Below are 115,343 nucleotides of genomic sequence, written 5' to 3' on the forward strand. Positions count from 1 at the left end.
TGCTAGAATCTTTCAGCACAGGTATACAGAAAAAGCATATTCTTCCCAGTTCTGATGCTTTCTGTACAACTCAACATAAATTTTCCTAACACAACAATAACCCACATCATAGTAAAAATAGTAAAAACAGGCGGTTACTTGTGTATCATTCTCGCTATTGGCCTATCGCAGCACAGCCATTCATAGCAGTGATGCCAGCTATACGGTAACATTATACCTATCTGAAGCCGAAACAATTTCATTATGACCGCGCAAGACATGCTCGCCACCGTAGACCTGGGTTCCAACAGCTTTCGTCTCCAAATCTGTCACAACCAGAATGGCCATTTGCAAGTAGTAGATTCCATAAAGGAAATGGTGCGACTGGCCGCCGGACTGGATGAACAGAAGAAGCTCGACCAGGCCTCCCAGCAACGCGCATTAAACTGTCTGGCCAGATTCGGGGAAAGACTGCGTGGTTTTGAACCTGATCACGTACGGGTTGTTGCAACCAATACTTTCCGTGTAGCCAAAAATATCAGCCAGTTTATCCCACAGGCCGAAGAAAAACTGGGTTTTCCCATTGATATTATTGCCGGACGTGAAGAAGCACGCCTGATTTATACCGGTGTCGTCCATACTCTGCCGCCCAAGGGTGAAAATATGCTGGTAATCGATATCGGTGGAGGTTCAACTGAGTTTGTTATCGGACATGAATTACAACCAGCCATCACCGAAAGTCTCAGCCTGGGCTGCGTGTCCTACAGTATGCGTTTCTTTCCACGCGGTAAAATAAATAACAAAAATTTTCAGGCAGCCGTCAACAACGCCCGTGCCGAAATTCAGCGTATCTCAGTAGCACTAAAAAATATTGGCTGGGACTACGCCATCGGTACATCAGGTTCGGCACGTTCCATTCGCGATGTCATTGCTGCTGGCGATGAATCCATTGATGCCATCACTGCCGCCCAAATGCACAAAATTGCTAACCGCATTATCACTGCGGGCAGCACCAAAAAAGCTAAACTGGAAGGATTGAAATCAGACCGGATGGAAGTCTTTGCCGGCGGTCTGGCCGTCATGATTGCTGCTTTTGCCGAGCTGAACATCAGCGAAATGACCGTAACCGATGCGGCACTGCGTGATGGCGTATTTTACGACATGATCGGACGACAACTGGGCGACGACATGCGCAACCAAACTATCGCCGACTTTCAGAAACGCTACCATGTCGACACCATTCAGGCGCAAAGAGTCGCCAGTCTGGCACAAATGATATTCAACCATCTAACCTCCGCCATTACCCCGGTTCATCTGGAACAGTGGCAACAATACGTACGCTGGGCGGCACAACTACACGAAATTGGCCTGGACATTTCCCATACCGGCTTTCACAAACACGCCGCCTATATTCTTGATCAGGCTGATATGCCCGGTTTTTCCCGCAAAGAACAGCACATTCTCGCCACCATGGTACTGGGGCAACGCGGAGACCTGCGTAAAATTGCCGAATTCACCCAGCAGGAAATGCTGTGGCTAGGCATACTTTCACTACGACTGGCTGCATTATTCTGCCGAGCACGGCAGGATATTCAGATACCGGTAAACCATTGTGACATCCATTACCACAAAGGCGATAAACAATTGATTATCAGCATCAGCGCAGAATGGTTAAAACACAATCCGCTTACCGCAAGTGCCTTATTGCAGGAATCTGCTTTATGGCACAAAATTGGCTTACAGTTAGAAATCAAGGCTATCTAAACCGTATTTAGTCAAGGATGTCATATGAGTACACCGCCACGCATTTCCAGTAATAAACAGGCTCAACTACATAACCTGCCCAGTCTGGCACATCGCAGCAATGTCAACAATATGCCGGCACAATCACTGACTATTACCCAGATTACATCCAGACAACTACTCACTCACAGCTATACCGGTGCCGATATATGCTGTGGAAACATACCAGCCCCTACAAAAGACAGGCTTATCTGGATTCATCTGATCGGAATTACCGATAATGAGCAGCTACACCAGTTATTACAAACATTTAACATCCATGAACTGGCCATGGAAGACATCCTGAGTCGCAAACAGCGCCCGAAAATCGAAAATTACGGACATTATCTGTTTGTGGCCGCTCGTGTTTTTGCCTATAAAAAACAGAAACTGCAATACAACCAGATTTACATCATCATCGGGCAAAACTACATCATCACCTTCCAGTTCGAACCACTTGGATTACTGCAAGTGATCCGCGAATACATCCAGTACAATTACAGCGACATCTACCACAAAGGCATTGATTTTCTCGCTTATTCATTACTGGATCGCATTGTCGATGATTACTTCGTTACAGTAGATGAATTTGATAATCGCGTCGAAGGTTTAGACAAACAATTATTTAGCAACAGCAACAAAAACCTGTTGGTTTCCATCCACCAATTGAAACGCGATGCCATCAACTTGCGGCGTACTCTGTCACCCATTCGAGATATTGTCGGCCGTATCGTACACAATGAGTTTCCCCTGTTCAGCAAAGACATTCACGTCTATTTACTTGATGTTTACGACCATACCCAGCAACTAATGGAAACCCTTGACAGCGCACGCGATACTGTAATGGGCATGATGGATGTACATTTATCCTACCAGTCCAACCACCTCAATGAACAAATGCGCATGCTCACCGTGTTCACCATTATCGTAATGCCACTGAATGTCTTAACCGGCATATATGGCATGAACTTTGACAACATGCCTGAACTGCACTGGCACTATAGTTACTATGTAGTACTTGGCCTAATGGTCACCATCATCATTACCATGATAGCATATTTCCACAGGCGCCACTGGTTATAACCATTGGTAATTTCTATAAAAATAAACAATCTTCACAGAAAGAAAGTAATTGACATATAAACACACATATCAAAAGTAATTCCATCATACCTACACCATGTCTACCGCAAGGTGCGCAACATCAATTCGCCATGCCGGTACTAATTACCAAAGCATTAGCAAACTTCGTGGTAATGTACATGGTGGCAATTTACTCAGACTGCTGGATCAGATAACCTATACCAGTCGCTATTCTGACGAATATTATGCAAGCCTTATCACTGGCTAGGATTGAATTACAAACTAGATGCGTTATAGAGTGGCAATTACTTACCATGGAGAACCTGAGTAAAACAGCAGGAGATAGATGAGAAGAAATAGACTTTGATAATAAACTATGGAATATCCCATCAGAACGTATGAAATTGAATAGATCTCATACCATACCATTATCAAAACAAGTATTATTCATATTAAACATAATGAAATCTATTAGTGAAAGTAGAACACATCTGAATAGCAGTACCACTAATATGATATTGAAATGTATGGACTTCACAGATAGGTTAGTCGCTCATGGACTTAGAGCATTAGCTGGTACCATTTTAAATGAGCAAGACTTTGACTATGATTTTATAGAAGCATCATCAGGCCACACAAATATTAATACAATAAGACGAACCTATAATTGCGCTACTTATTTAGAATAAAGACGCATTATGCTTAAATTGGTAGGGCGATTTTATCGAGCAAGCTAGGAATGTGTAGGGAGCCTCCCGATTTTTATATATTCACGATGAACTTTCAAGGTTTACAAACTAGTGATAATATTGGAAAAATCTTTATTACTTATTAATTAATAAAAATAAATTTTATCACATTTTGGTTGCCGGTGACAGAATTGCAACAGGTAGGACAATATTAAGTTGACACATTTAGTTAGTGTACTTATTATAAGTCAACTAATTAAATAAACAAGGGTCATATATGAAAAAAATTTCTATCTCTTTTGAGCTCCCAACTGTGTCCATGCCATACGAAATCTGGCCATATTTTACTGATTTTTCATTAAGAAAACTTTGGGAAACAGATCTTGAAGAATTCACTATAACAGGAGAAATGAAAAGTGGAGTAAATGGTATATTTAAACTGGAAAACATGCCAGCAATGAAAGTCATATTATCTACAGTGTTAATTAATAAGGAATTTACGGAAAGATTTGATATTCCTGATATTGGGGTCTTGTTTTTTTCTCACCAAATAATCGAATATTCAGATAACAAATATGCTATAAAAGCTGTAATTGAATTAGAACCGACAGTGAAATTACCAAATAAAGTTTGTTGTGATTTTTTAAAGAATATTTCAAATGATATTATAGATAAAGCATTTTTATTAAAAGAACTGGTAGAAAAATAAGTATGTCTAAAGATAACAGGTTTGCATCTCAATTTAAACATGATTCGTCAGAATCTATCGGTTTTGTATTTATGAAGACCTATGCTGCTTGGCATAGCTTAATAAAAAATAGTTTGAAACAGTATTCAATAACGCATCCACAATTTATTATTCTTACTACTCTGGCATATCTTTCAGAACATTTTGATGAAGTTACACAAGTAACTTTATCTCAACATGCTAATATTGATGTTGTTACAGTATCACAAATCTTAGATAATTTAGAAAAAAAAATATTAGTTAATAGAATTACTTCAATAAAGGATAGTAGAGCCAAATCTATTCAATTAACAGATAATGGGTATATTATGGTTAATAAAACCGCTCCATTAGTAGAAAAAATAGATAATCAATTTTTTTCTTGTTTAGGTGAAGATATTTTCTATTTTCATAAAATGTTATTAAAACTGTCATGACATTATAGAGTAGATTAAACTTTGATAACTATCTACCTACCAGCAATAATCAATTTAAATATTATTTAATCAGTAACCCTCTCATTGTAATATCATATGAGGTATAGGAGTAGTAAATCTGTATAGCTCAATAGCCAAGAGTCCACCTGTTCTCATTTCAGTGCAAAACAACGAAATGAAAATATTGGAATGACAATACATATTCAAATAACAAAATCACAGATAACTATTTGTTAAATTCTACCGAACAGCAAATAGTAACATTATCCGTAAATCCAGTAATATTCAAAACAACTGTGCTGAAATAATAGTTATTGGCATGGTGGTGGACACTGTAATACAGGATAGCCTGTGCTTTTACCTGAATACCTACTTTTAGGAAGGAGGTATATCCTACATGATTGACTAAGGCGTGGGGTTAATGAGGTGGTTCAAATGAATGGTTGCCGTTGGTAAAATGGCAAGCCCACAGTATACTATCACCGTGCATCGGCAGTGCAGAACAGGTATACCTTTTTCAGGAAGACACTATTCGCAAGCAAGCACGCTTACAGGCTGTGAAAAGTAGGCACACACAACATCTGTTCATTATTGAAAGTAGAAATAAATGTTTACAGGCATCGTTCAGGGTTTAGGTATCGTCACCGCCATCAATGAGCACCATCAGCTACGTACACTACAGGTGCGCCTGCCTCAAGGCACCAGTGACAACCTTTGTATTGGCGCATCCATCGCCAATAATGGCTGCTGCCTCACCATTACTGCCATCAAGGGCGATGAAGTATGTTTCGATGTAATGGCAGAAAGTCTGGCTAAAACCAATCTGGGACAACTCCAAGTGGGCGACGCAGTGAATATTGAACGTGCAGCACGTTATGGTGATGAAATTGGCGGCCATGTTATGAGCGGTCATATTTTCACCACCACCACCATCAGCCGGATTGAAGACAGCCCGCACAATCGTACCATCTGGTTTAACCTCCCGGATAACGCCAAACCCTATATCCTCACCAAAGGCTTTATTGGCCTCAATGGTTGCAGTCTTACCATCGGAGATGTAACCGAAACTGAATTTAATGTACATCTGATTCCCGAAACCATGAACCGAACCCTGTTTGGAAGCTGCCAGGTAAATGATTGCATTAATCTGGAAATCGATGCACAAACGCAAGCAATTGTTGATACTGTGCAAAAATACATGCAACAGCATGTAGCTAAATCAACTATTAATTAATTTCCGAATCTGTTTACCACGGCTGGGCAACACCGTGGTTCCACCATATAATTTTTATAATCAAATCAATTAGAAAATTATCATATAACTCACATCTTAACAATGTAACATGCATAGAATAGGCTATATTAATAAATTGGGTGATAAGCATTAAAAACACTTAGTAAACAACATCTCTCATGCGGAACTGAACGGGTGACTTACCTTCTAACATTGACTGATTTCATCACTAGTCCTGTTCCAAAAATACCAGCCAGTAAGGTATATTGACAATATTACAGCTGGCAAAATTAACAACCCAATTCCGAAAGCTAACGATCCAAACAACAGACAGAATATAGCATTAGGTATGCCACAGCAGCAGCCAATAGCAACCATGATTTTTAGATATCCGTTTGAACAAATATCAAATAACCATCCATATATCATAATAAAAAATATTATTGTTGCGAAAAAAGCCAATATCCCTAAGGTAAAACAAAATGCTTGATTGGTATTCATTTCTTCTGGCATAGGGAGAATATGCAAAAATCTTAAGAAAGGGAAACTTATGCCATTATATTCACCTACAATCCCGATAAAAAAGCAGGGAGACCCTAGAAAAAAAGCATTTAAAGAGAATATAAAACGGCGTACAAATGCTTCTGCAGTATATCCTTTTCTCATATCTAATTCCTTTTAAGCTTTAAATTAATTCAGAATCCGATATACAAATAAAATATTCGAACCCAATATAGATTTAGATAATTTTTATTAACAACAACTATAGTCACATCTTGTACTATTAAGGATACTTATAACTAAAATTTTATAATTTCAATGACCAAGCTTAATCTTCATTTTCAACGCAGGTTTAACTTCAGGTTGATATTTTGCCCCTCCCCTTAAATACCAGCGAACCAAATAACAAGCCAATATATCCAAAGGCAAAACAAAAATACCTAAAAGAAAAACAATACTAAATATCACATGTGGAATGGCACAAAGCGTAGCAATGATAATAATGGTATTAAAGAAAAAATTTGATTTACAATTCAATATCCAGCCAAAAATCATTAATACAAGTACAATTAATATAAAACAAGCTGTTAAAAACCAGATAGTAGTACCATCAAATTCTTGGAAGCGACTTTCCTTATATAACATACTAATATAGTAGCCAATACAATATACTGAAGCATTAGTAAGTAATACGCCAAACGCAAGTAGTAAACGAGAAAAAAATACAGTTGATTTGAAGTAATTCATCACACCTCCCGCTGTTTTCGTTATTATACATTATTTTTACAAAAATAAACAAATAATAATTTAAAATTTCGATTTTATATGCATATTTTGTCTTTATTTATCATTTTAATTTAATCTTTCTGTCCAAACAAAATAAAATTTGCCTTCATAAAAAATTTAGACTATTTGCCAATTATAGGACTATCTCATTAAATAAAAGGTAAATACAATGGATGCAAAACTAGCCCACCGAATAAAAACCAAGATAGTTGGGGCAAATTACCAAGCTTTATAAACAAGTTGGTTATTAAAACTGCCTAAAATACCAGAATACCTAAGCATCTTAATTATAAAAAGAACCAGAAAAACAAAATAGCGATAGCCATAATAGCTATAATAAAAAACAACTATCAGCAAGAAACATAAACTAGCATTAGCCATTCTTCGCAGTAGTGAGTGCTATTTTATACCTCAGCAGGTAAAAAACAGCTGGCAAACAGTATTTGTGATGCAGAACAAAATCAATTAACCCCCTATCAATATTGATCTATTACATCATCAGGTCTGCTCTTAAAATACCAGACTGCCAGATAGCAAGCCAACAATGTTGCCGGCAAAATTAATAAACCAACTCCCATAAGCATACTGCCAATTGTCAGGCATACAAAAGCATTAGGTAAACCACAGCAACAACCAATAACAACAAGAACTTTTAGAAAACGATTAGAAGAAACATTAAATATCCACCCGAACATCATAATTAATAATATTACTGTTGCAAAGAAAGCCATCACACCCAGTGTAAAATAAAAAATATCGCTATTATCCATGTATTCAGGCATCGGAAGAATGCGCAAAAAACGTAAAACTGGAAAAGCTTTTCCATCTCCTACAATTCCGATAAAGAAACATGGTGAACCGATAATCAAGGAACCTAGACATATCAAAAAACGTTTTACAAATGTGGTATTGGTATATTCTTTTTCCATATCGACTTCCATTTAAATATGTATGTTAACTTAAAGAATCGTTTATCAAAGATAATACATAAACTAAACATAGCTTCAGATAATTTTTTTATATAAAATGATTTTAATTACATCTCATACTATTAAAGACTTTTAGGTTTTAAAAGTTATAACTTCAAATGCAAGCTTTTATCTGCATCAAGTATAAATTCGAATTAGCCTAGCTTAATCTTCATTTTCAACGCAGGTTTAGGTTCAGATACATAAGGTTGCCAACCTTTCAAATACCAATACACCAAATAGCAGGCTAATATATCCAGAGGTAAGATTACTATTCCAGACAAATTAATAAAACTGATCACTACATGGGGAATAGCACAACATGTCCCTGTAATAACCATGACTTTAAAAAATAAATTTGGTTTAACATTAACTATCCAACCGATTATCATTATAATAATAATGACCGATGCCAAATACGCTGACCAGCACCATAGTAAATGTGAAATTTTTTCATTCTTATCAACAAGATTTAAAATAACAAAATAGATAAAAATCCAAAAGGGAGCAACAGTTATAAACAATGCAAAAATTGAAAAAGCTAAACGAGAAAAAAATATTGATGATTTAAAATAATTCATAATGCCGCCCATTGCTTTCTTTTTAACACACATTAATTTACATTAATATACAAATTATAATTTTAATAGTCAATAATTTCTTTAGCTATTTCAATATACCTTTATCGTCGCCAAGTTTATTTTTCTTAAACAAATAAAATTAAATTCATATTTCTAAATTACATTATTTCACTTATATATCAAATTTATAATATAACAATTGCCTTTTATCAACAGCCCTATGTGCAGCAATATAAAACTATCTCCATTTTACCGCACACAATTATTTGTAAGCATTTAGTTGTCTAGCTAATTTATATTACTCTACATAAATTATTAACTTTTGTAAATTTATGAAAACTTAGTTATAATAAAGATGAACCTTGTAATATCAAATACAACCTTTAAACTTTACTTTTTGATTCTTAAATCAGCAAATTTTGATTAGGTTTATCTATATAAGAGAGAATAAGTATGGTAAAAGAATATACTGGTGCAGTTTTCTTATGGCGTATGGTGTGCTCTTTTTTCATTTTAGTTATTAGTGCATGGCCTATGCTACTGGCACTCTTTGCTGCTGGCGGACAAATGCCAATTTTAAGGTTAATTAAAGTATTTACCGACGATATAACACTAAATTCAGATGATATTTTATCAATCATGGCCTTTTTTGCCATATTGATACTTTTAATCATGATAATCGGCTGGATTTTTAATGTTACATCTAATCTGTTCTTAAAAATACTGGTTGTTATTGGCTGTATTTGTGGCATACCTAACACAATCATATCTCTGATACTATTTATCGGCGGCGGCTTTCTGATTCTGCCAGCAGCAATTTTGGCCGTATATCTTACTAACTGGTATTTCAAAGGTGGTGCAGATTATCCCATTGAGCAGAAGCCTAATATTATTCTGAAAATAAAAGCCTGATAACTATTTCCCTCTCCTCCTGATAAACCACAATGCAGTAATAGTGCTTTTATAGAACACAGCAATCTAGCTGACATTAATTTATAAGTTATTCATGGGTTTCTATTTCTATAGCCTGAATTTGAATATCTGATAAAAGCGAAAAATCAGAATTAATCGATAACCAATATTTTAAATATACAAGTATCAGCCTTTTGATAAAAGCAAGCTACCGCCACCAATCCAGAGTAAAATAGTGTTTATTTTGCCAAGAGAGCGCTGTTTACTATCATGAGTATTGCTACCATTCCAGAAATCATTGCCGATATCAAAGCCGGCAAAATGGTTATTCTTACCGATGCGGAAGACCGTGAAAACGAAGGCGATTTAATTATGGCCGCGCAGTTTGTCACGCCTGAAGCCATCAATTTCATGATTAAATACGCTCGCGGACTGGTTTGTCTGCCTCTGGAAGAAGAAATTGTCGACCGCCTGCGTTTACCGCTGATGACCCAGAATAATGGCGCCCAGTATGGCACCAACTTTACCGTTTCCATTGAAGCAGCACATGGGATCACTACGGGTATCTCAGCCGCAGACCGTGCCCATACCGTACAGGCAGCCGTATCCCCTACTGCCAGAGCAGAGGATATTGTTCAGCCCGGCCATATTTTTCCATTACGCTCGCAAAAAGGCGGTGTTCTGGTGCGCACCGGACATACCGAAGCCAGTGTTGATTTAGCCAAACTGGCCGGTTTGACTCCGGCTGCGGTTATCTGCGAAATCATCAATGACGATGGTACTATGGCACGCATGCCGGAACTAATGCTTTTTGCAGAAAAGCATGGAATTAAAATCGGTACCATTGCCGATTTGATTGAGTACCGCAGCCGCCATGAAAGCCTGATAGAAGAACTCGGTGTCAATAATATCCATACGACATGGGGTGATTTCACTCAGCACGTGTATGTAGATCAATTATCGGGTGAAACCCATCTGGCGCTGGTGAAAGGCAATCCGGCAAACGCCGGAGAAGTGCTGGTACGGGTACATGAACCATTTAGTGCCATGGATTTTCTGCAACCAGATCAACTGCACACCTGGCCACTACCTGAAGCCATGGCACGCATACAGCAGGCTGATGCCGGCGTAATCATTCTGATGCACCGCACTGAAACAGGTGCCACCCTGCTCGACCGCACCTTACCCAAAGGTGCACACCAGGCCAGACAATGGGATAGTAAAACCTATGGTATTGGCGCGCAGATACTGGCCGGCCTGCAAGTAAAACGCATGCGGGTTATGGGCAAGCCTTCAGCCTTTACCGGCCTGAACGGATTTGGCCTTGAAGTAACCGGATTTGAAGAGCCAGCCAGATAATATTTCTTTACTAAACAAGTATATATTTTAGTAGAATAATTGTCATACAATACGCCCCCTCAGGCTGTCTGAATTATGTGATGTTACCGGATTAGGACATTACATATTTTCCGACAGCCTATTGTAATGGCTGCTTTTCAAGGATGGTATCTAATGCAACTGACCCCACAAAAATGGGCTGCTTCCGGTTTAACTTTTGGCTGCGTTGTATTCGGGCTTGGTAGCTTGATTGTCAAATTTGTCTCCATTGGTTCCTATGCTATTGCCTTATGGCGCGTATTGATTGGTGGGATTGTTTTTCTGTTCCTCAGCCGGCATTTTGGACAAAAATTACCGACAAGCGGCAAAGCAAAACGTTTTTGCATTCTTTCCGGCGTATTTTTAGGCTTTGATCTGGCATTCTGGCATGAAAGCATTCACGCCGTGGGCCCGGGGATTTCTACTCTGCTCAACAGCATGCAGATATTTTTTCTGGCTGCAATTGCATGGTTTTTCTTTGGCGAACGTCAGAGTAAACTGCAACTATTCAGCATGCTGCTGTCTGTAATCGGCATTTTACTGATTGCCCATCCAGAACTCAGACATAATACCCATGGCGGATACGGTATCTTTATCGGCTTAATCTCCGGCGCAGCCATGGCTGCTTCCATGGCCTGTATCCGGCAGGCACATCAGGCAGAACCGGTTTCATTATTTCCATTGATGCTACTGGTAAGCGTTGGTGCAGTCGGTACCTTAATTGTGCCAAGCATATTGATTGATTCAAGCCATTTCTGGCCGACGAATATGGCAGATGTACTTATGGTCATGATATATGGTGTGGTTATGCAGTGCTTTGCCTGGGGATTGATTGCTTATGCAGTGCCGCTACTGTCGTTAACTTTAACTGGTCTGTTATTATTAAGTGAGCCGGTAGCTGCCATTTTGATTGATTATTTTTTTCTTAACAAACCGATTAATACAGTGCAGTGGACTGGCACCGCACTAACCTTGCTGGCCATATATCTGGGGTCACTCAAGCCCAGAAGCAGCCAGAAAAAAACCGCCTAAACATTCCACGCTATCGACAAATTCGGTAAAATCAGGATGCTAAACATTGGCGCTTGAATGCTCACTATAAAAGCATTTTATTCTGGCTTATATACCACGCCAATAGCATAACTGAAGAAAAAGGAAATCAAATGAATACCATCACCCCAGAACACAATGGTTCTGGCCTGCGCATAGGCATCGTACAGGCCCGTTTCACTAATCCAATTGGTGCTCAACTGGTTAAAGCCTGTACTGAACGTTTGGTAAAACTGGGGGTTAAGGATAGCGATATTACGCTGGCCACAGTGCCCGGGGCATTAGAAGTACCGCTGGTATTGCAAAGCATGGCACGCAGCGGCAAATTTGACGCATTAGTAGCCATCGGCGTAGTTATCCGCGGTGAAACCTATCATTTCGAACTGGTATCCAATGAAGCAGCCGCTGGCGTATCTCGTGTCAGTCTGGATCACCAGATACCAATTGCCAATGCCATCCTCACCACTGAAAACGATGCTCAGGCACTGGCACGTATGTACAACAAGGGCAGCGAAGCAGCAGTGGTAGCGGTAGAAATGGCTAATCTGCTCAAAGCCCAATATTGATTATTTACCTAACAAGGACATTGTATACATGTCAATGATTACCCCACGTCGCCGTGCACGTCAGTTTGCCGTACAGGCGCTGTATCAGGCACAGCTGAACAAAGAAGAATCAGCAGCCATTATTGCGCAGAATATCCGTGACAATGAATATTTTGCCAAGGCAGACAGTGAGTTGTTTACCCAGATATTTTTTGGTGCCTATAACAACCAGCGCGACTACATGAAACGCATCCGTCCCCTGCTCGACCGGCATGAAGATGAACTCAATCCGGTAGAACGGGCGGTACTGTTAATGGCCTGCCATGAACTGTCAGCTATGCCGGAAACGCCACATCCCGTGATTATTAACGAAGCTATTGAAATCACCAAAACCTTCGGTGGTACAGACGGCTATAAATTTATCAATGGCATTCTGGATAAGCTCTCAGCAGAATTGCGTGCTTCCTCATAAAGAAACTGGCACCCCAAAAGTGAAAACAGACAGGTTGATTGACCAACCTGTCTGTTTTTTTCAACCACAATCAAAAATATATATTTTATTTTATATTTTATTTCATCAAAAATCAGTATTGCAGGATATTCATCATTTATTTACAATAAAACATCTTTTATTACATATGTTATCAAAATACTGATATGCAAAAACAATACCGTATCAAATCAAGCACATCAAGTTCTGATCAATACATAGAATCTATGCCGGCATTGGCAGATGGAAAACTGGAGCTGGCCACACCTGCCTATCGCCTGTGTGCAATCACCATCAATCAGCTCTTTCAATATATCATTTTTTTGCCTATATCTATCTATTCACTATCAGCATTATTTGAAGCTATGGAGGAAGAGTATGATTCAGATGAGTTAACAGAGTTTTTTCTGGACTGGCTTACACTACCGCAAACGCTGACTATAATCTGTTTAACGATAATGGCACTGATTATTTTTACCGCATGGCAAATAAACTGGATGACTAAATATGGTCAGTCTATAGGTAAACGCATGCTAAATCTCAGGGTAATCAGAACCAATGGTGATAATCCCGGCTTTGTACGCAATGTGATTTTGCGCGAAATCGTATATCAGTTAATAGTAGTAATAATAGGTTCATTGACTTTAGGTATTGGTTATTTTGTCTTTATGTTTTTTCCGGCTATGGTATTTATTAATAAATGGCAGCGACGAACATTACCGGATTTTCTGGCTGATACAATAGTTGTCAGAGATAAAATTTCTGAGAAGTCTATAAAAGTTAAGATCCCCAAACGTTAATCAGATATTCTGATTGTAGGTGTTACGGTATTGTTACTAAGCCTATATAGGATATTTAATACTCAGTATGGATAGCAAATCAATAGTTCGGGCAAGTAAACATTTAATCGTCCAATAGAAAACCGGTTAATTTGAATAATAAAAGTTGCTATTCATCAAACACCACCAACCAATAACTGTAACGTAATTATTTATACTCTATCGAAAAACTGATAAGAGTATTAAAAATAGGAGCTGAATATTGATTACAAAAAAATTATAGAATTGATCAGCAATATTCCTTAAAATATTTAACAGTATTTTTTATAGTTTCATGCATACCAATTGAAGCAGAAAGAACCATTACTGTAACAATTAAAGTTATTTATGCAATCTTCATCAACTAATTTTTAGAAAAATCAACTATGTCTAATACCCAAGAAAACTTTTCAACAAATAATCATCAATATGACCATACAACAGATAGGGAAATGGAAGTTGAACTTGCCAGCCCCTGGAACAGAATTAGCGCATATATTATTAACAGTCTATTGTTAACTTTGGCTGCCCTTATTGGCATGATACTCTCTCTTATTTTTGTTAAATTTGTCTTACGATCTGAGTCTAAAGATATTGTAGTTCTAAGTTTAATAATTTGCATTTCTATATCTCTATTAATCTATGCTATCTTTCAATTTATACAAATGAGCAAAACCGGACAATCTTTTGGCAAACGCCTGATGGGTATTAAAGTTATTGGCATTGACGGACAAAATCCGGGATTTGTTGGTACTGTATTACTGCGTGAAGGTGTCTTTAATATAATTGCCGAAATTATTTCAGTTACTTTTGTAGCTATATTTGTTCACTTATTTAATTTTCCCGAGATAGCTACTGAATTGTTATTTGCTTATCTGCTTCCGTTCATTTGCCTGATTATGCTTTTTCGAAAAAGTACAAATCAACGTACTCTTCAGGATTATTTAGCCAGGACAATAGTTATAAAAGCGGAGAAATAGTCATATAGATAATACATATCAACATATACTATCTCGAAAAAATAAATCTAGGCTTACACTGGAAATTTGTTGGCAGAATTACTGTAATTAAAAGTCAGCCTTGAGTTTACAAATATCAATGGTCTGCATATGCCGGTGCGCGTGTACTATGCCGCGTAACTGGCGCTGCCGATTAGGATACTGCCCACCCATGCTTTACGTAAAGAACCGTTTCTCGAAGCTGGACGGCGTATTGTTGAATTAGCCAAACGCTATTATAAACAAAGATGATAGCATTATCCTCCCCCGCAGCATTGCCATCTAGGCTGCGTTTAATAATGCCATGAGTCCGGATGTTGCTATGGGCGATTTTACCATTATGGTATTGCACCTGCTCGCCGCAGCTACCGAAGCTGGGGTTAATTTCAAAATAGCCGATATCGACCAGTTAAGCCAGCATGTACCTTGTCTGTGTGAAGTTGCACCAGCTACGCAGTAATATTATATGGAAGATGGGCAGTATCCATGCAGAACTGGGAAAGTGCGATAAGTAAATTTATTATAGAATTTAGTAACAGAATTAACAGTTATCTATAAAAGCAAAATATACAAAATCTGGGATAGATTCAATTATGGTAAACACACAACAACATTCAGACTCAAATAATAATCAATCTAAGTTGTTTATGACTGAATCCCGTAGCTCAGTCGCAGTCGAATTAGCTTCTCCGTGGAGGAGAATTACAACATACCTAATTAATAAAGCAATATATTATTCTATTATTTTTATAGATTTGCGCGTATATAACGCAACATTTGATTTTGAATCTGAGGTCTTAGGGCAAAATATTATACGACGTTCTGAATTATTGGAATGGCCTTTCACACGAATATAGGTTAAGTCAACCACTATAATCTGCCGTTTGGCGCCCACATCAACCTGACGTCGTAAACGATTAGCTATTGCCTGCCGTCTGATTTCCTTGATAACGTTTAACCATATACTTTGATATCAATAATAGCGCCCTCATTGCCCGAACAATGGTAACGTCGAGAAACACTGATGCTGCTTTGTTGTAAGGCAAAACGAATTCGCCTGGATCCATATGATTGATAGCTGCGATTAAAAATAGTCAATATTTTATCGGCGTAATCGGCGGCCGATTTCTGTTTTGTTGCTTTGCACGGATAATAGACTTAATGCCTGCATATCCCTAAGCAGCGACATAATGCCACTACTGCATAACGATGCTGGTTTGCTTTCAGGATTTTGATTTTCGCCCCATTATCAGTGCAGCCTGCTTTAGGATATCGTTTTCCAGATGCCTAAGCCAAATTAAGCAATCACTGTCATCATTAAATCTATTTAATTCGGATAGAGGAAAGGTGTTTGGTAATCTATTACTAGACACATGTTTCAATACATTTAATCTTCAACACTCACTGAGTAAAAAAGGTGCTCGTATACCAATACTATATCCGAAGCAACATTTAAAAGCATTAAAACAGAATTTGTTAAAGGGGAAAATTCGTGACAACCGGAGAACTACAACAAGCCTTTGCGGTTCAAGCTTATTGGTGCAATCACAAACGGTTACATTCATCGTTAGTCTATTTGCCTGCCGCGGAATTTAACCAACGACTATTCCTTAATGTTGTTGTTTGAATATGTGCTGCCATGCCACGTGATGTATAAAGCCAACCCAATATAGATAGCTCGCTCACTGCCTGTTAATAGCCAGACGAAGCACAGAACATAGAGATCAATTTGGGTAACTCGGCGTAGTTACGCCAATTAAGCTATTTAGACTTCAAACAATATAAACTAATTCTGCAAACCGGCAAAATAAAACACCACTTTGCAATGGTGTTTTATGGTATTTCAGTTCATCCTTTTTTGCGCATTAACATCCCGCCAATCAATATAGCCAACAATTGTGCGCTAATCAGGGTAACAGCGGTCATAAACCAGCCACCGCTCTCAAAAGCATGGCCACAAAGCAGAGAACCAGCAAAACCACCAGCATAATAACACATGTAATACAGGCCGGAAGCCAGTGAACGCCCTTCAGTAACATTGGCAGATATATAAGTGATGGTGGAAGATTGCGTAATGAAAATCCCACTACTCATAATAGCAAGTGCCAATACAATCAACCATAACGGATGCAACAAGGTTAATAATACCCCGATAATAGACAAACTCATTGCAATTAAAACCGTGAGATTGGTACCAAATTTTATGATTAAACGTGCCGATAGTGGTGTAATAACCATTCCGATTAAATACACAGTAAATATATTGGCTAATTGCGAGCTGGAAAGATTATAGGGCGGCTGGTCAAGATAGAGATTGATGTAGGTAAAACAGCCAACCAGAGAAAACAGTACGCAAAATCCCAGTGCACTGGCAGCCAGAACATAGCGGTTATGTAAATGGTGCCAGAGAGTAATCAATGCTGTTGATACTTGCGGTTTGGCTTCAAATTTTTGCGATGCCGGCAGATTACGCCAAACCAAGATAGCTCCAACCACGCTGATAACACCCATTACCATAAATGCATGCCGCCAGCCCATAAATTCGGTCAGGTATCCCATCAAAAACCGGCCAAGAAAACCACCCAGCACCGTACCGGAAACATAAAAACTCATCAGCCTGATGCGCGCATTACCGGAAAACTCCTCGCCTATATAAGCCAGCAGAACCACAGTTATGCCAGGAACAGCCAGCCCCTGTGCAAAGCGCAACCACCATAATAGACTGATACTGTGAACAAAAGATAACGCAAGAGTAGGAATAGCAATAAAAACAATTGAACCTACAATAAAAACTTTTCGTCCGAATGCATCCGATATCATACCTAAAAACGGAGACATAAATGCCACAGCCAGAATGGTGGCTCCTACTGTAGAACCAATCGCAGCGGCACTTGCCTGAAATTCCTGCATCAATACAGGCAAAATAGACTGAACAGAATAAACCTGAACAAAAGCCAGAGCACCGGTCACCAGTACGGTGATAATTAAGGCCAGATTCAGTCTGGTTTTAACAGAAACTATAGAGGAGTTGGACATAATCAACTAAAACCATTCATTATCATTCTTCAATTACCTGATGTGATTTAAATAATTGAGGCTCTGATATTATCAATCATATTTTTTACATGAGTTAATTTTTGTGTAGCACTGATTATACCCCTTATCGGCGTTGTTGCTTTTCTGGTTTGCGACAATTAAAAAACCAAATAATTTAATCTTTTTATTAAAAAAAATACTTTAATTATTTCTAGCTATACAATATACACAAAAAGTGAATGAGTTTTGTTATTTGAGAGGGTTAGTCATAAAGCATAGTAGCCGCATTCAGTTATTTTTATATGCAATTCAATCATTTGAATAATTTATATGTATAGCTGATATAGCTATATTTAATTGCTATCTTAAATAATATTATTTTAATAATTGCTTTTGGTACTTGTTTTCAGTGTAAACTGAAAACAAGTTAGAGCATAAATACTGTACAACTTTAAAATGGAATATGTATTTCCAGTGAAAACAGATTGTTATCAGCAATTTTTATCTAATTAAGAGAGCTAGATAAACAAAAATCATTTAGAATAACTAGTATTAAATTTAGATTAATGTCAAAATAACATTGATTTTTGTAATTATGTGCAATTTTACAATATAAACCTACTTTATTTATTTATCTCCGCCAGTAGCATTAACGCGGTAGTAAATCCCAGGATCCTTGCATTATGGCAATAAGTTTTTTAGATAAAACCGACCTTAAAATCCTGCAAGTTTTACAAGACAACGGTCGTCTTAGCAACGTTGAACTATCCGAACGAGTAGCTTTATCGCCCTCGCCTTGTTTGCGCCGGTTAAAACAACTGGAAGAATCTGGTATTATCCGCCGCTATGCAGCCCTGCTAGACCCGTGTAATGTTGCACTTGGTTTACAGGCATTTATCCGTGTACGTGTTAATAAAAGCAAGCAATCCCGAGATGAATTTACTCTGGCAGTACAACATTGGCCACAAGTGTTAAACTGTTTTGCACTTACTGGCGAAACAGATTATATTCTTCAGGCATTTTTCTCCGATATGAATGCTTTTTCCTATTTTGTACTTGAAACACTATTGGCCACACCTGGAGTGGAAGATGCCAGATCCAGTTTTGTGTTAAAAGAAATCAAGGCTACTACTTCATTACCGCTAGAGCATTTGGATATCAGCCAATAGCAGCAATAAGAAGCGCAATAGCATGATTGATAGCAATTTTATCCATTCATCGATTCAAGCCAGACTGCTGTATCTGCAATCTCAGGCGCAATAAGGGTTTATGACTGTAATTTCTAATGCTGATGAAAATATTATTGCAGCCTGTCGCCACTGGCTGGAACAGGCTGTTATCGGCCTGAATCTTTGCCCATTTGCCCGAAAGCCCTACAATTTAAACAGGCTTCGATTTACGCTTAGTCATGCCAGACATCTGGATGCATTTCTCGAATTACTCGAACAGGAAATCCTGCTGTTGCTGCAAACCCCAGCAATTGAAATTGAAACCACTTTAGTAATTGAGCCACAACTATTCACTGATTTTGATGTTTTTCTGGATGCGGCAACACTAGCAGAGCAGGTACTACAGGATGTTAATGCAGATGGCACCATACAGATAGCCCCCTTCCACCCTGATTTTCAATTTGCCGATGAACCACATAATGACATCAGTAATTATACCAATCGCAGTCCCTATCCTATTTTGCACCTGATTCGGGAAAGCAGTATTGAACAGGCTGTTGCCGCATTTCCTGACGCTGCAACCATTTATGAACGCAATAAAGCACTATTACGCCAGATGGGTGCTGAAGGCTGGGCAAAGTTGGGAATAGAATATCCGATGCGAAAACAAAAATAGCATTAAGCTGTAGCACAAGAACACATCAGGCTTTGGTCGAATATTTACTTATCTACAAAATCACAGCAACTTATATTTTTACATTTATAAAGTGTAGCTAATAACATAATACCCTTAGCCCTCAATCATCTTCAATAACAGCTATTCAAACCAGCAAGCAATTCTTCAACCTTGTATGGTTTTATTGTTAAAATCACTGCTGTTTAAATAAAATAGAATATAGAATGCCGCCGGTTAAATCTCATTATTTACAGCCAGCCATTTCATTGTTACGCCAGAATGGTCAAATATTACAGTTGATAGCCGTAGTCATCTGTATTTCTACTCCCTTACCTGCGCTGGCTGCCAGTCTGCCTGTTAGAGAATTAAGCCTGTGGTGGTGTATTCCCTTTGCCGGTACGCTGCTATCCATTGCTGTGTGCCCAATTCTGCTGCCAAATCTATGGCATTCACATAGCGGTAAAATTATTACTCTCTGGTGTGGTTTATTTCTGCTACCTCTAAGCTGGCACTATGGTGTATCAACCAGTATTTCTCTCACAGTACATGCGTTACTAGAGGAATATATTCCTTTTATACTTTTGTTGCTGGCGTTATATACCCTGTCTGGCGGCATTGTAATTCAGAACATTGGCACTGGCAGTGTCAGACTGAATGTTTCACTTCTGGCTACAGGTACGTTGCTGGCTGGCCTGATGGGAACAACCGGCGCAGCCATGCTGCTTATCCGGCCATTATTGCGTGCCAACGCACAACGGCATCATCGTACTCATGTTGTCGTATTTTTTATTTTTCTGGTAGCTAATATTGGTGGCGGATTAACGCCACTTGGCGATCCGCCGCTATTTCTGGGCTTTCTGAAAGGCGTTGGTTTTCAATGGACCTTAGGCCATATGTTATTACCAGTGCTGGTTAATACTCTGGTTTTACTGTTGCTATTCTTTTGTATTGATTCCTATTTATGGCACCATGAACCAAAAGCCACATTGATAGCACAACAAACCACACCCTCGTTAACTATTCAGGGCAAGGCTAATCTGGTGCTATTGCTTGCCGTAACAGGCGTAATCCTGTTTTCAGGCATATGCAAAAATACACCTGTGTGGCATGTTTACGGAATTGAGATTAGTCTGCTCGCATGGTTACGTGATGGTTTACTGCTAATAATTACCTTATGTGGACTGAAATTAACACCACCCAAGTTGCGTCAGCAAAATGACTTCAATTGGGCGCCGATGCGGGAAGTGGCTAAACTGTTTATCGGGATTTTCATTACCATTGTACCCGTGATGGCGATACTGCAACTAGGCGTAGCGGGCGATTTTCGGGCACTGGTACAACTGATTCAGCACAATGGTGAACCGGTAAATGCACTCTATTTCTGGATGAGCGGGCTCTTGTCGGGCTTTCTGGATAATGCGCCGACCTATCTGGTGTTTTTTAATCTTGCCGGTGGTGATGCAGAGCAACTAATGCAGTACTTTCCTAAAACATTACTGGCTATTTCCATGGGGTCAGTATTTATGGGCGCGCTCAGTTATATTGGTAATGCACCCAATCTCATGATAAAAGCCATTGCCGAGCAACAATGTATTACCATGCCAGGCTTTTTTGGCTACATGGTATGGTCTACAGTTGTGCTTATCCCGCTATTTTTGCTGGATACATTACTGTTTTTTTAATTTATTTGGAAGATAAGCAGCCAGTTAGGTTGATTAGTTATGCAATTATTAAAATACCTACAAGCACAGGGTTTGGGCAGTCGCAAGCAATGTCAGGCATTAATTGCCGATGCTGCCGTACAAATTAATGATATGGTCTATACTGATACACGCATGGATATTGATCCACAGACTGTGAGTAGCCTGAAAATTGATGATGTAAATCTGACACCGGTACCTCTTCCCCATTTTTATATTCTCTTGCATAAACCAGCCGATTATGAAACTTCACATAAGCCGCAGTATTATCCAAGTGTTTTCAGTTTATTGCCAGAACCCTTGCGCCACCTTGATATGCAGGCTGTCGGCCGGCTCGATGCAGACACAACCGGCGTGCTGATTCTGACTAATGACGGTCAGTTTAATCATCGCTGTACTTCCCCCAAGCACAAGCTGCCAAAAATTTATCGGGTTAATTTGAAGCATGCGGCAGACGACAAGCTGTGTACTGTTTTAAAAAACGGGGTACTGTTACATGACGATAATGAAACAGTACAAGCTGAAGCTGCCGAACTAATCGACGCCCATACTCTGCTGCTAACCATCACATCAGGTAAATACCATCAGGTTAAACGCATGGTTGCCGCTGCCGGTAACCGTGTCATTGCCTTACATCGCTGCGCCTTTGGTTCATGGCAGGCTGACGATTTACCCATCGGTGGCTGGCGTTTTTTTCAACCAGAATCTGACCAAATGTAACATGCACAATACTGACCTTATTTTCCAACTGATTAACATTATAGGAACAGTTGCATTTGCTGTGTCTGGCTATCTGGTTGGTTTTCGTAAAAGACTGGATATTCTTGGTGTAGTGATTGTGGCTTTGCTTACTGCGGTAGGTGGCGGGATGATGCGCGATGCTCTGGTTGGTCATATTCCCATGATTTTTAAAAGCAATACAGCATTGTGGACTATATTTATTACACTTTTATTGTCATGGGGGTTTCATTTACAATATCAGCGTCATCGAGCTCTGGCCATATGGTTTGTGGTAGCCGACGCACTGGGATTGGCGGCGTTTAGTTTAACTGGTGCGCAGGTTGGGCTAGCGCTGGAATTAAACTGGTTTGGCGTGGTTACACTGGCATTTGTAACCGCGGTAGGTGGCGGCATCCTGCGCGATATTCTGGTCAATGAAGTGCCCATTATTCTGCGCAGTGATATCTACGGCACGATTGCCATTTTACTCGGCCTGCTATTATGTCTGCTGGATCACTGGAAAATGGTTACGCCATGGAGTATTAACCTGCTGTTTATCGGCGGGGTACTAAGCCGTTTACTCGCTTATCATTACAACTTTACTCTGCCGGGATTTCAAAAGAAGAAAAATTACAAAATATAACAAAACTATAAGAACTTTCGCTGCAAAAAACAGTCTAAGTCATTAAGATAATGTCCATACGCAATAACAAGCGTATAACACAAAGATTTAAAAAGCTTTTCCAGTATTCTCTTGTCGAAACGTTATTTTGGCCCTCTGCTGCTTCTCCCCTTGGCACAGAGGGTTCTTTTTATCCTAAATTTATATCGGCTAAACTATATTTTTGAAAACAATTTTACCTGCCTATATTAATAAACAAATAGTTATACATATTACTCTATCATTGTCAGTAAAATTTTTTACTGTATTTCTGCCAAGGTTCAAACAATAATCACTTTTATACCGCACTCAATGAATAAAATTTTTACATACAAAATGTGTATTTTTAATCGCAAAAGCAACCATGAAACCGTAAAATAGCTTAAATAAGGAGTATTTTTTTGCTTGAAATCTTATTTTTCAGCGCTATGTACAGTAAAGTTAGTTTTAACATATTAGATATGGAAGTATCCAAGTGATGGACAATCGAAAATTACGTTATATTGCTTCTGCGGTTATTCTCAGCCTGACTCTGAGTCCACTAGCTGAAGCCAAACGAGTTGGTGGCGGTAGTAATCGCGGTATGTCGCGTTCTAACTATTCCAGCTCATACAACAATAGCCCATCTTATCAATCCAGCCGCAGCAACTATGCCAATTCATCCTCAAGCCGGCTTGGCGGGGGTAATAATGCGGGCATGTCGCGCTCTTATTCTAATTCAGGACGTAGCGACTATCGCAACAGCAATCAGAATAGTTATTCCAACCAATCCCAGCCACGTGGAAACAGCACAGGCCGGATAATCGGTGCGGGCGTAGCTGGTGCTGCTATTGGTGCACTGGCTGGCCATGCAATGGCTAACCATAATCAGCAGCAACCAGGTGCGCCGGCAGCAAGCACTGAAGCCAATTACAACGATTCCAATACTGGTGATGCAGCAGTTAACCCTTCTGCTAATGCCGATCAGCAATTGGCACAACCACAACGTAAAAGCGGGTTTAGCTGGATATGGTTACTGATTATCGCACTTGGTGGTTTTTATCTGTATCGCCGTTTTGCCAGCAAAAAAAATAATCAGGCAAATACACCTTACAGTAATCATCAGAATTCCAGTGATTTCACTTCTCTCAATAATAACAGCAATAGTAGTCGTACCAATATATTTGGTCAGAATCTTGCTGCTAATGGCAATACGATGCAAACCAACATGTCAGGTATGGCAGACGGAAGTAATCTGGAGGCATTCCTGCGCTTTGCCCGCCAGCGCTTTAATCATGTGCAATCAATGAATAATGCTTCCAATCTGGAAGAAATCCGCCGTTACTTTACACCAGATATGTTTGCTGATATCCGTAATGATATTATCAACAATCAGGATACTGCCGAATTTAGTGATCTAAATGCCGATCTTGTAGACAGTACTCAGGAAAACGGCCAGTACATTGCCAGCGTTCGCTTTAGCGGTTTAGTAAGTGAGGAGCTGGGCAGTGCACAGCAACCTTTCAGCGAAGTATGGCATTTTGTCAAACCTGTAGGCAGCCAGCAAGACTGGTTAATCGCCGGCATTCAGCAGGATTAATTATTCTCTACCAGTAGATTACCAATATTCTGTTATGCTACTACCAAACAAAAAGCACTGATTCAATCAGTGCTTTTTGTTTACATCAGAAAGCTTTGCGGATATTAATACCTGTACTGAAAGCACGTTTAGGCGAGGGTTCAAAATAACGCCCATTACTGTCATTTACAATTACAGAACCTGCATAACGCCGATTAAACAAATTATCAATGCGTGCATAACTACTTAGTGTCCACCCTCGATGAACCCATTCATAACCAATATTGGTCGATACCAGAGCATAGGCAGATGCGTAATCACTATTGTTGTCATTCACGTATATTTTATCCATATAGCGAATATCCATTCCCCCCAGCCATCCCTGCTGCGGCTGCCATTGCAAACCGAAATAGAGCTGGTTTTGAGCCACGCCAGGAATTTTATTTCCTTTGCGGACAGCTACAGCCTTACCCAAAACCGGTATATCACTGTCAAATTTGGCATCAACATATGAATAACTGGCTCGCGCCTGTAAATCCTGCCACAACGTCTTTTGCCAGCCCAATTCAGCGCCATATCTTTTGGTTCGGTCAGCATTACGAAAAGTACTGCGGCCGCCAGCTGACACTGCAGAAACAATATCATTATGGGTTTCAGTGTGAAAAACTGTCGCTGAAAACACCCCCCATTGCTGGTCAAATTTCAGCCCTGCCTCCACCGTGTTATTACTAGAAGGCTTAAGGTTGAGATTAAAACCGGCCTGAGCATCAGGTCGATACGCCATTTCAGTAAAAGTGGGCGTTTCAAAACCCTTGCCATAAGCAATATACGCAGCCGCATCATCACGGAAATTCCAGCTCAGAGCAATACTGGGTAGTAATTTATGGTAACGCAGATTACCGCTATCATCACCATTAGCCAGATAATGGTCTTGCGACTTAAAATGCACATCACTATAGCGCAAGCCACCATCTAAATGCCATTTAGGCAGAAAACGCCAGGAAAACTGCATATACGGATCTAAATTCCATAAGGCGTTGTTTTCATTACGTCGTAGTTTGCCTTTCACACCCAGATAAGTACCATTAAAATTATTGTAACCCTGGCGGTCTTCATTTTCACGGTCAAATGCTACACCGCCAATCAGTGTCAGGTTTGGCAATGTATTTTTATTCAGCCAGCGCACATCGGCTCCATAATAATAACGGGTAAAATCAATTACCCCTCCTGCATGTTTAGGTGCTGCCTGCGCTTTGGCCGGAATAGACTGGTATTGCACCACATGGCGTCGGCCAGCATACATCATGACATACAGACTGTTATGTTCATTAACAGGCTTATCCCAGGTAAAGCCGGTTTGGCTCTGATCAATTTCCTTGCGCATATTATAATCCCTAACATTCTGAGCTACCTGGCGCGGATTCTCCTGCCATTGCTCGCGCGTAAGCCCGCCTGGGTCTGCGGCCCGGATACGCACTTGATTTATAATCCAGTTCAGGGTACTGCCATCATTCAGATTCCAGGTAAATTTGGCATTGTTCAGCACTTTGCGTGCATCACTGTATTGCCGATAACCATTGGTATCAAAATAACTGGAATTGATGTTATATGCTGGTAACCATGCTGTATCGCTGCCACCTTGCATCTGCAATGAAGTTTGCTGTTTAGCAAAACGGGCGGAATTAAAACCCAGACTCACACTAGGCTTGCCCTCACCTTCTCGCGTAGTCGCCAGAATAGTTCCGCCTGAAGAATTACCATATAATGAAGAAAACGGCCCACCAAGCACTTCTATTTTCTCTAGCGAATTCAAATCAATATTAGAAGTTTGTCCCTGCCCGTCCGGCATTGATGCCGGAATACCATCAACGTAAATCCGAATTCCTCTCACCCCAAACGTTGAACGGGCACCAAAACCGCGCATGGAAATCTGCATATCCTGAGCGTAGTTTTCCCGCTCTAAAGCCTGCAAACCGGGAATGCCTTTCAAAGCATCAGAAATATTGGTTTTAGACGTATTTGCCAGTTTTTTCGCATTCACGGTATAAACAGATGCTGCTGTATCCAGCCATACTGTATTAGTACGCAAAGCTTCCACTTCAATATCCGGCAGACGAGCTTCATCTTTATCTTCGGCATAAGCCATGGCTGGCAGTATTGCCAGTGATAAAACTAAAATCTTAAGATGGGTGCGAATCATAGCGTTAGGCACTGAGAAAATTAATATAGAATCTCCGGAACAACAACTTAGGCAAACCAATTGCTCTTATGAATATTTACCGTAACATCAGTATATTCTGTATCACATATAAAATCAGTCATTTATCAATTTTATGCATAAAAATATAAACCCGACAATATAAGCAATTTTTTGCTGCTGAACGTAAACATTACCGTCTGAAAACATATCCATTAACACAGAACCCAACACGATTATCAGACAATAAAAAATGCTGCCGGTTATCAGCCAGACAGCATCTTTATAACTTTATCCAGTCCTACAACAATGGGCCAAACAGGCGCACTGTATTTTCCACCAGCCCCCACCATTTTGAACGCGCCTGCCATGCCTTGAGTTCAATAAATTCACAGTCACGCAGATAGCCGTTCTGTAATGCGACCACTGACTCAGTCATACCTTCATCATAAATCGCCAGACTAATTTCCATATTCAGATAAAAGCTGCGCATATCCATGTTTACGGTACCAAACAGGGTGTAATCGCTATCCACAGTTAAGGTTTTGGCATGTAACAACCCGCCCTTAAACAGAGCGATTTTGACTCCAGCCTGTAATAACATCGGGTAATACGCACGTGAAGCATATTTCACTAGTTTGGAATCAACTGCTTCCGGTACAATCAACGTAACATCGACACCACGGGTAGCCGCTGTAGTCAGAGCCAGCAGCAAAGCATCATCTGGAACAAAATAAGGCGTAGTAATGATAATCCGGCGCGTGGCGGCATGAATGGCATTGACAATTGTGTCATAAATAACCGGGCTGCCCTGTTCCGGCGCAGACGGAATAACTTGCACCACGATGCCATTCTGTTCCTGCTGGGCAACCTGTAAATTATGCATAAGCGCCTGTTTACCATAGCTATCCACCCATTGCTGCACCTGCATCAGATTGGATTCAGTCTCTACCGCCATATCACCGGCAAATACCGCTGCCAGCGGCTGTACCAGACTACCCTCACAACGCATCATGACATCTACCCATTGTCCGACACCGGCATTCTTTTTGAAAAAGCGCGGATCCACCAGATTAAAACTACCGGTGTAGCCAATTTTCTGATCTATCACCGCAATTTTGCGATGATTACGCAAATCTGCCCGCACAAACAAAGTACGCCAGAGCTGAATAGGCAAAGCTTCAGTCAGGGTAATACCAGCACTGCGCAAACGCTGCGGCCAGTCACTGCGCCAGAACCTGGCACTGCCAATACTGTCGACCAACATACTGGTTACCACACCGCGTTGTGCTGCTGCCATGGCATCATTGAGTAATGCGACAATTTCACCTTGAGGATCAACAATATAAAATGCCAGCAGACAGCTAGTTTTAGCCTGCTGAATATCATGGCGGATAGCAGCAATAATTTCCTCATCATTGGTAATCAGGGTTAGATGATTGTATTCCGTCGCTTCAAAGCCAGTTTTATCAGCTGCAATCAGGCTGATACCATGATAGCGTGCATTCAGGCCACTACAGGCATGCTGGTTAAAATCATGCAGATAAGTTTCACTAAATCCCTGATAGAACTTCACCAGCTCATGCTGCCGGCGCAAACGACGCGAACCCAGCCTTGGTTCCCCAATCAATAAATAGCCCACAGCACCAACTAGCGGAAAAGCCATCAACATCAAAATCCACGCAACAGATACACCCGTATTACGCTGGTGGTACAACACCCGTACCACCAGCACGGTTACCACCGCCACGTGTAACACAACAATCATTTCTGCCCACGGTATATTATGTAACATATAAGCCAACCTGTTGTTTCTGAAACCATCAGATACGGTAAATTATAAAGAGATAAGTAGATAATCTGAAAAAACAATTGCAATACCGGTCAGACAAAAAATTCTGGCAGGTACAGAAAATATATCCTGTGCCTGCCGTAATAATAGGCTGTACTCGCCTGAATTATCTGTTTTAACTGGTCATTCGTTTGCCAATATAGCAGCAATTAGTTTTGATGGTATTCAACTGACAAACGATGCACTGCATCTACTGCAAACTTCACCATTTCCGGATCAGTAAACTGATTAATACCATGTCCGAGATTAAATACATGCCCACTGCCTGCACCATAAGCAGCCAGCAAACGCTTAATTTCACATTCAATACTTTCTGAATTACCAAATAATGCCAGCGGATCCAAATTACCCTGCAAGGCTACCCGCTGCCCTACCTGATGGCGAGCCTGATGCAAATTAACTGTCCAGTCCACACCCAAAGCATCGACGTCTAGTGCAGCCAGTTGTTCCAGCCATTGCCCGCCGCCCTTAGTAAATACAATCACAGGTACTCGCCGTCCATCTGCCTCACGCTGTAAACCAGACACCACTTGTTGTAGATAGAATAAATCAAATTCCTGAAATGCAGCATCACTAAGAACACCACCCCAAGTGTCAAAAATCTGTACAGCCTGAGCACCCGCAGCAATCTGTTCATTCAGGTAGGCAGTTACTGTCTGCGCATTAATATCCAGTATCCGATGTAACAATTGCGGGCGTTGATACAACATGGTTTTCAATAAACGAAAATCCCGGCTGCCCCCGCCTTCAACCATGTAACAGGCCAAAGTAAACGGACTACCGGAAAAACCAATCAGTGGTACACGCCCATTCAACGCCAGCCGAATACTACGCACTGCATCAAACACATAGCGCAAACGGCTCATATCAGGCACCTGTAAACGTGCCACATCCAGTTCATGCTGTAGCGGATGGGTAAATTTTGGTCCCTCACCTTCAACAAAGTGCAACCCCAACCCCATGGCATCTGGTACAGTCAGAATATCGGAAAACAGAATGGCAGCATCTAGCGTAAAGCGCTCCAGAGGCTGCAAGGTAACTTCTGTAGCCAGTTCAGGATTATGGCATAATGCCAGAAAGCTGCCAGCCTTTGCCCGTGTTGCTCGATATTCCGGTAAATAACGCCCTGCCTGCCGCATCAGCCATACCGGTGTATAGTCTACCGGTTGTTTCAGTAAGGCACGTAAAAATGTATCGTTATGTAAAACTGCCATAATTAACCTCAGGCAGCTAGCACATTAAGCACTAACTGCCTGTTAAATCAAAACTAAACTAAAGATTACAACTCATCATCACTGATGGTAGCCAATATCTGGTTGCGTTGCTGCTCGGCAGCTTCGCTCTGGCCAGACTGCTCCAGCACCTTGGCCAGCAGCAATCTGGTCACATTATTATTGCGTGATTGTAAACTAGCTTCCAGATAGCTTTTAGCCTTACCCCACAATTGCTGCTGGTAGCTCAATTCACCCATCAATAATAACAAATCCGGGTCTTGTGGATGCTGTTGCAACCATTTATCCGCCGTAACCATATTCTTTTGTTGCTCTTTGCCGCTTAAATACTGGTTAGCCTGATTAAAAGCAGGTAGCAATGCTGCATCATGAGTACGCGGATAATATTTTTTTACCCACTTCAATGCCTGAGTATACATGCCCAGCTGAAGATATTTTTCCACAATATCCACACTAAGTGTGCTTTCCTGCTCATCTACCGGTATTAACCTGAGGCTGTTTTTCAGTTCAGCCGGGTCTTTGGCCTCTGTCAATAACTGCCGATAAGCCCAGCAGCGGTAGTGTAGCTGTTCACTGTCACTTAAAGCACCTGCACGGATTAATTTGTCAACCTGCTGCAATACTCCCTGTGCATTACGCTGTTCCCAGTCATAACGTAATTGCAGCTTAACCAGCCGGGTTAAATTCGGGTTGATTTTAGCGGCGGCGTCCAAAGCATTTTTTGCCTGTTGATCATTGTGTTGTGCCAATGCAGATTGTGCCAGCAGCAAATAGCGGGATAGCTGCTGTTTTTGCGGCAGTTTGGCAACATCATTCAAATACCGGTCACGGGTTGTGATGTCATCCATCTGATCTGCACTGTGCGCAGCCAATAATAATGCCAAGGCACGGCTATGCTGCCCCTGCTTGTTGCGTAACACCCGTTCTGCCTCTCGAGCAGCAAACTGGAATCGCCCTTCAAAATAAGCCAGACCAGCATGATTCAATGCTGTTTCAACCTGATGACGCTGATGATTAATGCGCCAGTGCTGCCAGTGTCCGGGTAAATGCACAAAACCCATCACGATGCGTAACAGAATATTCAACAGCACCACAGCTAACAGAACAATACCAATAAAAAGCTGCAAATTAATGCGTACCAGAGTCTGCTCAACCACAATGTATACATCACCACTGTAATACTTCGCACCCAGTACCACAGCAACCGCAACAATGAACAGAATAATCAACCATAACAAAGATCTCATAATGTATGTTCTCCCTGCTCGGAAGAGGCTGCGGACACATTATTACTGTTTTCCAGACTGACCGGCCTTTCAGAATGTAAAGCTGCTGGAGCAGAAGCACTGCTGGCAGCAGAAGCACTTAAATCCGGCAGCGCTGTAGACATATCCATTCCAGACTGATTCTGATATTCACGTACAGCAGCCAGACTGGCAGACAAATTACTGTCCTGATTGGTTTGCACATTAAGCATTTTTAATTGCACCAGCTCTTTCAACCAGGATTGTGTTGCCACTGAGCTACCATCGAAATACTGTTTTACTGTCGCTTCGGCGCCGTTCAGATCAGCCACATACACTTCACCACGACGCTGAATAAGAGCAATACGAGCATCGAGTAAACGCAGGCGCAGATTTTCACGCACAAAATATATCTGCTCTGGTGACATCAGCATCGAATCATTATGATTGATATGACGTACTTCTACCATGCCGCGCAGAGAGTGCATAGTAGTTTGCCAGGTACGTTGCCACCATGAAGCATTCGGATTAATTGTTGCAGTAGCCGGGGCAGTACCTGGCTTTAACTGACCATCTACGACCAAAGGCAAACCGGCAACGGCTGATTCCAGACGATTCAGGCGTAAAGAAGCACTGGCCGTGTCCAGATATGGACGGTTTTTCAGGTTTTCCAAGTCACTGCTGATGGCTTTTTTGATTGGCAATAATTGTGGCTGATCAAAACGTGATAAACGGTTATCCAGATTTTCGAGTACATTTACGGCTACCGGCACATTGCCAGAAATCAATAACTGCTGCGAGGCCAGATTAAGCGTAGCTTCAATTTCATCAACCAGCCAGTCTGTGCGGCTTTTCACCAGCTCCTGATAGGCACGGGTAAGACGGTCAACATTCTCACCCTGAGTTTTCTGCTGCGATTGCAGCTCCTGCAACTGTCGACTCAATCCATCAATGCGTGCCAGGCCTGTTTCTACGGTAGCCGCAGTTTTACTGGCATCAATACCAGCATTATCGATTTTATGATCAAATTGCAGTTGTTGGGTTTTAAGCTGGTTCTGGCCTTCAACAAATAAAAAGCCACTGGCTCCTAATGCCAGCAAAGATAATACCAGAGCCCCCAGCGCAATCCCTTTACCCGAACCGGAATGTTGCTGTTTTACAGAAGTTGACTGGCTGGGTACATTGGGTGCAGACATGCCTGATCCTGTGTTGTTTTTTTGAAAATCCGTAGTTTGATGTGCGGTATCTTTATCTTTTCCTGTACTTTCAGCAGCCGCAGAAGTAGCCGATTCTGGAGGTGCACTAACCTCACCCTGTTTATTCACCAGTAATGGCTGCTTCCCCTGTTCAGGAAGCTGGCTAGACTGTGCATCTTGTTGTTCACTCATTCGGTATACTCCCTACATAATAATTGGGATAAACAGCACTCCTGCGTCACTATCAAAGCGTGCTGTGAGAACGCAAAAGTTCCAATCCACGGCATAAATCCGATACCAGTAGTGTCGAGACACCATACTCTGTTAACGCAGTTGCTGTGCGCGGATGGTGAACTAAGTATAACAAGCTTTTGCTAACTGCGTACAAATCTGGCGGCAACTGCGTAAACCATGCCTGCACAGCTGCGGTTGTCGTCATGTAAACCGCCTTCAAACTTCCCTGCTGTGCCTGTTGTGTTAATACTGACCAATCAACTGGCTGTGGCTGGCGCTGGTACACCTCAGCGACCTCAATCTGCCAGCCCTGCTGATGCAATTGATTAATGATTAAATCACGTCCACCAACACCACGAATCAGCAGTAGCTTACCTTTTTGCTGCTGCCACAAAGGTAAACGTAAAACTGCCTCACTATCATGTCCGTCACTGGGATTTAAAATTCGCTTGAATCCATAAGCAGCTAATGTTCTGGCTGTAGATGCCCCTACCGCCACATGCAGTAATTTTTCTGACTGAGAAACATATTTGGCCGCAATATGCACAGCACTGGGACTAACCCAGAGAACAACATTCTGAACCAGACTTTGCAAAACTAACTGTTGTAAAACTGCTGACCGTGGTTGCAATTGCTGATATTCAAGCAATAGCGGTATCCAGCCAGCGCGGATACAACAGTCTATATCAGCAGTCGCAGCCAATCGCGGGCGCATTAGTGCCAGATAGGGTTGAGCATTCATCGGCCAGATAATACGGCATTAATCAGCTGTTGTGCGCCCTGCTGGGCTAACTGCTGGGCCACTTTTAAACCAAGCAGCTCCGCCTCTTCCATGCTGGCCTGTGCACTGGCACGCAGCACAGTTGTGCCATCAACAGAAGCAACCAGACCACGCAACTCAAGCATGCCAAACTTTTCAATACAATATGCAGCCAGAGGAACCTGACAGCTACCCCCCAAAACCTTTGCCATAGAACGTTCTGCAGTAACACAAGCAGCTGTAACAGGATGATGAAGTGGTTGTAGCAGCTCCAGTAAATCCTGGCGATGGGCTGCAACTTCAATTGCCAATGCACCCTGCCCGACAGCCGGCAACAATAAATCAGCCGGTAATATATTTCGGATACGCTTATCTAACCCCAGCCGCTCGAGGCCGGCTGCTGCCAGAATAATTGCCGCATACTCCTGTCTATCCAGTTTATCCAGACGCGTCTGTACATTCCCGCGTAAAGGCTTTACCTGCAAATGCGGATATCGCAACCGAATCTGCGCTTCACGACGCAGGCTGGAAGTACCCACTATCGCTGCAGCCGGCAAGTCAGCCAGGCTGGCATATTGATGAGAAACAAAAGCATCCAGCGGATTAGCACGCTTTGTTATAGCTGCCAGTACAAAGCCTTCCGGTAGTTGCATGGGTACATCTTTCAGAGAATGAACTGCAATATCAGCAGTTTCCTGCTGCAAAGCCAATTCAAGCTCTTTGATAAACAGCCCCTTACCACCTATTTTTGATAAAGACTGATGCAATATCTGGTCGCCCCGGGTCGTCATACCCCGAATATCAACAGATAAATCAGGGTACACCGTTTGAAGACATTGCTGCACATAACGTGCCTGCCACATGGCCAGAGCACTTTCACGACTGGCAATGACTAAATTTTTTTTTGTCATACTGATACACAAGAATCAAGAAAATCAGAGCTGAAATTTTAGCACTAACTAGAGAAAGTACAGATTTTAATCAACCCTATCCAGGCTGGACAAAGAATGTGCCTCAGGACGCCGCAATAATTCACGAACCAGACTACTCACACCAGCCTGCGCTGATGCACGAATAAACTGTACATTTTGCAAACCTTCATACGGCTGTGGATCAATCAGAAAAGTTTCTGTCTCGGGCGGAATATACTGCACTAAACCAGCTGCTGGATAAACCTGTAAAGAAGTGCCGATGATTATCGCTATATCAGCAGCACACATCAATTGTATTGCCGGCTCAATCATGGGAACTGCCTCACCAAACCAGACTATATGCGGCCGCATCAGGAACCCACTGACGTCAACATCCGCCATGGTCTGATCAGAAAAACAGTCTACAATATAATTCTCATCGATACTGCTTCTGGCTTTTAATAGCTCACCATGTAAATGCAGCACATGACTACTTCCAGCCCGCTCGTGCAAATCATCTACATTTTGAGTAATAATATTTACATCATAACCACTTTCCAGATGCCTTAAAGCAAGATGGGCAGCATTGGGTTGAGCATTTTGCAACTGGCGCCGTAAACGATTATAAAAATCCAGCACTCGTAAAGGGTTGCGGGCAAAGGCCTCAGGCGTGGCCACATCGTCTACCCGCTCCCCATCCCACAAACCACCATGATTACGAAAAGTCTGTAAACCACTTTCAGCGCTAATGCCAGAACCTGTTAAAACAACTACCCGTTGCCTGGTTGAAGAAATAGACATGTTTAAATATGCACAAAAGCGGTAATTGCTGCTTTTAACCGTTGTAGCCCGGCCTGTAAATCAGCATCAGTCAATAACAGACTTGGAGCCAGACGCAACACATCGTTACCAGCAACCAAAACCAGCAAGCCATGTTGCAATGCTAACTGCATTAACTGTGCCGCCCGCCCGCTATAGGCCTCAGACATCACACAGCCAAGCAACAGCCCCTGTCCCCTCACCTGAGAAAACACACCCGTTGTTGCGCCTAATTCCTGCAATCCAGCCTGCAATTTTTCTCCCTGCTGCTGCACATTCTGCATGGTTTCCGGTGTATTGATAATATCAAAAGCAGCGCAACCAACAGCACACGCAAGCGGATTACCACCGAATGTGCTTCCGTGACTGCCCGGCGTAAAACTGCATCCAACTTTGGCGGTAGTAAGCATGGCACCTATCGGAATACCACAACCCAGTGCTTTAGCGCTGGAAACAATATCCGGCTGCACATCATAGTGTTGATGTGCAAATAATTTTCCGGTACGCCCCATACCAGTCTGCACTTCATCAAAAATCAGTAGTGCCTGATGTCGGTCACAGGCCTTTCTGGCTGCCTGTAAAAACTCTGCGGTTACCGGCAATACACCACTTTCTCCCTGTATCGGTTCAATGACAACTGCACAGGTTTTATCACTAACCGCAGCTTCAATAGCGGCAACATCATTAAACGGAATATGCCGAATCCCTCCTGGTAATGGTGCAAAGTCATCACTATATTTTGGTTGCCCCCCAACCGAAACAGTAAACAGCGTGCGCCCATGAAAACCATTAACACAGGCTATAATCTCATGTTTATCAGCGCCCGAGAAATGATCGCGTGCATATTTGCGAGCCAGCTTAAATGCAGCTTCATTTGCCTCAGCTCCAGAATTACAAAAAAACACCTGCTCTGCAAACGTATGCTTTACCAGGCGCTGCGCCAAATCCTGAGCTGGTTGAGTGGTATAAATATTGGAAATATGCCACAGCTTATGCGCTTGCGCGGTAAGCGCTTCAATTAATACCGGATGGCAATGACCCAACGCATTAACTGCGATACCTCCAGCCAAATCAATGTATTCCTGCCCATTCTCATCCCAGACTCTGCTGCCCAGCGCATGCTCAGGAAGCACAGGCGCAAAATTAAAATTAGGTGTTAGATAATTATGCATCTTTCTCTCTATTTATCTATACAAATATTATTTATCAACAGCATAAATTTACAATAACCAACAGTCATCAAGACCCTGATATCCAGTTATATCATAAACCTGATAAATCAAAATGGAAACCATAGCACAATCAGGTACCCTATACATAAAAAGACTTTAGCAATTGAAGCAGGATTAGCAATCACAAGTTTACTATGGAATTCAGTTAATACGCATAAAACCATAACTCATCTGTTTAATAACTTAAAATCAGATTATTTAACATTAAGAAACAAATCAAGCGCAAGCACTGAATGATAGTGCACATTTCTCATGATTCCTATTTCTACCATCTAATATAAATATTATTATTTCTTTCAAATATCTATACAAATATCGCATAATCATATGCATGCAATAGGAAAAATCCATTCATCACAGCATATTAATACTTACGCTCTATTTAGCTTAATACCTGAACTTCATCAGCACTCAAATACATCAGCATTATTCAAATTATTACCACCTAAAATTCATTATACTGAACCAAAGTACAGCCTCAGAATATGTACTTATACTGACTGGCCATGGCAAATTTGCTCAACTGGTTTTCTCTCTTGCAGGAAAAGGCCAAGGCGTATAAAAACAGGCCACAGAAATTTATTTGCTTGATAAGCATTACCCCAAGAAAAACGCGTTACGAAAATAGAAACCGCAGTACCATACAGTTTAAATACCTCACTGCAATATGGAAATCATCTGTTTACGCTATTCACCATTTGTTACTGGAAAGCAATATTACAGTACTGCACCCATTATTGCTCAAAGCCTATTTATCCAATATTAAAGTGATAATAGCCCATGATGAAGCGAAAATAATTTATGTTTTTTGGGCATTGATGAAAATCACATCAACATGCTGTTTGTTGATGACGCAAGCCATGAAAAAGCCGTAGATAGATTACTGTTGAAATACGCCATTAAACATTTTCTTGCAAGCCAAATAAATATTCATGAACATAACCCGCAGGGTAATGCGCTTTAGCGTCACATGAGGTCTGCCCAGCCTGGCCACTCTAAGCTTGAATGATCACGGGAATCCATTTCCCTTGCTACATAAGAGGCTGGATTTATCATGTTTACTCTCTCTTCCAATGAGAGAGTAAACTGGTTACTGGTCAGTTACGGGATATACTAGTCCATAGAGCAAGCAAATTACATCTGACGCAAACGATTAATCCGGTTGTCCAGAGTGGGATGGGTACTAAAAAGAGGATCAGCAGCCTCACTGGCAATTCCCAAAGCTGACATATCAGCCGGCAAATGACTTGTTTCACCTTTCAAGCGCTGTAAAGCTGCAATCATTTTCGGCGCCCCCACTAGACGGGCAGCACCAGCATCTGCACGATATTCACGCTGGCGGCTAAACCACATCACAATCAAACTCGCCAGAAAACCAAAGACTATCTGTAAAATCATACTCACCATAAAGTAAGTATTCTGCGATACCTCACCCTCATCATTTCTGGCTGTAGCCTCTGCAATACGACGAGCCCAGAAAAAAACAAAGGTATTCACCACACCCTGTAACAGCGTCATTGTCACCATATCACCATTGCCAATATGTGCCATTTCATGTGCCAGTACCGCTTCTACTTCATCCTGCGACATACCGTGCAATAGGCCAGTACTGACAGCAACCAGCGAACTATTACGTGTGGCACCAGTAGCAAACGCATTAGGTTCAGGCGAATCATAAATAGCTACTTCCGGCATAGTAATATTCCACTGACTGGCCAGATTGGCAACAGTATTTAACAGCCATGCCTCTGCTGCCGTTTGTGGCTGACCAATTATTTGACCATTAACCGACCTGAGCGCCTGTGTTTTAGACATGATCAGAGAAATAAGAGAACCGGTAAAGCCAACTACAGCGGCCAGCAATAACAGACTACTGGTACCATTACCATAGACATTAATCCCCAAAAGCGCACAGAGAATATTCAGAACAACATTAATGACAATGACAACTGCAAAATTGGTAGCAATAAACAATACAATGCGTTTCACATTATGCCCTTTTAATTTCTGCAAAATTTAATCAGCACAATATTAGTGACATACTAAAACATTAATAATCAGTTTTTCATCAAACTGGTTGGTGAAAATCAAAAACAGAATTCCCATAAAAGTATTATATAAAAACGATCAGGGTATCGAATTTAATCATCCGAATTATGACATCTAAACCATTTCAACCAATTTACATATGTCTTTATAATATTATAACAGCAAAAACAGATAAGTTTCAGAGACGCACTTCCCCATGACCCAGAACAATCCATTTCTGACTGGTTAGCCCATGTAAGCCTACGGGACCACGCACATGAATTTTATCAGTAGAAATACCAATCTCAGCACCCAGACCATACTCATACCCATCTGCAAAGCGGGTAGACGCATTAACCATTACACTGGCTGAATCTACAGCACGTAAAAACAATTGTGCATGAGACAAATCATTGGTAACAATAGTATCAGTGTGATGGCTGCCATAGTGATTGATATGATTAATGGCCTCATTAACATCAGTCACAACTTTAATAGACAGAATCGGCGCCAGATATTCGGTTGACCAGTCAGCTTCGATTGCCGGGATAACTTTATCAGCCAAAATTCGCTGAGTATGCACACAGCCACGTAACTCAACATTTTTTTCAGCATACTCTTGCTGCAGCAAAGGCAATAATTCTGCTGCACGACTGGCATGAACCAATAAAGTTTCCATGGTATTGCAAGTACCATAACGTGAAGTTTTGGCATTTACAGCAATATCAATCGCCATTTCTGTTGCAGCAGAGACATCAATATAAACGTGACATACCCCGTCCAGATGCTTGATAACCGGTACACGGGCCTTTTCATTCACCCGCTGCACCAGTCCTTTACCACCACGGGGAATAATCACATCTATATACTCAGGCAAATTCACCAAAACATCCACACCAGCTCGATCTGTTTCGGTAAGCAGATTGACAGCAGCTTCCGGTAATTCTGCCTTTTTAAGTGAGGCTGTAATAACAGCAGCAATTGCGCGATTACTGTTAATCGCTTCGCTTCCTCCACGTAAAATACAACTATTACCAGATTTCAGGCATAGAATTGCAGCATCCAGAGTAACATTTGGTCGCGATTCATAAATCATGCCAATAACACCTAACGGTACACGCATTTTACCAAGCGTAATACCACTGGGCAGAGTACGAAACTCATCCATCTCACCCACAGGATCAGCAAGTGCCACAACCTGATGCACGCCATCGATCATGGCCTCAATACTGCGCTCGGTAAGTTGCAACCGATCCAGCAACGCAGCATCCAGCCCCTGCTGACGTGCCAATTTCAAATCAATTTCATTGGCAGCAAGAATTACTTCTTGCTGTGCAGCCAAATCCTCCGCAATAAAAGACAAAGCCAAATTTTTTTGTGCAGCAGAAACAGTAGTTAAAGAAAAATAAGCTTCTTTGGCTGCTTTGGCCGTTTCAGTAATATATTTGGTTAATACCATGCGAATTTACTTTCCAGAAAACAACGCAAAAATCATTCTTATTCTCATATAAAATCACACAGGACACATTTACCCAACTACAACAACCCTTGCATATACCCTGAAAGCCGAATTATACGTAAACATTATTACGCTTAATAGAGCAGCAAAACAGCGGCAAAACTAATCAATATGTGTATCTGTTGAATCTTTAAACTGAGTCTGCGGTTTTAGTACAATCAGATTATCGACTGCACCTATCGCATTAATATCCTTACCCGGATAATCAAGTTCGGTCAGAAAATGACGAATACAATTGAGGCGAGCACGTTTTTTATCATCAGACTTAATTACTGTCCACGGCGCATCACCGGTATGCGTATGAAAAAACATATCGTTTTTGGCTGCGGTATAATCATCCCAACGATCCAGAGACTGAATATCAACAGGCGAAAGTTTCCAGTGTTTTAACGGATCGTCACGTCGAGAAATAAACCGGCGCAACTGCTCTTCTCTTGAAACCGAAAACCAGAACTTAAACAAATAAATACCACTATTTACCAGCATTCGTTCCAATTCTGGCGTCTGGCGCATAAATTGTAAGTATTCATGAGGCTGACAAAAGCCCATCACCCGTTCCACACCAGCACGGTTGTACCAGGAACGATCAAAGAACACCATCTCTCCACTGGTAGGTAAACGTTCAATATAGCGCTGAAAATACCACTGACCTTTTTCTGTCTCGGTAGGTTTTTCCAGAGCCACTACCCGAGCACCACGTGGATTAAGATGTTCCATGAAGCGCTTGATTGTTCCCCCCTTACCGGCAGCATCCCGACCTTCAAACAAACACACAATCTTCTGGCCAGACTGCTTAACCCAGTTTTGCACTTTCAATAATTCAATTTGCAATCTGGCTTTTTCACGTTCATAGGTTGCACGTCGCATACGTGTCCGATAAGGATAGCTTGCTGGCAAAGGTGCTGTAGAGGAATCTTCATCCAAGTGTTTACCCTGATACTCCAGCACACTTTTTTCAAAAACATTTAATTTAGTATCTTTATCCTGGTCATTGGCTTCATTAGACTGGCCGGATTGCAATTGCTGCTCACTCATATTACTCCTTTCCTCTCTGGCTCCAAGTAAACCAAAAATTTTCTTTTTTAAGAAAAGTGATAATCTGTGTAAGTATTGTAACTCAATGTCGCATTTACTTACCAAATAATCTGTCATTATTCAAATAATCTATTGAGTTATTGATATATCTGCATAACTTCTTTAGGTAACCACCAACCTGATTACCTGCTATTGTTACCATTTACGCAGAAATACAACTTATCCATACATACATCAACATCCTGTCTATATACACCACTAAAAACGGGTAATCAAAACTGATTACCCGCTGCAAAAGGTCATAAGTATGCTGATTGCTAAAACAGTGAGTCTAACTGGCCATTATTACCAGACTGCGGAGCAATTGGTATTTCACCAGCATCATCAGCACCCTCGTTATCATCTGTTCTGGACGTTACCGGGCCATCTGCTCGATTATCCAGCGGCAAATCAGGATTGGTTGTCTGATATTCTTTAAGAAAATATTCACCAGATTTCTGCACAATACCAGCTGGAACCGGGGTATTAACAATCGGCTTGCCTTTCAATGCATAGCGCATATAATCCAGCCACACAGGTAAAGCAATAGTACCACCAAAGGCCGAACGTCCCATGCTGCGAGGGCGGTCAAAACCAATATATACTGCACTGACCACATTCGGATTAAAACCCACAAACCATGCATCCTTATTATCATTGGTTGTGCCCGTTTTACCCGCAATATCACTTCGTCCCAGTGCACGAGCGCCATAAGCAGTACCATGATTAACCACATCCTTCATCATGTGATATAAAATATATGCATTACGCGGATCAATAGCCAACGGCGCATTCTGATTGGCCACTAGTGGCTGCATCTGGGCGCGTAAATTACCACGACTATCATAAACTCGGTCAATCACATAATTGGAAACTTTAAAACCGCCATTGGCGAAAATAGCATAACCTTCCGCCATCTGCATGGGCGTTACCTGACCACTACCCAGTGCCATGGATAAACTGTTCGGAATCTGATCTGAACGAAAACCGAAATGTTGCACATACTGTCTGGCATAATCAACGCCCATTGCCATCAATATACGGATTGAAACCATATTCTTGGATGCTGTTAATGCCTGACGCAGCGTAATAAACCCGGCATAACGTCCATCCGAGTTTTTAGGAGTCCAGGCACGCCCCCCAGCCCCTAGCCCAGGCAATACTATCGGAGCATCATTTACCATGGTTGCAGGAGTAAAGCCCTTTGCAATAGCTGCAGAATAAATAAATGGTTTAAAAGAAGAGCCCGGCTGACGCTTGGCCTGAGTAGCACGATTAAAACTGCGCCGATAATAATCATAACCACCAACCAGTGCTCTTACTGCACCAGTTTGTGCATCCAGAGCAACAATTGCACCTTGCAATTCCGGCTGCTGCACAACACGAAAACTCTTACCATCACTGCGCACATGCACCACTGAACCAATACGGATAGAAGCTTCTCCCCATTTAGCATTACCAATGGCACGTTTAATCCAGTTATAGCTATTACCGCCAATACGACTTTCGCCCACACCGGCTATGTATACCACTATAGAATTTGAATCCAGTGCAGTCACAACAGCTGGTAACATACCATCCACGGCTGAACGATTAGCCAGATACTGTTCTATCTGCTCATCACGGATATCATCCGGAATCTTACTCAGATCAAAAAAACCTTCTGCTCCGCGATAAACCGAACTCTTATCAAAATTAGTCAGTACTTTACGCAATGCCTGTGTAGCTACGGCCTGATCCTGTGAATTAACTGTGGTATAAACCCGAAAACCCTGAGTATAGGCAGCATCACCATATTTTTCATACATCTGCTGACGTACCAATTCTGCGACATACAGAGCGTTCTGGTCGATAGCTTGCTGATAATGTACATACTGTAGAGGTTCAGCAAAGGCCGCTTCAGCCTGAGCAGGAGTAATCTTGCCCAATTCAACCATATTATTCAGGATATAGCGTTGACGCATTTTAGCTCGTTGCGGATTTACAACAGGATTAAAAGTGGATGGTGCTTTGGGTAAGCCTGCCAGAATCGCTGCCTCTGCCAAATCCAGTTTTTGCACCGGTTTATTAAAATACGCCAGAGATGCGGCCGCAAAGCCATAGGCACGCTGACCCAGATAAATCTGATTAAAATAAAGCTCAAGAATCTGATCTTTAGTTAATTTCTGCTCAATCTTGTAGGCAAGAAGAGCCTCATTGAATTTACGTGTATATGTGCGCTCATTAGTGAGATAAAAATTACGCGCTACCTGCTGGGTAATCGTACTGGCACCTGACTGTACGCCGCCAGTCATATTAGAAATCAATGCGCGGGTAATACCAATAAAATCAACTCCACCATGCTCATAAAAACGTTTATCTTCAGCGGCCACTACTGCGTCTTTGAGCACCTGAGGAAAGTCATTGATCCGGGTAAAAGCACGTCGTTCTTCCCCAAACTGCCCCATTAGCTTCCCATCAGCAGAATAGATTGTTAGCGGCATCTTGGGTTGATAATGTGTCACAGCCTCTAAAGACGGCAATTTAGGATAGGTAGCCAAAATCGCAATTGCCACCAGACCTGCAGCAAAAAGTCCCAGTCCAACCAACAGACCTACGGTAGATAGTAATAATTTTCTAATCATAATCAACTAATTTTCATTTAAAGGCTGCGAAACATATTCAAAATAAAGTAAACTTTGTTCTTCATTTAGTTAACAATGCACAACGGCAATTTTTAAAGCACGTAACATTTATTTGATAAACAGACAGAAAGCCCTTTCATGAAACTGAATAATTTCAAAATAAATTCAAAGAATAAGAAGGTGGCCACAACTTCCTCGGGACAGTGTCTTGGTATCAGTATTACTGATAAAAGCATTAACATGGTGCTATTGAGTGCACGCAGTTTAAATCAATTTCGTCTCGAAAAATACGTTGTTGTCCCTCTGCCAAAAAACATAGTTGGTAATGGCAACATCGAAAACCATGAAGAACTTGTTGCTCATTTACAACAGGCAAAACATAAACTACAAAGCAATTGCCGCAACATTACCGTAGCCATTTCTCAAAAACAGGCTTCCATTCAGTTCCTTGATCGGGATGAGGATACAGAGTATACCGAAGAAGAACAGGTTATGGCTGAACTAAGTCAATATGACTCTCTTGATGACGTCAGTTATGATTACCAGAGCATTATTACCACTGATCGGGGCAAGGAAAATCTGCTACTGGTCAACAGCAAACGGGATGATGTCAACATCCTGATGGATGCTTACAGTGATGCAGGAATCACACCCACTCAAATGGATGTCGATTTACTGGCAGTAATAAACAGTGCCATTACGTGGATCAACATCAGACAACCAGACCTGGCCGATAAATGTATTGCTGTATTCAATATTGATTACAGGGAAACGCAGGCAATTATCATGCGTCATGGTAAGCTACTATACAAACAGGAAATTAATCTTGGCTATGATCATTTGATGCAGTCTATACGACGCAGCTATCAACTAACTGAAGAAGAAGCCTGGGACATGCTCTATAGCCCGTCCAAACCAGAAGATTACAGCTCAGCCGTAGCACAGCCATTTCAGCAACAGTTTATTCAGGAAATTCAGCGGGTTTTACAGTTTTACTTTACTTCTGCCATTCAAGAAAACGAAATTGAGGAAATTCTGATTTTTAGCTATGGCAACAATGGCGCTAATGGTTTTACTGACAGTATCAGACAGCAAACCCGAATTCCAGCACAACAGATTAACCCCATACTGTTAGCACAACCCGGTAATAGTATCGAACAGGCAAAATTACAACAGGACAGTAGCTTATTAACCATTGCCTTTGGGCTGGCTGTAAGAGGATTATAAGATGTTACCTTTATTGAAAATTAACCTGTTACCTTATCGTGAAGCATTACAGGCCAAACAAAAGAAGCAGTTTCAAACTCTATTGGCAGGAGCAGCCATAATTGGTCTCGGACTTGCATTTCTGGGTTATACGGCTTTTGAAGGTCGAGTAAGCAGCCAAGACAGCCGCAATCAGGTTTTAAAAAATGGCATAAGCAAACTGGATACAGAGATTAGCGAGATTGCCAAACTGCAAGAGGAGCGAAAAAACTTTATGGCGCGACAGGAAAAAGTTGCGGAACTGTCTAATAAACGTTTTGAAGCAGCTCGTATACTGGATACACTGGATGCTGTGGCGCCTATGGGATTATACGTAACCAGCATCGAAGCTCAGGATGCCAATACGTACATAATTAATGGCAAAGCATTCAGTGATGCCAAAACTGCTGCATTTATGAGCGCATTGCCAGGTAAACTTTTCAGTACGCCTGAATTGTTAAATATAAAACGTGTTAATAATACGCAAGAATTCAGCATCCGCATACGTTTGAATAACGACATTGGTCAGCAAGAAGACGTATTTGAAACTAATCAAGCCATTAGTTCAAATGCAACACCTGCGGAACAAAATCTGGCAACAGAAAAACCACATAATCAGGTTGCATCTGATGCATCAGCAGCATCAAACTGAAGGAGTAGTTGAATATGGCAAAAAACATTGACCTCAAAGCGATAGATTTAAACTCCCTATATCAGCAAGGCAAACCCGTGCAACTGGGTATAGCTGGAGGCGTTATTGTTGTAATTCTGGTGTTGGCCTACTTCTTTGTTTACAGTGGTCTAAATGAACAATTAAGCCAACTGAAACAGGAAGAGGAAACACTGAAACAAACTTATGCAGAAAAAAGTGAGCAGGCAGCGCATCTGGATGTTCTGAAAGCGGAACTAGATAGCATAAATGGTTCATTTCATTCATTATTGAAGCAATTACCAACACAGGCAGAAATTCCTAATCTGATTCAGGAATTGCATGAATGTGCAACCAAAAACGGATTGAGTATGGATAGTGTGACACCGTCACAAGCTCAAAATACTGATTCAGGAAATAAATCCGAACAGCAGGTTATCCAGACATTACCCTATAATATTACTCTGACGGGTAATTACAATCAGATCAGTCAGTTTATGCGTGATGTGGGAAAATTATCACGTATTGTCACCTTAAACGCCATTGTTCTGAAACGTAATGATAAAGATAACACGCTTACCTTAAATGCAGTTGCCAATACTTACAAAGCGTTAACCGATGCAGAAATCAAAGCACAAACTAATGATAAAAAAAGCTAAGTTTACTTTCTCTGTAATCACGGTACTTTAAAATAGATAAGCAACGGATTAAACATGAATAAATATCTACTCTGCCTTTGTATTCTAACACTAGGTGCATGTTCGGCAGCCAATGAAGATCTGCACGAATGGATGCAAAATACCAGCCAGCAGGCAAAATCCATTCCTATTAAACGTAAACAAACTGAACTGAATATTCAGCCCAAATACACTGCTCCGGCGCTACCACAAATGAATATCTTTAATCCAGCTCGTTTAAAAGCGGGACTACAGGGAAATAATGTCCCTGATTTAAACCGCCCCAGACAGATTCTGGAAAATTATTCTTTAGATGAATTACATTATGTCGGCCTGATTAAAACGGCAGGTAAAGCGCCTTCAGCTTTCATTGCTGTGAATGGACATGTATATACCGTTAATCTGGGTAATTATCTGGGTCAGAATTATGGACGTGTAACAGCGATAACACCAGATGAAATCGTTATTTCGGAGTTAGTTGAAGACACATATGGCAACTGGTCAGACCGACGTGCCAGCTTACCGTCACAAGCGGCAGACAACTCTTCTACAGAAACATCCAGCCAGAATTAAAAAAGTAACCCATTTAAAATTAAGAAGGTATCAATATGAAAATTAAAACCATATCTATTTTATCCACTCTGGGCCTGGGTTTACTGAGTCAGAGTCTACTGGCAGGTAATATTACCGCTATCAAAGTTGGTGCTCTGCAGAATCAACAGCGCTTAATTAAACTCCAGTTTGATAAAGATCCTGCACTACCGCGAGGTTTTACAACCGAGAATCCGGCGCGAATTGCACTGGATTTTGCCGGTACCGGATTAACAGTTCCACAAAATCTGCTGAAATTTAATGACTCTGTCTTGCAACAAATTGAAGCTGGTCAGACTTCAGGTCGCACACGCGTTATGCTGTCTTTAGCAAAAGCAGGTCAATATAATGCCACGATTAGAGGTAACGAAGTCTGGATATACGTACAAGAATCACTTCCAGCAAAAAATAAAGTTAAAAGTAAACAGACTCCGCCTATCAACACTAAACCTGTATTGAATGCACCATCCTATCCGGCAAGCAGCAATATTACAGAACAGGTGGTCAGCCGTCAGGCGGTAAGCGCAGATAACAGTACATATAATGCCGGTGTTCCTGTTAATGTAGATTTTCAAAAGGGTAAAAACGGTAATGGCGTAGTTTCTATTATTGGGCTCAATGGCAAAGTCGAACCTGTAATTAAACGCAATCCGTCCAGTCTGACATTAACCTATAAAAATGTACCTTTACTAACTGAACAGCAACGCAATCTTGATGTGACTGACTTTAGCACACCGGTGCGTACTATTCGTTTGCGCAGGATAGGTAATGATACTGAAGTTAATATCCAGATGCAGGGTGACTGGGAATACAACCAGATTAAAAGTGGTAATAATCTGATTATAGAAGTATCACGCAAGTTTGACTTAGACAGCGAAGGATTAAAAAATACCAATAAATCTTTCAAAGGTAAACACGTTTCTTTAGACTTTCAAGACATTGATGTTCGCACTATTCTACAAATTCTGGCAAAAGAATCCGGTATGAATATTGTCGCCAGCGACAGCGTTCAGGGGAAAATGACTATTTCATTAAAAGATGTTCCCTGGGATCAGGCGTTAAATCTGGTGATGGAATCGCGCAATCTGGATATGCGGCGTAATGGTAACGTAATTAATGTTGCACCACGCGAGGAATTACTGTCCCGTGATGGTGCCACCCTTGAACAGCAAAAGAAAATTGATGATTTAGGTCCTTTGCTGTCACAGACTTTCCAGCTAAAATACCGGAGCGTAGAAGACTTCAGAAAAATTCTTAAACTTTCAGAGGACGGAAAAAGTTCGGATCCAGAACATAGTATTTTAAGTACTCGAGGTAGCGCATTAATGGATCCAGCTACTAATACTTTAATTATTACCGATATCAATAGTGTCATTAAAAAATTTGAGAAGCTGGTTGCACAAGTAGATGTTCCCTCTCAACAGGTACTGATAGAAGCGCGTATTGTAGAAACTTCAGATAGCTTTGCACGTGAATTAGGTACCAGATTCGGTTATAACCGGCATACAGGCAGAAATATAATTGGTGGCCATACCACAGAAACTAATTGGAGTAATATTGGTGGAGGCACTGGTACAGCTAAATTTGACTCACCAAATATAAATCTTGGTGTAACAAATGCAACTTCCATCGTGTCTTGGGTACATAATTTTGCTTCAGGTGCATTGCTTCTTGAACTTTCAGCTTCGCAATCTGAGGGTAAAACCAAAATTATTTCTTCACCAAGAGTATTAACCCAAGATCGTAGAGAAGCCAAAATTGAATCTGGCTATGAAGTTCCCTATTTGGAAGCAACTTCTAGCGGAGCCGCTTCTGTCAGTTTCAAGGATGCTGTATTGGGGTTAACAGTTACACCACAAATTACTCCAGATGGCAATATCATTATGACATTGAACGTACAAAATGATCATCCTATCGCCTGTTCAAATGTTGCGGCTGATGTGACGCGTTCTGGTGATATTTGTTTACAAAAACGAACTGTTAATACCCAAACCATGATAGAAAATGGTGGTACCTTAATTATTGGTGGTATTTATAATGAAAATAATGAATACGGTCTTGATAAAGTACCTTTATTAAGTGATATTCCTGGTATTGGCAGTTTATTTAAACACAGAAAAAATAAACAGGAACGTAGTGAAGTACTTGTTTTCATAACGCCACGGATTGTTGAATCCACTAATACCCCACTAAAATATTGAGGTAGATACAGTAGATTGATTCAGCCAGTCTGTAAAAACAGACTGGCTTTTTTATTTAAACAATAAATAAATATTGAGTTTCAGGTTAATTAGGTAGTCTTTAAAATATCAAATCAGCAAAGCTACATAGAAACATTCTTTTGTTAATTAATAAGTCATTCATCATAAAAAATTTGTAAGTTAATAAAGATATACTTATTTATTTTATATTTTTAAATTTAGCACTATTCATCAACTATCTACCATAGTTTACTAATGCATAAATTGCAACACTCAGTTACAATAACAAGCATGGATAATATAGCTGGCAATCTGATTCTGATCGGTTTGATGGGAGCAGGTAAAACTACTCTTGGTAAACAACTGGCAAATAAATTACGCCGTCCCTTTTATGATAGCGATCAGGTAATTTGTGAACGTACCGGTGTTTCCATCCCAACCATTTTTGAACTTGAAGGAGAAGCAGGATTTCGCTGTCGTGAGGCAACGGTTATCAACGAGCTGGTACAACAAAAAAATATTGTTATTGCTACCGGTGGCGGCACCATTTTACAAATCGAAAACCGGCTTAAACTGCAACAGAATGGCCATGTCGTTTATCTTCATGCCCAACCGGAAGTCTTACTGAATAGAATTCAGCATGATAAAAATCGCCCCCTGTTACAGGTCTCTGACCCACTAGCCAAACTACAGGAATTATATACTATACGTGATCCTATTTATCGTGCCACCGCACATACCGTAATAGATGTAGGCAGTCCTTATTGTACTCATACCGTTAGCCGATTAATTCGATTACTGCGCCAACCTTCTCAACAACTGTCTCTATTATAAATCATCATGCATACCCTTTCTGTTGCAACCGCCTCACATCAATATCCAATTTTTATTGGCAGTAATTTGCGTGAATTCGCGCACAGTATTCTTGCACCCTATCTCAATAATAAAATTGCCATTATTAGTAATGATACAGTGGCAGCATTGTACTTGCCGCAATGGCAGCAGATTCTGACCCAGTCAGGTTATGAGCATTTCAGTATTATTTTGCCCGATGGCGAACAATATAAAAATTGGCAAACACTGAATCTCATTTATGACGGGCTGATGCAACACAGAGCTGAACGCCAGACTACTTTATTGGCTTTGGGTGGGGGTGTCATTGGCGATATGGTAGGCTTTGCGGCTGCAACTTATCAGCGCGGTACTCCTTTTATTCAGATTCCTACCACGCTTCTTAGTCAGGTAGACTCATCTGTTGGGGGTAAAACAGCAATCAATCATCCCTTGGGAAAAAATATGATTGGCGCGTTTTATCAGCCTCAGGCTGTATTTATCGACTTAAACAGTTTACAAACCTTACCTCCTCGCGAATTTTCCGCTGGTTTGGCAGAAGTAATTAAATATGCAGTATTAGGTGATGTTGAATTCTTACAATGGCTGGAAAGCAATATTGCTGCATTAATTGATCAAAATCCATCTGTACTAGCTCAGGCTATTTATCGCTGCTGTCAGATGAAAGCCGATATTGTAGGCAAAGATGAAAAAGAAACGGGTATTCGCGCTTATCTCAATCTGGGACATACCTTTGGCCATGCCATTGAAGCAGAAATGGGCTATGGCAACTGGTTGCATGGAGAAGCTGTTGCAGCGGGTACAGTACTGGCATGCCGCTTGTCTGAACAACTTGGCTATCTGCGCCCAGAAGATACTGCACGTGTCATTACTATATTATCTCACGCCAATCTGCCCGTTGTTCCTCCACGAATGTCATTGAACGCATGGCTTACCCATATGAGTCATGATAAAAAAGTAATTGATGGAAACTTGCGTTTTGTTGTGCTGAAAACCCTTGGACAGGCCACGTTAGCCGACAATATAACAACTGAAACACTAGCGATAACATTGAAGCAATATATCTCCTGAAGCATGTTAGAATCCCTATCTGCCAAATTATCAACTTTTATGTTAAATGCAAGATAAAGTATGACCAATAAACCTGACCTGCAAGCAAAAGGCAATAAAGATCAAATTCGTAGTATCCGCAGCTTTGTTCTTCGCCAAGGCCACATGACTGCTGCACAACAACGTGCCATTGATACACAATGGGCACAATTCGGTATTGATTTCAATAAAAACATAGTAGATTTAGACACTATATTCAATAGGAATGCACCTAAAATTCTGGAAATCGGCTTTGGCATGGGTGTCGCAAGTGCCGCAATTGCCCAGAATCTGCCTGCATGCGATTTTCTGGCTATTGATGTACACGGCCCAGGTGTAGGTAATCTGCTAAAACTGATTCAGGAACAGAATATTCAGAATATAAAAGTGATGCGCCACGATGCAGTAGAAGTGGTCAATCATATGCTCAGCAACGATAGCCTGCATGGTATTCATATTTTTTTTCCGGATCCCTGGCACAAAAAGCGCCATCACAAACGTCGCCTGATCCAGATACCCTTTATTGCCCAATTACTTCCAAAACTGCAAAAAAACGGCTATATTCATCTGGCTACTGACTGGCAGGAATATGCCGAACAGATGCTTGAAGTGTTAACTAGCTTTCCGGAATTACAAAATACTGCTAATGATTTTGCTACAACACCCGCCTATCGGCCGGAAACAAAATTTGAAGCACGCGGTAAACGTCTGGGACATGGTGTGTGGGATTTGGTTTTTGTAAAAAAATAACAGCAAGAATTAATAAGAGTAAAGACATTTAAGGTACAATCACCTTGGATTGCATTACGGCAATTCATTTTTCCGTCAAATAACATTGCTGTCTTCTAAGGAACTGAGATGTTTCAGAATGTCGAATACTATCCAGGAGATCCTATATTAGGTCTGATGGATCAATACAAACAGGATTCGCGCAGCCATAAAGTGAATCTGGGTGTAGGTGTTTATTATGATGATACTGGTCATGTACCTGTCCTGGAATGCGTTAAAACCGTAGAATCGCGAATGGTTGAACAGCATCTGCCGCATGATTATCTACCCATGGACGGGCTGCCAGGTTATCGACAAGCCTGCCAAAGACTATTGCTCGGCAGTGAACATGAAGCCATTAAAAACGGTCGGGTTGCCACTATTGCCAGCCTTGGCGGTTCTGGCGCTTTACGCATAGGTGCAGAATTTATTCACCACTGGTTCCCACACGCAAAAGCTTACGTCAGCGATCCTACCTGGGGCAACCACATCAGTATATTTGAGGGCTCAGGAATAGAAGTACATAAATATCCCTACTATGATCCTGAAACCATCGGCATTAAATTTACAGAATTAAAACAGTTTCTTCAACAACTGGAAGCAGGCAGTATTATTTTGTTACATCCCTGTTGCCATAATCCTACCGGTGTTGATCCTACTCATCAGCAATGGGATGAACTGCTGGAAATTATCAGACAACAGCAATTAATACCTTTTATGGACATAGCATATCAGGGATTTGGTGACGATATTGATACTGATACCTATGCTATTCGCAAAGCTGTTGATATGGGCTTATGTGTTTATATCAGTAATTCATTTTCCAAAAATCTATCCATGTATGGTGAACGTATTGGTGGTCTGAGCATAGTCTGTCCTACAGCTGAAGAAGCCCGCCTGGTACAAAGTCAGCTCAAATTTACTATTCGCCGTTTATATTCAAGCCCTCCCGCATACGGTGGCCGCATTGTTGACCATGTGATGAATAATAATCAATTATTTCAACAATGGGAGCAGGAAGTTTACGCCATGCGCGACCGTATTCGTGCCATGCGCTCTCGTTTGTACGAAGTATTGCAGACTAAAATCCCAGAACGCGATTTCAGCTATTTCATTAAGCAGCGTGGCATGTTCAGTTTTACTGGCTTAAGCCCCCAGCAGGTAACACGCTTAAAAAGTGAATTTGGCGTGTATTTAGTCGAAAATGGTCGCATGTGTATGGCCGGTTTAAATAGCAGCAATATAGAATATGTAGCCAATGCAATGGCTGAAGTATTGAAATAAAAGCGCTTTCTAAATGATAAAAACTGGCTGGTTTAACTTATTACCAGCCAGTTTTTTAATGAAAATGTTAAATTAGATCTAAAATTAATTATTTTCATTTATCTTTGAGGTAGCAAATCGGCGCACCCGAAAAGCCAAAGCAATATTCATTACACCAAACAATGCGGCATAAACACCAATAACCCATGTCAGTGCGATACCGCCCTGTACAGGATTGACAAACAAAATAATACCTACCAAAACCGACAATATACCCGCAACAATCATCCATCCTTCGGTATGAATAGATTGACGCAAACGGATAGCAGCGATGATCTGCAATATACCACTAACTAATGCCCAGATTGCAATCAATGTAATCAAAACCAGCCAAGTTATTCCCGGAACAAAAAAAGTCATCATACCGGCCAGAATACTGACAATACCCCAAATCAGCATCAGCCACCAATCCTGATGCGTCTGGCGACCACTGATAGCAATTACAACACCCATCACCCCATCAACCAAAGCATAAATGCCAAAAAACATCACCATGACCAAGATGGATATAAATGGATAAAACCACGTCAGTAAACCAAAAATTAAAGCCGCAATCCCACGTATCAGTATTACCCACCAGTTTTCAGACAGCAAATTAGCCAATGGACTACGAAAAGAAAGATTATTCACTATATTTCCTCTATTTAAATATAAACCACAAATAATAAATTTTAAAATCCAATATTTCAGCAAGCTTATTGATAACGCCTTCCCTGATATAACAACCAGCCATCAGCATGACGGTGAGCGGGATCATGATGTGTCCAATGTATCAGGCCACCACGTTCATTACTAATATATTCACCAGTAAAAACAACCTTATCTCCGCGCTGCAAACCCTCTAATCGGGGCGCCAGATCAATATTATGTACTACCAAAAGAGTACCATTATCAGTCTTGAGTATAAATCGCTGATGACGAATACCCTTATTATCATCGGGCAAGGTTTTAATCACATTACCCTCTCCATATACCTGTACCTTATCCAGATTTTCATTTTGAGCCTGCTGAACAGGAATCGCTCCCAACACCGGACTGCTGGTCGATGGTGCGCCGGTAAAATTATTCCGAATCGATTTAAAAGATTCTACTATCTGCTCTTGCGCATGACTCTTTTGCTGTTCATCCACCGTGCCATATTGCCACCACCAGAGGCCCAATGCCACAATGACCAATAAAATAATATTTTTCATAGCGAGGAATTTATATGTCCCACTTGTAAACACTTAAACCATCATACAAAATGTAATTACAGATAGCAAAAATATTAATAGATTCAGGCAAAAAAAAACAGGCTACCCGGAAAAACGGGTAGCCTGTACAGCAAGCAAAAAATTGATTTATTTCTTATAAGCCAATGCCGCCTTGATAAAAGCAGTAAACAAAGGATGGCCATTCTTCGGCGTTGAAGTAAATTCAGGATGGAACTGACAGGCAAAAAACCAAGGATGATCCGGCAATTCAATAGTTTCCACCAATTGCTCATGTCCCGTAGATACACCACCAATTACCAGACCTGCCTGCTGTAACTGAGGCAGATAGTAGTTATTAACTTCATAACGATGACGATGACGCTCACGAATTAGCTCATTACCATAAATAGTTCTGGCCAGAGAACCGGCAGCCAACTTGACTTCCTGCGCACCTAAACGCATTGTGCCACCCAGATTAGTATTAATATCACGCTTTTCAATCTGGCCATCGCGATCCTGCCACTCACTAATCAAGGCTACAACAGGATGCTGAGTTTTCAAGTTGAATTCAGTTGAATTGGCGCCTTCCAGATTTGCCACATCACGCGCATATTCAATCAGAGCAATCTGCATACCCAAACAAATACCCAAATAAGGTATTTTCTGTTCACGTGCATAGCGTACAGCAGCAATTTTACCTTCCACCCCACGAGTACCAAACCCGCCTGGAACCAGAATAGCATCCATATCCTGCAAACAGGCTGTTCCATCTGTTTCCAGAATTTCACTATCAATATAGTGAATATCTACATCCGTTTCAGTTTGAATACCGGCATGTTTTAATGCTTCGGATAAAGATTTATATGACTCAGTCAAATCCACATACTTGCCCACCATGGCAATTTTTACTTTATGCTTCGGATGTTGTACTGAGTAGACAATCTTGTTCCATGCAGTCAAATCAGCCTGCTGAACATTCAGTTGCAATTGTTCACAGATAATACTGTCAATACCCTGATCATGCAGCATTCTCGGTACTTCATAAATACTGTCTACATCATAGCAACTAATAACAGCACGTTCTTCAACATTACAGAACAGAGCAATCTTGCGTTTTTCCTCTTCCGGCATTGGCCGATCCATACGACAGATCAGCACATCCGGCTGGATGCCGATTTCACGTAATTCCTTGACAGAATGCTGTGTTGGCTTGGTTTTGATTTCACCGGCAGCGGCAATAAAGGGAACATAAGATAGATGAACAAAAAGAGTATTCGCTCTTCCCTGCTGGCTACGCATCTGTCTGATAGCTTCCAGAAAAGGAAGAGATTCAATATCACCTACCGTGCCACCGATTTCTACAATAGCAACATCATAGCCGGCAGCACCTTCATGAATCTTACGTTTAATTTCATCAGTAATATGCGGAATAACCTGAACTGTTCCGCCCAGATAATCACCACGACGCTCTTTATGAATTACACTTTCATAAACCTGACCAGACGTAAAATTGTTGCGCTTTTGCATAGTGGCATCAATAAAGCGCTCGTAATGCCCTAAATCCAGATCAGTTTCAGCACCGTCATCGGTAACGAATACCTCACCATGCTGAAAGGGGCTCATTGTACCCGGATCAACATTAATATAAGGATCTAGTTTAAGCATGGTCACTTTAAGACCACGAGATTCCAAAATAGCAGCAGTAGACGCAGCGGCAATGCCTTTACCTAGTGAAGAGACCACACCGCCAGTCACAAAAATAAACTTGGTCATGACAATCAGCAGGAAATTGAATTTAGCATTTTAGCCGAAACCAGCACTAAAAGAAAGATATTACCAGTCACAGACTGTGCAAGAATATGCAATAATCCCGTCATCCAGATTGGCGTAACATTCACGGCTGTGGCATAATTAGCCACCGTAATCCTTAAATTTATATTATGTTGCAATCTGGACATATTTTCATCGTTTCTGCTGCTTCCGGAACAGGCAAAACCACACTGGTATCACGCCTGAGTGCCAATCAGCCGGATATCCGTATTTCTATTTCCCATACCACCAGAATGCCGCGTGAAGGAGAGCAAAATGGTGTACATTACCATTTTGTCAGCCGTAGTGAATTTGAGGAAATGATTGCAGGCAATGCGTTTATTGAGCATGCCAATGTATACGGCAACTATTACGGCACCAGTTTAAAAGCAGTAGAATCATTAACACAGCAGGGCTACAACGTTATTCTGGAAATAGATGTTCAGGGAGCAGAACAGATCCGTCGTTTACTGCCAGAAGCAACCAGTATTTTTATTTTACCCCCCTCAATGACTGAACTGACCGAACGTCTGCAAAACCGTGGCACTGATAGCGAAGAAGTCATTGCCTACCGTCTGGAAAAATCACGCGAAGAAATTGAGCAAAGCAAGCTGTTTGATTATGTAATTGTCAATCAGGAGCTTACTCAGGCAGAGCAGGATTTACTGGCAATTATTCGCTCGGTTGGATTACGTGCACAAGCACAAAGTCAAACAATTACCCGGATTCTAACCGGAGAATAATTTTTTTAAACTATTTCTTACTTACCTGATATCAGGATTGGAATTCAGATTATGGCTCGTATTACTGTAGAAGATTGTGTCGGACGCATTCCCAATCACTTTGACCTAACCATGATTGCCGCTTTGCGTGCACGCCAGCTAGCCAATGGTGCTACCGCACTGGTCGACGAAGATCATGACAAACCCACTGTAATTGCCCTGCGTGAAATTGCCAGCGGACAAATTGGAACAGAATTACTTAACCAGCAAAAATAATACAGGCAAATAGCCATGTTTCCACCCAGCCTACCCTATAAACCGCCAGCAAACCAATGGCGTGATAAACTGTTTGTACACACAGAATATCTAAACAAACAGGAACGCTGGAAATTACTGGAACAGGCTTGTGCCTATATTTACTCTCTGGCAGAGCAAACTGGCAAAACTGCGCTACTTGAACGCAGTTTTGCCATTACTACATCACTGGCTGAAAACCAGCACCGTGTACAAGCACTTACAGCAGTTTTAATCAAAACAGCTTTCGAGGATTTATCCATCACTACTACAGATAACCATATGCCCAGCGAAGCTATGGGTCCTGTAGGCATGAAGATTTTTAATGGGATTAATACTTTATCACACACCAGCATAGCAACCCAGCTGGAATGCTGTCAGCAGCAAATAGAAAACAGTTATCAGGCCATTATTACTGAAGCACAGAATAAACTTCTGAATATTGCTTCTTACCTCAGCAAAGAAGACTTAAATCTGCTTAATAAAGCATGTGAATTTGGTGCCATTGCGCATCAAGGGCAATTTCGCAATAGCGGCCTGCCTTATATTACTCACCCTCTGGCAGTTGCCACCCAGCTGGCAGAATGGCACGTAGACATACAAGCTTTATGTGCCGGCGTACTGCATGATGTACTGGAAGACACCGGTACTACCAAAGAAGAAATCATTGCATCATTTGGCGAAACCATCGCCAATATGGTTGATGGATTATCGAAGCTGGAAAAGCTCGAATACAATAGCCAGCAGGAAGCTCAGGCCGAGAGCTTCCGCAAACTGATAATGGCAATGACTCAGGATGTTCGCGTAATTATCGTCAAATTGTCAGACCGATTACACAACATGCGCACATTATCGGCAAAAAAACCAGCCAGCCGAAGACGCATTGCCCAGGAAACCATGGAAATCTATGCACAACTGGCTAACCGAATCGGATTAAATCACGTTTATCGTGAATTGCAGGATTTAGCCTTCAGGCATTTATATCCCCATCGCTATGAAGTTCTGGCAAAAGCCATTCAATCATCCCGGCGCAACCGGCGTGACGTAGTCGGTAAAGTATTGCGCGCCTTCAGCCAGCGTCTGGTCAGCGCCAATATCGAAGCACAGGTAAGAGGCAGAGAAAAAAACCTTTACAGCATTTATGAAAAAATGCGCCGCAAAAATCTGCACTTTGCTGACGTAATGGATATTTATGCTTTCAGAGTCATTGTCAACAACATTCCTGCCTGCTATACCGCCTTAGGTGTTTTGCATAATCTTTATAAGCCTAAACCCGGGCGAATCAAAGATTACATTGCCATCCCCAAAAACAATGGCTATCAAAGCCTGCATACCATTCTGATTGGGCCATATGGCCTGCCGATAGAAGTACAGATACGCACCCATGAAATGGACACCATAGCCGAACGCGGCATTGCCAGCTACTGGATGCACAAAGATGGCGAACAGAATAGCTTTGATCAGGCACAAATGCGCACCAACCAGTGGCTGCAAAGCATTCTCGACATTCAGGCTCACAGTGCCAATGCCATTGAATTTCTTGAGCATGTAAAAACTGATCTGTTTCCGAATGAAGTATATGTTTTCACCCCCAAAGGTAAAATCATCACCTTGCCAGAAGGTGCCACACCCGTCGATTTTGCCTATGCAGTGCATACCGATATTGGCAACCGCACCGTATCAGCACGCATCAACCATAACCTGATGCCATTGCGCACCCGTTTACATACAGGTGATACAGTAGAAATCATCACCTCAAGTAATGGCCATCCCACACCAGCGTGGCTAGGCTTTACCATATCCAGCCATGCACGCAGCGCCATCCGCAGCCAGATAAAAAAAATGAATCGTTGCGATGCCATACGTCTGGGTGAAAAGCTATTACAAAAAGCACTGTCCAGCCTGTTGCCAGAAAATGTTTTACTGTCTGACAGCCTGAAAGACAAATATCTGGCTGATTTGCGCCTAAAAAACACCTCATTTGAAAACATCCTGTGCGAAGTTGGCATGGGATTACTGCAACCTGTTTCAGTGGCCATGCATATTGCCGAGCTGGCAGGAGAACACTTTAACAACACCATCAAACTGGCACCCATTAACCTCACCGGCAATGAATCAGCACATATTCATCTGGCCAAATGCTGCCACCCTATTCCCGGCGATGCCATCAAAGCACTGCTGATTAAAGATGAGGGAATCATCATACATCGTGATACCTGCAACACCATCCTGAAAACAGATCCCGAGCTTCAACTGGATGCCAACTGGGATATCATGCAGGCAGACAACTACCAAGTCACCCTGTGCCTGAATGCTATCGATAGCCATGGTCTGCTGGCCACCATCGCTGAGGCCATCTCCTCCAATGGAAGCAACATTAAATCGGTAGAAACCACATCAAAAAAACTTGAAGGCGTGGAAGGATTTATCGAATTTCGCTTTGTATTACAAGTAAAAGACTTAGACCAGCTCAACCTGATTACACGCGATCTGCACTCCATACCCCAGATTCGCCGAGTAAACCGTATCTAACACAGATATTTGTAGAAAATATCAGTATCAATCTATTCAATATCATCTTGACGACACAGATTTAATCAGCCATAATTAAACCTTATTTATTTAAAATAACCATATATCTGTTTATACTTTTACATACAGATATAGCCATCATTTACACCTTGGGAGGTGATGTTGTAGACGGTTATGCGGTACCGTAAACACCGCCTTTGCCATCAAATGGCAGTAATTCAGTATTTACTATGCTGATTAATAAATCAGTAACAAAATTAATTTACTCAGGAAAAAACATGCCTTCTGTACGTGTAAAAGAAAATGAACCTTTTGAAGTTGCAATGCGCCGTTTCAAACGCACTGTAGAAAAAACCGGCCTGATGACCGAGCTACGTGCACGCGAAGCTTACGAAAAACCAACTACCGAACGTAAACGCAAAAAAGCAGCAGCCGTAAAACGTTTGCAGAAACGCTTGCGCAGCCAGCAATTGCAACCAAAATACTATTAATTGGTTAATTGGTATCGCCGGCTCATAAAATCTTGTAGCTGGGTAAACACCATTGAAAAAACAATACCGCAGGCTATTGCTTGCGGTATTTGCATTTTAACAAGTAAAAACTGTAGCAAACCAGAATCACAGCAGTAAACTACCAACTATCAATTCACTTAATACTTATTCATTTCATTGCGAGCATCCATTATGAGCCTAAAACAACAATTGCAGGAAGACATGAAAACAGCCTTGCGCAACCATGATGCAACTACCCTGTCTACCATTCGCATGGCACTGGCTGCAATAAAACAGATCGAAGTAGACGAGCGAATCGAAGTAGACGATAGTCGCTTCACAGCAATCATCAGCAAGATGGTCAAACAGCGCAAAGAATCTGTACGTATGTATACTGAAGGTGGCAGAGATGATCTGGCCGAAAAAGAGCAGGCAGAAATCAATCTGCTGCAACAATACCTGCCTAAAATGCTAGATGACACCGAAATTGAAGCCGCAATCAAAGATGCCATTGCCAGCGTAGGTGCCACACAACCAAGTGACATGGGCAAAGTAATGGGTGTTTTGAAAAAAACACTGGCTGGCAAAGCCGACATGAGTGAAGTCAGCAAAAAAATCAAACAGCTTTTAGCCTGATAATTAACAACAGCAGCACAAACAAACCTAAAAAACAGGTTTTAAATCTTTAGCATAGAAGTAGACAGGCGTAGTTGGCATGATACCAGGCGAATTTATTGACGAACTATTGAACAAAATCGATATCGTCGACGTAATCGAAGAGTTTGTACCGCTAAAAAAAAGCGGAGCCAACTACATGGCCTGCTGCCCATTTCATAAAGAAAAATCGCCCTCCTTTTCCGTTAGCCCCACCAAACAGTTTTATCACTGCTTTGGCTGTGGCGTGCATGGTTCCGCCATAGGCTTTATTATGGAATATCAGGGACTGAGTTTTCAGGAAGCCGTACAGTTTCTGGCCGACCGTATTGGCACAACCGTCCCAAAACAGGCCGGCAACAGTAATCCACAGGCACAAAAAGCACACAAACAGCAACAGCAGACCCTTGAGCAAACCACCGCCGCAGCCGCCACCTACTATCAGCAGCAACTAAAAACCTCATTGCGTGCCCAAAATTATTTACAGCAACGCGGCCTCAGTGACGAAATCATCATACATTACGGCCTCGGCTATGCCCCGGATGACTGGCAGGCACTAGCCAAAGTCTTCCAGCCCTATCCAAGCAATGCACTAGTAAACAGCGGCATGGTTATCACCAAAGATGACCGCCATTACGACCGTTTTCGCGATCGCATCATGTTTCCCATCCGCAGCACACGTGGCCAGATAATCGGATTTGGTGCCCGCATCATTGAAACCGGCGAACCTAAATACCTCAACTCACCAGAAACCCCCTTATTTGATAAAGGCCGAAACCTGTATGGCCTGTATGAAGCACGAGCTGCAATCAAAGAAGCCCAACGAGTACTGGTAGTAGAAGGTTATATGGACGTAGTCGCACTGGCACAGTTTGGTTTGGGCTATGCCGTAGCTGCACTGGGCACAGCCACCACAGCCGAACATGTACGCCTATTAATGCGACAAAGTGATCACATCTATTTCTGCTTTGATGGTGATACTGCCGGCAAAAAAGCCGCCTGGCGCGCATTGGAAAATGCCTTGCCCCAGCTAAAAGATGACAAAATTTTACACTTCCTGTTTTTACCGGCCGAACACGACCCCGATAGCTACGTACGCAGCCATGGTTTAAAAACCTTTGAAGATGCTTTACTCAATCAAAGCCTGCCATTATCAGCCTACTTCTGGCAAACCTTGACTGAAAACATCGATCTCAACACACAAGAAGGCAAAGCCGAACTGATTAAAACGGCTAGCCCCTTACTAGCACAAATCAAGGCACCAGCATTGTCTTTCCTGCTCCGTCAGGAACTTAGCCAGAAAGTAGGCATAGACGAACATAATCTGGCTCAGCTACTGGGACAGCAGCAACCCAGACAACCGGCCATACAACAGAAAAATTACCGCTTACCCCAGAATACATTCCGGCAGCCCCCTGTCATGTCACTGGCACAAAAGCAGATACGCGCACTATTGATAAATCCACAATGGGCCGTATATATAGAACTACCAGAATATCTCGACCTGCACGGCGACTATGCATGCCTCGCCGCGCTGGCCGAACGCATACAAGCCTCCGTTACACCACTGAACAGCGGTGCCGTGCTGGAACTGATGCGTAACACAGAATTTGAACCCGTCATCCGGCAGATTATCCATGACTATCTGGATTCACCGGATGTTATGCAGCCAGGAAATGAAGATGACTGCACCACGTTCAAACAGGGCATGCAAAAATTACTGGACAACCTTAAGACACAGCAGATTGATGCGTTGAAGCGCAAACTCCAGCATGGAAAACTAAGTGCCGACGAAAAACAGTTACTACTGCTGCTCTTAAGCCCGCCCAAGATACCGTCAGCATAGAATGACGACCATTACAACCGCTTGCAGCGACAAAGCCGCTGCAAATACATCGAGTAAACCATGGCAAACTCAACACTGAAAAAGACTACCATCGATACCAGCCAAGAGCAGGATGACGCACGCCCATTAACCGCAGAAGAACAGCGCGCCCGCTTGCGCCAGCTCATTATTCAAGGCAAAGAACGTGGTTACATCACCTACGCCGAAATCAACGATGCCCTGCCTGACGAAATGTCAGATGCGGATCAGATTGACAACATCGTTTCCATGATTTCCGGCCTCGGCATTCAAGTTACCGAAGAAGCACCTGATGCCGAAAGTCTGTTGATGGGCGACAACACCGCCAACATGACCGACGATGATGCAGTAGCCGAAGCAGAAGCAGCACTGTCCAATGCAGACAACGAATTCGGCCGCACTACCGACCCCGTACGCATGTACATGCGCGAAATGGGACAAGTAGACCTGCTAACCCGCGAAGATGAAATCATCATCGCCAAAAAAATCGAAAATGCCCTGCGCAACATGATTCAGGCCATTTCCGCCTGTCCCGGTTCAGTTGCAGAAATACTGACCCTCATCGACGCCGTACGCAAAGATGAAATCAAAGTAGATGAAGTAGTCGAAGCCATCGTCGACCCGCATGAAGAACTACTGGACGAACTCGGCCTAGGACTAGACAGCAAAAGCGACGATGCCGAAGTTGTTGACGACAGCGACGACAGCGTAGAAGTTGACGACGACTCCGAAGAAAGCGACGAAGAAAACGCAGCACTGGCCGCATCCGCTAATCTCGAAGAACTGCGCCAGAAAACCCTCGAACATTTCGATGGTATTCAAAGCCTCTATGAAGCCATGGTTGCCGCCTTACAGGAAAAAGGCAGCCAGCATGCCGACTACCTCAAACTGCAACAAGAAATTGCCGAACAGCTATTGCAAGTGCGTTTTGCTACCCGTCAGATAGAAAGCCTGTGCGACAACCTGCGCATGCGCGTTAGTCAGGTACGGCAACTCGAACGCGACATCCGCGATATCGCCCTCAACCGAGTACACATGGAACGCGACTACTTTATCAAAAGCTTCGCCAACCGTACCACTGATCTGGGCTGGGTAGATGAAGAACTGTCCCTGAACCGTGTCTGGAACGAAGCCCTGCGCCGCTTCCAGTATGCCATCATCGAAAAGCAAACCGAACTGGCCAACCTCGAACAAACCGCCCAGATTTCACTGGACGAACTCAAACAGATTAACAAAAACATGGTCAAAAGCGAGCAGGAAACAGCCGCGGCCAAGCAGGAAATGATTCAGGCCAACCTGCGTCTGGTTATCTCCATTGCCAAAAAATACACCAATCGCGGCCTGCAATTTCTCGACCTGATTCAGGAAGGCAACATCGGCCTGATGAAAGCCGTAGACAAATTCGAATACCGGCGTGGCTATAAATTTTCCACCTATGCTACATGGTGGATTCGTCAGGCCATCACCCGCTCAATTGCAGATCAGGCGCGTACCATCCGCATTCCGGTACACATGATTGAAACCATCAACAAAATGAATCGCATTTCCCGCCAGTATTTACAGGAAAATGGCGAAGAAGCCGATTCCGCCAAGCTGGCTGAGCTGATGGAAATGCCGGAAGACAAAATCCGCAAAATCATGAAAATCGCCAAAGAACCCATTTCCATGGAAACACCGATTGGCGATGATGACGATTCACATCTGGGCGACTTTATCGAAGACGCAAACAACGTAGCACCAGCAGATGCAGCCATGTACTCTAGCCTGCGTGAAGTAACCAAAGATGTACTCGAAAGCCTCACCCCACGCGAAGCCAAAGTACTGCGTATGCGCTTTGGCATCGACATGAATACCGACCACACCCTCGAAGAAGTCGGTAAACAGTTTGACGTTACCCGTGAGCGTATTCGCCAGATTGAGGCCAAAGCCCTGCGTAAACTGCGCCACCCTACCCGCTCCGACCGGCTGAAAAGCTTCCTCGACAGCGACGAAAACAAACAGTAAACTTTTTATCTTTTAAAACCAAAATCATCCGCGCACAGCGGATGATTTTTTATGTAAAACCTTGCAATAGCAATCCATCTTGGCTACAATACGCGCTTCACGGGTCTGTAGCTCAGGGGTTAGAGCAGGGGACTCATAATCCCTTGGTCGTGGGTTCGAACCCCACTGGACCCACCAAAAAAACCCCACCAAATTCTGCATCAGGCAGAATTATTATCAAAAACCGCTATCAAGCGGCTTTTTTTATCACTTCACAGTCCATCAATCTGCAAAATAAATAAAACCGTTACGCAGACAGCTCAAACGACAAAATTCTGATAATAGTTTGCCTTTCGGACTAGCACCCACTCTTGGAAGATTTTAGACTCATAAAAAACGTGATCTGATCTTTACATAACATACCAACAATATATATATTTATCAATACACTATGTCTTGATACACTTATTCCCGAAAACGCACTAAATACCTTTCCAAAATATATCCATTCATCCCACAGATAAACAGATAATAGTCCAAATAAAATATCTGCTATATCTTCATAGCTGCAAAATTAACACAATTATACATAATTTTTATTTTTTTAATCTTAACGTAAATATACCGCCAGTACAGGGTTTAAATCCAGCCTTATCTGAATAACATAAAATATTATTACCTATAAATAACAAAAACTTTCATTAACCCTTATAATTCCTTTAATAATATCTGAGCCATATTAAACTAAAGGACTAATTTATCGGACATAGCTATAGCTTTATTTCCACTCACCACCCATATGCATAAACCATGTTAACCATCATCAAAATATTACCTTTTTTGTTGGCAAACAAAAGCAGCTCTGTTACAGCTTCAGCACACAAATAGCATAAAGTTAACTTTATTTGGATATGATATGACTTATCTTCTATAATCCATATATACATAATTTTATCTATTTTATCAATAAATGACATATTGAAATTAAATAGTGTAGATTTTAATTAAAAATTAAAATCTACTTTTCAACATTTACATGATTAAGGATTACTGATGAATAGAATTTACAAATCTAAATGGAGTGAATCCACCCAGACATGGGTAGCCTGCTCGGAGCTGGCTCGCGGCAAAATTAAGAACAACTGTAGCAAAATTGTTGTAGCGATTGCATTAGCCTTAACCAGTATCAGCTCGTACGCCGCTTGTAATTCTTTAGATATTAACGTTTCAAATGAGAAGTGTAAATTAACAGGACTTGAATATAACTCTATTTCTGCAAAAAATCATGCAACGATAAATATAGAAGGAGACAAAGTTGTATTAAATAGTAATAGAGATGGACGTATAGATAAAACAATAGCGTTAACTAATAATTCATCACTAACAGCCAAGGATGTAGAAACTACTAATAGCGCTTCAGGTGATGGCAACCGGAATGCTCTTTCACTTAACAACTCTGAAGCAGATATCCAGAAGTTGACAGCAAAGACCGCCGGAAAAGATTCAATTGCCATTAAAGCTAGCAACAATTCTAGGTTAAGCGTTAACGGCGATATAAAGATTCAAGAAACAGCACCGGAGGCTGGCAATGGAATTGAGAATGATAATAGTAGAATTAATGTAGGCAGCAACATTAATATTGATGCGCTCCAGTCTATAAAAGGACAGATAGCTATCTCAAATAATAATAATGGTCAAATTACAGCAACCAATATTAACATAACCACATCAAATACAAATTACGCCATTTCGCAAGGAGGAGAAGAGAACACAGACACATCATCCATAACGACGACGGGCGATCTCAATATTAAAACCAAAAAAATAGTTGATAACAATGAGGCCATCCATATTCAATCTGGAGACTTATCTGTCGGAGGGAAAACAATTATTTCGATGATAAAAGATACTAATGAGGTTACCTCAGATGATGTTTCAGCAATTTTTGTCTCAAATGGTAACTATACAGCTAATGGAGGAGCAGAGATCAAAATTAAAAATGAGCTTAACGAGAATTATAATGACATTAAAGGGATAATTTTAGGAAACGATGGACATTTTATTAATAATGGCGAAGTAACAGTAAATTCAAGGAAAAACATCGTTATTGCAACTGACAGAAGACTATTTGCTGGAAAAGAAGCCGTTTTCCATAATAAAGCAAACGGTGAAATCATCACTGATAGTGCAGATATCGTTGTTCACAATTCAAATGGTACATTAAAAATTGATAATGAAGGTAGATTAGAATCAACAGCCGGTTCAGTCTTAAAAAGCACAAGAACGAACGAACCTGATAGTATTCTTACCGTAAAAAATACAAACATCCTTTCAGGTAAGGTAGACAACTTTGGAAAAGGTAGGATTTATATCAGCAATGAAAAACTAGGGAAGATTGCTAGTAATATAAATAACCATGCAACTGGTGATATTTTTGTCAAAAATACAGGTACGATTACAGGTGAGATTACTAATAATGGTAATGGCCGCATTGTCTTTGAAAATAATGGTACTTTCACTGGTACTGCCAACAATGCCAAGAATACTAATAGCAACATTACCTTTAAAAATAACGGTACTTTCACTGGTACTACCGACAATCCCGGTGCAAACGAAAAAATTGATCTGACTAATCAGGGCACATGGATAAATACCAGAAGCTCCACATTATCACAGCTGGCTAACACCACGGGCATTATTAAATTTCCAAAAATACCTATCACTGATATCAATGATAAAAATAAATACCACACTATCACAGTACAAGGTAACTATAAAGGTGGCGGAACACTAATAGTAAATACGCTGTGGAACAAAGATATCGAAAACTCTTATAGTGACCAGCTTATTATTAAGGGTCATGTATCTGGTAAACAGACAACAGTAGAAACCGAACAAGGTATTTTTGGCGATATTACTAAACCGGCAATGGGCAAATTACGCTCTACCCCTGTGATTATTGTGCATGATCAGAACAGTAGCATATACGATTTTACCGGTGAGCAAGAAATACTTCAGAGTGTCTATAAAACCCAACTTCAGGGGAAAAAAGTTCAACAAGAAGACGGCCGTATTGCAACTGAGTATGCATGGACATTAACAGCTGACCCAAGCAACCCAGCCCAACCTGATCCTACTGATCCGGCTAAACCTATCAAACCAACTTTACCTAAAGAAGTACTAATTTATGCAGAGCCGGTATCTGGCTACGTACAGATGCCTACAGCAGATATGGAACTGGGCTTTACCACCATTGGTACCTTACATGAGCGGCGCGGTGAAAATCAGACTTACAACATCACTAGCGCCAACAATACTGCCCTTGGCGATAAACAGCAGCAGACATGGGGTAGAGTTCTGGTGAAACATCTGGATAAGAATGGCAAACGACGTCTGGATACAGCCGGTAATCAATCTGTACTCCAGATTGGCCACGATTTCATTCTGGATGAAAACGATCAAGCCGGAACCCGCCGGCATATTGGTGGCTATGTGGCCTATGGGCACAATGAAAATGACTTCCGCGATCAGTATCGCGCTGAAAATGGCTATATTGTTGACGACCATTACACCGGTAAAGGCCGTACTGATGCAGTAAGCGTTGGCGGTTATGGCACATTCTATGGCAATAATGGCGGCTATGTTGATTTGGTTGGTCAGGTAACCTATCTGCGCAATAAATACAATGCCCGTACCAATGAATCCGTACATCAGAACGGCTGGGGCGCCGCAGTGTCAGCCGAAGCCGGTAAATCTTTCACCGTTTATGGAAATAACTGGTTTGTCGAACCACAGGCTCAGTTGGTATACCAGTATCTGTCTCTGGACAATTTCAATGACGGAATTCGCCATATTGATCAGCATAATCCATCTGCCCTGCGCGGCCGTGTGGGTATGCGTTTTGGCTACAATGGTGCTACAACTGATAATTTACCGCCTTCATCCTTCTATGGCATTGCCAATATCTGGCATGACTTTGTCAATCCGAAATCTGTTGATATCGGCCGCGACAGCCTGAAAGAAGAATATGCCAAAACTTGGGGTGAAGTGGGTGTAGGTATCCAGCTACCGATAACCCGTCAAAGCCATTTCTATGGCGATGTGCGTTATGAGAAAAACTTTGGCAGTGATAAACGCAAAGGCTTCAAAGGCACAGTGGGCTATAAATACACTTGGTTATAACCACACTCACAGCAGTGGCTGTGTGATACAGCCACTGCTATGTCTCCCAACAGGGCAAAACCGTAAACAGTTTTGCCCTGTTTTTATTTATATAATCAGCTGAGATTACTTTCTGGAAAGCTGGCCTAACTTTCCATACAGATAAAGGTTTAAGCAGTTTTTTATTTTGAAAAATCATCATTCACAGAGACGATTTTCTCAAATATTCCGCTGTGCCGAGCGCAGCAGCCACATTACTGGAAAATGTAGAAGTACCCAATCGTATACCTACTAAAAGAAGCTGAAGCTACTATCCCGGTAAAAGAGCTTATGAGACATTCAATAATATGACACCAATTGAATATAAAACACCAAAACAAGCAGCGTAATTTACTATTTGATTTGCGTATCAGAAATGAAATATTTACAGTTTAGTGTTCACATTATCAAAATTTGTGAGACAGTGATGCAAGAATTTAAGTGCTAGCCTACCAAACTTGAATAGCGATAAAATTTACCGGCCACTACTACCTGCAACTAACATTATTGACCAAGACAAAAAAGTTCCTTTTACACATATAAATGCCAAATACACGGGAAAGATTGATTTTTCCGCATTGATAGAAGTGTTGCAGAAAAATTAATTTTATCATTGGAAAGTAGTTATTTTAATATTTAGCTGTACTAGCTCAAATCTAATCTGGCCGTTAAAGCCTTTTGATTCAGTATTTATCGCATCAGGCCAGAATTAATATATTTAATCACTTAGAAACGATTCTCATATTTAAAAAAATTTTGGAAAAAAACATAATTTAACATTATAAATACACAATATGAACAAATCCAGCAAGATGGTTTAAGCCATGCTATTTAGAATCCGTAATCACAATAATTTGAGTCTTTATATAAAACATAAATAAAATATCCACTCTGCATATATGATATATGTATGCAAAAAAACGATCTAAATACCTCTCAAATAAATCTCTATTTATTTCATAACACACCAATAAACTTGCTAAATATTGGCAATAACCAAGCAATTTTTAAAATAAAATACTTTTTTATCTTCATAGTTGCAAAACTAACACACTTATTTATAAATTTTGTTTTTTTTTATTCATGGCTTAAAGATACCGCCAATACAGGAGCTAAATATAATTTTACCTGAATAACATAAAATATTATCACCTACAAATAAAAAAACTTTATTAACACTTATATAATCTCTTTAATGACTCCTTATCTGTATTATACTAAAAGTATTACTTTATTAAACGCAGTTATAATTTTATTACACCTCACCACACACATAGCATAAATCATGATTATCAATATGAAAATATTGGCTTTTTTTCATTTCCTCCAGCCAGATTAGCTCAACCATACTTTTATTATACAAAACTATACTTTTATTATACAAATAGCATTTAGAATAAATTTATTAATTTATTAATAAAAATATTTTTAATTTAAATAGAGTAAATATTTAATTAAAATTTGAAAATTTATTTTTTAATATTTACACATATCAAGGAAAATTAATGAATACTATCTATAAATCCAAATGGAGTGAATCCACCCAGACATGGGTAGCCTGCTCAGAATTAGCGCGAGGAAAATGCAAAAGTAATGGTCTGAAAATAGTGGCAGCCGTGGCTCTGGCATTAGCTAGTACCAGTGTTATTGCTGCTCCTGGTTCGACTTCTACTATTACAACCCCCTCAGCCAGAGAGCAGAATCATTTTCATGACTCTCAAGGTGTCTACTCTGAAGTTAATTATAAAGGTATGTATACATCAACAGGTAAGATAATTCAAAATGATTCTAGTAATTTTGACATCAATATTGATGGGCACTATACAATAGAAGGCAGCATTACGAGTACAGATACGCCTAATGGTGAGAAAGCAGGTATTCTGAATATTAAAAACAAGCATGGAATAATAAAAGGTAATATTACTAATGAAGGAGCGGGTGATATTACAATTAGTAACTCACAGAAAATATCTGGCGCTATTACAAGTACACAGGATAGTACTGGTAATATCACTATTGATAATAATAAGCGGGGTTCTTTACCCAATAATGACAATGACCATGAGAGAGTCATAGACGGCGATATTATTAATAAAGGGCAAGGTACTTTCACAATTGATAATACATCTGGACTAAAAGGCACCATCCAGAATGAAGGTGCTGGTACAATTACTTTAGATAATAAAGGTGCAAGCACCAGCAATATTAATAATACGGGTGCTGGTACAATTACTTTAAACAATAAAGGTACAACCATCGGCAATATTATTAATAAAAGTGATTCAGCCTCTTCTGAAATAGAAGTTACCAATATGGCTGACACAATGTTTGAAAGTACGATAAGCAATACCAAAGCTGGTAAGATTAAATTGACTAATCATGGTACAACTACCCGCGATATTACTAACTCAGGTTATGAACATTCTCGTATAGAAATAATCAATGAAGCTAATGCACTACTGAGAAGTGATATTAATAATACAGGTGCTGGTCTAATTACTTTAGACAATAAAGGTACAAGCGCCAGCAATATTAATAATACAAGTGCTGGTACAATTACTTTAGACAATAAAGGTGCGAGCATCGGCGATATTAATAATACGGGTGCTGGTACAATTATTTTAGACAATAAAGGTGCAAGCACCAGCGATATTAATAATACGGGTGCTGGTACAATTACTTTAAACAATAAAGGTACAACCATCGGCAATATTATTAATAAAAGTGATTCAGCCTCTTCTGAAATAGAAGTTACCAATATGGCTGACACAATGTTTGAAAGTACGATAAGCAATACCAAAGCTGGTAAGATTAAATTGACTAATCATGGTACAACTACCCGCGATATTACCAACTCAGGTTATGAACATTCTCGTATAGAAATAATTAATGAAGCTGATGCACTACTGGGAAGTGATATTAAAAATACGGGTGCTGGTATAATTACTTTAGACAATAAAGGTACAAGCGCCAGCAATATTAATAATACAAGTGCTGGTACAATTACTTTAGACAATAAAGGTGCGAGCATCGGCGATATTAATAATACGGGTGCTGGTACAATTATTTTAGACAATAAAGGTGCAAGCACCAGCGATATTAATAATACGGGTGCTGGTACAATTACTTTAGACAATAAAGGTACAACCATCGGCAATATTATTAATAAAAGTGATTCAGCCTCTTCTGAAATAGAAGTAACCAATATGGCTGACACAATGTTTGAAAGTACGATAAGCAATACAAAAGCTGGTAAGATTAAATTGACTAATCATGGTACAACTACCCGCGATATTACCAACTCAGGTTATGAACATTCTCGTATAGAAATAATCAATGAAGCTAATGCACTACTGGGAAGTGATATTAAAAATACGGGTGCTGGTATAATTACTTTAGACAATAAAGGTACAAGCACCGGCGATATTAATAATACAGGTGTTGGTACAATTACTTTAGATAATAAAGGTATAAGCATCGCTACTATTAAAAATACTAATTCAGGTACTATTACTGCAATAAACACCGGAACCTTCACTGGTACTACCAATAATTCCGGTGCAAACGGAAAAATAGATCTGAATAATCAGGGCAAATGGATAAATACCGGAAGCTCCACATTATCACAGCTGACTAACACGGGCATTATTGAATTTCCACAAATAACTGTAGCTGAAGCCAGAGACAGTAATAAATACCATACCATCACAGTACAGGGTGACTATACCGGTGGCGGCATGATATATGTTAATACGCTCTGGAATGATGATTCCATCAGTAAAAATGGCACTGGTTATACTGACCGCGTTAATATTGAAGGTAATGTAACCGGTGGCGTCACAACAGTAACGACCAAAAAAGGTATCTACGGAGACATAACACAAAAAGAGATACCGATTACTCATCCAAAAACTGTTATTCACGTAGATGGAAAAATCGATGGACAAGGTTTTGGGGGTAAATCTACAACTATGAATGCCGGTGAAGCTCAGCTCATAAAAATAGATCAGAGCTTATACGGCAGAACTGGCACTGATTATGCATGGACATTAACAGCTAAAATACCTGCTGATCCGGCTAAACCTATCAAACCTACTCCGCCTAAAGAAGTACCGATTTATGCGGAGCCGGTATCTGGCTACGTACAGATGCCTACAGCAGATATGGAGCTAGGCTTTACCACTATTGGTACACTACATGAGCGGCGTGATGAAAATCAGACCTACAACATTACTGGCAACAACAATACTGCCCTTGGCGATAAACAGCAGCAGACATGGGGTAGAGTTCTGATAAAACATCTGGATAAGAATGGCAAACAACGTCTGGATACAGTCGGTAATCAATCTGTACTCCAGATTGGCCACGATTTTATTCTGGATGAGAACAATAAATCCGGAACCCGCCGGCATATAGGCGCCTATGTGTCCTATGGGCATAATGAAAATGATTTCCGTGATCAGTATCGCGCTGAAAATGGCTATGTTGTTGACGACCATTACACCGGTAAAGGCCGTACTGATGCAGTTAGTGTTGGCGGTTATGGCACATTCTATGCCAATAATGGCGGCTATGTTGATTTGGTTGGTCAGGTAAGCTATCTGCGCAATAAATACAATGCCCGTTCCAATGAATCCGTACATCAGAACGGCTGGGGTGCCGCAGTGTCAGCCGAAGCCGGTAAATCTTTCACTGTCTATGGAAATAACTGGTTTGTCGAACCACAGGCTCAGTTGGCATACCAGTATCTGTCTCTGGACAATTTCAATGACGGAATTCGCCATATTGATCAGCATAATCCATCTGCCCTGCGCGGCCGTGTGGGTATGCGTTTTGGTTACAATGGTGTTACAACTGATAATTTACCGCCTTCATCCTTCTATGGTATTACCAATATCTGGCACGACTTTGTCAATCCGAAATCTGTTGATATCGGCCGCGACAGCCTGAAAGAAGAATATGCCAAAACCTGGGGTGAAGTAGGTGTAGGTATTCAGCTACCGATAACCCGTCAAAGCCATTTCTATGGCGATGTGCGTTATGAGAAAAACTTTGGCAGTGCTAAACATAAAGGTTTCAAAGGCACACTGGGCTATAAATACACTTGGTTATAACCACACTCACAGCAGTGGCTGTGTGATACAGCCACTGCTATGTCTCCTGACAGAGCAAAACTGTTTACGGTTTTGCCCTGTTTATTATTAGCTTGGATTATTTTTAGAAAACTGGCTTAAACTTCCATGCTTTTAAATAGGCATATACAGGCAACAATCACGCTCAAGCAATGCAGCCACAAACCCTTGAAATGAAAAGCCCCACAAAACCAAAAGTTTTGCGGGGCTCGCTATTAAAATAAGGTTATTCAGGTGCGCTGGTACGAATCAGATAATCAAAAGCACTTAATGCTGCTTTAGCACCCTCACCTGCGGCAATAATAATCTGCTTGTATGGTACATTGGTGCAGTCACCGGCAGCAAATACACCCGGTACATTGGTTTTGCCATGGGCATCAATCACAATTTCATGCATTGGTTCAGTTAACTCAACTGTGCCCTGCAAAAAGCCGGTATTGGGTAACAGACCAATCTGCACAAATATACCTTCCAATGCCAGATGCTGTTCTACATTGCTTAACCGATCCAGATAATTCAGACCACTGACTTTGCCATCAGCACCGGTAACTTCCGTCGTTTGAGCATTGCGAATAACCTTTACATTTGGCAGGCTATTCAGCTTATGCTGCAATACTTCATCCGCGCGTAATTTATCGGAAAATTCCAACAAGGTAACACTTTTAACCAAGCCGGCCAGATCAATAGCAGCTTCCACTCCGGAATTGCCTCCGCCTATCACAGCCACATCCTTGCCTTTGAATAATGGGCCATCACAATGCGGGCAATAAGTCACCCCTTTGGTGCGATATTCTTGTTCACCGGGCACATTCATGGAACGCCAGCGCGCACCAGTAGACAAAATCACACTACGCGATTTCAGAACAGCACCGCTTTCCGTATGTACCTCAATCAATCCACCTTTGCTGGTAGCGGGAATCAGCGCGCTGATTTTTTGCAGATTCATAATATCCACATCATAACTGCGTACATGGCTTTCCAGATCACGGGCAAAACGCGGGCCATCGGTACGCAAAACTGAAATGTAATTTTCAATATCCATTGTATCCAGTACCTGCCCGCCAAAGCGTTCGGCCACAATACCGGTACGGATTCCTTTACGCGCTGCATACACCGCTGCGGCTGCACCGGCCGGCCCACCACCTACAATCAGTACATCAAAAGGCTCTTTTGCATTCAGCGCCTCAACTGCATCATTAGCAGCATTGCTGTCCAGTTTTGCCACAATTTCAGCCAGTTCCATCCGTCCCTGACCAAAAGGCTCGCCATTCAGAAACACTGCCGGTACGCCCATAATCTGTTTTGCTTCAACTTCGTCCTGAAACAGAGCACCATCAATAGCAGTATGGCTGATATTCGGATTAAGAATGGCCATCAGATTTAGTGCCTGAATCACATCCGGGCAATTATGGCAGGTAATAGAATAATAGGTTTCAAAATGATAACTGCCTTGCAGATTCTTTATCTGTTGCTGCAAAGATTCTGCTTCCTTGGAGGGATGGCCGCCCGCCTGTAGTAAAGCCAGCACCAGTGAGCTGAATTCATGCCCCATTGGATTACCGGCAAAAACCAGGCCAGTATGCATACCAGGATTGGTAATTTCAAAAGAAGGTTTACGCTCAGACTGACCATCAGTCCGCAGGCTAACTTTATCACTTAGCGCTTCCACTTCCTGTAACAGTGCCAACATGTCGCGAGCACCTGCACTATCGTTAAGCGTAGCAATGATTTCAACCGGTTTGGTTACATATTCTAAATAAGCTTTTAGTTGGCTTTTCAGGGTGTCGTCTAACATATTACAGCTCCGTTACATTAATATTAACAATCGATATTCTATTTTTGATAGCCTGTATTTTTATCTTACTAAAAAGCCCGGATACCGCAGCCGGTATTCGGGCTGAATGGCTGTTATTTAACAGCAAAAATAGTGATGTGTGTGTTTAAGTGTTATTAGATTTTACCAACCAGCTCAAGAGAAGGAGCCAGAGTTTTGTCGCCTTCTTTCCATTTGGCTGGGCAAACTTCACCCGGATGAGAAGCAACATATTGTGCGGCTTTAACTTTACGTACCAGATCAGCAGCTTCACGGCCGATACCTTCGGCAGTTACTTCTACGCTCTGGATAATGCCTTGCGGATCAACCAGAAAAGTAGCACGGTCAGCAGAGCCCTGACCTTCACGCAGTACGCCAAAATTGGTAGCCAGAGTGGCATTGCGGTCGCCCAGCATAAAATATTTGATTTTAGCAATGGTTTCTGAAGCATCGTGCCAAGCTTTATGAGTGAAATGAGTATCTGTAGATACAGAGTACACTTCCACACCCAGCTTTTGCAATTCTTCATAGTGGTCAGCCAGATCACCTAATTCAGTAGGACAAACAAAAGTGAAGTCGGCTGGATAGAAAAAGAATACAGACCATTTACCTTTAACGTCAGCATCGCTGATGTCTACAAATTTACCATTATGAAAAGCAGTGGTATTGAATGGTTTGATTTCAGTATTAACGTTGGCAACCATGAAGTATCTCCTTGAATGTAACAGGTTGAATTAAGTAATACATGTATAGTACACAAGTTCACATCATAAATATAATCAAATGATTTTATATAACCCATAGTTTTTATTTAACACAAAAAACAAAGACTTATAAATCCACTTTAAACAAATAGCTAATATATCCGCAAAAAAGCCGCAAAATTACACTTTAGTACCTGCGACGACAACCTCACATACAGCTACAAATACAGATATATTTTAGTTATAGCAAAATCAAAAAAACCCTTTTCCAACCATCCAGCCTAATTTGCCTGAACAACTTATTCAGATTAAGATACAGATATTAATACAAAAACCGATTAGACATTATTTTTATTGATGCTGTTTATTAAACCAGCAGAGATTATTTTCCTTTTATTCATATTAATTATTCATATCAAGCAGACAGTGCTTCCGAACACTTGCAGCAGAGGTATCCCATGAAAACCCATATTCTGCAATTGATAATCTTTATAATAGTATTATTTTGGTCTGCCTATCGGCCACATGACTATCCAACCTGGTGTCTGGAAGTTTTTCCAGCATTAGCGGGTGTCGTGATACTTGCGTACACATATACACGTTTTCGCTTCAGTAACCTGATGTACTGGGTAGTACTAATTCACGCAATCATTCTGCTTGTTGGCGGACATTACACTTATGCAGAGGAACCGGTTTTTAATTACCTGCGCGGCGTATTTGACTGGTCACGCAATAATTACGACAAACTCGGACATTTTTTTCAGGGCTTCTCACCTGCCATCATCGCCAGCGAATTACTCTGGCGCTTACAGATTGTGCGCCGCCGCGGCTGGGTAGTTTTTTTAAGTGGCTGTATTTGTATGACCATTAGTGCCATCTATGAGCTGTTTGAATGGCTGGTAGCCGAAATCAGCAATCAGCAAGCAGTTACTTTTCTTGGGACACAGGGCGATGTGTGGGACACACAGCAAGACATGCTATGGTGCCTGATTGGCTGTAGCATCATGCTGGCTTATTTGTATTGCAGCAAACAGCACTTGCAACAGGCTGCCACAGAAAAAAGCGGGCACCAGAACAAATAGCGAATCTGATTACCCTCAGCCAGCCACAGCAGAATTGATACATCAATCTACAAAAGCAGCTTTGTACAAAAGCTGCCTTCTCTAGCTACCAGGGCAAATCAGATAGAAACAGATGCTGTTTTTTCTGCTGTTTCTTCCAGCTTGATTCTTATTTCATTGATATCTTCTTCAAATATCATGATCACCCCCAGATAGGCCATGCCAAACATCATAGCCGTGATAAATGAACTGGCAATTGCCATTACATTCATCCACAGCAAACCTAAGGCAAATACCAAAAAACACAAGGCAAAAATAACATTAAAATAGAATTTTACCCTTTTAAATTTTTGTTCCTTTTGTGCTAGCTGCACGCTTAATTCATTACCGGCTGTTGCAGAATCAATAGTTTGGTTCATCTATTCAAACTCCAGCAAATGTAAAATTAATAAATATCAGTGTAATGATTAATTACTTAACAGCACTATTTTAACTTATATCGTTATTCAGAATGAAGCACTATTTTTAGCAGAAATACGATTAAAAATAGCTTATTAGTACAGATTTGTCTGATATACACATACACCAGCATAACATATATGCCTGTATAAATATTAACTCGCTCATAGTAGTTTTACATTAGAATGCATATAGATAAAATTTATACTTAGTTATCAAAAACACATCCTGTAATTAATCTTATGAATAAAATTTAGCTTAAACAGTATATCCATCAGCCATACAATCATAATCACTTGTAACGCACTTTACAGAAGGCCCGGTAAACAGCTATTAGCCTTAAATACCAAATCAGATATAAGAAAAGGGCTGAAATCAGCAGATTTCAGCCCTTTTTACTTTAATATAATTTCCCCCGCGTCTCAGAAATAATGCTTACCTGAGAACAATCAGCTATTTGACAATTTTCAGCCCCTTTTTGCTGCCGGATTTACCACTATCTTCCGCCGGTTTACTCTCTGCTGCATCCTCAGGTTCTGCTGCCTCATCGACCTCAGTTATCGGCGCATCATCATCGGTAAGCGGTTCCACCTCAAAACCCATACCTTCGCCGGTTTCACGGGCAAAAAGGGTAATGACATGGCCAACCGGAATCCAGATATCATGAGATACACCGTTAAAACGGGCAGCAAAATTAACCCACTCATTATCAATATTCAGATTGTGCGCGGCAGCCGCTCCGATATTGAGTACAATCTCATTATCACGTACATACTGACGGGGTACGCAGGTTTTATCATTTACCCACGCAACAATGTGCGGCGTATAACCACTGTCTAGCGCCCATTGATATAATGCACGCAAAATATACGGTTTGGTACTTAGCTTGCTCATTGCTTTCTCCCCTTATCAAGATTGTTTAACGGCGCATTGCCTTTTCTGCTGGCGTTAATGCATCAATAAATGCTTCACGCTGGAAAATACGCTCAGCATACTTCAGTAAAGGTGCAGTTGATTTCGGCAGCTTAATATCATAGTGGTCCAGACGCCATAAGAGCGGAGCCAGAGCCACATCAATCATAGAGAAATCATCACCAATAATGTATTTATTTTTGCTGAATGCCGGTGCCAGCATGGTTAAGCCCTGGGTAATCGCTTCACGGGCTTTATTCATATCCTTATTACTGGATTCTGGATTTTCCAGCACCAGAACATGACTGAACAATTCCTTTTCCAGACGATACAGTACCAGACGGCCACGGCCGCGCATAATCGGGTCAGCCGGCATCAGCTGTGGATGAGGAAAACGTTCATCAATATACTCGTTAATAATATTGGATTCATACAGAATCAGGTCGCGTTCAACCAGTACAGGCACCTGATTATATGGATTCATTATAGCCAAGTCTTCTGGCTTGTTGTATACGTCTACATCCTTGATTTCAAAATCCATGCCCTTTTCATACAGGACAAAGCTGCAACGCTGACTAAACGGGCAAGTCATACCCGCATATAATGTCATCATAATCAATTTCCCAAGATTACTGTATAATATCAATACAGTGTAGTGTCTAAATTACCCAATTATAGACAAATGACTCTATTTTTACCAGAAAAATAGCTTAAACTTATGTTTATTAAAAATTTTTCCTGATAATTATAATAATTATTCATACAATGACGGCTTAAGCCGGATTGAGTTCATCAAAAAACTGTTGCCTGATGCCAAACTGCTCGGCCACAGCAAAAGCAAGTGCCTGTATACCGTAGCGCTCCGTGGCATGATGTCCTGCAGCAATAAACGCCACCCCGCATTCCTGTGCCAGATGATATTGTGGCTCAGAAACCTCACCCGTAATAAACGCATCAACGCCGGCATCAATCGCATACTGAAAAAAGCCCTGACCACCACCAGTGCACCAAGCCAGCCTGCGTACCGGCCGCTGCGCATCGGCACATAAAAGCATCGGCGCCCGGCCAAGACTAAGTTCCATTTGCCCAGCCAGCTCAAGTGCTGATTGCGGGTGCGCCAATGAGCCATACTGCACCAGATTCTGCTCTCCGCCACAACCATCAATCTGCCAGCCCAAATGCCGTGCTAGCTGCACATTATTGCCCCATTGCTGATGTGCATCCAGTGGCAGATGGTAGCCAACCAGATTGATGTCATTACCTAACAATGTCTGGATACGGCGTTTTTTCCAGCCAGTAATCGCTGCGGCTTCATTTTTCCAGAACATACCATGATGTACCAGCAACATATCAGCCTGCTGTGCTACAGCAAAATCAATAGCAGCCTGACTGGCCGTTACCGCACAAACAATACTATTGACCTCATCCCTGCCCTCTACCTGCAATCCATTCGGGCTAAAATCACGAAACTGAGCTATAGCAAGCTGCTGAGCACACCAGTCTAAAATTTCTTTTCTCTTGGCCATCATTTTCCTTTAACCATGCTTGATCAGATTAAACATACCATTTATATTTTTCTGATAATAGCATTAGCCTGATTCAAACCGGCATATTTATATTCGGGCTTTTTATACAGTCTGATGTGTATGCAGACAGTTTGTTGCATATACTGCTGCACACTGGAATACTGTATATGACATTTTATAAAATTAAATATAAAATTAAATAGGCTTATTGAGAATATTTTTACTGGCTGTAAGCACAATCAAAAACGCTTAAAACAATAACCAATTATTAAGCTGGTAAAGAATTTATATATAGTTTAATAAAGTCAAATAAAGTTAATTAAAGAAAAAAATTTTTTAACAACCCGAAACTAATTATAATTAATTTTACCGCTATTAACCAATAGTTTGGAATCTCTATAGCAATACTAACAGTGTATTACCAAACTAATTCATTTATAGAGGCGAATACTGAGTAATATTTAGTGAGGTTCATTTTTAATTAACGTAACATTAATAAGGAAATGAAAATGGCAATACCTTTTATTATTGCAGGTTTAGTGGCTGCTGCCGCTGCGGTTGGTGGAAAAAAAGCATACAATGGCCATCAGATAAAATCTGAAGCAGATGAAATCCTGAAAAAGGCTAAAAGCCAATTTGATCAACGAAAAGAACATATGGATGCCTCGAGTAAAATTTCAGAGGAGAAATTTGAACGATTAGGTAAATTAGAACTTGATATTGGTGAATCTTTTAATGAGTTTAAGATAATTTCTAATGAATTATTAAAACAATTGAAACAAGATGGCAATAAAGATCTTAAATTGTCAATTTCCAAACCTAAATTAGAGAAAATCGAAGAATATACCATCTTAACAGTAGAATTTTTAAGTACAGCTATCGCATCAGGAGTGACTGGGGTGGTTACAGGTTTTGCTGTTTATAGTGGTGTCATGGCTTTTGCTGCTGCGTCAACAGGGACGCCAATTGTCGCTTTATCTGGTGCTGCTGCTTCTAATGCAACCATGGCTGCTATTGGTGGCGGTTCACTTGCTTCTGGAGGTTGGGGAATGGCTGGTGGCGCAATGTTTTTAGGTGCTGCTGCGATTGCTCCTACTTTTGCTATTGGAGGTTATGCGTATGAAAACTATGCTGAAAAAGCACTAAAAAAAGCAACAAAAACAACACGTGAAATTAACGATGCCATAATAAAAATGGATTTATGTGAGCAACATTTAGCTAATATAAATAACTATGTGGATAGGATTTACTCTTTGCTAGACAGTCTCAATCAAACCTTTAATACGTATTTTCATGCATTAAAGGAGATGCATGAAAAAATAGTGATTCTTGGTGGAGGAAGAGCATCCAGCGACGTATCACAAGAAAGCCTTAGAATTATTAATAATGGTTACTTAATGGCAGCAATCATGACTGATATTATTACTACTCCTATTTTTAAACCTAAGAATGTCGCGGAAGATGGTGTTGTAGAAATCGAAAAAGATCGTGATGGATTCAACGTTCTCAATAAAGAAGAAATAGATAATATACTAGCTACTAAAGAAGGAGAATATCGCGAGTTTAATTCTAAAGCGTAATATTTGACAGCCGAGCTAGCTCGGCTTTTGCCTTTTGGATATTTGTTAACAAGGAGCCATAAATAATGATTAAACAGGAAATGGATTGGGGTAAAGAGTTACATAATACCGTTGTCGAATCATTGGTTACTTCATTCGGGTTAGATTTTTTATTATTTAAAGATAAAGTAGGCGGAGATGTTGATACTATTCATAATGTACGACAAGGCATATATGCTACAGAAGCAGAAAGAATAAAGTTTGAACAACGAGCAAAATATGACCCACGTGAATATCATTCACATGATAATTATATTGCGACAAATCGACAAGGGAAAATTGATCAACAATCAAATAAATTAAAAGATGCTTATACAGGTCAAACTTTTGCGCAAAATGATAAAAAAAATTTGGATCATGTTATTGCAGCAAGCCAGATACATAATGATCCGGGTCGAGTTTTAGCAGAAATATCAGGAGCCGATCTTGCCAATCACAGCAGTAATTTATGTTTCACGAATGCAACCATAAATAAATCTAAAAAGGCTTACAAAATGACAGAATTTGTGAGCAAGCTCAATAATGAACTTGCTCAAACCCGCCAAAAAATAGCCGAATATAAAAATAAACCGTCATTAACTGAACAAGAAAAAAAATCCCTAAAAAATTTAGAAAATAAAGAAAAAGCTGACTTTAATAAAATGCTTGAAATAGATAAGAAAGCACGGGCGCAATATGAAAAAACAATCAATACAACCTATTATACCAGTAGTAAATTTGCAAAAAATATAGCTAAGCAATCAGCAATATCTGGATTTACAATGGGTACAAGGCAGATGTTAGGGCTTATCCTTGCCGAAGTATGGTTTGAACTACGTGATCAGCTTCCTGCTATTTACCAGAATAATAAATATAAATTTTATATTAATAATTTCTTAAATGATATTAGTAATGTTTTTAAAGCTATATGGAAACGTATTAAAATTAAATTTAATGATTTCCTTAACTCTTTTAAAGATGGTGCAATTAGTGGCGTACTTTCCAGCGCAACAACGACTATTACAAATATTTTTTTCACTACGCAAAAAATACTTGGAAAAATGATTCGTGAAATGTGGGGTCATATTGTTAAAGTAGTTAAACTAATCTTTTTTAATCCACAATCATTATCTTTAAGTCAATTAGTCAAAGAAGCAAGTAAAATTATCAGTTCTGGAATTTCTGTTGTTTGCGGTACTATTATTTATAGCTCGTGCTCACAATTATTTGCATTTCCATTTGGAACTGAATTATCTGCATTTTGTGGAGCACTGGTTACCGGTATTTTGACATTGGCGTTTAATTATTATCTTGAAAATGGTGATATGCCTCAAAAAATCTGGGCATTTTTAGATAAATATGATAACTTCAAAGATAAATATCAAAAAGAATTAGACTTTTTTAAAAATGTAAACGCAGAATTAGATGTTTATTTAAAAGAACTGGCAGAATTAGAGTTTAATCTGAATACGCAACAATTAGAGTCATTTACACTACGCCTAACAGCCACAAATGATGAATTAGAACGAAGTATACTATTAAAAGAAGAAATAAAACGGCGCGACATTAATTTACCTTTTGAAGCAGGAGATCTTGACTCAGTACATTTATGGTTAAAATCATTATGAATAATTTAATACCATTTCTATTATAAATTTGATAACGGGCTAGCTGGATATCATAATTTGGGCAATGCTGAAAATGCACAGGCTGTGATGCAGGTGCAATATTTGATTACAGCAATGGCAAATATGTCGTCGGGCCATGCTGAGGCCTTAGCTATGCCCAATCAGGTGGTATTGTCACAGCAACAGAATGTGCTAACAGCCTACTGGGGCAGTTAATTATTGGTTTTGGATCCAAAGCCTGCAATTAGCTTTGCAGGCTTTTTTGTATGCATGGTGTTATTTTTGCCTCGCTTTTTCAGATTTGAATAGTTTGGTTTGCTGATCTAGAAAACTGAGTAAATCAGGCAGGCGATATTTTCCCGCCATTAATTTAATGTTTGCCGCCGTATTTTCTAATGGTATGCCGATTACAGTAATATGTAATGGTTGTTTGCTTTGGCCACGAGTAATTTTTATTAAATAGCTAGGAATGATTTTATTTAAAGCATGATAAAGATAACTACTTAAGCCGATTTTTCTTTCTGACAGATGTGCATATCCGTCGATAACAATGCTGAAATGGTTGATAAATCAGTTTTAGCTAATAGTGCTATGATGCATGGCTAATTCGCGTCGGTAAAACTGACCAGACTGATAAAGGGCAATATTATTTTGATAATCGGTAATGACGGTATGGATATCTGGTTTTGTATTAGTCCAGTGTTGGAACAAAATACCTATGGTTTTTGCCTGGTTTTCTATATAGTAAACATCAATTGCGAGTATCATTTTTTGTTATTTATGCTTTTATTTAGTATGTAATCTCGAATATGGCTGATACTACTAAATGGTATTCAACTGACAGGCGTGTTAGGTGGCTAAATTTAGTCAGTATTGGCACTGAATTAATCGGTAAATTACTTTAGCACTATATTATTAATCATTTATTAGTATTCAATGTTCGTTATGTGAATATGCTGTAATTGAGTGAAATGTTTATTTTATATATAAAAGGCTACTAACTGCGATGAATGCTGTTAGTAGCCTTATGCTATTTAAACAAATTAGTCTTGAACTGTTACTGACTCTATACGCTGGTGCAGACTCTGGATGCTGTACACTTCGGTATGAGACAACTGGCTGACGCCTTCGCTCATGGCCAGAGCGCCGGCGATGGTGGTATACAGGGGTATACGCATATTCAGGGCGCTGCGGCGGATGGAGTGGCTGTCTTTTACTGACTGCACATCGCTGCTCACTGTGTTCACTACCAGAGCAATTTCGCCATTTTTGATTGCGTCTACAATATGCGGGCGGCCTTCGGTGACTTTATTGACCATCTGCACATTGATTCCGTGCTGCGCCAGATATGCTGCTGTACCGCGTGTGGCACACAGGCCATAGCCTAGTGATTGGAAGTTGGTGGCTACCTGTACTACATGTGGTTTGTCTTCATCACGCACGGCCAGAAAAACTTTGCCAATCGCGGGCATACGCTCACCTGCGCCAAGCTGGGCTTTCAGGTATGCTTCGGCAAAGGTTTCACCCACGCCCATTACTTCGCCGGTAGAACGCATTTCCGGTCCGAGAATGGTATCGACGCCGGGAAATTTGATAAACGGGAAAACGGCTTCTTTTACGGCAAAAAATTCGGGAATCACTTCGTGGGTATAACCTTGCTGTAATAGGGATATACCCGCCATTACCCGTGCGCCGATTTTGGCCAGTGGTACGCTGGTGGCCTTGGATACAAATGGTACGGTACGTGAAGCGCGCGGATTGACTTCGAGTACATAAACTATGTCATCCTGAACGGCAAACTGTACGTTCATCAGGCCGATAACCTGCAATTCTCTGGCCATGGCCGCAGTTTGGCGACGGATTTCGTTTTGAATGGCGGTGCTGAGCGAATACGGGGGTATTGAGCAGGCGGAATCACCACTATGCACGCCGGCCTGCTCTACGTGCTGCATGATGCCGCCAATGACAACCTGCTGACCATCACAAACGCAGTCTACGTCTACTTCGATGGCGTGGCTGAGGAAGTAATCCAGCAATACCGGGCTGTCGTTGGATACTTGCACGGCTTCGCGCATATAGGTTTGTAATTCAGTAGCAGAATGCACTACCTGCATAGCACGGCCACCCAGTACATAAGATGGGCGTACTACGAGCGGGTAGCCTACTTCTTCAGCCAGTTGCAGTGCTTCGGCCTCGGTGCGTGCTGTGCGGTTTTCCGGCTGGCGCAGGCCTAATGTATGCAGAATCTGCTGGAAGCGTTCGCGGTCTTCTGCGGCATCGATGGCATCCGCAGATGTACCAATGATATTTATTCCATTGGCTACCAGTTCATTCGCCAGTTTCAAGGGAGTCTGGCCACCATAGTGCACAATTAGTCCATCTGGCTGTTCGGTATGGCAGATTTCGAGTACATCTTCCAGTGTAAGCGGCTCGAAATAGAGCCGGTCGGAAGTATCGTAGTCTGTGGATACGGTTTCTGGATTGCAGTTAACCATGATGGTTTCGAAACCGGATTCGCGTAATGCCAAAGCAGCATGTACGCAGCAATAATCAAATTCAATGCCCTGCCCGATACGATTCGGTCCACCGCCAAGAATCATGATTTTTTTGCGCTGGCTGGGTTGTGCCTCACACTCTTCTTCGTAAGTGGAGTAAAGATAGGCGGTATCGGTGGCAAATTCGGCCGCACAGGTATCTACACGTTTGTATACTGGATGCAGCTTGAGGGTATGGCGATGCTGGCGTACGCTGGTTTCATCACTGCGCAGTAGCTGTGCCAGCCGTTTATCGGCAAAGCCTTTGCGTTTCAGTCTGCGCATGTAGATATAATCTATTTCATTCAGGTTGTGACTGATGAGCTGCTGTTCTTCTGCCACCAGGTCGGCAATCTGTGCCAGAAACCATGGATCAATAGCACTAATCTGCTGGATTTCGGCAAGTGAGAATCCGGCACGGAAGGCATCGGCCACATACAGGATGCGTTCTGGCCCGGGGTTGGCCAGTTCACGCTGAATAGCTGCACGGTCGCTGCTGCGGCTGTCAAAACCACACAGGCCAACTTCCAGACCACGTAGGGCTTTATGAATGGATTCCTGAAAGGTGCGTCCGATAGCCATCACTTCACCAACTGATTTCATCTGGGTAGTTAGGCGGTCATCAGCTGTGGGAAATTTTTCAAAGGCAAAACGCGGTACTTTAGTGACGACATAGTCAATTGATGGTTCGAAGGAAGCTGGTGTACGCCCGCCGGTAATGTCGTTCTGTAATTCGTTCAGGGTGTAGCCTACCGCCAGTTTGGCGGCAATTTTGGCAATCGGGAAACCGGTGGCTTTGGAAGCCAGAGCAGAAGAACGGCTGACACGCGGATTCATTTCGATAACGATCATTTCGCCGTTTTGCGGATTAATTGCAAACTGTACGTTGGAACCACCGGTATCAACGCCGATTTCGCGCAGTACAGCCAGTGAAGCATCGCGCATCAGCTGATATTCTTTATCGGTGAGTGTTTGTGCCGGTGCTATGGTAATGGAGTCGCCGGTATGTACGCCGCAAGGGTCGAAGTTTTCAATGGAACAGATGATAATGCAGTTGTCGGCACGGTCGCGCACCACTTCCATTTCATATTCTTTCCAGCCCAGTACTGACTGCTCGATAAGTAGTTCATGTGTAGGTGAGGCATCAAAACCACGTTCACAGATGGTGATGAATTCATCTTTGTTGTAGGCAATCCCGCCACCGCTGCCACCCATGGTAAATGATGGCCGAATCAGTGCCGGAAAACCTACCTGCACCTGTGCTTCCAGCGCCTGATCCATGCTGTGACAGATAAAGGATTTGGGTGTGTGCAGGCCGATTTTGTTCATGGCTTCTTTAAAGCGGCCACGATCTTCAGCTTTATCAATGGCATCTTGCGATGCACCAATCAGCTCAACCTGATATTTTTTCAGGATGCCGTTATGAGCCAAATCCAGAGCGCAGTTGAGTGCAGTCTGCCCACCCATGGTTGGCAAAATCGCATCCGGGCGTTCTTTTTCAATGATTTTCGCGACCGTTTGCCACATAATCGGCTCAATGTAGGTAACGTCGGCCATGTCTGGGTCGGTCATGATGGTGGCCGGATTGGAATTAACCAGAATGACTTTGTAGCCCTCTTCACGCAATGCTTTGCATGCCTGAGCACCGGAATAGTCAAACTCACATGCCTGACCAATCACGATGGGGCCGGCACCAATAATAAGAATGGATTTTAAGTCTGTGCGCTTAGGCATATTGATACCTTTATCAATGATTATCTGTTTAATTTAGTAGCTTGGCAGCAGTTCTGTACTGGCAGTTAAATATTCAGTCGATACTTGCTGTCCATAATTTCAGTGCAAACGCTATAAACATCAGCCCGACTGTGGCTACTGCACCGGCAGCCAGCCGCTGATAATGACGAAACCACTTTACCAGCGATAAACCACTGAATATCAGTACACTCAGATAGGTTAGGCTGCAAATTTGCAAAATAATAGCCAGCAACAGAAAGCTGAATGCTGGATATGCATAATGCGGGTCTACAAACTGGACAAAAAACGCCAGAAAAAACAGTATGGCTTTGGGATTTAACAGGCTTAACAGTAGTGCACGCTGAAATAAATGGTGTGCTGAAGGTGGTTTATCAGCTGTATCGGGTTCACGCAGTGATTGCCTGAAAGCTTCTGCTGCCTGCTGCCTGCTGTTCCATTGTCTGGCTGCTGAGCGTAGTAACTGCCAGCCCAGATAGAACAGATATAATCCACCAGCTAGTTTCAGTAATAAAAACAATACAGGAATGGTTTTTATAATTGATGTTGCACCAGAAGATGAAAGCAACATCAACACGCTGTCGCCCAGAAATATACCGGCTACAGCACAATAGGCTGCTCTGGCGCCATATTTTCCCGCCATGGCCAGACAATACATGGAGTTGGGTCCGGGCAATAAGACGATGGCAATGGCACCGATAATATATGTTCCCAAGTCAGTAATACCAAACATGGGGAATCCTGTCCATTTTTGTTCTTCTCAAGAGGTTGGTTAGTAAAAAATGGCTATCAGTTCTGGCGCGCTGCCTGCATATATTCGATAAACCGGTCAAACAGATAGGACACATCATGTGGTCCCGGGCTGGCTTCAGGGTGTCCCTGAAATGAAAAGGCCGGCTGTGTAGTTAGGCTGATGCCCTGTAATGAGCCATCAAACAGTGATTTATGAGTAATGCGCACGTTTTGTGGCAAGGTATCTGCATCTACTTCAAAGCCATGATTCTGGCTGGTAATCACTACCCGGCCAGTTTCGAGGTCCTGTACCGGATGATTGGCACCATGATGACCAAAAGGCATTTTACGGGTTTGTGCACCCAGCGCTAAGCCGAGTAGCTGGTGTCCCAAACAGATACCAAATAATGGCAGTTTATGTGCGAGAATTTCCTGTACGGCAGCGATGGCGTAATCACAGGGCTCTGGGTCGCCGGGGCCGTTAGACAGGAATACGCCATCCGGATTCATTGCCAGCACTTCTGTAGCCGGCGTGGTAGCGGGGACAACTGTCAAGCGACAGCCGCGCTCACTGAGCATGCGCAGGATATTGGTTTTTACCCCGAAATCATAGGCGACAACATGGTATTGGGCTGCTGGTGGCTGAACATAGCCCTGCCCGAGTTGCCATTCACCCTGTGCAAATTGATATTTTGCGGTACAGCTTACTTCCCGAGCCAGATCTTTACCGGCCATGCTGCCAAAAGCTTGTGCCAATGCCAGTGCCTGCTCTGCACTGGCATTGGCACCTGTGAGAATACAGCCGGCCTGTGCACCTTTATCCCGCAGCAGACGGGTGAGACGGCGCGTGTCAATATCGGCAATTGCCACAGTATTATGGCGTTGCAAGTATTGAGCCAGACTTTCCTTAGCGCGGAAATTACTGTGTAATAAAGGTAAATCCCGAATAATCAAACCGGCAGCATAAATTTGCTTACTTTCTGTATCTTCGCTGTTTACGCCGGTATTGCCGATATGCGGATAAGTGAGGGTAACCATCTGCTGGGTATAAGATGGGTCGGTAAGAATTTCCTGATAGCCAGTCATGCTGGTATTGAAGACTACTTCACCAACTGCCTGCCCAGCCACACCAATGCTGACACCATGAAATACGGAACCGTCAGCCAACACCAGAATTGCGTTTGTAGTCATGAATGATTCCTGTAGATTTATGCAGACCATTGCCATGGCGACAGTCTGTTTTTTTATGGGTAAATAATCGCGCTTCCTGTTACCAGTTACGGGCAAAAAAAAACACGCCATCTCACGCAAAATGACGTGAGCTACGTGCTTGATAATGGCAGGGATAGGTATATCTGACACTGCCATGTAAGCAATGCATTCTAGCTAATTCTTTTCGTTTTGGCAATGTTGGTCTGAATAATAAAAAAAGAAATTTTTTTATTATTGCACTGGGCAGCCGGCAGGCTGCCCAGTGCATTAGCATCAGATTTTACAATAATAATCTAGCGAACATGGTAATTTGGTGCTTCTTTGGTAATCTGCACATCGTGTACATGCGATTCGCTCATACCCGCTGCAGTAATTTCCACAAATTCAGCTTTGCTATGCATATCCTGAATGGTTTTACAGCCAAGGTAACCCATGCTGGAACGCAACCCACCCACTAACTGGTGAATAATCTGGTTAATCGGCCCTTTGTAAGGTACACGGCCTTCAATGCCTTCTGGTACATATTTATCGGCGCTGGCCACATTATCCTGAAAGTAGCGGTCGGATGAGCCTTGGCTCATGGCACCCATTGAACCCATTCCGCGATAGGATTTATAGGAACGCCCCTGATACAGCTCAATTTCGCCCGGTGCTTCTTCCGTACCGGCAAACATGCCACCCAGCATCACTGCTGAAGCACCAGCAGCCAATGCTTTGGCCAGATCACCGGAAAAACGGATACCACCATCAGCAATCAGCGGCACGCCGGTGCCTGCCAGTGCCGTAGCCACATTATGAATTGCTGTTAATTGCGGTACACCCACTCCAGCGACAATACGTGTAGTACAGATGGAACCCGGGCCAATACCCACTTTAACGGCATCAGCACCCGCAGCTACCAGATCACGTGCTGCTGCTGCTGTAGCAATATTACCGCCAATTACGTCTACATCCGGGTAATGCTTTTTCACCCAGCGAACACGCTCAATCACACCCTGGCTATGTCCATGCGCTGTATCCACTACCAGTACATCGACACCGGCTTGCACCAGAGCTGCCACGCGCTCGTCTGTATCCTGTCCCACACCCACAGCAGCACCAACGCGCAATCGGCCTTCGCTGTCTTTATTGGCATTGGGAAATGCGGTATTTTTCAGAATATCCTTGACGGTAATCAAACCTTTCAGTTCCCATTCAGCATTCACCACCAGTACCCGCTCGATTTTATGTGTATGCATCAGTTCACGAGCGTCATCGATGCTGGTGGTTTCACTTACTGTTACCAGACGTTCACGCGGCGTCATGATACTGGCTACTTTTTGTTGCAGATTACGTTCAAAGCGTAAATCGCGGTTGGTTACCAGACCAACTACCTTGCCATTTTCCAGCACTGGCAAACTGGATACCTTGTATTTGCGCCCGGGACCAATCAAATCGCCAATCAGTGTATCCGGAGTAATGGTTACTGGATCTTTGACCACACCACTTTCATAACGCTTAACATTGGCGACAGCACGTGCCTGCCGTTCAGCACTCATGTTTTTATGAATAATACCAATACCGCCCTCCTGAGCCATGGATATGGCCAGTTTGGCTTCAGTAACGGTATCCATCGCAGCAGATACCAGCGGTAAATTCAGATTAATATGACGGGTAAGCGGGGTTTTCAGGATAACGTCGCGCGGCAGTACTTCAGAGTGAGCAGGTACAAGTAGCACGTCGTCAAAAGTGTAAGCTTTTTCGACTATACGCATTTTAGAGCTTCTTTTTTAGAGGAAGATGGAGAAAAATTAGATAGGGGAATTGGCGAGCAATTTTAACAAATTTACGACACACTGGCAAAATATACTTTTACACAATCTTGCCAATTGGTAAACAGAAGTTTTTTTTATCGTATAATAGCCAAAACATATATTTTCAAACGCGAAGGAAAAGTAAATATGCGTCACAAAATACTGAAAATTTCACTGGCAATGGTACTGACAGGCAGCACGATAATGGCAGGTGCGGCGGATGTATACACCTGGCGTGATAAGCGAGGTGTGACTGAATATTCAGATGCACCTGTTCAACTCACTCCGGCCAAAACCCAGCGTTTCAATGTACGCACACATAGTTCCACTCCGCTGGCTACACCGCAGCTTAATGCTAAGGCCAGTTCCGATTCACTCGCTGAACAACAGGCACAGCTTAACCGCAAGATTGAAGAACAGAATAAGCTGAGAGACGAACAAAATAAAAAAATTGAGGCACAAAACAAAAAAGCCCGCGAGACTGCCTGTAAAACAGCACAGCTAAACCGGAAAATGGCTGACAGTCTGCGTACCAATAACCGCGACGCACTGATTCAGCGTTATGATGAAGACGTACGTCTTAATTGTAACTAAATCTTTACTCTTGACTATTTCACTTATCATCCATAAGTTGTGTATGCAGCTTATGGATTTTTTATGGCTGTACAGTTGTTAACCTGATCAATCACCATCATGAACGATACTGCCGCCACTTTATCCAGCCCAACAGGCAATAATAAATTTGATTTAGCCGTGTTTCTCAAAAACCTGCCTTTAGTGCCGGGCGTATATCGCATGCTAGACGCTAATGACAAGGTGCTATATGTAGGTAAGGCTGTGAATCTGAAACGCCGGGTTAGCAGTTATTTTCAGAAAACCGATTTATCGCCCAGAATTCAGCTGATGGTCAAACAGGTGGCGCGAATTGAAATCACGGCAACTCATTCGGAAACAGAAGCATTGATACTGGAAAACAATCTTATCAAGGCACTCTCACCGAAATACAATATTCTGTTTCGTGATGATAAAAGCTATCCTTATCTGATGCTCAGCGGCCACCGCTTTGCGCAGATGGCCTATTACCGCGGCACTTTGAAAAAGCCTAATCAGTATTTCGGCCCCTATCCCAATGGCTATGCAGTACGCAACAGTATTCAGACACTACAAAAAGTATTCAGGCTGCGTACCTGTGAAGACAGTGTATTTGAACACCGCGACCGTGCCTGTCTGCTGTACCAGATTAAACGTTGCTCCGGCCCCTGTGTCGGCCATATCAGTGTTGAGGATTATCAGAGTAATGTAAAAGCCGCAGTAAGCTTTCTACAGGGCAAAACCAGTGAATTAACGGCCTCATTGCATGCAAAAATGCAGCAGGCAGCTGAACAGCTGAATTTCGAAACCGCTGCACAGATTCGCGACCAGATTCAGGCTCTGGGGTTGATGCAATCGCAGCAATTCATAGACAGTAAACATGCACGCCACAGCGATATCGATATTCTTGCTCTCACTGAACAAAACGATATTGTGTGTATTCACTGGGTAAGCATTCGTGGCGGCCGCCATGTTGGAGATAAAAACTTTTTTCCGGATACGCGCTATCGCGTCGCTGAAAAACTTAATCATTATGGAGAAGCTTTTGTTGCCCAGCATTATCTGGGTAAAAGCAAACCAGATATTATTATCAGCAATTTTCAGTTGCCCAAAAGCCTGTGCGACGCGCTGAATGCAGAAAACAGCAGACAGATACAGTTTGTACATAATACCGTGGGGGAACGGCGAATCTGGTTACAGATGGCAGAACGCAATGCACAACTGGCCATTGAGCAACACCGGCTGCAACAGCACAGTCAGCAACACCGTATTGAAGCACTGGCACAACTGCTGGATATGGATGCTGAAAGTCTGAACCGTATTGAGTGTTTCGATATCAGCCATACTCAGGGCGAAGCCACTATTGCTTCTTGCGTGGTATATGAAGACGAAGCCATGCAGCCGGCCAAATATCGCCGCTACAATATTACAACAGCCAAAGCTGGCGATGATTATGCCGCCATGCGTGAAGTATTAACCCGCCGCTACGGCCGTCTGGCTGACAATGATGAAAGCATTGGCACATGGCCGGATCTGGTACTGATTGATGGCGGTAAAGGTCAGGTACATATGGCACTGGATGTATGGCAGGAACTAGGTATTCATATTCCAATAGTCGGCATTGCCAAAGGCCCGGAACGCAAAGCTGGTCTGGAAGAGCTAATCATTCCGCATCAGCAGCGCAATATCCGGGTAGAACCACATAATCCGGCTTTACATTTACTGCAAACAGTACGTGATGAATCACACCGCTTTGCGATTACCGGCCATCGCCAGAAACGAGCCAAAGCCAGAGTGACTTCGTCACTGAATGATATACCGGGCATTGGCAGCAAACGCCGGCAGGCATTACTGACCCGTTTTGGCGGGTTACGGGGTGTGGTTGCCGCCAGCGTGCATGATTTAAGCCAGACTGAAGGTATTAGTCTGGCTCTGGCTGAAAAAATCTATGCTGCTTTACATTAATATACATACATCAATATAATATAATCATACTTAATTTTACAGAAAATAATAAATGTTTGAAAAAATTGTTAACCACCTGCGTACCAGAAAACTAATTAAAGAATTACTGATCTTACTGGCAAGTTATTTTGTATTTATACTAGGTATCGTTGGCTGGTATTACTTTGATAATTGTGAACAGGGCGGTTCGTGTGTTTTTTTGGGAATATGCGGACTAATTACCTTTTTTGTATATTTAATTATTGTCAACTGTAAAACCATTAAATCCATCTTTTCACGTTCTAACGATAACAATTCGCCTTCTTTTAAGGCATTGTTTATTCAATTAACATTATCCGTACTTGTATTTTTCTTATTCTTTTATGGCTGTGGATATTTATTTGTTTCATTCGGTATTGATTTCAATCCGGAATCAATGCTTACAGCTGTTTATATATGGATACTCTTCTTTTTGCTTTGTTGCTGTATAAGCTTATTTATTCTTTTTGTTGCCAAAACCATAAAATGCCTTTTTCTGCGCTTGGCTCACAATAATACCGTTTCTTGAACAGAGGATAGGGATCGCTATTTATTTATAACGGGTTAAGGCCGGATAATACTGAATCAACAGAAAATAAATTTTTTCTTACTGGTAAAACTGATAATTCCGTATCAGCAATGTAATATCCGGCCGGATTAACTACTACTTCTACACTTACTGTACGGTGTGCATGATGAATCACACCGCTATGCAATTACCGGCCACCGCCACAAACGTGCAAATATCAGAGCGATTTTATATCTGTACAATATTCTCGGTAGTTCTAGTAAATAGCAGCAGGCACTATTAACCGGTTTTGCAATTTGCACGGTATGGATGCGGCCAGTGTCTAAGTACTAGCTCAAATTTAATCCGTGCTTTTCAGCACCACTTTTGTCCGAAAAATTATGCTGGCACCCTGCACGGTGAAACTGCAGCCATTCCGTATGCCATGGCAGACAGATATTTTCCGCCACATAAACACTGAATAAACAGGTAAACGTGTTTCAGTACATTCTCAGGTATGCTGCCATGAACGTATCGTTTTTAGTGCGTGGCTTTTTTATGGCTTTTCTCTAAGACAAATTGATACTTCGCCTGACATACAAAAGCATATCCTATAATCGCGTCACAGCTAATACGCCTTTTACATCGCTCAGTTGACTCAGAACCCGCGGTAAATCATTTACCTGATGGACTTCAACTGTAAAACGCAGCTGGGCTTCAAGGTCACGCGATAAAGTCTGCACGGCGGTAACATTAAGGCGATTGCGTGCCAGTGTTTCAGAAATATCGCGTAACAGGCCACTGCGATCTTGAGCACGGATTTCGATATCAATGGCAAAAACCTGATTGGCTGATTCATCAGCCCAGGAAGCAGGTAATACCTTGTCTGGTGAGATATGCGCCAGATACTGAAATGAGGAACAATTGCTGCGATGAATGGAAATACCCCGTTCACGCGTTACAAACCCGATAATATTGTCTCCAAACGCTGGTTTACAGCATTTGGCCAGCGTAGTGAGCAGGCCGGATTCGCCATCCACCAGCACACCGCCAAAATTGTTTTTGATTTTACTGCGTTTGACTAAATGGTTTTCGGTTACTGGAACTTCCGGTTTTTCCAGTAAGGTATCGACTGCCTTCTGAATCATGCGGCCGGTAACTTCTCCATGCCCCATGGCCAGATATAAGTCGTCTACATTATTGAACCCAAGTGCCTCAGCCAGTTTATGCGTATTCGGCTGTACCTGCATTTTCACTAGCTGTTTTTCCAGTGCGGTACGACCGGACTCGCGTATCGACTCGCCATTCTGCTGACGAATATAAGCACGAATCTTGCTGATGGCTTTATTGCTTTTCACCCAGCCATCATGTAGCCAGTTTACTGAAGGTTTGCCTTCCCGTGCGGTAATGATTTCTACGCGCTGACCATTTTCCAGTGGCGTGGATAAAGGCACAATCTGTCCGTCTACCTTGGCACCACGGCAACGATTACCGATATCGGTGTGTAAAGCATAGGCAAAATCAATCGGCGTGGCACCTGCTGGTAAGGAAAATACTTTGCCATGCGGAGACAGGACGTAAATGGTATCGTTAAAAAGTTCAGTCTGGAAAGCACGCGATAAATCTTCGCGGTCATTACCGCTTTCCGCAATATTTTCGCGCCAGTCGAGTAACTGGCGTAGCCACGCAATTTTGTGCTCGTAGGCTTCATTGCTCTTGCCGCCTTCTTTATAGCGCCAGTGCGCTGCCACGCCGAATTCAGCATACCGGTGCATATCAAAGGTACGAATCTGGATTTCCACTCCTTTGTCATCCGGTCCCACCACTACGGTATGCAGACTTTGATAATCATTGGGTTTGGGATGGGCAATATAATCATCAAATTCACCCGGAATAGGCTGCCACAAGCTGTGCACAATCCCCAGCGTGGCATAACAGTCTGCCACAGTGTCTACCAGAATGCGCACAGCACGGATGTCGTACAGGCCATCAAAATTCAGCTTCTTTTTCACCATTTTGCGGTAAATGGAATAAATATGCTTTGGCCGTCCTGCCACTTCAAAGTGCATATTCAGCCGGCTCAACTGCTGTTTGAGGGTCTCGACAAAATGCTCAATATAATTCAACCGCTCTGTCCGTTTTTCATCCAGCAGGCGCGCAATTCTTTTGTATTCATCCGGATTCTGGTAGCGAAAGCTTAAATCTTCAAGCTGCCATTTCAGCTGCCATACCCCCAGACGATTGGCCAGAGGTGCAAATACTGTCATGGTTTCCTTGGCAACCGTTTTTTTCAATGCCTCATCGGTAACCTTGCTCAGATAATTCATGGTTTGAGCACGCATAGCCAGCTTGATTAATACCACCCGGATATCGGACACCATCGCCAGCAGCATCTGGCGCATTGCTTCTGCCTGCTGCTGACGCTCCTCCTGGGTAGCCAGCGGGCTGATGCTAACAAAATAGGTAAGCTTCTGTACCTGATACAAACCAGTCACCAGCTGCATTACACTGTCACCACATTGTTCTTGTACAATGTTTTTCCAATCGGTTACATAGTTAGGCAGACAGCTCAGCATGGTAGCGGCTACAGCATCAGCCATTAAATCCATATCTGCTACTGTTTTGGCGGCAATCATCAGATTGGTATACAGGTTTTCGCCACAAAAAGTAACCGCATCCTGCGGATAGCTACTGTTGACCAAAACCTGTGCATGCCGCAGCATTGTTCCCATGGCCGGCGATACAGAAGCAATATAATCGTCTAACCAGACACAGGGTGAGCAGGAATTGGTGGCAAGAACTTGATCAGGTGTGCTAACCATGTTATCAACCTGTTGATTTGTGTAAATTATGATGGCAATTGTACCAAAAGCCATCATTTTCTGCTTCATAATGGGCTGTAGAAAAATGGGAATAGTGCTATTATGCGCACCTTTCGCATACACTATATGCAAATAACTTCGCTCGTCCTGCGTTTATAACTTTCGCATATAGTCTTTATTTTTAAAGGATTTATAATGCAGACTCACCCAGAAGTCATAGGTATTGACGCGATGGCTGCAAAAATTCGCAAAATTCCGAACTGGCCACAGGAAGGCATTTTATTTCACGACATTACTCCGGTATTGCAAAGTCCACAGTACTTTCGTTTGCTGGTGGATCTAATGGTTTACCGTTATATGGGGCAGAAAATCGATGTTGTTGCCGGTTTGGATGCACGTGGTTTTATTATCGGTGCTGCGCTGGCGTATCAGCTAAATGTAGGTTTCGTGCCCATCCGTAAAAAAGGCAAGCTGCCTTTTACTACCATTGCAGAAAGTTATCAGCTTGAGTATGGCCATGCTACCATTGAAATGCATACTGATGCGGTAAAATCTGGTACCCGTGTATTGCTGGTGGATGATCTGGTAGCAACTGGCGGTACCATGACCGCAGGCGTAAAACTGATTCGCAAGCTGGGTGCAGAAGTGGTGGAAGCCGCCGCCATTATCGAATTTACCGATTTACCTGGCGGCAAAAAAATCCGTGATGAGGGTGTACCTCTCTTTACTCTGTATCAGAATTCCGGTTCAGTTGAGCAATAAATTCTTGTCTGACTGATTTTCAGCCAGACAGATAAAAAAGCAGGGTTTTTAAAACCCTGCTTTTTTAGTGTCAGTATATGTTCAGTTAATATCCAGTACCGGCATGGTTTTCACCAAATCATCCACTGCCTTAACCTGTGCCAGAAATGGTTCGAGCATCGCTAATGGCAAAGCACTGGGGCCATCACAGCGGGCTTTGTCTGGGTCTGGATGTGCTTCAAGAAACAAACCGGCCAGTCGGGTGGCCATACCGGCCAAAGCCAAATCCAATACCTGACTGCGACGCCCGCCTGAAGCGGCTGCATCTGCCTGACGTTGCTGCAAGGCATGGGTTACATCGAAAATAATCGGCAAATCAGCACAAACTTTTTTCATTACGCCAAAGCCCAGCATATCAACCACCAGATTATCGTAACCAAAGCTACTGCCACGTTCGCACAGAATAAGTTGTTTATTGCCGGCTTCATAGAATTTTTCCACAATATTTTTCATCTGGTGCGGGCTTAAAAATTGCGGTTTCTTGATATTAATCACTTTACCAGTTTGTGCCAGCGCTACTACCAGATCAGTCTGGCGGGCTAAAAATGCAGGTAACTGCAACACATCAACCACCTCGGCCACCGGCGCAGCCTGAAAAGGTTCATGAACATCAGTAATCACTGGTACATCAAATTCCTGCTTCACCGCCGTAAAAATCTTCATTCCCTCTTCCAGACCCACACCACGATATGAGTGAATTGAAGAACGGTTGGCCTTATCAAATGATGCCTTAAACACCAGCGGAATACCCAGTTTACGTGTTACCTCTACATAATGTGCACAGGTACGCAAAGTCAAATCCAGATTTTCCAGTACATTCAGGCCACCAAACAACACCAGCGGCAAATGATTAGCTACTTCAATATTGCCTACACGAATAATCTTGGTCACAATCAATCCTCAGTAAGGTTGCGGCTCATGGACATCAATGCCCAGACCACCACAAAACCAGCATTCTACAAAATAGTTAGCCCAGCGTCCAAACTGGCATGACTCTGATAACCATTAACCATATCAAACCTTTTAATACAAATTTACAGATATATTTTACTCTAATCTGCAAATAGCACCGTTTCAGATATAGGTTTAGCAACTATTTTCGCGCTACAATAACAAAATAACTTTGCCACACCCACTTGACATAAATTTTATCCTTTTAAAAGTAACAACTTTATAACCATTCAGGATCAATCTTGGCATACTTCACGCAGAAACGCTTGCACTGGTTGCTATTGAGCATGTTACTGTCTTCCCTTACCTCACTGGTATGGGCAGCCAGCCTGCCAGCGGATAGTGATGATGTAGATGACGATATTCCACCACCTAAAACCGGATTGCTGCACAGACTGCTGCATGGCCGGGAACATCGTGAAGAAAGAAAACCCCAGCCACCTAAAACGCCGCGGGTTCCTGTCATCATTGATATAGATAATGCAACCCTGCACAAACTGATTAATGACCATTTGCCACTGATTACTCAACAGCTAATTGAAGACCTGGATGACGAACAGGTCAGCTTTCTGGCCGAAGAAGCGCCGGAACAGACACAAACCATGCTTGAAACTGAAGGCTATTTCAATGCCAGAGTAAATGTGGAGAAACAGGCCAATGGTTACATTATCCATATCGAAACTGGTCCTCGTACCCACATTGAAAATGTGGATGTTTCCCTTACCGGCAATGTCACTGCTGATGACAGTTTGACCAATTATTACAAAAGCGCCATTGACAACTGGGTGCTGCCAGTAGGTGACCCATTTACCCAGAGTAACTGGTCGGCAAGTAAATCATCTGTACTTACCGCCATAGTGCGCAAAAAATATCCGCTGGCAACCATCAGTGCCAGCCGGGCCACCATTGACCCGCAAAGAAATCAGGCCGAACTGTCGCTCACGGTAGACAGCAAACAGCCTATCTATTTTGGTGATATTCAGGTTAGCGGCAATGAGCGCTATCCTGTTTCCATCGTTACCGGCATGGCCAGCTTCAGCCCGGGTTCGCCCTATGATCTGGACAAATTGCTCGACTATCAGCAGGCACTGGAGCAGGATAGTCATTATGGCAACGCTGTTGTCAGCGCAGACTTTGACCATATGCAAAACGACCATGTGCCAGTGCTGGTAAAAGTAAGCGAAATGCAGCGCCAGAAACTCACCTTTGGTTTACGCTACGATACCAAAAACGGCCCGGGTTTCCGCGGTGGCTATGACCACTATAATGTTTTTCATAAAGGCTTTGTTGGTTCTACCCTGCTCGATACCGACCGCTACGAAACCACTTTCGGCATCGGCCTGAGCCAGCCACGTAATAACCGCGGCCACTACTGGACCAGCAATCTCAACTATACCTACTCTACTGTACAACACCTTCAAAGCCGCGCCTTATCCAGCGGCTTCTGGAAAGTACGCGACCGTGACGAAATTGACTCCCGTGTTGGCGTTGAGTATGTTACCGAAAGCAGCAAAATTGAAAACGGCCCCGACCTCGGACACAGCTACGCCACCATGCTTACTGCCTCGTGGAAACGGCAAAATATCGAAACTCAGCTGCGTCCGGCCAATGGCTATTATCTGGAAGGTAAAATCGGCACTACCATGGGTAAACTGCTGTCATCAGCCTCCATGCAGCGGGTAACTGCCAGTGGCGGCTACTATTTCACGCCAGAAAACAAAAAATACGGCACTTGGGTATTACGCAGCCAGATTGGCTATGTACATACCGGTGATACAGTCAATGTACCTTCCATCCTGATGTTTCGCGCCGGTGGTGCCAACAGCGTACGTGGCTATGAAATGGACAGCATCGGTATCAACAGCTCACAAAACTCGGTTTTACCCAACCGTACACTGGCTGTAGCCAGTGTGGAATACCAGATTCCGGTGTATAAAGATTTTGCACTGGCACTGTTTCACGATGCCGGTTCTGTCTCAAAAAACTTCAGTGACATGCAATGGCGTCATGGTAGCGGTTTCGGCATACGCTGGTTTAGCCCTGTGGCCCCATTTGCATTTGACATTGCCTATGGCCATCATGATAAAAAATGGCGCTGGTCTATCAGTTTGGGAACCAAATTCTAATGGCTGAAACCACACTCAATTCAGGCGAATCATCAGCCACCACTACTGCACCCGTACCGCCACGCAAACCACGCTGGAAACACTGGCTGAAAGCCAGCCTGTATTCTCTGCTTGGTTTACTCATCATGATCATCGCCATATTATGCTGGCTGGCTGGTACCGAATCAGGTCTGCGTTTCAGCGTTCACACCATCCCAAAATGGTTTGGCGTGCATATCAGTACGGACAAGCTAACAGGCACCATCTGGCGTGGTTTTGCCGGCACCAATATTCGCGTCAACCATCGCGATTTTGACTTATCCATTGCTAAAATTCAGTTCAACTGGAACAACCGCGAACTGTGGCAACGACGCTTTCACGTACAGCTACTGGACATAGGTAAAATCAACTACATCAACCACAGCGTACCCCAATCCAAGCACAAACCTGTTTCCACCTTGCCCAACAGCATCAGCCTGCCACTACAGATTAATATTGATAAGCTTCAGCTTGGCGGCTTTACCCTTGGCAGAAATCAAACGCCGATTATACTCGCCAGTCAGGCCAGCTACGTTTATGATCATCGTAAACACCAGCTTGTCCTCAATGAGCTGAATACCCCGTGGCAAAACATTCAGGGCACAGTAAGCATCTCTACCCAGACGCCGTTTGCCCTGAGCGGACAACTTGACGGCAACGGTACTCTTGATAAAACCGCAGTTGAAAGTGCAGCCCTCATCAAGGGCAGCCTGCAACAGCCCGACCTCTTTGCCCGTCTGGATGGTGGCAATATCCACTTTCGTACCCATGCCATCCTCAAACCCTATGCCCTGCAACTAAATCACAAAATCGTCAGCATCAACCTGCAAAGCCGCCACATTAATCCGGCAGCTTTCAGCAGCAGCTTGCCCTTTGCCGACCTTAATCTCAATCTGGACCTGAATCTGGCGCCAGTCAATGACAGCAAAAACCAGCTTACAGGTCACATCAAACTCGGTAATGAACAACCCCGTGCCTATAATGGTTCCAAAACCACTGGACTACCTATTCGCAGCATCGACGGCGACATCAACATCGACAGTAATGGCAAACTGATATTACCTGCCCTGACCACACGCCTGCTGCAACAGGGACAAATCATCACCCGCGGCAGTGTAGACAGCGCAGCCAGACAGCTCGACATCAACAGTGAACTGTTACGCATCTACGCCAGTGATGCGCTCACCACACCGCTGTCTGGCTCACTCAATGGCCATATTCGCGTTTTCGGCAGCTTTAATGGCTTAACCACTCAATGGCTGCTGGCCAGCGAAAAAGGCAATAGCGACGGTGCCATCCAGATTATTACCGATGAACAAAAACATCAGCAAACCCTAATACTCGACAAATTAAACCTGACACCCAATGGCGGCGGCAGCTTCAATGCCAAGGGCAGTCTGGCACTGTATCAGAACAAAGCTTTGCAACTTATCATCAACAGCAACAACTTCAATCCTGCCAAAGTCAATGCCAGCTTTCCCAGCGGCAGCATTAACGGCCACATTAAAATTAACGGCCAGCTGGCACAACAACCAGCCATTCAGGCAGACATGCTATGGCATAACAGCATACTTTCCGGTGCAGCCCTTTCAGGCAAAGCCACTATCCGTTACCGCAATCAGCATCTGGAACAGGCCAACATCAACCTTATTGCCGGCCAAAACCGGATTGTCACCAATGGCAGCTTCGGCAAAGCCAGCGACAAGCTTAATCTCGACATCAATGCACCCAATCTGGGACTATTCGGCTTTGGCCTGAAAGGCCTGCTCAACACCAAAGGCTTTATCGCCGGCGAACCGAAAAAAATCACGGCCAATTTAAACGGCGCAGCACGCAACCTGCAAATCGGTCAGCTACTCAACATCAATCAGCTGGATTTCAAAATCATTGGTTCTCCAGACATCAATCAGCCCCTGCTGATAAACATGATTGCCGACCACATCGACATCGCCGGCAGTGACGGCAGCAAACCCACCGTAATCAACAACACCGACATCAAAATCAACGGCCGCGGCAGCCAGCATCAGTTACAGGGCAGCAGCAACCTGTCGCTGGATGGGAAACCCTATCATCTGAATATTAACGCTCATGGCGGTCTGGACAAAAACTACCAGTGGCGTGGACGAGTTAACGCTCTGGATATCAGCGGCGTCCTCAATCTGAAACTGCTCAACCCCATCCAGCTCGAAGCCGGAACCCAGCGCGTGAACATGCAGAATGCACATTGGGCAGCACTGGGTGGCAACCTTAACCTGAGCAATCTCAACTGGGACAAAAACAAAGGCCTGACTACCCGGGGGACAGCCAGCAATCTGGCCTTGCGCGAACTGCACAACGTCATCGAATTACCCGTCGAACAGAATCTGGTCATAGGTGGCGACTGGAACTTCAGCTATAGCCATAATATGCAAGGCTATCTGAAACTCTATCAACAGGGCGGCGACATCACCCTGCCCCAGCACCAGCAAAAACTTGGCTTACAAAACGTACGGCTGGATACCCAGTTTCAGAATGGGCATATCAATAACCACCTGAACGGCCTTACCCGTTATGGCACTACCGATGCCATACTGATTATTACCCCTAACAGCAATGGCAAAATCAGCACCGCGCCCATCAGCGGACACATTAAAATCGACAGCCCCGACCTCAGTACCGCCCGTAACCTGCTGCCCATCGGCATGCAGCTTAAAGGCAATATGCATGCAGATGCCACCATCAGCGGCCACCTGAATGAACCCCTGCTCAATGGCAACCTCATCGGCGACAACCTTTATTACCGCGATCAGGCCAACGGTACCATCCTCGAAAACGGCAGCCTCCGAAGCCATTTTCAGGGACGGCGCTGGCTAATTGACAGCCTCAGCTTTGCCCGCCGCGATGGCACCATCAAACTCAACGGCGTTGTTGACATGACCAAACTCACACCTGATATCAACATTACCGCCCATCTTGACCACTACAACATCTTCGACCAGGTAAACCGCCGCCTCACCCTCAGCGGTGATGCCCAACTACTTTACACCATTGCCCATGGCATCGTTTTAAGTGGCAAACTCAAAGTAGATAAAGGCCTCTTTGGCATGCAAAAATCCGGTATGCCCCAACTGGACGACGATGTTGTCGTACTCGGTCGCGAAAAAACAGCCAAACAGCAGCGTGCTACTCCAATCCGTCTCAACCTTGATTTAGACATGAATGACGCCTTCCGCTTCAGCGGCGAAGGCATTGATGTCCTGCTTGGCGGTCAGCTTACCGCCACCGCCAACCCCGGCAGCACCATCCAGATTGTCGGTACCGTAAACGTCGTTCGCGGCCAGTACAAAGCTTATGGACAGTATCTGGTCATTCAGCATGGCAGCACCATCTCCTTTGTCGGCCCGATGGATAATCCCAACCTGAAAATCCGTGCCAAACGCCGTTATTCACAGGTAGGCGCCGGCGTTGAAGCACTGGGTCGCCTCGACAGCCCGCGCATTAACCTCATAGCCAACGAACCCATGAGCGAAAAAGACAAACTGTCATGGCTGATACTGAACCGCCCCAGCAGCGGCAGTGCCGGCGATGAAGCAGCCATTGCTGCTGCCGCCAGCGCCTGGCTGGCCGGTGGCCTGAACGACAAACTCGGCCTGCTCGACGAAATCGGCCTCACCAGCCAGCAAACCCGCAACAGCCAGACTGGTGAAATGAATCCGGCAGAACAGGCCATTACCATCGGCAAGCATCTGTCCAACAACCTGTATGTCAGCTATCTGTATGGTATTGAAAGTGCCACCCAGACAGTTAGCATTACCTACCAGATCAGCCGCGCCCTGCAAAGCATCATACATGTGGGTACCGAATCAGCTGGTGGTGAAATCCGTTATACCCGCCGTTTTGATTAAAGCACATCACCAATCAGAGTTTTCAGAGTGTAAAACCAGCATAATTTTTTAACATGGGTACAAGCACTCTGAAAACTTTATAACTGGCTTAATCTGTTCGGGGCTGATTAATTAAATTAAGATAAATAATCTATACCCATACTGGCTACTTAATTCTCTATAACATCCAAGCAAATTAAAACTCCAGAATCTTTTTTGCATATACTGCACATCTGACTTTATTATTTTTACCCAGCATCAGGTATATTTAATTGTCGTAACAATACAGATACCAGCAATTTACAGACTCACAGCCGAATTTACTGATAAAAATAATAAAATTTATAATCATCAGCACAACCAAAACTAAAAACAGCGCCAATATTGGCAACAAGCCAACATGGTTTATAATAAATTCTCACCCAGAATAGCAGATAACAAAGACAATCGAATACACAAAAATAATTTAATCGCATATCTATTCGATTTTTTTTATCCTTATCACCTTTTTAATATAAGATTAAAATTCGAATTATTTTATTAAGCAACTAACAGCAATGTAACCTAAACAATTATTCTCAACCAAAGCAATGCAATATGGATGCTATTTTTAGCGTAAATTTAAAGTTATTTTAATTTTATCGAATCAAAATCACGCCTCTAGTAAATGCAGAATAACTATCCATAAGTAATATAAAACCATCACCAATACCTGACAGTTTTTTCAAAACTGGCATAATTTTACTAGCATTGCGCGTACCCGGCTGATATTGCTGTCCAAAAGCACAGTTCCAGCAGGTATGTCAGCTACATACCTGCTCCTATATACATTAGAAAATCAATTACTGACGCTAATCCAAAAAATTATTTACGCTGGTTATCCAGTGCCAAACAGCCGCCACCTGCAACAGATAGATACAGAAAAATAAAGCAGTATAATACCGCCATCTCTCCCTTATTCAATTGTGGCATAAGCAAAGTATGGATACCGGCAGACGGCATATGAATAAACAGGTACGCTACTGCCATCTGGCCGCAGAGAATAAAAGCCGTAGGCCGCACAAACAAGCCAAGCAACAATAAAACACCACCAATTAACTCCAACACACCTGCCGCGCCCATCATCGAGAATAGCGGCACCGCACCATGTCCATCAGTCATCGATAGCGGCCATTGCCAGAATTTCGCCGTGGCATGCTGAATATACAAAAACCCTGTAACCATACGCAGTAAACCTAGCGCATAGCCAGCTCCCTCATCATGAATTTTTTGTGCATTAATCATGGTAATCCCTTCTCTTTATTCTTAAAAAAGAAAACGATAGCGTATTGAATTTACCATTGAGAAACGATATTATGGTTATAGAATAATTATTTCCTGTAAAGAAAAATAAATGGACACATTACAAAGCATGTGGGTTTTCCGTAATGTAGTAGAATTAGGCAGCTTTACCAAAGCAGCTGAATTCATGGATATTTCCACTGCAATGGCCAGCAAGCACCTGCATCATCTGGAAAAAAGCATACAGGCGAAACTGCTCAACCGCACCAGCCGCCGCATCAGCCTTACCGAAGCCGGGCAGGAATACTATCACCGCTGTGTAGAAGCACTTGATACGCTTACCGAAGCCAAACACATTGCTCAGGCTGGTACAATCAAACCACAGGGTTTGCTTAAAATTACCGCCCCCAACTGGTGTGCCTCACGTCATTTTGGCGAACTGATGGCCGAATACCGACAGCAATATCCGAATGTAAGTTTATCCATCTACCTCGACAGCCGGCGTACGGATTTAGTGGCCGAAGGAATCGATCTGGCTCTGCGCGTTACCAATCATCCCGAACCAAACCTGATTGTCAAACCCATTACCAAAATTGATTTTTTATGGGTAGCCAGCCCGCAATATCTGCACCAGCACGGTATACCGCACACCATCGCCGATCTGAAACAGCACTATGGCCTGTTACCACAGTATGTCCATCTTGATTTACCCCTTATCCCTGCTTGCACCAGCAACAGCGCCCTGCTATTACACCAGATGGCACTCAACCATATGGGACTGGCCTACCTGCCCGAGTGGATGATAAAAGAAGATATCGAACACCAGCGCTTACAAGCTGTTGACCACTTCGCTTGCCCCCAAAGCCATACTCTGTATGCCGCCTATATGAACCGCGAATTTCTCAGTGCCAAAGTACGCAGCTTTATCGACTTTCTGGCCATGAAATTTGCAACCGACCAAAACCACTAAAATTCAACCAAACAGCCCTAGGAGAAACTGCATGCTCAACCACGCCAACGCCATCAGCTTTTTACAGCAACTGTTTCATTACACCGTCAAAGAAGCCAGCCCGATTAATAAAATGAGCGCGTGGCTGCCAGCACAAAAACCCCGTGGACGGGTAGTTGTCGTAGGCGCAGGCAAAGCAGCAGCAGCTATGGCCGCTGAATGGGAAAGAATCTGGCCACAGGATTATCCGCCACTATCCGGCGTAGTTGTGACCCGTTACGGCCACAGCGTACCCACAAAGCATATCAAAGTACTGGAAGCCAGCCATCCCCTGCCGGATTCTGCCGGACAGGCAGCAGCTCAGGCTTTACTCAATGCGGTAAGCGGGTTAAATGCAGATGATCAGGTATATTATCTGGTATCAGGCGGTGCCTCAGCCCTGACCACCCTGCCGGTAGCGGGTATTACACTGGCCGATAAACAATACATCAACCGCCAGCTGCTCAGCCACGGCGTCCCCATAGAAGCCATGAATACCCTGCGCAAACATCTGTCGCGCATCAAGGGCGGCCGGCTGGCAGAAGCTGCTGCGCCAGCACACATCACTACACTGGCCATATCCGATGTAGTCGGCGACGATATCAGCACCATCGGTTCCGGCGCCGCAGTAGCTGATCCAACCACACTGGCCGACATTGAACATATCGAAAACCAGTATCAGCTCAACCTGCCTGCCAGTGTAGCCACCTATTTACACACAGCCGAAGCAGAAACGCCTAAAAAACTGCCTAACAGCAGCGCACATATCATCATTACCCCGCATCAGGCTTTCAGCGCCGCGCAAAACTGGGCACAAAATCAAAACATCGATGTACTTTATCTGGGCGACCGTATTGGTGGCGAAGCACGGGAAGTTGCTCAGGTCATGGCCGGAATTGCCCTGTTTCAGCGTCATCAGCGCCAGAACAGCAAACCACTGTTAATTCTCAGCGGCGGAGAAACCACCGTTACTCTGAACCAGCAACAGGGATGTGGCGGCCGTAACAGCGAATTTCTGCTGGCACTGGCTATTGCCCTGAATGGTGCCGATAACATCTATGCCCTGGCCGCAGACACCGACGGCATTGATGGCAGCGAAGACAACGCCGGCGCATGGCTTACCCCAGACAGCCTGCTCAAAGCACAGCAGGCCGGACTATGCGCTACTACCATGCTCCAGCAACACCGTGCTTACGACTTCTTTGCCTCAACAGAACAACTACTGCTAACCGCCCCCACCCGCACCAATATCAACGATTTTCGTGCCATACTGGTGCTATAACAAAATTGAATACAACATATGTTACTTACTTATCAGCATTCACCCACCAAAAGGCTGAATAGTTAATGTTATTCAACGTCATATTGGAAAAATTAAATTAATAAATATAAATGGTTTTTCCTAAAATATTTTTTGATAATTTGGTTGATATATATTGCTTGTTTATTCCACAAACAAATTTTTTCCAGAATTAGAAATTTGTATCTAATAAGTGCTGACGATTGCGGGCAATTGCAGTTAATTTCTTAATATCATTTTCATCTTGCACAATATGCATCTTTCGATGGCAATTAGGACATAGGGCTACTATATTATCTAATGAATCTGCGCCGTTTTGCGATAGCCATATTACATGATGACATTCCAAATAAGGTTGTTGGTCTTTATTAGCAAAAGGTGCAGGCTGTTCACATAAGTCACAATAACCTTGAGCTTGGCGCTTTACATATTCTACTAACTCCATACTGCGCCGATAGCGCGGTGTTTTCACTGTTATTTTATTAGCCTGTTTAAATTCTAGCGTTTGTTGTTGAATCTTAGCTACTAGTCTTTTATCTGATAAGCGCTTTAATGCTGATAATTTATCACTTTCATGATGGTTTATCATTTCAACGGGTAAGCCACCTTGCTTCAATCGCAGTGGAAAAATATAAACTTGGCGCCATTGGTTGCTCACATCTAATTGTTGAGCAATATAAGGCTCACCAGCTTTGAGCATTTCACCTATATATGTATATTCATGTTCTTTTAATACTTCAAAATAGTGTACTTGCACACCATTATTCTCAATATTAGCTAAAGTTTTGTTTTGGGCAAATTCCAAAGACTGATTACCCAATTGCCCCATACCAGTGTAATGTAAAATATCATCTTCCCATACATCGTTATATACAGAGTCGAGATGATTAGTAATGAGCACTAATGTGTTTGTTTTATTTGATTTACGCATCCCACCTTGTGGTGAACAGAGAAATAATTCGCACATCTGCTTATTATTTAAAATAGTGCCTTGAGCCAAAGTAATCATAAATCTTTATTGTTTGCATAAAACATCAATTGTTAATACTTTAAAACAGTTTATTTAAAATGCCAACACGATGATTGCGATGTGATATACAACTGGATGTTTAATTTCAATCTTTTGATATTGCGGCAATTAAAGTAATTTATTATTCAAAGGATTATGTTATAGCACCTCTTTTACCATGTATTATTAATAGTGTAGCTATTTTCAATAACAATACTGAAATAGGAAATATGCTATGACTAAATTATCACCACAATTGGCAGACGGTGCCGCCACTCTTCTGCTCAATGCTCAGGCTGTAGGTATTATTCGCAATCCAGATTTATCGGTAGCAGAAAAAGCCAGACTGATTAGCCCAGAAGACCTTGCACTGCTGCTACACTGCTGCGAATCAGAAGATTATATTTTGCAGGAACTAATGCAAATACTGGGCAAGCTGTTAATAGAACGTGAAAATCTGGGTGGCATGGCTACGGTAAGTATGGCAGAAATGCTAAGTTTTTCTGGCAGTTTAAATACGCTGATAGGAGGATTGTGGTACTGTGTGGCGGAAATCAGGCAACAGGCACTTGCTATTAGCCTATATCATGCGAGTACCATAAAACAATAATGCATTCAGGCTAAAAAGCAGCCAGTGTATCCGTTTGACAGATATACTGGCTTTTTTGCCGCATACCGGCGTGATTCACAACTATTTATGCAGCTATGTTCCGAGTATTACAGGGTTAGCTCCATCTGGATATTCACTCTGTTAAATGAGCTGGGATGGTCAGTGATTTCTTTAAAGCCAGCTTTCTGGTACAGATGAATGGCCGGTTTCAGGCTGGTATGGCTTTCTATATACAGTTTTTTTGCGCCCTGCTCTCGCGCTTTGGTTATCACGGCCTCTATTAGCTGTGAACCAATGTGCTTGCCCTGAGCTTCTGGTGCCACAGCCAGTTTGGCCAATTCAAAATCGTAGGGATCACCATCCAGTTTTACCAGCGCGCATACGCCTACGGGCTTTCCATTATCCAGTGCAACCAGTATGTAGCCACCTTTTTCAATGATGGCCTGTTTGGGATTATCGAGTAACTGATAATCGCGGTCATCCATTTCAAAGTATTTGGCTATCCATGCTGCATTTAAATCCCGAAAAGCAGACTGATAGCGGTCGTTATAATCGACAATCTGCATTTTTTCTGTTGCGCTCATGCTGCATCCTTTACATGAAATTGAGTATCGGCCAGCCATGGTGGCGCGCATATTGCGCCAGTTTTTCATCAGGATTAACGGCCACTGGGTCGGTTACTTCTTTCAGCAGTGGCAGATCATTGTGCGAATCACTGTAGAAATACACTTTGGCAAAATCGCTCAGCTGCTGCCCGCGCTGTACCAGCCATTGTTGCAGGCGGGTAACTTTGCCCTCTTTAAAGCTGGGTGTGCCAATATAGCGTCCAGTGTAATTACCTGCTGTATCCGTTTCTAACTGTACGCCGATAATATTCTGAATACCAAATGTTTTTGCAATCGGAGCGATAATAAATTCATTGGTAGCGGATAACAGCAACATTTCATCACCGGCATCACGATGCCCCTGTACCAGCATTTTTGCCATGGTAGAAATATGCGGCACGATAAAGTCGCGCATGTATTCGGTATGCATTTCATCCAGTTCGGCACGGCTGAAACGTGCCAGTGGAGCGAGCTGAAATTGCAGAAATTCATCTATATCCAGACAGCCATTGAGATAATCCTGATAGAATTTGTCGTTTTTCATATCGACAAATGATTTGTCTACCAATCCTTTTTGCAGCAGATATTTCGGCCATTCATTATCCGAATCACAGTTAATCAGGGTGTTATCAAGGTCAAAAATAGCCAGATTCATGCATGTTCCTGTTGTTTGAGTAGCTGGCGCAGTAATGTGAGGGTGATGCGCCGTCCTTGCGCCAGTGAGTAGTCATTCAGGGTATTGAGCATCAGAAGCAGGCTGTCCAGATCACGCCGCCAGTGAGCAAGCAGGTAGCGGATAACTTCGGCATCCACTGGTATCTGCCGCGCATGTGCCATGCCTACCAGAGCATTGAATTTTTCATCATCGCTTAATGGCTTGATTTCGTACACCAGACAAAAGGCCATGCGTGTACGTAAATCTTCACGAATCATGAGCTGCTGGGGCGGGATAGCTGAGCTCAGGAGTAAGTTACCACGACGGCTGTTACGAAAATGGTTGAAGAGAGAAAACAGTTGCTGCTGCTCGGTGGCACTAAGTAATTCAATCTGGTCTACGGCAACGTAGTCAAGGTCAAACAGCCAGTAGCCAAGGCCTTCTCTGGCGGCATCAACATATTCAGCTTTCAACCCGCGCGACTGTGCCTGTGCCACCCATGCTTTGAGCAAATGGCTTTTACCGCTGCCGGCCTCCCCCCAGACAAAAACAAATGGGTCGGCCTGCTGTTGTAATACGTAAATCAGTTCTGCATTGGTATGGCCAAGAAATTTATCAAATCCGGGATAGCTGCGATCATCAAAGTCAAATATCAGTTGGTTCACTACGGTAGACCAGTTTGAAAAGGTAGTGCGGCCTTTGATTGTACGCTGTCTGCTTTGTTTATTTCAAGCAGCACAATGGAGTAATTCTGCTGAGGAATAAGGATTTTATGTCTGCCAGTACTGTTTGGGCAGATACATGGAAATATTCATTCAGCCGGCACGGCGGCAAATACTTGTGTCCATAGCTGCTTCACTACCTGATAATGCGCCAGTAAAGTGGTGTCTATGGGGGTAGTGACGGCATCACGCAGGCGGGTATTATGCTGTTGCTGACGATAATAGCGGTAGGCAGCGCGGCTGGCTTCGGCCAGACTGCTGTCTACCAGTCCCAGTTCGGCTGCGATGCTGAGCAGGGCAATATTGCCGTAATTCTGTAATAATTGCGGGTACTGATGTGCATAGGCCAGTATCAGATACTGCACGATGAATTCGACATCCACGACGCCACCACGGGCATATTTAACATTACTGGCAACGGGCGGATGAGTAGGAAACATTTTTTCACGCATAGCAATGATTTCAGCGCGCAACTCATCTGTATCACGCTGGCGGCACAGGATTTCGTCCCGCACCGCATCAAAGCGGGTACCCACTGTACTGTCTCCGCCAATAAAGCGCGCCCGGGTTAAGGCCTGATGCTCCCATATCCACGCACTTTCGCGTTGATAGCGTTCAAATGCCTGTATATGGGTAACAGTAAAACCTGAATCGCCGTTCGGACGCAGGCGTAAATCAATATCATAGAGCATACCGGCACCAGTAGGTACGGTAAGCCAGCTAGTCAAACGGCGTGCCAGACGGGTATAGATATCGATAGCATCCGGATGATCATCGGCAAATACATAAACCAGATCCAAATCAGAGGTATAGCCTAGCTCTTTGCCACCCAATTTGCCATAGCCAATCACGGCAAAATGAGGAGTATCGGTGTGCCGGCGCGGCAATTGTGCCCACACTCTTGCCAATGCGGTTTCAATGATTAAATCGGCCAGAGCAGAAAGCTGGTCAGACAATGCTTCCACCGTCCACAAACCCGCCAAATCCTGCACAGCCAGGCGGAAAGTCCACGCATGCTGAAACCGGCGCAAAACATCCATTTGTGTTTCAACATCCCCATGGCAGTCATCAAGTACGCGTACCAGTTCCTGTGCATGTGCTGCCCAGTCGGTATCTATGCGCATTAATTCATTGCTGAGCAGTTCATCCAATAACACCGGATGCTGTTGTAAATAGGTAGCCACCCAGCTACTCTGGCTCATCAGTCCGGCCAGTTTTTCCAGCGCTTCCGGATGTTCATGCATAAAGGCCAGATAGGAGCTACGCCTGCCTATGGCTTCGAGAAAATCCAGTAAGCGGGTTAATGTGGTGTCGGGCTGGGCATATTTGGCTGCCACACTAAGCACAGATGGTATCATTTCATCAAAACGCTGTTGCGCTGCGGGCGATAACTGTCGGTACTGACTACCATGATGTAGCTGTTGCAGACGCGGCAATACCTTTTTAGCATCAAATCCATACGTTGCCAGTAGGGCTGTTTTTTCTTCGCAGTCGCTTTCATCCTGCCATACGCGTACCATATCCGGGTTTTGTGGCTTGGCTTTATCATCCGGATCAATAAATATGGCATTAAAAATCTGGTTTACAGCCTCTCTGTGCTGATTCAGTGCAGCCAGATAATCGGCATAATTGCCATAACCCATACTCTGTGCCAGCATTTGCTGTTGTTCTGCGCCTGTGGGCAGCATCTGGGTTTGCTGGTCATCCCAGTATTGTAACCGGTGCTCGGTATCACGCAGAAAATGGTAGGCTTGCAGCAAGGTATCCACGTTATCCTGTTGCAGCATGCCTTGCTGTAACAGTGTTTGCAGGGTTTCCTGTGTACCTTTCAGTTGCAGGCTGCGTACTTGTCCGCCACGTATCAACTGGAAAATCTGTGCGACAAATTCCACTTCGCGGATGCCACCAGCACCAAGTTTGATATTATCGGCCATGCCCTTTCGGGTAACTTCGCGCTGAATCTGCTGATGCAGGCTGCGCATGGCATCATAGGCATTAAAATCCAGATATTTACGGTACACAAACGGCCGCACCAGTGCCGCTATATTATTCGGATAATCAGTAATCAGGCGCGCTTTTGTCCATGCATAGCGCTCCCATTCCCGCCCGTGCTGAATCAGATACTGTTCCAGTGCCGTTTCATTAATCACCAGCGCTCCGGCATCACCATCAGGACGCAGACGCATGTCAACACGAAAAACCTGCCCGTCGCCAGTAATATCATTTAACAAAGCGATGATTTTCTGACCAACTTTGGTAAAAAATTCCTGATTGCTTTTCTGTCGTTTGCCATTGGTGTCACCGGCTTCGGGAAAAACAAAAATCAAATCAATATCAGAAGAAACATTCAGTTCATAACCACCCATTTTGCCCATACCCACTACACTGAGGCGCTGAGGCGTGGCACTGTGATAACCAATCGGTTCGCCATACAGGCCAGCATAATAGGCATGCGCATACTGCTCGGCAACATTAATGGCAAAATCAGCCAGATGGGTAATGGTGGTGGTAACTTCAGCCAAATCACTCACGCGCGCCAAATCCCGCGCCATGATATGTGCCATCACATAACGGCGCAGCAGGCGTAACTGCCGTGCCAGTTCGGCTTCATTTTCACTGACCTGTAATTGCCCCCAGTCAGCAAAATCATGAAAATCATCTGCTGTCAGACGCCGTTGCAGCCATGGATAAAGCTTATCCTGATCAAGTAAATGATTATCCAGTAAACGACTAAGAAATAGTGAATATGGGCGGGCAGTGGCGAGAATTTGTGCGGGAGTCATGATGCTATCAATAAGAAAATTAACGCATGGTTACATCATACCGTCTGGCTCTGGCGCTGTGAACTGGCAGCCAAAATACAATCGTTTTCTGTCTGCCCGCGCAACACTGGCCAGCGCCAGTTAATAGGTAAAAATAAAGGGAATATTCAGCCCTGAGCGAATATTCCCTTTATTTGTGCGGTACAGCCACTACGTGGCTGTATCAGTCATTAGTGGTGATGGTCGTGCGCGCCATGCACATGGCCATGTTCCAGCTCTTCAGCAGTAGCTGGGCGAATGTCTTTCACCGTTGCGATAAAGCGAATGCGCTGGCCTGCCAATGGATGATTACCATC

The 115,343-nt window shown here is 42.5% G+C and carries 91 protein-coding genes, 1 tRNA gene and 1 pseudogene (1 of these 93 only partly in view); 53 read left to right on the plus strand and 40 right to left on the minus strand.

From position 1 onward, the window contains the following. The first annotated feature begins 243 nt into the window (after positions 1 to 243). The 7 genes from ppx to GYX26_RS00305 all read left to right on the plus strand — a co-directional run bounded on the left by ppx (position 244) and on the right by GYX26_RS00305 (position 5,931). Positions 244 to 1,743 (plus strand): exopolyphosphatase, encoded by a 1,500-nt coding sequence (ppx, locus tag GYX26_RS00275; protein WP_174827583.1) that lies wholly within the window; start codon positions 244 to 246, stop codon positions 1,741 to 1,743. 24 nt (positions 1,744 to 1,767) lie between these two features. Next, positions 1,768 to 2,844: a magnesium/cobalt transporter CorA gene (gene corA / locus GYX26_RS00280; RefSeq protein ID WP_174827584.1), complete on the plus strand. Its 1,077-nt coding sequence runs from the start codon at positions 1,768 to 1,770 to the stop codon at positions 2,842 to 2,844. A gap of 97 nt (positions 2,845 to 2,941) precedes the next feature. After that, positions 2,942 to 3,112 (plus strand): hypothetical protein, encoded by a 171-nt coding sequence (locus GYX26_RS11615; RefSeq protein WP_370520821.1) that lies wholly within the window; start codon positions 2,942 to 2,944, stop codon positions 3,110 to 3,112. 88 nt (positions 3,113 to 3,200) lie between these two features. Beyond that, positions 3,201 to 3,533: a tyrosine-type recombinase/integrase gene (locus GYX26_RS11620; protein ID WP_370520825.1), complete on the plus strand. Its 333-nt coding sequence runs from the start codon at positions 3,201 to 3,203 to the stop codon at positions 3,531 to 3,533. 277 nt (positions 3,534 to 3,810) lie between these two features. Beyond that, positions 3,811 to 4,242 (plus strand): hypothetical protein, encoded by a 432-nt coding sequence (locus GYX26_RS00295; protein ID WP_174827585.1) that lies wholly within the window; start codon positions 3,811 to 3,813, stop codon positions 4,240 to 4,242. 2 nt (positions 4,243 to 4,244) lie between these two features. Next, the gene (locus tag GYX26_RS00300; RefSeq protein WP_174827586.1) at positions 4,245 to 4,697 is read left to right on the plus strand and encodes a MarR family winged helix-turn-helix transcriptional regulator; all 453 of its coding nucleotides are present in this window, start codon (positions 4,245 to 4,247) and stop codon (positions 4,695 to 4,697) included. 607 nt (positions 4,698 to 5,304) lie between these two features. After that, positions 5,305 to 5,931, plus strand: a complete 627-nt coding sequence (locus tag GYX26_RS00305; RefSeq protein WP_174827587.1) for a riboflavin synthase subunit alpha — start codon at positions 5,305 to 5,307, stop codon at positions 5,929 to 5,931. Positions 5,932 to 6,138: 207 nt separating this feature from the next. Here GYX26_RS00305 and GYX26_RS00310 read toward each other — a convergent pair whose 3' ends face one another. From GYX26_RS00310 to GYX26_RS00325, 4 genes are all read right to left on the minus strand, one after another. Beyond that, positions 6,139 to 6,597 (minus strand): hypothetical protein, encoded by a 459-nt coding sequence (locus tag GYX26_RS00310; protein WP_174827588.1) that lies wholly within the window; start codon positions 6,595 to 6,597, stop codon positions 6,139 to 6,141. A gap of 150 nt (positions 6,598 to 6,747) precedes the next feature. Continuing rightward, positions 6,748 to 7,179, minus strand: coding sequence for a hypothetical protein (locus GYX26_RS00315; RefSeq protein ID WP_174827589.1), 432 nt, complete (start codon positions 7,177 to 7,179; stop codon positions 6,748 to 6,750). 515 nt (positions 7,180 to 7,694) lie between these two features. After that, complete coding sequence (locus tag GYX26_RS00320) at positions 7,695 to 8,147, minus strand: hypothetical protein (protein ID WP_174827590.1); 453 nt, start codon at positions 8,145 to 8,147, stop codon at positions 7,695 to 7,697. 194 nt (positions 8,148 to 8,341) lie between these two features. Next, positions 8,342 to 8,767 carry a hypothetical protein gene (locus tag GYX26_RS00325; RefSeq protein WP_174827591.1) on the minus strand — a complete coding sequence of 142 codons (426 nt, stop codon included), beginning with the start codon at positions 8,765 to 8,767 and terminating at the stop codon, positions 8,342 to 8,344. A gap of 453 nt (positions 8,768 to 9,220) precedes the next feature. Here GYX26_RS00325 and GYX26_RS00330 point away from each other — a divergent pair, with 453 nt between their 5' ends. The 8 genes and pseudogenes from GYX26_RS00330 to GYX26_RS00365 all read left to right on the plus strand — a co-directional run. After that, on the plus strand, positions 9,221 to 9,679 hold the full coding sequence (locus GYX26_RS00330) for a hypothetical protein (RefSeq protein ID WP_174827592.1): 459 nt from the start codon (positions 9,221 to 9,223) through the stop codon (positions 9,677 to 9,679). 270 nt (positions 9,680 to 9,949) lie between these two features. Then, positions 9,950 to 11,038: a bifunctional 3,4-dihydroxy-2-butanone-4-phosphate synthase/GTP cyclohydrolase II gene (gene ribBA / locus GYX26_RS00335; protein ID WP_174827593.1), complete on the plus strand. Its 1,089-nt coding sequence runs from the start codon at positions 9,950 to 9,952 to the stop codon at positions 11,036 to 11,038. 153 nt (positions 11,039 to 11,191) lie between these two features. Then, positions 11,192 to 12,088, plus strand: coding sequence for a DMT family transporter (locus GYX26_RS00340; RefSeq protein WP_174827594.1), 897 nt, complete (start codon positions 11,192 to 11,194; stop codon positions 12,086 to 12,088). A gap of 131 nt (positions 12,089 to 12,219) precedes the next feature. Beyond that, on the plus strand, positions 12,220 to 12,672 hold the full coding sequence (gene ribH / locus GYX26_RS00345) for a 6,7-dimethyl-8-ribityllumazine synthase (RefSeq protein ID WP_174827595.1): 453 nt from the start codon (positions 12,220 to 12,222) through the stop codon (positions 12,670 to 12,672). Positions 12,673 to 12,706: 34 nt separating this feature from the next. Then, positions 12,707 to 13,123 carry a transcription antitermination factor NusB gene (gene nusB / locus GYX26_RS00350; protein ID WP_100137032.1) on the plus strand — a complete coding sequence of 139 codons (417 nt, stop codon included), beginning with the start codon at positions 12,707 to 12,709 and terminating at the stop codon, positions 13,121 to 13,123. A 245-nt stretch (positions 13,124 to 13,368) separates the two neighbouring features. Continuing rightward, positions 13,369 to 13,941, plus strand: coding sequence for an RDD family protein (locus GYX26_RS00355; RefSeq protein ID WP_174827596.1), 573 nt, complete (start codon positions 13,369 to 13,371; stop codon positions 13,939 to 13,941). A 404-nt stretch (positions 13,942 to 14,345) separates the two neighbouring features. Next, positions 14,346 to 14,939 carry an RDD family protein gene (locus tag GYX26_RS00360; RefSeq protein WP_174827597.1) on the plus strand — a complete coding sequence of 198 codons (594 nt, stop codon included), beginning with the start codon at positions 14,346 to 14,348 and terminating at the stop codon, positions 14,937 to 14,939. Between the two features lie 177 nt (positions 14,940 to 15,116). Continuing rightward, positions 15,117 to 15,414 (plus strand): annotated as a pseudogene (locus tag GYX26_RS00365) (dihydroxy-acid dehydratase); the annotation flags it as partial. Positions 15,415 to 16,805: 1,391 nt separating this feature from the next. Here GYX26_RS00365 and GYX26_RS00370 read toward each other — a convergent pair. Next, the gene (locus GYX26_RS00370) at positions 16,806 to 17,993 is read right to left on the minus strand and encodes an MFS transporter (protein WP_174827598.1); all 1,188 of its coding nucleotides are present in this window, start codon (positions 17,991 to 17,993) and stop codon (positions 16,806 to 16,808) included. Positions 17,994 to 18,676: 683 nt separating this feature from the next. Here GYX26_RS00370 and GYX26_RS00375 point away from each other — a divergent pair. From GYX26_RS00375 to GYX26_RS00400, 6 genes are all read left to right on the plus strand, one after another. Further along, a complete protein-coding gene (locus GYX26_RS00375) occupies positions 18,677 to 19,162 on the plus strand; it encodes an Lrp/AsnC family transcriptional regulator (protein ID WP_100090582.1) in 486 nt (161 codons plus the stop codon). A gap of 100 nt (positions 19,163 to 19,262) precedes the next feature. After that, the gene (locus tag GYX26_RS00380; RefSeq protein WP_174827599.1) at positions 19,263 to 19,838 is read left to right on the plus strand and encodes a DUF1415 domain-containing protein; all 576 of its coding nucleotides are present in this window, start codon (positions 19,263 to 19,265) and stop codon (positions 19,836 to 19,838) included. 224 nt (positions 19,839 to 20,062) lie between these two features. Continuing rightward, positions 20,063 to 21,520: a sodium:proton antiporter gene (locus tag GYX26_RS00385; protein ID WP_174827600.1), complete on the plus strand. Its 1,458-nt coding sequence runs from the start codon at positions 20,063 to 20,065 to the stop codon at positions 21,518 to 21,520. A gap of 39 nt (positions 21,521 to 21,559) precedes the next feature. Further along, positions 21,560 to 22,258 (plus strand): 16S rRNA pseudouridine(516) synthase, encoded by a 699-nt coding sequence (locus tag GYX26_RS00390; RefSeq protein ID WP_174827601.1) that lies wholly within the window; start codon positions 21,560 to 21,562, stop codon positions 22,256 to 22,258. Position 22,259: 1 nt separating this feature from the next. Beyond that, the gene (locus GYX26_RS00395; protein ID WP_174827602.1) at positions 22,260 to 22,901 is read left to right on the plus strand and encodes a trimeric intracellular cation channel family protein; all 642 of its coding nucleotides are present in this window, start codon (positions 22,260 to 22,262) and stop codon (positions 22,899 to 22,901) included. Between the two features lie 496 nt (positions 22,902 to 23,397). Then, the gene (locus GYX26_RS00400; RefSeq protein WP_202984260.1) at positions 23,398 to 24,498 is read left to right on the plus strand and encodes a Tim44 domain-containing protein; all 1,101 of its coding nucleotides are present in this window, start codon (positions 23,398 to 23,400) and stop codon (positions 24,496 to 24,498) included. A gap of 85 nt (positions 24,499 to 24,583) precedes the next feature. Here GYX26_RS00400 and GYX26_RS00405 read toward each other — a convergent pair whose 3' ends face one another. The 13 genes from GYX26_RS00405 to GYX26_RS00465 all read right to left on the minus strand — a co-directional run bounded on the left by GYX26_RS00405 (position 24,584) and on the right by GYX26_RS00465 (position 43,399). Then, on the minus strand, positions 24,584 to 26,623 hold the full coding sequence (locus GYX26_RS00405; RefSeq protein WP_202984261.1) for a TonB-dependent receptor: 2,040 nt from the start codon (positions 26,621 to 26,623) through the stop codon (positions 24,584 to 24,586). Positions 26,624 to 26,975: 352 nt separating this feature from the next. Then, positions 26,976 to 28,469 carry a cardiolipin synthase gene (cls, locus tag GYX26_RS00410; protein ID WP_100089663.1) on the minus strand — a complete coding sequence of 498 codons (1,494 nt, stop codon included), beginning with the start codon at positions 28,467 to 28,469 and terminating at the stop codon, positions 26,976 to 26,978. Positions 28,470 to 28,675: 206 nt separating this feature from the next. After that, the gene (gene hemE / locus GYX26_RS00415) at positions 28,676 to 29,740 is read right to left on the minus strand and encodes a uroporphyrinogen decarboxylase (RefSeq protein ID WP_174827604.1); all 1,065 of its coding nucleotides are present in this window, start codon (positions 29,738 to 29,740) and stop codon (positions 28,676 to 28,678) included. Positions 29,741 to 29,805: 65 nt separating this feature from the next. Next, a complete protein-coding gene (locus GYX26_RS00420) occupies positions 29,806 to 31,005 on the minus strand; it encodes a heme biosynthesis HemY N-terminal domain-containing protein (protein ID WP_174827605.1) in 1,200 nt (399 codons plus the stop codon). After that, positions 31,002 to 32,390, minus strand: coding sequence for a uroporphyrinogen-III C-methyltransferase (locus GYX26_RS00425; protein WP_174827606.1), 1,389 nt, complete (start codon positions 32,388 to 32,390; stop codon positions 31,002 to 31,004). Before GYX26_RS00425 ends, GYX26_RS00420 begins: the two co-directional genes overlap by 4 nt. Before the next feature lie 52 nt (positions 32,391 to 32,442). After that, positions 32,443 to 33,174 carry a uroporphyrinogen-III synthase gene (locus GYX26_RS00430; protein ID WP_174827607.1) on the minus strand — a complete coding sequence of 244 codons (732 nt, stop codon included), beginning with the start codon at positions 33,172 to 33,174 and terminating at the stop codon, positions 32,443 to 32,445. Next, on the minus strand, positions 33,171 to 34,103 hold the full coding sequence (gene hemC, locus GYX26_RS00435) for a hydroxymethylbilane synthase (protein ID WP_174827608.1): 933 nt from the start codon (positions 34,101 to 34,103) through the stop codon (positions 33,171 to 33,173). Before hemC ends, GYX26_RS00430 begins: the two co-directional genes overlap by 4 nt. Positions 34,104 to 34,169: 66 nt before the next feature. Continuing rightward, positions 34,170 to 34,904, minus strand: a complete 735-nt coding sequence (locus GYX26_RS00440; protein WP_174827609.1) for an NAD-dependent deacylase — start codon at positions 34,902 to 34,904, stop codon at positions 34,170 to 34,172. Between the two features lie 2 nt (positions 34,905 to 34,906). Further along, on the minus strand, positions 34,907 to 36,094 hold the full coding sequence (locus GYX26_RS00445; RefSeq protein ID WP_174827610.1) for an acetylornithine/succinyldiaminopimelate transaminase: 1,188 nt from the start codon (positions 36,092 to 36,094) through the stop codon (positions 34,907 to 34,909). A 1,194-nt stretch (positions 36,095 to 37,288) separates the two neighbouring features. Then, positions 37,289 to 38,143 (minus strand): protease HtpX, encoded by an 855-nt coding sequence (gene htpX, locus GYX26_RS00450; protein ID WP_174827611.1) that lies wholly within the window; start codon positions 38,141 to 38,143, stop codon positions 37,289 to 37,291. A 238-nt stretch (positions 38,144 to 38,381) separates the two neighbouring features. After that, complete coding sequence (locus GYX26_RS00455) at positions 38,382 to 39,641, minus strand: glutamate-5-semialdehyde dehydrogenase (protein WP_174827612.1); 1,260 nt, start codon at positions 39,639 to 39,641, stop codon at positions 38,382 to 38,384. A gap of 162 nt (positions 39,642 to 39,803) precedes the next feature. Beyond that, positions 39,804 to 40,736 (minus strand): polyphosphate kinase 2, encoded by a 933-nt coding sequence (gene ppk2, locus GYX26_RS00460; RefSeq protein ID WP_174827613.1) that lies wholly within the window; start codon positions 40,734 to 40,736, stop codon positions 39,804 to 39,806. Positions 40,737 to 41,053: 317 nt separating this feature from the next. Beyond that, positions 41,054 to 43,399: a penicillin-binding protein 1A gene (locus tag GYX26_RS00465; RefSeq protein WP_174827614.1), complete on the minus strand. Its 2,346-nt coding sequence runs from the start codon at positions 43,397 to 43,399 to the stop codon at positions 41,054 to 41,056. Positions 43,400 to 43,579: 180 nt separating this feature from the next. Here GYX26_RS00465 and pilM point away from each other — a divergent pair, with 180 nt between their 5' ends. The 9 genes from pilM to GYX26_RS00510 all read left to right on the plus strand — a co-directional run bounded on the left by pilM (position 43,580) and on the right by GYX26_RS00510 (position 52,755). Beyond that, a complete protein-coding gene (gene pilM / locus GYX26_RS00470) occupies positions 43,580 to 44,626 on the plus strand; it encodes a type IV pilus assembly protein PilM (RefSeq protein WP_174827615.1) in 1,047 nt (348 codons plus the stop codon). Position 44,627: 1 nt separating this feature from the next. Then, the gene (locus GYX26_RS00475; RefSeq protein ID WP_174827616.1) at positions 44,628 to 45,296 is read left to right on the plus strand and encodes a PilN domain-containing protein; all 669 of its coding nucleotides are present in this window, start codon (positions 44,628 to 44,630) and stop codon (positions 45,294 to 45,296) included. A gap of 14 nt (positions 45,297 to 45,310) precedes the next feature. Continuing rightward, the gene (locus GYX26_RS00480; RefSeq protein WP_174827617.1) at positions 45,311 to 45,952 is read left to right on the plus strand and encodes a type 4a pilus biogenesis protein PilO; all 642 of its coding nucleotides are present in this window, start codon (positions 45,311 to 45,313) and stop codon (positions 45,950 to 45,952) included. A gap of 54 nt (positions 45,953 to 46,006) precedes the next feature. Beyond that, positions 46,007 to 46,543: a pilus assembly protein PilP gene (locus GYX26_RS00485; protein ID WP_174827618.1), complete on the plus strand. Its 537-nt coding sequence runs from the start codon at positions 46,007 to 46,009 to the stop codon at positions 46,541 to 46,543. Positions 46,544 to 46,578: 35 nt separating this feature from the next. After that, positions 46,579 to 48,762 carry a type IV pilus secretin PilQ gene (pilQ, locus tag GYX26_RS00490; protein WP_174827619.1) on the plus strand — a complete coding sequence of 728 codons (2,184 nt, stop codon included), beginning with the start codon at positions 46,579 to 46,581 and terminating at the stop codon, positions 48,760 to 48,762. Between the two features lie 291 nt (positions 48,763 to 49,053). Beyond that, the gene (locus GYX26_RS00495) at positions 49,054 to 49,596 is read left to right on the plus strand and encodes a shikimate kinase (RefSeq protein ID WP_174827620.1); all 543 of its coding nucleotides are present in this window, start codon (positions 49,054 to 49,056) and stop codon (positions 49,594 to 49,596) included. Positions 49,597 to 49,602: 6 nt separating this feature from the next. After that, a complete protein-coding gene (gene aroB, locus GYX26_RS00500) occupies positions 49,603 to 50,685 on the plus strand; it encodes a 3-dehydroquinate synthase (RefSeq protein ID WP_174827621.1) in 1,083 nt (360 codons plus the stop codon). 60 nt (positions 50,686 to 50,745) lie between these two features. Then, positions 50,746 to 51,453, plus strand: coding sequence for a tRNA (guanosine(46)-N7)-methyltransferase TrmB (trmB, locus tag GYX26_RS00505; protein ID WP_100089681.1), 708 nt, complete (start codon positions 50,746 to 50,748; stop codon positions 51,451 to 51,453). A gap of 108 nt (positions 51,454 to 51,561) precedes the next feature. Continuing rightward, positions 51,562 to 52,755 carry an amino acid aminotransferase gene (locus GYX26_RS00510; protein ID WP_174827622.1) on the plus strand — a complete coding sequence of 398 codons (1,194 nt, stop codon included), beginning with the start codon at positions 51,562 to 51,564 and terminating at the stop codon, positions 52,753 to 52,755. Positions 52,756 to 52,839: 84 nt separating this feature from the next. Here GYX26_RS00510 and GYX26_RS00515 read toward each other — a convergent pair whose 3' ends face one another. The 3 genes from GYX26_RS00515 to GYX26_RS00525 all read right to left on the minus strand — a co-directional run bounded on the left by GYX26_RS00515 (position 52,840) and on the right by GYX26_RS00525 (position 55,760). Next, on the minus strand, positions 52,840 to 53,424 hold the full coding sequence (locus tag GYX26_RS00515; RefSeq protein ID WP_202984262.1) for an HdeD family acid-resistance protein: 585 nt from the start codon (positions 53,422 to 53,424) through the stop codon (positions 52,840 to 52,842). A gap of 65 nt (positions 53,425 to 53,489) precedes the next feature. Further along, positions 53,490 to 53,987 carry a DUF3465 domain-containing protein gene (locus GYX26_RS00520; RefSeq protein WP_100113023.1) on the minus strand — a complete coding sequence of 166 codons (498 nt, stop codon included), beginning with the start codon at positions 53,985 to 53,987 and terminating at the stop codon, positions 53,490 to 53,492. 147 nt (positions 53,988 to 54,134) lie between these two features. Then, on the minus strand, positions 54,135 to 55,760 hold the full coding sequence (locus GYX26_RS00525) for a CTP synthase (protein WP_100137025.1): 1,626 nt from the start codon (positions 55,758 to 55,760) through the stop codon (positions 54,135 to 54,137). A 167-nt stretch (positions 55,761 to 55,927) separates the two neighbouring features. Here GYX26_RS00525 and gmk point away from each other — a divergent pair, with 167 nt between their 5' ends. The 10 genes from gmk (at position 55,928) to GYX26_RS00575 (ending at position 73,650) form a co-directional block, all read left to right on the plus strand. After that, positions 55,928 to 56,539: a guanylate kinase gene (gene gmk / locus GYX26_RS00530; protein ID WP_100089685.1), complete on the plus strand. Its 612-nt coding sequence runs from the start codon at positions 55,928 to 55,930 to the stop codon at positions 56,537 to 56,539. A 51-nt stretch (positions 56,540 to 56,590) separates the two neighbouring features. Beyond that, positions 56,591 to 56,794: a DNA-directed RNA polymerase subunit omega gene (gene rpoZ, locus GYX26_RS00535; RefSeq protein ID WP_100089686.1), complete on the plus strand. Its 204-nt coding sequence runs from the start codon at positions 56,591 to 56,593 to the stop codon at positions 56,792 to 56,794. Between the two features lie 15 nt (positions 56,795 to 56,809). Beyond that, positions 56,810 to 59,344: a bifunctional (p)ppGpp synthetase/guanosine-3',5'-bis(diphosphate) 3'-pyrophosphohydrolase gene (locus tag GYX26_RS00540; protein ID WP_174827623.1), complete on the plus strand. Its 2,535-nt coding sequence runs from the start codon at positions 56,810 to 56,812 to the stop codon at positions 59,342 to 59,344. Positions 59,345 to 59,622: 278 nt separating this feature from the next. After that, positions 59,623 to 59,835: a 30S ribosomal protein S21 gene (gene rpsU / locus GYX26_RS00545; RefSeq protein ID WP_174827624.1), complete on the plus strand. Its 213-nt coding sequence runs from the start codon at positions 59,623 to 59,625 to the stop codon at positions 59,833 to 59,835. 192 nt (positions 59,836 to 60,027) lie between these two features. Continuing rightward, on the plus strand, positions 60,028 to 60,471 hold the full coding sequence (locus GYX26_RS00550; protein ID WP_174827625.1) for a GatB/YqeY domain-containing protein: 444 nt from the start codon (positions 60,028 to 60,030) through the stop codon (positions 60,469 to 60,471). A gap of 79 nt (positions 60,472 to 60,550) precedes the next feature. Beyond that, the gene (gene dnaG / locus GYX26_RS00555; RefSeq protein ID WP_100089690.1) at positions 60,551 to 62,335 is read left to right on the plus strand and encodes a DNA primase; all 1,785 of its coding nucleotides are present in this window, start codon (positions 60,551 to 60,553) and stop codon (positions 62,333 to 62,335) included. A gap of 60 nt (positions 62,336 to 62,395) precedes the next feature. Beyond that, a complete protein-coding gene (gene rpoD, locus GYX26_RS00560; RefSeq protein ID WP_100089691.1) occupies positions 62,396 to 64,357 on the plus strand; it encodes an RNA polymerase sigma factor RpoD in 1,962 nt (653 codons plus the stop codon). Between the two features lie 101 nt (positions 64,358 to 64,458). Continuing rightward, a tRNA-Ile gene (locus GYX26_RS00565) sits at positions 64,459 to 64,534 on the plus strand. An 855-nt stretch (positions 64,535 to 65,389) separates the two neighbouring features. Further along, a complete protein-coding gene (locus GYX26_RS00570; RefSeq protein WP_174827626.1) occupies positions 65,390 to 68,518 on the plus strand; it encodes an autotransporter outer membrane beta-barrel domain-containing protein in 3,129 nt (1,042 codons plus the stop codon). A 1,523-nt stretch (positions 68,519 to 70,041) separates the two neighbouring features. After that, positions 70,042 to 73,650: an autotransporter outer membrane beta-barrel domain-containing protein gene (locus tag GYX26_RS00575; protein ID WP_174827627.1), complete on the plus strand. Its 3,609-nt coding sequence runs from the start codon at positions 70,042 to 70,044 to the stop codon at positions 73,648 to 73,650. A 244-nt stretch (positions 73,651 to 73,894) separates the two neighbouring features. Here the strand turns inward: GYX26_RS00575 and ahpF are convergent, their stop codons facing one another. Beyond that, positions 73,895 to 75,463, minus strand: coding sequence for an alkyl hydroperoxide reductase subunit F (gene ahpF, locus GYX26_RS00580; protein ID WP_174827628.1), 1,569 nt, complete (start codon positions 75,461 to 75,463; stop codon positions 73,895 to 73,897). Positions 75,464 to 75,618: 155 nt separating this feature from the next. Beyond that, positions 75,619 to 76,185 carry an alkyl hydroperoxide reductase subunit C gene (gene ahpC / locus GYX26_RS00585; protein WP_100091022.1) on the minus strand — a complete coding sequence of 189 codons (567 nt, stop codon included), beginning with the start codon at positions 76,183 to 76,185 and terminating at the stop codon, positions 75,619 to 75,621. Between the two features lie 458 nt (positions 76,186 to 76,643). Between ahpC and GYX26_RS00590 the strand changes: the two genes are divergently transcribed. After that, on the plus strand, positions 76,644 to 77,267 hold the full coding sequence (locus tag GYX26_RS00590; protein ID WP_174827629.1) for a DUF2238 domain-containing protein: 624 nt from the start codon (positions 76,644 to 76,646) through the stop codon (positions 77,265 to 77,267). 98 nt (positions 77,268 to 77,365) lie between these two features. Here the strand turns inward: GYX26_RS00590 and GYX26_RS00595 are convergent, their stop codons facing one another. From GYX26_RS00595 to GYX26_RS00610, 4 genes are all read right to left on the minus strand, one after another. Then, positions 77,366 to 77,620, minus strand: coding sequence for a hypothetical protein (locus GYX26_RS00595; RefSeq protein ID WP_174827630.1), 255 nt, complete (start codon positions 77,618 to 77,620; stop codon positions 77,366 to 77,368). 538 nt (positions 77,621 to 78,158) lie between these two features. Then, on the minus strand, positions 78,159 to 78,599 hold the full coding sequence (locus GYX26_RS00600; protein ID WP_174827631.1) for a ClpXP protease specificity-enhancing factor: 441 nt from the start codon (positions 78,597 to 78,599) through the stop codon (positions 78,159 to 78,161). Positions 78,600 to 78,624: 25 nt separating this feature from the next. Continuing rightward, positions 78,625 to 79,230: a glutathione S-transferase N-terminal domain-containing protein gene (locus GYX26_RS00605; RefSeq protein WP_100091026.1), complete on the minus strand. Its 606-nt coding sequence runs from the start codon at positions 79,228 to 79,230 to the stop codon at positions 78,625 to 78,627. A 160-nt stretch (positions 79,231 to 79,390) separates the two neighbouring features. Further along, entirely contained in the window at positions 79,391 to 80,143 is a 753-nt protein-coding gene (locus GYX26_RS00610; protein ID WP_174827632.1) for a Nif3-like dinuclear metal center hexameric protein, read from the minus strand. Between the two features lie 509 nt (positions 80,144 to 80,652). Between GYX26_RS00610 and GYX26_RS00615 the strand changes: the two genes are divergently transcribed. Next, positions 80,653 to 81,723, plus strand: coding sequence for a chemotaxis protein (locus tag GYX26_RS00615; RefSeq protein WP_174827633.1), 1,071 nt, complete (start codon positions 80,653 to 80,655; stop codon positions 81,721 to 81,723). Positions 81,724 to 81,788: 65 nt separating this feature from the next. Next, positions 81,789 to 83,369, plus strand: coding sequence for a cobalamin adenosyltransferase (locus tag GYX26_RS00620; RefSeq protein WP_174827634.1), 1,581 nt, complete (start codon positions 81,789 to 81,791; stop codon positions 83,367 to 83,369). Positions 83,370 to 84,412: 1,043 nt separating this feature from the next. Here GYX26_RS00620 and carB read toward each other — a convergent pair. The 4 genes from carB to guaB all read right to left on the minus strand — a co-directional run bounded on the left by carB (position 84,413) and on the right by guaB (position 91,353). Beyond that, entirely contained in the window at positions 84,413 to 87,637 is a 3,225-nt protein-coding gene (gene carB / locus GYX26_RS00625) for a carbamoyl-phosphate synthase large subunit (RefSeq protein WP_174827635.1), read from the minus strand. A gap of 73 nt (positions 87,638 to 87,710) precedes the next feature. Further along, positions 87,711 to 88,388, minus strand: coding sequence for a leucine efflux protein LeuE (gene leuE / locus GYX26_RS00630; protein ID WP_174827636.1), 678 nt, complete (start codon positions 88,386 to 88,388; stop codon positions 87,711 to 87,713). A gap of 56 nt (positions 88,389 to 88,444) precedes the next feature. Then, complete coding sequence (gene carA / locus GYX26_RS00635; RefSeq protein ID WP_174827637.1) at positions 88,445 to 89,578, minus strand: glutamine-hydrolyzing carbamoyl-phosphate synthase small subunit; 1,134 nt, start codon at positions 89,576 to 89,578, stop codon at positions 88,445 to 88,447. 314 nt (positions 89,579 to 89,892) lie between these two features. Further along, complete coding sequence (gene guaB, locus GYX26_RS00640; protein ID WP_174827638.1) at positions 89,893 to 91,353, minus strand: IMP dehydrogenase; 1,461 nt, start codon at positions 91,351 to 91,353, stop codon at positions 89,893 to 89,895. A gap of 186 nt (positions 91,354 to 91,539) precedes the next feature. On the opposite strand from guaB, the gene GYX26_RS00645 reads away from it, so the two are divergent. The 3 genes from GYX26_RS00645 (at position 91,540) to GYX26_RS00655 (ending at position 94,495) form a co-directional block, all read left to right on the plus strand. Beyond that, entirely contained in the window at positions 91,540 to 91,986 is a 447-nt protein-coding gene (locus GYX26_RS00645; protein ID WP_238791191.1) for a DUF4124 domain-containing protein, read from the plus strand. 99 nt (positions 91,987 to 92,085) lie between these two features. After that, positions 92,086 to 93,948, plus strand: a complete 1,863-nt coding sequence (uvrC, locus tag GYX26_RS00650) for an excinuclease ABC subunit UvrC (protein WP_100091032.1) — start codon at positions 92,086 to 92,088, stop codon at positions 93,946 to 93,948. Between the two features lie 52 nt (positions 93,949 to 94,000). After that, positions 94,001 to 94,495 carry a hypothetical protein gene (locus GYX26_RS00655; protein WP_174827639.1) on the plus strand — a complete coding sequence of 165 codons (495 nt, stop codon included), beginning with the start codon at positions 94,001 to 94,003 and terminating at the stop codon, positions 94,493 to 94,495. Positions 94,496 to 95,085: 590 nt separating this feature from the next. Here the strand turns inward: GYX26_RS00655 and GYX26_RS00660 are convergent. Continuing rightward, entirely contained in the window at positions 95,086 to 97,296 is a 2,211-nt protein-coding gene (locus GYX26_RS00660; RefSeq protein WP_174827640.1) for a bifunctional (p)ppGpp synthetase/guanosine-3',5'-bis(diphosphate) 3'-pyrophosphohydrolase, read from the minus strand. Between the two features lie 195 nt (positions 97,297 to 97,491). Here GYX26_RS00660 and GYX26_RS00665 point away from each other — a divergent pair, with 195 nt between their 5' ends. Then, positions 97,492 to 98,058 (plus strand): adenine phosphoribosyltransferase, encoded by a 567-nt coding sequence (locus GYX26_RS00665; protein WP_100091035.1) that lies wholly within the window; start codon positions 97,492 to 97,494, stop codon positions 98,056 to 98,058. A gap of 81 nt (positions 98,059 to 98,139) precedes the next feature. On the opposite strand, the gene kdsA is transcribed toward GYX26_RS00665, so the two are convergent. After that, the gene (kdsA, locus tag GYX26_RS00670; RefSeq protein ID WP_239324925.1) at positions 98,140 to 98,979 is read right to left on the minus strand and encodes a 3-deoxy-8-phosphooctulonate synthase; all 840 of its coding nucleotides are present in this window, start codon (positions 98,977 to 98,979) and stop codon (positions 98,140 to 98,142) included. A gap of 311 nt (positions 98,980 to 99,290) precedes the next feature. Here kdsA and GYX26_RS00675 point away from each other — a divergent pair, with 311 nt between their 5' ends. Together GYX26_RS00675 and GYX26_RS00680 are read left to right on the plus strand one after the other, a co-directional pair. Further along, entirely contained in the window at positions 99,291 to 101,174 is a 1,884-nt protein-coding gene (locus GYX26_RS00675; RefSeq protein ID WP_238791192.1) for an autotransporter assembly complex family protein, read from the plus strand. Next, on the plus strand, positions 101,174 to 105,076 hold the full coding sequence (locus GYX26_RS00680) for a translocation/assembly module TamB domain-containing protein (RefSeq protein ID WP_174827641.1): 3,903 nt from the start codon (positions 101,174 to 101,176) through the stop codon (positions 105,074 to 105,076). The genes GYX26_RS00675 and GYX26_RS00680 overlap by 1 nt, the downstream gene beginning before the upstream one ends. An 843-nt stretch (positions 105,077 to 105,919) precedes the next feature. Here the strand turns inward: GYX26_RS00680 and GYX26_RS00685 are convergent. After that, positions 105,920 to 106,339 carry a DoxX family protein gene (locus tag GYX26_RS00685; protein ID WP_174827642.1) on the minus strand — a complete coding sequence of 140 codons (420 nt, stop codon included), beginning with the start codon at positions 106,337 to 106,339 and terminating at the stop codon, positions 105,920 to 105,922. Between the two features lie 109 nt (positions 106,340 to 106,448). Here GYX26_RS00685 and GYX26_RS00690 point away from each other — a divergent pair, with 109 nt between their 5' ends. Further along, entirely contained in the window at positions 106,449 to 107,306 is an 858-nt protein-coding gene (locus tag GYX26_RS00690) for a LysR family transcriptional regulator (protein ID WP_174827643.1), read from the plus strand. A gap of 31 nt (positions 107,307 to 107,337) precedes the next feature. Beyond that, positions 107,338 to 108,606, plus strand: a complete 1,269-nt coding sequence (locus GYX26_RS00695; RefSeq protein ID WP_174827644.1) for a glycerate kinase — start codon at positions 107,338 to 107,340, stop codon at positions 108,604 to 108,606. A gap of 190 nt (positions 108,607 to 108,796) precedes the next feature. Here GYX26_RS00695 and GYX26_RS00700 read toward each other — a convergent pair whose 3' ends face one another. Beyond that, positions 108,797 to 109,633 carry an HNH endonuclease signature motif containing protein gene (locus GYX26_RS00700; protein WP_174827645.1) on the minus strand — a complete coding sequence of 279 codons (837 nt, stop codon included), beginning with the start codon at positions 109,631 to 109,633 and terminating at the stop codon, positions 108,797 to 108,799. Positions 109,634 to 109,868: 235 nt separating this feature from the next. Between GYX26_RS00700 and GYX26_RS00705 the strand changes: the two genes are divergently transcribed. Then, entirely contained in the window at positions 109,869 to 110,243 is a 375-nt protein-coding gene (locus GYX26_RS00705) for a hypothetical protein (RefSeq protein ID WP_100113769.1), read from the plus strand. Between the two features lie 107 nt (positions 110,244 to 110,350). Here the strand turns inward: GYX26_RS00705 and GYX26_RS00710 are convergent, their stop codons facing one another. The 4 genes from GYX26_RS00710 to glnE form a co-directional block, all read right to left on the minus strand. Continuing rightward, positions 110,351 to 110,827 (minus strand): GNAT family N-acetyltransferase, encoded by a 477-nt coding sequence (locus GYX26_RS00710; protein ID WP_174827646.1) that lies wholly within the window; start codon positions 110,825 to 110,827, stop codon positions 110,351 to 110,353. Between the two features lie 10 nt (positions 110,828 to 110,837). Next, positions 110,838 to 111,503 carry an HAD family phosphatase gene (locus tag GYX26_RS00715; RefSeq protein WP_174827647.1) on the minus strand — a complete coding sequence of 222 codons (666 nt, stop codon included), beginning with the start codon at positions 111,501 to 111,503 and terminating at the stop codon, positions 110,838 to 110,840. Beyond that, positions 111,500 to 112,168: a DnaA regulatory inactivator Hda gene (gene hda / locus GYX26_RS00720; RefSeq protein ID WP_100113766.1), complete on the minus strand. Its 669-nt coding sequence runs from the start codon at positions 112,166 to 112,168 to the stop codon at positions 111,500 to 111,502. Before hda ends, GYX26_RS00715 begins: the two co-directional genes overlap by 4 nt. 146 nt (positions 112,169 to 112,314) lie before the next feature. Continuing rightward, a complete protein-coding gene (gene glnE, locus GYX26_RS00725) occupies positions 112,315 to 115,008 on the minus strand; it encodes a bifunctional [glutamate--ammonia ligase]-adenylyl-L-tyrosine phosphorylase/[glutamate--ammonia-ligase] adenylyltransferase (protein WP_174827648.1) in 2,694 nt (897 codons plus the stop codon). 1 nt (position 115,009) lies between these two features. On the opposite strand from glnE, the gene GYX26_RS11505 reads away from it, so the two are divergent. Beyond that, complete coding sequence (locus GYX26_RS11505) at positions 115,010 to 115,132, plus strand: hypothetical protein (protein ID WP_255453828.1); 123 nt, start codon at positions 115,010 to 115,012, stop codon at positions 115,130 to 115,132. Between the two features lie 85 nt (positions 115,133 to 115,217). On the opposite strand, the gene GYX26_RS00730 is transcribed toward GYX26_RS11505, so the two are convergent. After that, a protein-coding gene (locus GYX26_RS00730; protein ID WP_100113764.1) for a peptidylprolyl isomerase crosses the window boundary here: on the minus strand, positions 115,218 to 115,343 show its end. 354 nt of this gene lie beyond the right edge of the window; only the last 126 of its 480 coding nucleotides appear in the window; its start codon lies beyond the right edge, outside the window; the stop codon is at positions 115,218 to 115,220.

It is taken from the genome of Snodgrassella sp. ESL0253 (genome assembly GCF_013344965.1).
Taxonomy (GTDB): Bacteria; Pseudomonadota; Gammaproteobacteria; order Burkholderiales; family Neisseriaceae; genus Snodgrassella; species Snodgrassella alvi_B.

Coding starts and splice junctions, on each gene's coding strand:
- GYX26_RS00660 (WP_174827640.1), bottom strand. CDS start 97,296: ATGGTTAGCACACCTGATCAAGTTCTTGCCACCAATTCCTGCTCACCC.
- GYX26_RS00665 (WP_100091035.1), top strand. CDS start 97,492: ATGCAGACTCACCCAGAAGTCATAGGTATTGACGCGATGGCTGCAAAA.
- GYX26_RS00700 (WP_174827645.1), bottom strand. CDS start 109,633: ATGATTACTTTGGCTCAAGGCACTATTTTAAATAATAAGCAGATGTGC.
- ppx (WP_174827583.1), top strand. CDS start 244: ATGACCGCGCAAGACATGCTCGCCACCGTAGACCTGGGTTCCAACAGC.
- ahpC (WP_100091022.1), bottom strand. CDS start 76,185: ATGGTTGCCAACGTTAATACTGAAATCAAACCATTCAATACCACTGCT.
- GYX26_RS00420 (WP_174827605.1), bottom strand. CDS start 31,005: ATGAGATCTTTGTTATGGTTGATTATTCTGTTCATTGTTGCGGTTGCT.
- GYX26_RS00495 (WP_174827620.1), top strand. CDS start 49,054: ATGGATAATATAGCTGGCAATCTGATTCTGATCGGTTTGATGGGAGCA.
- GYX26_RS00385 (WP_174827600.1), top strand. CDS start 20,063: ATGCCGCCGGTTAAATCTCATTATTTACAGCCAGCCATTTCATTGTTA.
- GYX26_RS00405 (WP_202984261.1), bottom strand. CDS start 26,623: ATGGCTTATGCCGAAGATAAAGATGAAGCTCGTCTGCCGGATATTGAA.
- GYX26_RS00390 (WP_174827601.1), top strand. CDS start 21,560: ATGCAATTATTAAAATACCTACAAGCACAGGGTTTGGGCAGTCGCAAG.
- ahpF (WP_174827628.1), bottom strand. CDS start 75,463: ATGTTAGACGACACCCTGAAAAGCCAACTAAAAGCTTATTTAGAATAT.
- GYX26_RS00480 (WP_174827617.1), top strand. CDS start 45,311: ATGGCAAAAAACATTGACCTCAAAGCGATAGATTTAAACTCCCTATAT.
- rpoZ (WP_100089686.1), top strand. CDS start 56,591: ATGGCTCGTATTACTGTAGAAGATTGTGTCGGACGCATTCCCAATCAC.
- GYX26_RS00430 (WP_174827607.1), bottom strand. CDS start 33,174: ATGAATGCTCAACCCTATCTGGCACTAATGCGCCCGCGATTGGCTGCG.
- GYX26_RS00600 (WP_174827631.1), bottom strand. CDS start 78,599: ATGAGCAAGCTAAGTACCAAACCGTATATTTTGCGTGCATTATATCAA.
- GYX26_RS00620 (WP_174827634.1), top strand. CDS start 81,789: ATGATTAAACAGGAAATGGATTGGGGTAAAGAGTTACATAATACCGTT.
- glnE (WP_174827648.1), bottom strand. CDS start 115,008: ATGACTCCCGCACAAATTCTCGCCACTGCCCGCCCATATTCACTATTT.
- GYX26_RS00325 (WP_174827591.1), bottom strand. CDS start 8,767: ATGAATTATTTTAAATCATCAATATTTTTTTCTCGTTTAGCTTTTTCA.
- ribBA (WP_174827593.1), top strand. CDS start 9,950: ATGAGTATTGCTACCATTCCAGAAATCATTGCCGATATCAAAGCCGGC.
- GYX26_RS00655 (WP_174827639.1), top strand. CDS start 94,001: ATGTTTGAAAAAATTGTTAACCACCTGCGTACCAGAAAACTAATTAAA.
- trmB (WP_100089681.1), top strand. CDS start 50,746: ATGACCAATAAACCTGACCTGCAAGCAAAAGGCAATAAAGATCAAATT.
- nusB (WP_100137032.1), top strand. CDS start 12,707: ATGATTACCCCACGTCGCCGTGCACGTCAGTTTGCCGTACAGGCGCTG.
- GYX26_RS00710 (WP_174827646.1), bottom strand. CDS start 110,827: ATGAGCGCAACAGAAAAAATGCAGATTGTCGATTATAACGACCGCTAT.
- GYX26_RS00305 (WP_174827587.1), top strand. CDS start 5,305: ATGTTTACAGGCATCGTTCAGGGTTTAGGTATCGTCACCGCCATCAAT.
- GYX26_RS00690 (WP_174827643.1), top strand. CDS start 106,449: ATGGACACATTACAAAGCATGTGGGTTTTCCGTAATGTAGTAGAATTA.
- GYX26_RS00465 (WP_174827614.1), bottom strand. CDS start 43,399: ATGATTAGAAAATTATTACTATCTACCGTAGGTCTGTTGGTTGGACTG.
- uvrC (WP_100091032.1), top strand. CDS start 92,086: ATGAACGATACTGCCGCCACTTTATCCAGCCCAACAGGCAATAATAAA.
- dnaG (WP_100089690.1), top strand. CDS start 60,551: ATGATACCAGGCGAATTTATTGACGAACTATTGAACAAAATCGATATC.
- GYX26_RS00455 (WP_174827612.1), bottom strand. CDS start 39,641: ATGGTATTAACCAAATATATTACTGAAACGGCCAAAGCAGCCAAAGAA.
- GYX26_RS00715 (WP_174827647.1), bottom strand. CDS start 111,503: ATGAATCTGGCTATTTTTGACCTTGATAACACCCTGATTAACTGTGAT.
- GYX26_RS00375 (WP_100090582.1), top strand. CDS start 18,677: ATGGCAATAAGTTTTTTAGATAAAACCGACCTTAAAATCCTGCAAGTT.
- GYX26_RS11505 (WP_255453828.1), top strand. CDS start 115,010: ATGCTATCAATAAGAAAATTAACGCATGGTTACATCATACCGTCTGGC.
- GYX26_RS00310 (WP_174827588.1), bottom strand. CDS start 6,597: ATGAGAAAAGGATATACTGCAGAAGCATTTGTACGCCGTTTTATATTC.
- GYX26_RS00295 (WP_174827585.1), top strand. CDS start 3,811: ATGAAAAAAATTTCTATCTCTTTTGAGCTCCCAACTGTGTCCATGCCA.
- GYX26_RS00425 (WP_174827606.1), bottom strand. CDS start 32,390: ATGAGTGAACAACAAGATGCACAGTCTAGCCAGCTTCCTGAACAGGGG.
- carA (WP_174827637.1), bottom strand. CDS start 89,578: ATGACTACAAACGCAATTCTGGTGTTGGCTGACGGTTCCGTATTTCAT.
- GYX26_RS00485 (WP_174827618.1), top strand. CDS start 46,007: ATGAATAAATATCTACTCTGCCTTTGTATTCTAACACTAGGTGCATGT.
- GYX26_RS00475 (WP_174827616.1), top strand. CDS start 44,628: ATGTTACCTTTATTGAAAATTAACCTGTTACCTTATCGTGAAGCATTA.
- GYX26_RS00615 (WP_174827633.1), top strand. CDS start 80,653: ATGGCAATACCTTTTATTATTGCAGGTTTAGTGGCTGCTGCCGCTGCG.
- GYX26_RS11615 (WP_370520821.1), top strand. CDS start 2,942: ATGTCTACCGCAAGGTGCGCAACATCAATTCGCCATGCCGGTACTAAT.
- GYX26_RS00380 (WP_174827599.1), top strand. CDS start 19,263: ATGACTGTAATTTCTAATGCTGATGAAAATATTATTGCAGCCTGTCGC.
- GYX26_RS00550 (WP_174827625.1), top strand. CDS start 60,028: ATGAGCCTAAAACAACAATTGCAGGAAGACATGAAAACAGCCTTGCGC.
- GYX26_RS00610 (WP_174827632.1), bottom strand. CDS start 80,143: ATGGCCAAGAGAAAAGAAATTTTAGACTGGTGTGCTCAGCAGCTTGCT.
- GYX26_RS00525 (WP_100137025.1), bottom strand. CDS start 55,760: ATGACCAAGTTTATTTTTGTGACTGGCGGTGTGGTCTCTTCACTAGGT.
- GYX26_RS00400 (WP_202984260.1), top strand. CDS start 23,398: ATGGACAATCGAAAATTACGTTATATTGCTTCTGCGGTTATTCTCAGC.
- GYX26_RS00395 (WP_174827602.1), top strand. CDS start 22,260: ATGCACAATACTGACCTTATTTTCCAACTGATTAACATTATAGGAACA.
- GYX26_RS00330 (WP_174827592.1), top strand. CDS start 9,221: ATGGTAAAAGAATATACTGGTGCAGTTTTCTTATGGCGTATGGTGTGC.
- ppk2 (WP_174827613.1), bottom strand. CDS start 40,736: ATGAGTGAGCAGCAATTGCAATCCGGCCAGTCTAATGAAGCCAATGAC.
- hemE (WP_174827604.1), bottom strand. CDS start 29,740: ATGGCAGTTTTACATAACGATACATTTTTACGTGCCTTACTGAAACAA.
- GYX26_RS00605 (WP_100091026.1), bottom strand. CDS start 79,230: ATGATGACATTATATGCGGGTATGACTTGCCCGTTTAGTCAGCGTTGC.
- GYX26_RS00705 (WP_100113769.1), top strand. CDS start 109,869: ATGACTAAATTATCACCACAATTGGCAGACGGTGCCGCCACTCTTCTG.
- GYX26_RS00445 (WP_174827610.1), bottom strand. CDS start 36,094: ATGCATAATTATCTAACACCTAATTTTAATTTTGCGCCTGTGCTTCCT.
- GYX26_RS00355 (WP_174827596.1), top strand. CDS start 13,369: ATGCCGGCATTGGCAGATGGAAAACTGGAGCTGGCCACACCTGCCTAT.
- carB (WP_174827635.1), bottom strand. CDS start 87,637: ATGCCTAAGCGCACAGACTTAAAATCCATTCTTATTATTGGTGCCGGC.
- GYX26_RS00360 (WP_174827597.1), top strand. CDS start 14,346: ATGTCTAATACCCAAGAAAACTTTTCAACAAATAATCATCAATATGAC.
- rpoD (WP_100089691.1), top strand. CDS start 62,396: ATGGCAAACTCAACACTGAAAAAGACTACCATCGATACCAGCCAAGAG.
- ribH (WP_174827595.1), top strand. CDS start 12,220: ATGAATACCATCACCCCAGAACACAATGGTTCTGGCCTGCGCATAGGC.
- GYX26_RS00575 (WP_174827627.1), top strand. CDS start 70,042: ATGAATACTATCTATAAATCCAAATGGAGTGAATCCACCCAGACATGG.
- rpsU (WP_174827624.1), top strand. CDS start 59,623: ATGCCTTCTGTACGTGTAAAAGAAAATGAACCTTTTGAAGTTGCAATG.
- GYX26_RS00680 (WP_174827641.1), top strand. CDS start 101,174: ATGGCTGAAACCACACTCAATTCAGGCGAATCATCAGCCACCACTACT.
- leuE (WP_174827636.1), bottom strand. CDS start 88,388: ATGTTTGGTATTACTGACTTGGGAACATATATTATCGGTGCCATTGCC.
- GYX26_RS00510 (WP_174827622.1), top strand. CDS start 51,562: ATGTTTCAGAATGTCGAATACTATCCAGGAGATCCTATATTAGGTCTG.
- GYX26_RS00370 (WP_174827598.1), bottom strand. CDS start 17,993: ATGTCCAACTCCTCTATAGTTTCTGTTAAAACCAGACTGAATCTGGCC.
- GYX26_RS00645 (WP_238791191.1), top strand. CDS start 91,540: ATGCGTCACAAAATACTGAAAATTTCACTGGCAATGGTACTGACAGGC.
- GYX26_RS00440 (WP_174827609.1), bottom strand. CDS start 34,904: ATGTCTATTTCTTCAACCAGGCAACGGGTAGTTGTTTTAACAGGTTCT.
- pilQ (WP_174827619.1), top strand. CDS start 46,579: ATGAAAATTAAAACCATATCTATTTTATCCACTCTGGGCCTGGGTTTA.
- GYX26_RS00320 (WP_174827590.1), bottom strand. CDS start 8,147: ATGGAAAAAGAATATACCAATACCACATTTGTAAAACGTTTTTTGATA.
- GYX26_RS00340 (WP_174827594.1), top strand. CDS start 11,192: ATGCAACTGACCCCACAAAAATGGGCTGCTTCCGGTTTAACTTTTGGC.
- gmk (WP_100089685.1), top strand. CDS start 55,928: ATGTTGCAATCTGGACATATTTTCATCGTTTCTGCTGCTTCCGGAACA.
- GYX26_RS00590 (WP_174827629.1), top strand. CDS start 76,644: ATGAAAACCCATATTCTGCAATTGATAATCTTTATAATAGTATTATTT.
- corA (WP_174827584.1), top strand. CDS start 1,768: ATGAGTACACCGCCACGCATTTCCAGTAATAAACAGGCTCAACTACAT.
- GYX26_RS00685 (WP_174827642.1), bottom strand. CDS start 106,339: ATGATTAATGCACAAAAAATTCATGATGAGGGAGCTGGCTATGCGCTA.
- hemC (WP_174827608.1), bottom strand. CDS start 34,103: ATGACAAAAAAAAATTTAGTCATTGCCAGTCGTGAAAGTGCTCTGGCC.
- cls (WP_100089663.1), bottom strand. CDS start 28,469: ATGTTACATAATATACCGTGGGCAGAAATGATTGTTGTGTTACACGTG.
- GYX26_RS00540 (WP_174827623.1), top strand. CDS start 56,810: ATGTTTCCACCCAGCCTACCCTATAAACCGCCAGCAAACCAATGGCGT.
- GYX26_RS00695 (WP_174827644.1), top strand. CDS start 107,338: ATGCTCAACCACGCCAACGCCATCAGCTTTTTACAGCAACTGTTTCAT.
- GYX26_RS00300 (WP_174827586.1), top strand. CDS start 4,245: ATGTCTAAAGATAACAGGTTTGCATCTCAATTTAAACATGATTCGTCA.
- GYX26_RS00520 (WP_100113023.1), bottom strand. CDS start 53,987: ATGAAAAATATTATTTTATTGGTCATTGTGGCATTGGGCCTCTGGTGG.
- guaB (WP_174827638.1), bottom strand. CDS start 91,353: ATGCGTATAGTCGAAAAAGCTTACACTTTTGACGACGTGCTACTTGTA.
- GYX26_RS00315 (WP_174827589.1), bottom strand. CDS start 7,179: ATGAATTACTTCAAATCAACTGTATTTTTTTCTCGTTTACTACTTGCG.
- GYX26_RS00570 (WP_174827626.1), top strand. CDS start 65,390: ATGAATAGAATTTACAAATCTAAATGGAGTGAATCCACCCAGACATGG.
- aroB (WP_174827621.1), top strand. CDS start 49,603: ATGCATACCCTTTCTGTTGCAACCGCCTCACATCAATATCCAATTTTT.